General features: G+C 58.9%; 86 protein-coding genes and 5 tRNA genes. 34 read left to right on the top strand and 57 right to left on the bottom strand.

Annotated elements, in window-relative coordinates:
* Nucleotides 1–36: 36 nt before the first annotated feature.
* From BMX68_RS14340 to BMX68_RS14350, 3 genes are all read right to left on the bottom strand, one after another.
* A tRNA-Thr gene (locus BMX68_RS14340) sits at nucleotides 37–112 on the bottom strand.
* 39 nt (nucleotides 113–151) lie between these two features.
* A complete protein-coding gene (locus tag BMX68_RS14345; protein ID WP_051000651.1) occupies nucleotides 152–1558 on the bottom strand; it encodes an O-antigen ligase family protein in 1407 nt (468 codons plus the stop codon).
* A gap of 77 nt (nucleotides 1559–1635) precedes the next feature.
* Complete coding sequence (locus BMX68_RS14350) at nucleotides 1636–2067, bottom strand: pilin (protein ID WP_017132864.1); 432 nt, start codon at nucleotides 2065–2067, stop codon at nucleotides 1636–1638.
* 226 nt (nucleotides 2068–2293) lie between these two features.
* Between BMX68_RS14350 and pilB the strand changes: the two genes are divergently transcribed.
* The 5 genes from pilB to yacG are packed head-to-tail and all read left to right on the top strand — an operon-like array spanning nucleotide 2294 to nucleotide 6908.
* Nucleotides 2294–3994: a type IV-A pilus assembly ATPase PilB gene (gene pilB, locus BMX68_RS14355; RefSeq protein ID WP_017132863.1), complete on the top strand. Its 1701-nt coding sequence runs from the start codon at nucleotides 2294–2296 to the stop codon at nucleotides 3992–3994.
* Nucleotides 3995–3997: 3 nt separating this feature from the next.
* On the top strand, nucleotides 3998–5215 hold the full coding sequence (locus BMX68_RS14360; protein WP_017132862.1) for a type II secretion system F family protein: 1218 nt from the start codon (nucleotides 3998–4000) through the stop codon (nucleotides 5213–5215).
* The gene (locus BMX68_RS14365) at nucleotides 5216–6088 is read left to right on the top strand and encodes a prepilin peptidase (RefSeq protein WP_017132861.1); all 873 of its coding nucleotides are present in this window, start codon (nucleotides 5216–5218) and stop codon (nucleotides 6086–6088) included.
* Nucleotides 6085–6708: a dephospho-CoA kinase gene (gene coaE, locus BMX68_RS14370; protein ID WP_017132860.1), complete on the top strand. Its 624-nt coding sequence runs from the start codon at nucleotides 6085–6087 to the stop codon at nucleotides 6706–6708. The genes BMX68_RS14365 and coaE overlap by 4 nt, the downstream gene beginning before the upstream one ends.
* Nucleotides 6705–6908 (top strand): DNA gyrase inhibitor YacG, encoded by a 204-nt coding sequence (gene yacG, locus BMX68_RS14375; protein WP_017132859.1) that lies wholly within the window; start codon nucleotides 6705–6707, stop codon nucleotides 6906–6908. Before coaE ends, yacG begins: the two co-directional genes overlap by 4 nt.
* Before the next feature lie 69 nt (nucleotides 6909–6977).
* Here yacG and BMX68_RS14380 read toward each other — a convergent pair whose 3' ends face one another.
* The gene (locus BMX68_RS14380; RefSeq protein WP_017132858.1) at nucleotides 6978–7676 is read right to left on the bottom strand and encodes an energy-coupling factor ABC transporter permease; all 699 of its coding nucleotides are present in this window, start codon (nucleotides 7674–7676) and stop codon (nucleotides 6978–6980) included.
* A 135-nt stretch (nucleotides 7677–7811) separates the two neighbouring features.
* Here BMX68_RS14380 and BMX68_RS14385 point away from each other — a divergent pair, with 135 nt between their 5' ends.
* From BMX68_RS14385 to BMX68_RS14395, 3 genes are all read left to right on the top strand, one after another.
* Nucleotides 7812–8441: a DUF1780 domain-containing protein gene (locus tag BMX68_RS14385; RefSeq protein WP_017132857.1), complete on the top strand. Its 630-nt coding sequence runs from the start codon at nucleotides 7812–7814 to the stop codon at nucleotides 8439–8441.
* Between the two features lie 68 nt (nucleotides 8442–8509).
* Nucleotides 8510–8683 carry a DUF3094 family protein gene (locus BMX68_RS14390; RefSeq protein WP_017132856.1) on the top strand — a complete coding sequence of 58 codons (174 nt, stop codon included), beginning with the start codon at nucleotides 8510–8512 and terminating at the stop codon, nucleotides 8681–8683.
* A gap of 63 nt (nucleotides 8684–8746) precedes the next feature.
* A complete protein-coding gene (locus BMX68_RS14395) occupies nucleotides 8747–10048 on the top strand; it encodes an NAD(P)/FAD-dependent oxidoreductase (RefSeq protein ID WP_017132855.1) in 1302 nt (433 codons plus the stop codon).
* A 121-nt stretch (nucleotides 10049–10169) separates the two neighbouring features.
* On the opposite strand, the gene BMX68_RS14400 is transcribed toward BMX68_RS14395, so the two are convergent.
* The 17 genes from BMX68_RS14400 to rluD all read right to left on the bottom strand — a co-directional run bounded on the left by BMX68_RS14400 (nucleotide 10170) and on the right by rluD (nucleotide 24336).
* Nucleotides 10170–10949, bottom strand: coding sequence for a cephalosporin hydroxylase family protein (locus tag BMX68_RS14400; protein ID WP_017132854.1), 780 nt, complete (start codon nucleotides 10947–10949; stop codon nucleotides 10170–10172).
* Nucleotides 10936–11658, bottom strand: a complete 723-nt coding sequence (locus BMX68_RS14405; protein ID WP_017132853.1) for a WbqC family protein — start codon at nucleotides 11656–11658, stop codon at nucleotides 10936–10938. The genes BMX68_RS14400 and BMX68_RS14405 overlap by 14 nt, the downstream gene beginning before the upstream one ends.
* 7 nt (nucleotides 11659–11665) lie before the next feature.
* Nucleotides 11666–12178: a GNAT family N-acetyltransferase gene (locus BMX68_RS14410; RefSeq protein WP_017132852.1), complete on the bottom strand. Its 513-nt coding sequence runs from the start codon at nucleotides 12176–12178 to the stop codon at nucleotides 11666–11668.
* The gene (locus BMX68_RS14415; protein WP_017132851.1) at nucleotides 12175–13329 is read right to left on the bottom strand and encodes a class I SAM-dependent methyltransferase; all 1155 of its coding nucleotides are present in this window, start codon (nucleotides 13327–13329) and stop codon (nucleotides 12175–12177) included. Before BMX68_RS14415 ends, BMX68_RS14410 begins: the two co-directional genes overlap by 4 nt.
* Nucleotides 13330–13332: 3 nt before the next feature.
* Nucleotides 13333–14175, bottom strand: coding sequence for a phytanoyl-CoA dioxygenase family protein (locus BMX68_RS14420; RefSeq protein WP_026013267.1), 843 nt, complete (start codon nucleotides 14173–14175; stop codon nucleotides 13333–13335).
* Between the two features lie 48 nt (nucleotides 14176–14223).
* Nucleotides 14224–15324 (bottom strand): DegT/DnrJ/EryC1/StrS family aminotransferase, encoded by a 1101-nt coding sequence (locus BMX68_RS14425; protein ID WP_060783265.1) that lies wholly within the window; start codon nucleotides 15322–15324, stop codon nucleotides 14224–14226.
* A complete protein-coding gene (locus BMX68_RS14430; RefSeq protein ID WP_017132849.1) occupies nucleotides 15321–16544 on the bottom strand; it encodes a class I SAM-dependent methyltransferase in 1224 nt (407 codons plus the stop codon). Before BMX68_RS14430 ends, BMX68_RS14425 begins: the two co-directional genes overlap by 4 nt.
* Nucleotides 16541–17092 carry a dTDP-4-dehydrorhamnose 3,5-epimerase gene (gene rfbC, locus BMX68_RS14435; protein ID WP_017132848.1) on the bottom strand — a complete coding sequence of 184 codons (552 nt, stop codon included), beginning with the start codon at nucleotides 17090–17092 and terminating at the stop codon, nucleotides 16541–16543. The genes BMX68_RS14430 and rfbC overlap by 4 nt, the downstream gene beginning before the upstream one ends.
* Nucleotides 17089–18168, bottom strand: a complete 1080-nt coding sequence (rfbG, locus tag BMX68_RS14440) for a CDP-glucose 4,6-dehydratase (protein ID WP_017132847.1) — start codon at nucleotides 18166–18168, stop codon at nucleotides 17089–17091. The genes rfbC and rfbG overlap by 4 nt, the downstream gene beginning before the upstream one ends.
* Complete coding sequence (gene rfbF, locus BMX68_RS14445; RefSeq protein WP_017132846.1) at nucleotides 18165–18935, bottom strand: glucose-1-phosphate cytidylyltransferase; 771 nt, start codon at nucleotides 18933–18935, stop codon at nucleotides 18165–18167. Before rfbF ends, rfbG begins: the two co-directional genes overlap by 4 nt.
* Before the next feature lie 223 nt (nucleotides 18936–19158).
* Nucleotides 19159–19235: transfer RNA gene (locus BMX68_RS14450), tRNA-Pro, on the bottom strand.
* A gap of 107 nt (nucleotides 19236–19342) precedes the next feature.
* A tRNA-Lys gene (locus BMX68_RS14455) sits at nucleotides 19343–19418 on the bottom strand.
* A 5-nt stretch (nucleotides 19419–19423) separates the two neighbouring features.
* A tRNA-Pro gene (locus tag BMX68_RS14460) sits at nucleotides 19424–19500 on the bottom strand.
* A gap of 9 nt (nucleotides 19501–19509) precedes the next feature.
* A tRNA-Asn gene (locus BMX68_RS14465) sits at nucleotides 19510–19585 on the bottom strand.
* 316 nt (nucleotides 19586–19901) lie between these two features.
* Nucleotides 19902–22466, bottom strand: a complete 2565-nt coding sequence (gene clpB, locus BMX68_RS14470) for an ATP-dependent chaperone ClpB (RefSeq protein WP_017132845.1) — start codon at nucleotides 22464–22466, stop codon at nucleotides 19902–19904.
* A gap of 185 nt (nucleotides 22467–22651) precedes the next feature.
* On the bottom strand, nucleotides 22652–23377 hold the full coding sequence (gene pgeF, locus BMX68_RS14475; RefSeq protein WP_017132844.1) for a peptidoglycan editing factor PgeF: 726 nt from the start codon (nucleotides 23375–23377) through the stop codon (nucleotides 22652–22654).
* Nucleotides 23374–24336 (bottom strand): 23S rRNA pseudouridine(1911/1915/1917) synthase RluD, encoded by a 963-nt coding sequence (rluD, locus tag BMX68_RS14480; protein WP_017132843.1) that lies wholly within the window; start codon nucleotides 24334–24336, stop codon nucleotides 23374–23376. The genes pgeF and rluD overlap by 4 nt, the downstream gene beginning before the upstream one ends.
* Before the next feature lie 150 nt (nucleotides 24337–24486).
* Here rluD and BMX68_RS14485 point away from each other — a divergent pair, with 150 nt between their 5' ends.
* The 4 genes from BMX68_RS14485 to BMX68_RS14500 all read left to right on the top strand — a co-directional run bounded on the left by BMX68_RS14485 (nucleotide 24487) and on the right by BMX68_RS14500 (nucleotide 28963).
* Nucleotides 24487–25503 carry an outer membrane protein assembly factor BamD gene (locus tag BMX68_RS14485; protein WP_017132842.1) on the top strand — a complete coding sequence of 339 codons (1017 nt, stop codon included), beginning with the start codon at nucleotides 24487–24489 and terminating at the stop codon, nucleotides 25501–25503.
* A gap of 301 nt (nucleotides 25504–25804) precedes the next feature.
* The gene (locus BMX68_RS14490) at nucleotides 25805–26038 is read left to right on the top strand and encodes a PP0621 family protein (protein WP_017132841.1); all 234 of its coding nucleotides are present in this window, start codon (nucleotides 25805–25807) and stop codon (nucleotides 26036–26038) included.
* Complete coding sequence (locus tag BMX68_RS14495) at nucleotides 26028–27617, top strand: sensor histidine kinase (RefSeq protein WP_017132840.1); 1590 nt, start codon at nucleotides 26028–26030, stop codon at nucleotides 27615–27617. Before BMX68_RS14490 ends, BMX68_RS14495 begins: the two co-directional genes overlap by 11 nt.
* A 2-nt stretch (nucleotides 27618–27619) precedes the next feature.
* A complete protein-coding gene (locus tag BMX68_RS14500; RefSeq protein WP_017132839.1) occupies nucleotides 27620–28963 on the top strand; it encodes a sigma-54-dependent transcriptional regulator in 1344 nt (447 codons plus the stop codon).
* Here the strand turns inward: BMX68_RS14500 and thiO are convergent.
* From thiO to BMX68_RS14535, 7 genes are all read right to left on the bottom strand, one after another.
* The gene (gene thiO, locus BMX68_RS14505; protein ID WP_017132838.1) at nucleotides 28941–30059 is read right to left on the bottom strand and encodes a glycine oxidase ThiO; all 1119 of its coding nucleotides are present in this window, start codon (nucleotides 30057–30059) and stop codon (nucleotides 28941–28943) included. The two genes, BMX68_RS14500 and thiO, sit on opposite strands and share 23 nt — an antisense overlap.
* 106 nt (nucleotides 30060–30165) lie before the next feature.
* The gene (locus tag BMX68_RS14510) at nucleotides 30166–30564 is read right to left on the bottom strand and encodes a type IV pilin protein (RefSeq protein ID WP_017132837.1); all 399 of its coding nucleotides are present in this window, start codon (nucleotides 30562–30564) and stop codon (nucleotides 30166–30168) included.
* A 12-nt stretch (nucleotides 30565–30576) separates the two neighbouring features.
* Nucleotides 30577–33732 (bottom strand): pilus assembly protein, encoded by a 3156-nt coding sequence (locus BMX68_RS14515; protein ID WP_039792702.1) that lies wholly within the window; start codon nucleotides 33730–33732, stop codon nucleotides 30577–30579.
* Complete coding sequence (locus tag BMX68_RS14520) at nucleotides 33719–34237, bottom strand: pilus assembly PilX family protein (RefSeq protein ID WP_017132835.1); 519 nt, start codon at nucleotides 34235–34237, stop codon at nucleotides 33719–33721. The genes BMX68_RS14515 and BMX68_RS14520 overlap by 14 nt, the downstream gene beginning before the upstream one ends.
* Before the next feature lie 12 nt (nucleotides 34238–34249).
* The gene (locus BMX68_RS14525) at nucleotides 34250–34954 is read right to left on the bottom strand and encodes a PilW family protein (protein WP_017132834.1); all 705 of its coding nucleotides are present in this window, start codon (nucleotides 34952–34954) and stop codon (nucleotides 34250–34252) included.
* Nucleotides 34951–35427, bottom strand: a complete 477-nt coding sequence (gene pilV, locus BMX68_RS14530) for a type IV pilus modification protein PilV (RefSeq protein ID WP_017132833.1) — start codon at nucleotides 35425–35427, stop codon at nucleotides 34951–34953. Before pilV ends, BMX68_RS14525 begins: the two co-directional genes overlap by 4 nt.
* Nucleotides 35424–35888 carry a GspH/FimT family pseudopilin gene (locus tag BMX68_RS14535; RefSeq protein ID WP_017132832.1) on the bottom strand — a complete coding sequence of 155 codons (465 nt, stop codon included), beginning with the start codon at nucleotides 35886–35888 and terminating at the stop codon, nucleotides 35424–35426. The genes pilV and BMX68_RS14535 overlap by 4 nt, the downstream gene beginning before the upstream one ends.
* Before the next feature lie 152 nt (nucleotides 35889–36040).
* On the opposite strand from BMX68_RS14535, the gene BMX68_RS14540 reads away from it, so the two are divergent.
* On the top strand, nucleotides 36041–36565 hold the full coding sequence (locus BMX68_RS14540) for a GspH/FimT family pseudopilin (RefSeq protein ID WP_244159593.1): 525 nt from the start codon (nucleotides 36041–36043) through the stop codon (nucleotides 36563–36565).
* Here BMX68_RS14540 and ispH read toward each other — a convergent pair.
* The 6 genes from ispH to murJ all read right to left on the bottom strand — a co-directional run bounded on the left by ispH (nucleotide 36542) and on the right by murJ (nucleotide 43980).
* Nucleotides 36542–37489: a 4-hydroxy-3-methylbut-2-enyl diphosphate reductase gene (gene ispH / locus BMX68_RS14545; RefSeq protein ID WP_017132830.1), complete on the bottom strand. Its 948-nt coding sequence runs from the start codon at nucleotides 37487–37489 to the stop codon at nucleotides 36542–36544. The two genes, BMX68_RS14540 and ispH, sit on opposite strands and share 24 nt — an antisense overlap.
* Nucleotides 37490–37552: 63 nt before the next feature.
* Nucleotides 37553–37990 carry an FKBP-type peptidyl-prolyl cis-trans isomerase gene (gene fkpB / locus BMX68_RS14550; protein WP_176986833.1) on the bottom strand — a complete coding sequence of 146 codons (438 nt, stop codon included), beginning with the start codon at nucleotides 37988–37990 and terminating at the stop codon, nucleotides 37553–37555.
* Nucleotides 37991–37997: 7 nt separating this feature from the next.
* Nucleotides 37998–38513 (bottom strand): signal peptidase II, encoded by a 516-nt coding sequence (lspA, locus tag BMX68_RS14555; protein ID WP_017132828.1) that lies wholly within the window; start codon nucleotides 38511–38513, stop codon nucleotides 37998–38000.
* Nucleotides 38506–41337, bottom strand: a complete 2832-nt coding sequence (gene ileS, locus BMX68_RS14560; protein WP_074862314.1) for an isoleucine--tRNA ligase — start codon at nucleotides 41335–41337, stop codon at nucleotides 38506–38508. Before ileS ends, lspA begins: the two co-directional genes overlap by 8 nt.
* Nucleotides 41334–42284: a bifunctional riboflavin kinase/FAD synthetase gene (gene ribF / locus BMX68_RS14565; protein WP_017132827.1), complete on the bottom strand. Its 951-nt coding sequence runs from the start codon at nucleotides 42282–42284 to the stop codon at nucleotides 41334–41336. The genes ileS and ribF overlap by 4 nt, the downstream gene beginning before the upstream one ends.
* A 157-nt stretch (nucleotides 42285–42441) precedes the next feature.
* Nucleotides 42442–43980, bottom strand: a complete 1539-nt coding sequence (murJ, locus tag BMX68_RS14570; protein ID WP_017132826.1) for a murein biosynthesis integral membrane protein MurJ — start codon at nucleotides 43978–43980, stop codon at nucleotides 42442–42444.
* 390 nt (nucleotides 43981–44370) lie between these two features.
* Here murJ and rpsT point away from each other — a divergent pair, with 390 nt between their 5' ends.
* Nucleotides 44371–44649: a 30S ribosomal protein S20 gene (gene rpsT, locus BMX68_RS14580; RefSeq protein WP_017123459.1), complete on the top strand. Its 279-nt coding sequence runs from the start codon at nucleotides 44371–44373 to the stop codon at nucleotides 44647–44649.
* 132 nt (nucleotides 44650–44781) lie between these two features.
* On the opposite strand, the gene BMX68_RS14585 is transcribed toward rpsT, so the two are convergent.
* The 5 genes from BMX68_RS14585 to rplU all read right to left on the bottom strand — a co-directional run bounded on the left by BMX68_RS14585 (nucleotide 44782) and on the right by rplU (nucleotide 48738).
* A complete protein-coding gene (locus tag BMX68_RS14585; RefSeq protein WP_017132825.1) occupies nucleotides 44782–45246 on the bottom strand; it encodes a CreA family protein in 465 nt (154 codons plus the stop codon).
* Nucleotides 45247–45266: 20 nt separating this feature from the next.
* Nucleotides 45267–46385: a glutamate 5-kinase gene (proB, locus tag BMX68_RS14590; RefSeq protein ID WP_017132824.1), complete on the bottom strand. Its 1119-nt coding sequence runs from the start codon at nucleotides 46383–46385 to the stop codon at nucleotides 45267–45269.
* Nucleotides 46386–46660: 275 nt separating this feature from the next.
* Complete coding sequence (cgtA, locus tag BMX68_RS14595) at nucleotides 46661–47884, bottom strand: Obg family GTPase CgtA (protein WP_017132823.1); 1224 nt, start codon at nucleotides 47882–47884, stop codon at nucleotides 46661–46663.
* A gap of 246 nt (nucleotides 47885–48130) precedes the next feature.
* Entirely contained in the window at nucleotides 48131–48388 is a 258-nt protein-coding gene (gene rpmA / locus BMX68_RS14600; RefSeq protein WP_017132822.1) for a 50S ribosomal protein L27, read from the bottom strand.
* Nucleotides 48389–48423: 35 nt separating this feature from the next.
* Nucleotides 48424–48738, bottom strand: a complete 315-nt coding sequence (rplU, locus tag BMX68_RS14605; RefSeq protein ID WP_003176051.1) for a 50S ribosomal protein L21 — start codon at nucleotides 48736–48738, stop codon at nucleotides 48424–48426.
* Between the two features lie 380 nt (nucleotides 48739–49118).
* Between rplU and BMX68_RS14610 the strand changes: the two genes are divergently transcribed.
* The 3 genes from BMX68_RS14610 (at nucleotide 49119) to BMX68_RS14620 (ending at nucleotide 51032) form a co-directional block, all read left to right on the top strand.
* On the top strand, nucleotides 49119–50087 hold the full coding sequence (locus BMX68_RS14610; protein ID WP_017132821.1) for a polyprenyl synthetase family protein: 969 nt from the start codon (nucleotides 49119–49121) through the stop codon (nucleotides 50085–50087).
* 177 nt (nucleotides 50088–50264) lie between these two features.
* A complete protein-coding gene (locus BMX68_RS14615) occupies nucleotides 50265–50606 on the top strand; it encodes a zinc ribbon domain-containing protein YjdM (RefSeq protein ID WP_017132820.1) in 342 nt (113 codons plus the stop codon).
* Between the two features lie 168 nt (nucleotides 50607–50774).
* Nucleotides 50775–51032 (top strand): PA4570 family protein, encoded by a 258-nt coding sequence (locus BMX68_RS14620; RefSeq protein ID WP_017132819.1) that lies wholly within the window; start codon nucleotides 50775–50777, stop codon nucleotides 51030–51032.
* 121 nt (nucleotides 51033–51153) lie between these two features.
* On the opposite strand, the gene bamJ is transcribed toward BMX68_RS14620, so the two are convergent.
* Entirely contained in the window at nucleotides 51154–51771 is a 618-nt protein-coding gene (bamJ, locus tag BMX68_RS14625) for a BamJ family beta-barrel-assembly machinery protein (RefSeq protein ID WP_017132818.1), read from the bottom strand.
* 304 nt (nucleotides 51772–52075) lie between these two features.
* Nucleotides 52076–52564, bottom strand: coding sequence for a TIGR00645 family protein (locus BMX68_RS14630; RefSeq protein WP_017132817.1), 489 nt, complete (start codon nucleotides 52562–52564; stop codon nucleotides 52076–52078).
* A gap of 173 nt (nucleotides 52565–52737) precedes the next feature.
* Here BMX68_RS14630 and BMX68_RS14635 point away from each other — a divergent pair, with 173 nt between their 5' ends.
* Entirely contained in the window at nucleotides 52738–54564 is a 1827-nt protein-coding gene (locus BMX68_RS14635) for a hypothetical protein (protein ID WP_017132816.1), read from the top strand.
* A 4-nt stretch (nucleotides 54565–54568) separates the two neighbouring features.
* Here the strand turns inward: BMX68_RS14635 and BMX68_RS14640 are convergent, their stop codons facing one another.
* Together BMX68_RS14640 and BMX68_RS14645 are read right to left on the bottom strand one after the other, a co-directional pair.
* On the bottom strand, nucleotides 54569–54901 hold the full coding sequence (locus BMX68_RS14640; protein ID WP_017132815.1) for a PA4575 family protein: 333 nt from the start codon (nucleotides 54899–54901) through the stop codon (nucleotides 54569–54571).
* A gap of 285 nt (nucleotides 54902–55186) precedes the next feature.
* Complete coding sequence (locus BMX68_RS14645; protein ID WP_017132814.1) at nucleotides 55187–57625, bottom strand: Lon protease family protein; 2439 nt, start codon at nucleotides 57623–57625, stop codon at nucleotides 55187–55189.
* Between the two features lie 277 nt (nucleotides 57626–57902).
* Between BMX68_RS14645 and BMX68_RS14650 the strand changes: the two genes are divergently transcribed.
* Entirely contained in the window at nucleotides 57903–58391 is a 489-nt protein-coding gene (locus BMX68_RS14650; protein ID WP_017132813.1) for a DUF3015 domain-containing protein, read from the top strand.
* A 74-nt stretch (nucleotides 58392–58465) separates the two neighbouring features.
* The gene (locus BMX68_RS14655; RefSeq protein WP_017132812.1) at nucleotides 58466–60319 is read left to right on the top strand and encodes an Lnb N-terminal periplasmic domain-containing protein; all 1854 of its coding nucleotides are present in this window, start codon (nucleotides 58466–58468) and stop codon (nucleotides 60317–60319) included.
* 135 nt (nucleotides 60320–60454) lie between these two features.
* On the opposite strand, the gene ettA is transcribed toward BMX68_RS14655, so the two are convergent.
* A complete protein-coding gene (gene ettA / locus BMX68_RS14660; protein WP_017132811.1) occupies nucleotides 60455–62119 on the bottom strand; it encodes an energy-dependent translational throttle protein EttA in 1665 nt (554 codons plus the stop codon).
* 289 nt (nucleotides 62120–62408) lie between these two features.
* Between ettA and BMX68_RS14665 the strand changes: the two genes are divergently transcribed.
* The 3 genes from BMX68_RS14665 to BMX68_RS14675 all read left to right on the top strand — a co-directional run bounded on the left by BMX68_RS14665 (nucleotide 62409) and on the right by BMX68_RS14675 (nucleotide 68194).
* Nucleotides 62409–66260, top strand: a complete 3852-nt coding sequence (locus tag BMX68_RS14665) for a bifunctional diguanylate cyclase/phosphodiesterase (protein WP_051000647.1) — start codon at nucleotides 62409–62411, stop codon at nucleotides 66258–66260.
* A 214-nt stretch (nucleotides 66261–66474) separates the two neighbouring features.
* Nucleotides 66475–67728 (top strand): serine hydroxymethyltransferase, encoded by a 1254-nt coding sequence (glyA, locus tag BMX68_RS14670; protein WP_017132809.1) that lies wholly within the window; start codon nucleotides 66475–66477, stop codon nucleotides 67726–67728.
* Nucleotides 67729–67954: 226 nt separating this feature from the next.
* The gene (locus BMX68_RS14675) at nucleotides 67955–68194 is read left to right on the top strand and encodes a hypothetical protein (RefSeq protein WP_074862317.1); all 240 of its coding nucleotides are present in this window, start codon (nucleotides 67955–67957) and stop codon (nucleotides 68192–68194) included.
* A 70-nt stretch (nucleotides 68195–68264) separates the two neighbouring features.
* Here BMX68_RS14675 and yjiA read toward each other — a convergent pair whose 3' ends face one another.
* The 3 genes from yjiA to BMX68_RS14690 form a co-directional block, all read right to left on the bottom strand.
* Nucleotides 68265–69251 (bottom strand): GTPase, encoded by a 987-nt coding sequence (gene yjiA, locus BMX68_RS14680; RefSeq protein ID WP_167375441.1) that lies wholly within the window; start codon nucleotides 69249–69251, stop codon nucleotides 68265–68267.
* 97 nt (nucleotides 69252–69348) lie between these two features.
* Nucleotides 69349–69546: a YbdD/YjiX family protein gene (locus BMX68_RS14685; protein ID WP_017132806.1), complete on the bottom strand. Its 198-nt coding sequence runs from the start codon at nucleotides 69544–69546 to the stop codon at nucleotides 69349–69351.
* 15 nt (nucleotides 69547–69561) lie between these two features.
* The gene (locus BMX68_RS14690) at nucleotides 69562–71628 is read right to left on the bottom strand and encodes a carbon starvation CstA family protein (RefSeq protein ID WP_017132805.1); all 2067 of its coding nucleotides are present in this window, start codon (nucleotides 71626–71628) and stop codon (nucleotides 69562–69564) included.
* Nucleotides 71629–71858: 230 nt separating this feature from the next.
* Here BMX68_RS14690 and BMX68_RS14695 point away from each other — a divergent pair, with 230 nt between their 5' ends.
* Nucleotides 71859–72227, top strand: coding sequence for a PilZ domain-containing protein (locus BMX68_RS14695; protein ID WP_017132804.1), 369 nt, complete (start codon nucleotides 71859–71861; stop codon nucleotides 72225–72227).
* Nucleotides 72228–72263: 36 nt separating this feature from the next.
* Here the strand turns inward: BMX68_RS14695 and radA are convergent, their stop codons facing one another.
* Nucleotides 72264–73631, bottom strand: coding sequence for a DNA repair protein RadA (radA, locus tag BMX68_RS14700; protein WP_060783810.1), 1368 nt, complete (start codon nucleotides 73629–73631; stop codon nucleotides 72264–72266).
* A 221-nt stretch (nucleotides 73632–73852) separates the two neighbouring features.
* On the opposite strand from radA, the gene mscL reads away from it, so the two are divergent.
* Nucleotides 73853–74266 carry a large-conductance mechanosensitive channel protein MscL gene (gene mscL, locus BMX68_RS14705; RefSeq protein WP_017132801.1) on the top strand — a complete coding sequence of 138 codons (414 nt, stop codon included), beginning with the start codon at nucleotides 73853–73855 and terminating at the stop codon, nucleotides 74264–74266.
* Nucleotides 74267–74309: 43 nt separating this feature from the next.
* On the opposite strand, the gene BMX68_RS14710 is transcribed toward mscL, so the two are convergent.
* Nucleotides 74310–75086 carry a ferredoxin--NADP reductase gene (locus BMX68_RS14710; RefSeq protein ID WP_074862320.1) on the bottom strand — a complete coding sequence of 259 codons (777 nt, stop codon included), beginning with the start codon at nucleotides 75084–75086 and terminating at the stop codon, nucleotides 74310–74312.
* A 392-nt stretch (nucleotides 75087–75478) separates the two neighbouring features.
* Here BMX68_RS14710 and BMX68_RS14715 point away from each other — a divergent pair, with 392 nt between their 5' ends.
* The gene (locus tag BMX68_RS14715) at nucleotides 75479–76192 is read left to right on the top strand and encodes an autoinducer binding domain-containing protein (protein WP_017132799.1); all 714 of its coding nucleotides are present in this window, start codon (nucleotides 75479–75481) and stop codon (nucleotides 76190–76192) included.
* A gap of 165 nt (nucleotides 76193–76357) precedes the next feature.
* Nucleotides 76358–77482, top strand: a complete 1125-nt coding sequence (locus tag BMX68_RS14720) for a methyltransferase (protein WP_017132798.1) — start codon at nucleotides 76358–76360, stop codon at nucleotides 77480–77482.
* 18 nt (nucleotides 77483–77500) lie between these two features.
* On the opposite strand, the gene BMX68_RS14725 is transcribed toward BMX68_RS14720, so the two are convergent.
* The 3 genes from BMX68_RS14725 to BMX68_RS14735 are packed head-to-tail and all read right to left on the bottom strand — an operon-like array spanning nucleotide 77501 to nucleotide 80171.
* Nucleotides 77501–77668, bottom strand: a complete 168-nt coding sequence (locus BMX68_RS14725) for a DUF2474 domain-containing protein (RefSeq protein ID WP_017132797.1) — start codon at nucleotides 77666–77668, stop codon at nucleotides 77501–77503.
* Nucleotides 77669–77720: 52 nt separating this feature from the next.
* On the bottom strand, nucleotides 77721–78728 hold the full coding sequence (gene cydB / locus BMX68_RS14730) for a cytochrome d ubiquinol oxidase subunit II (protein ID WP_017132796.1): 1008 nt from the start codon (nucleotides 78726–78728) through the stop codon (nucleotides 77721–77723).
* 3 nt (nucleotides 78729–78731) lie between these two features.
* Entirely contained in the window at nucleotides 78732–80171 is a 1440-nt protein-coding gene (locus tag BMX68_RS14735) for a cytochrome ubiquinol oxidase subunit I (protein WP_074862322.1), read from the bottom strand.
* Nucleotides 80172–80524: 353 nt separating this feature from the next.
* Between BMX68_RS14735 and BMX68_RS14740 the strand changes: the two genes are divergently transcribed.
* On the top strand, nucleotides 80525–81772 hold the full coding sequence (locus tag BMX68_RS14740; protein WP_017132794.1) for an MFS transporter: 1248 nt from the start codon (nucleotides 80525–80527) through the stop codon (nucleotides 81770–81772).
* Here BMX68_RS14740 and BMX68_RS14745 read toward each other — a convergent pair.
* Nucleotides 81765–82208: a DUF4879 domain-containing protein gene (locus BMX68_RS14745; protein WP_017132793.1), complete on the bottom strand. Its 444-nt coding sequence runs from the start codon at nucleotides 82206–82208 to the stop codon at nucleotides 81765–81767. The genes BMX68_RS14740 and BMX68_RS14745 overlap by 8 nt on opposite strands.
* 234 nt (nucleotides 82209–82442) lie before the next feature.
* Between BMX68_RS14745 and BMX68_RS14750 the strand changes: the two genes are divergently transcribed.
* Both BMX68_RS14750 and trmA read left to right on the top strand, forming a co-directional pair.
* Entirely contained in the window at nucleotides 82443–83738 is a 1296-nt protein-coding gene (locus BMX68_RS14750) for an NCS2 family permease (protein ID WP_017132792.1), read from the top strand.
* Nucleotides 83735–84814, top strand: a complete 1080-nt coding sequence (gene trmA, locus BMX68_RS14755; protein WP_017132791.1) for a tRNA (uridine(54)-C5)-methyltransferase TrmA — start codon at nucleotides 83735–83737, stop codon at nucleotides 84812–84814. The genes BMX68_RS14750 and trmA overlap by 4 nt, the downstream gene beginning before the upstream one ends.
* A 77-nt stretch (nucleotides 84815–84891) precedes the next feature.
* Here the strand turns inward: trmA and BMX68_RS14760 are convergent, their stop codons facing one another.
* From BMX68_RS14760 to BMX68_RS14770, 3 genes are all read right to left on the bottom strand, one after another.
* On the bottom strand, nucleotides 84892–85731 hold the full coding sequence (locus BMX68_RS14760) for an amidohydrolase family protein (RefSeq protein ID WP_017132790.1): 840 nt from the start codon (nucleotides 85729–85731) through the stop codon (nucleotides 84892–84894).
* A 117-nt stretch (nucleotides 85732–85848) separates the two neighbouring features.
* Nucleotides 85849–87132, bottom strand: coding sequence for an MFS transporter (locus tag BMX68_RS14765; protein WP_017132789.1), 1284 nt, complete (start codon nucleotides 87130–87132; stop codon nucleotides 85849–85851).
* A 202-nt stretch (nucleotides 87133–87334) separates the two neighbouring features.
* Nucleotides 87335–88066: a GntR family transcriptional regulator gene (locus BMX68_RS14770; RefSeq protein WP_017132788.1), complete on the bottom strand. Its 732-nt coding sequence runs from the start codon at nucleotides 88064–88066 to the stop codon at nucleotides 87335–87337.
* A 448-nt stretch (nucleotides 88067–88514) separates the two neighbouring features.
* Between BMX68_RS14770 and BMX68_RS14775 the strand changes: the two genes are divergently transcribed.
* From BMX68_RS14775 to tnpB, 4 genes are read left to right on the top strand one after another with little or no spacing between them, the layout of a single operon-like run.
* Nucleotides 88515–88859: a helix-turn-helix domain-containing protein gene (locus BMX68_RS14775; protein ID WP_017132787.1), complete on the top strand. Its 345-nt coding sequence runs from the start codon at nucleotides 88515–88517 to the stop codon at nucleotides 88857–88859.
* Nucleotides 88859–89773: a HipA domain-containing protein gene (locus BMX68_RS14780; RefSeq protein WP_248672846.1), complete on the top strand. Its 915-nt coding sequence runs from the start codon at nucleotides 88859–88861 to the stop codon at nucleotides 89771–89773. The genes BMX68_RS14775 and BMX68_RS14780 overlap by 1 nt, the downstream gene beginning before the upstream one ends.
* A 19-nt stretch (nucleotides 89774–89792) precedes the next feature.
* A complete protein-coding gene (gene tnpA, locus BMX68_RS14785) occupies nucleotides 89793–90116 on the top strand; it encodes an IS66-like element accessory protein TnpA (RefSeq protein ID WP_039792696.1) in 324 nt (107 codons plus the stop codon).
* Entirely contained in the window at nucleotides 90113–90463 is a 351-nt protein-coding gene (gene tnpB / locus BMX68_RS14790) for an IS66 family insertion sequence element accessory protein TnpB (protein ID WP_017132786.1), read from the top strand. Before tnpA ends, tnpB begins: the two co-directional genes overlap by 4 nt.
* Here tnpB and BMX68_RS14795 read toward each other — a convergent pair.
* On the bottom strand, nucleotides 90460–90793 hold a 334-nt coding region (locus BMX68_RS14795), incomplete at its 5' end, for an IS66 family transposase (protein ID WP_143063295.1). The genes tnpB and BMX68_RS14795 overlap by 4 nt on opposite strands.

Here is a 90793-nt window from a genome sequence, read left to right on the forward strand (position 1 = left end):
ATAAAAAACGGCCTGGGAAGCCGATTCTTTTGCTGATGGTGCCGGAGATAGGAATCGAACCTACGACCTTCGCGTTACGAGTGCGCTGCTCTACCGACTGAGCTACACCGGCCTGGCGCTAACGCTAGCATCGAGCGACGAGCGGAGCAAGCTATCCGGGCTTGATCGCAATCACACCCTGAGTCCAGAAGCGCGGCTGGAAGTGACCGCCATATTGCTCTTGGTAGAGCTTGTTGCGCTCGTCCAGGTGGGGGCCATCGCGGATCGCGATGTAGACCAGCAACAGCACGGCGCCAGTGCTGATCCCCATCCACGACCGCTGTATTAAAGCGCTGGCTTCGGTCGGCTCACCCTTCCACACGTGGATACCCATCAACCAACCGACCACCAGGGATAGCCAGAGCTGGGAGTACGGCATGACGATCACTCCGTCGACCATGGATTGGGTCAGGGCACCGATCAGGCTGGCGAACAGGCAGACCCGTAGCAGGTCGACCGGATCGTTGGAATTAGCGCGTTCGCGGATCAAGCGAAAGGTTGCCCAGAGTCCGCGACCGACCAGCCACATCACCAGCAAGGTGGAAGGGATACCCCACTCGCTGGCCCATTGCAGGATAGCTTGGTGCGGGTGGGCGGCGATGGAGTTGTGGATATCGGCGAAGTGCATGGGGCCGAAGCCGAGCAGCGGACGCTCGCGGATCATCTCCCAGGCCTGCTGCCAGAGTGGGCCGCGACCCGAGAGGGAGGTAGTCAGGCGGTCGCCCGCGAAGTGGCTGACCTCTATGCCAAGGTAGTCGGTCAGAACGCTGAACAGGAGCCAGTAGAGAGCAATACCAGTCGCGACAGCAGGGATTTGCCAAGTGATCCAGCGTCTACCGGAGCGACCGGCGATAAACAACACGCAGGCCGCCACACTCATGCCAAGCCAGGTGCCACGTGTGCCGCCGGTTATTGCAATAAGCCACCAGAGGCTCAAGAGGGAAAAGACCCCGATTTGGCTGAAGCGCCGGGTGATCGTCAGTAACAACGGCAGCGCCAATAGCGGGAGAGTGAACGTCTGGAATTGGCCGTAGAAACGTTTGTTGGAAAATCCCTCGATAAAAAGATCTGTATCTAAATGCTTCGACTCTTCTCCAAAAAAAGATACAAGCACAATAAAAAACTGGCTGCCCTTAGCTGCGCACAAAAAAATCAAGAACCACAAAAACCACCTGTCAAACTCTTCTCCTTCACACACCCTCGCTTTGAAAAAAGCCAATGAAATAAAAATACCAACAATCACGACAGATATTTCTACAAAGGCCCAGGTCGGTTGCCGGGAACCCATGGCAGAAAAAACAGCCAAAAACAAAATAATCAAAATACAGCAGGATGGCTCACGAAAAAAGCTGTCGTCCTTGCTTCTTTTGCGCCAAAGAAAGCATAAACAGAGAAGGCCAACCAGCAGTTGCCCAACGCGCTGAAGGTCATGACCAGAACTAGAAATGCAAATAACGACAAGATATATAAAAAAACAACATAGCATTTCCCATCGACCATTGAGCCTAGAAAAAACCATGCGATCTCTCAAATATCATCGATATAAAATAAGCGCCCCAAAAGGCGCTTACTCTAAAAACGCCAAAAATATCGCTATTAACTACCGGTCAGCTTACACAAGGCCGGAGCGCTGCCCTGAGCTGAAAGACAACCGCTCGATGAGCCTACGCTCCAAGTCAGCGCGGCTGCACCGAGGACCGGGATGAGAATAAGAGTCGAGCCTGCATTAGTCGTTGAGGTCGGCGTCACCGTTATTGTTCCATCGGTCACACCAACGCTGGCCACATGAGTCGTAGCGACAGTGGCTGGTATCCCATTGGTGCCCAAGGCGCAGCCAGTCACCGTGCCCTTTTCCTGAGCGCAGGCTGCCACGGCAGTTTGATAGGTGTTGGCCACCGACACAACTTCGGCAAATTTTGCTCTGTATGTATAGTTTTGGTATGCCGGGATCGCGACCGCAGCCAAAATACCAACGATCGCTACGACGATCATCAGTTCGATCAGCGTAAAACCTTTTTGTAGATTCATCCGTTACCTCCAAAGCGTGGGAGAAAGCCCATGACTTATCAGATTAGCAGCACACAGCATGCCAACCACTGAAATTTCGATATTCTGATGATCCGCCGCCTCGCAACCAAACAGGAGCTGATGACGTACAACAAAATCTGACATTTTTTGTCACCCGTCTTCACTCCATTTGGCGCCACCGCCCGACTAGGCTATAAGAGTCCGACTGTTTGCGTTTGGTGCAAAAATGAACGATATCGCTCTTTCTGGCCTAGCTAAGCAATTGGTTGCAGCCGAGCTCATCACCGACAAAAACGCTCAACAGGCTTGTCAGCAAGCCCAACGCAACCGCATATCCCTGGTCAGCTATCTGGTTCAAAATAAACTGGTCAAAAGCCGACAGGTGGCGGAAATTGCCTCGGAGCACTTTGGGGTCGCTCTGCTTGACCTGAGCACATTCGACAAAGAAAGCCAACCTAAAGGCCTGGTCAGCGAAAAGCTGATCCGCCAGCACCATGTCCTGCCCTTATGGCGACGTGGCAACAAGCTGTTTGTCGGTATCTCCGATCCCAGCAATCATCAGGCAATTACCGATATTCGCTTCAGCACCGGCCTGACTACCGAAGCGATTCTGGTAGAGGACGACAAGCTCAGTGATGCCATCGATAAACTCTTCGACAGCCACCCCAGCGGCTTGGAGGAAATGGCGGATGTCGACCTCGAAGGCCTGGACATTGAATCGGTAGACGACAAGAAACACGAACAGATCGCGGGGCAAGACGCCGATGATGCTCCGGTGGTCCGCTTCGTCAACAAGATGCTGCTGGATGCCATCAAAGGCGGCTCTTCGGACTTGCACTTTGAACCCTATGAAAAGATCTACCGCGTGCGTCTGCGCACCGACGGTATGTTGCGGGAGGTCGCCAGGCCACCTATCCACTTCGCCAGCAGGATCGCCGCCCGTATTAAGGTAATGGCCAGCCTGGATATTTCCGAGCGGCGCAAGCCACAAGACGGGCGCATCAAGATGCGCATCTCGAAAACCAAAACCATCGATTTCCGGGTCAACACGCTGCCGACCCTGTGGGGCGAAAAGATCGTTATGCGCATCCTCGACCCTTCCAGCGCACAAATGGGTATCGACGCATTGGGCTACGAACCGGATCAGAAGGACCTTTATATGGCGGCGCTGAAACAGCCGCAGGGAATGATCCTGGTCACCGGCCCCACTGGTTCCGGTAAAACGGTTTCGTTGTATACCGGCTTGAATATCCTTAACACCGTGGATATCAATATCTCCACCGCCGAAGACCCGGTTGAGATCAACATGGAAGGCATCAATCAGGTTAACGTCAACCCGAAACAGGGGCTCGACTTCGCCCAGGCGCTGCGCTCGTTTCTACGCCAGGACCCGGATGTGATCATGGTCGGCGAAATCCGCGACCTGGAAACCGCCGAGATCGCGATCAAGGCCGCCCAAACAGGCCATATGGTGCTTTCAACCCTGCACACCAATAGCGCGGCGGAAACCCTGACCCGCCTGCAGAACATGGGTATTCCCGGCTTCAACATCGCCACTTCGGTCAGCCTGATCATCGCCCAGCGCCTGGCACGTAAGTTATGCCTAAACTGCAAAAAGGAAATTGATATTCCCGAGGAAGCCTTGCTCAAGGAAGGTTTTCCGGCAGAGCAACTCGGCAAATTCAAGATCTATGAAGCTGTCGGTTGCGATCAATGCAACGGTGGCTACAAAGGCCGCGTCGGGATCTACGAAGTGGTAAAGAACACCGCTAACCTGCAACGGCTGATCATGGCCGAAGGCAACTCGATTGAAATCGCCACCCAGATGCGCAAGGAAGGCTTCAACGACCTTCGTACCTCAGGCTTGCGCAAAGCCATGCAAGGGCTGACCAGCCTGGAAGAAGTCAACCGGGTCACCAAGGACTAAGCCATGGCAAGCAAAGTAGCAAAAGTCAGCGTTTATGCCTGGGAAGGTAAAGATAAAAAGGGTACGAAGATCACCGGTGAACTCAGCGGTCACAACCCCGCGCTGGTCAAAGCTCAGCTACGCAAACAAGGCATCAATCCGATCAAGGTACGGAAAAAAAGCAGTTCGATCTTCAGCAAGGGCAAACGCATAAAACCCTTGGACATCGCTCTGTTCACCCGACAGATGGCTACCATGATGAAAGCAGGCGTACCGCTCTTGCAATCATTCGACATTATCGGCGAGGGTTTCGATAACCCAAACATGCGCAAGCTGGTTGACGATATCAAACAGGAAGTTTCTTCCGGAAATAGCTTTGCAACCTCTCTGCGCAAAAAACCGGAGTACTTCGACGAATTGTATTGCAACCTGGTCGACGCGGGAGAGCAGGCGGGTGCTCTTGAAGGTTTGCTGGAGCGCGTGGCCACCTATAAAGAAAAAACCGAGGCGCTGAAAGCAAAGATAAAAAAAGCGATGACCTACCCTATTGCAGTGGTCATTGTGGCAATCATTGTTTCCGGTATTTTGCTTATAAAAGTGGTACCGCAATTTCAGACCGTTTTTGCCAGTTTCGGCGCACAACTACCTGCCTTTACATTAATGGTCATCGGCCTCTCGGAAATTCTCCAACAGTGGTGGTGGGTGGTCATCGCGTCGATCGTGGGCAGCAGCTTTTTGTTCAAACGTCTTCATGAACGCTCGGAACGCTTTCGAAACTGGTTAGATAGAAGCATGCTTAAGCTTCCTATAATCGGCGGATTGATTTATAAATCCTCAGTCGCACGATACGCCCGCACACTGTCGACAACCTTTGCAGCCGGTGTGCCCTTGGTGGAGGCTCTTGATTCCGTAGCGGGAGCAACGGGGAATATTGTGTTCAGAAATGCTGTTAACCGCATCAAGCAAGATGTCTCGACAGGCATGCAACTGCATTTCTCCATGCGTGCCACCGGCGTATTCCCAAACATGGCGATTCAGATGACCTCAATTGGCGAAGAGTCCGGTGCATTGGATGATATGCTCGACAAGGTAGCCAGTTACTATGAGGGCGAAGTCGATAACATCGTCGATAGCCTGACTAGCCTCATGGAACCGATGATCATGGCAGTGCTGGGCATTATTGTCGGCGGCTTGGTCATTGCCATGTACCTTCCAATCTTCCAGCTAGGCAATGTGGTCTAGATGTCCCTACCCGAATACCTGACCAACCACCCGCCGGCCTTTGTTTTATTCGCGCTGATGCTCGGCCTGATTGTCGGCAGCTTTCTCAATGTCATTATCTGGCGCTTGCCGAAGATGCTCACACGCGATTGGCGTGCACAAGCCCATGAGGTCCTCGGCCTTCCCCAGCCCGACCTCGCTGCGACCTACAACCTGCTACTGCCTCACTCCCATTGCCCGCATTGCAATCACCGGATCCGCGCTTGGGAAAACCTGCCGCTGATCAGTTACGCCCTGCTACGCGGCAACTGCTCAAGCTGTCAGGCGCCTATCAGCAAGCGCTACCCGCTGACCGAACTGGCCTGTGGCCTGCTCTCGGCCTTTATCGCCTGGCAGTTTGGTTTCGGTTGGCCCGCCGGCCTGATGCTGGTGCTGACCTGGGGCCTGCTGGCCATGAGCCTGATCGACGCCGATCATCAATTGCTGCCCGACGCTCTGGTCCTGCCGCTGCTCTGGTTGGGCCTGATCGCTAACCACTTCGCGATCTTCACCACCCTGGACGACGCGCTCTGGGGCGCTGTCGCCGGCTACCTGAGCCTGTGGTCGGTGTACTGGGTGTTCAAGTTGCTGACCGGCAAGGAAGGCATGGGCCACGGTGACTTCAAGTTGCTGGCGATGCTCGGCGCCTGGGGCGGTTGGCAAATTCTGCCGCTGACGATCCTGCTGTCATCGCTGCTGGGCGCGGTACTGGGGCTGATACTGCTACGCTTGCGCAATGCCCATGCCTCGACCCCGATACCCTTTGGTCCCTATCTGGCGATAGCCGGCTGGATTGCTCTGCTCTGGGGTGGTCAAATAACGGCTTCCTATCTGCAATTTGCCGGGTTCAAATGACCACATCTGTTGCAAAACCCTGGATTCTCGGTCTTACCGGCGGTATCGGCAGCGGCAAGAGCGCGGCGACCCAACACTTTATCGACCTTGGCATTCATGCCGTGGATGCCGATCAAGCCGCCCGCTGGGTGGTGGAGCCTGGGCGCCCGGCGTTACTGAAGATCGTCGAACACTTCGGCTCTGGCGTGCTGCAAGCCAATGGCCAACTGGATCGCGGTGCCTTGCGCGAGCTGATTTTCGCAGACGCCCAACAACGACGCTGGCTGGAAGCACTGCTGCATCCGCTAATCGCCGAGGAAGTCGCCAGCCATCTGGCCCTCGCGCAATCGCCCTACGCGATCCTGGTTTCACCCTTGCTGATCGAGTCAGGCCAGTACGCCACGACCCAACGCCTACTGATCATCGACGCGCCGCAGACGCTACAGGTTCAACGCACCCTGCGACGTGACCAGACCAGCGAAGAACAAGTGCAAGCCATCCTCAAGGCCCAGGCCAGTCGCGAGGAACGGCTGAAACACGCCGACGATGTGCTGGTCAACGACCGCGATCTCGCCTGGCTACACAGCGAAGTCGAACGCCTGCACACCTTTTACCTTACCTTGAATGGAGGCCAATCATGAGCCAATCCCTGACCGTCGAGTGCCCGACCTGCGGCGCCCCCGTGGAGTGGAGCACAACCAATGCCAACCGGCCCTTCTGCTCCGATCGCTGCAAGCTGATCGATCTAGGCGCCTGGGCCTCGGAGGAACACAAGATTGCCGTCGGCCCGGATGCCGAAGACGACCTGTTCTGCGACGATCTGCCACCTCGCGCCCACTGAGCTGATCAGAGGGCGCATATAGCGCTAGCGCAGCCGATCAAGCCGCTGGGTACCGACCGACGATACCGGTCAACGCGAGCCTCCGGGCGGCTCGTGGTCCTTCCACGGCGCAGACAGGTAACGTGTGCGGTTGAAGGTCTCCAGCCATTGCGGGCAAAACACCACCAGCGCACTGATCACCAGGCCGTTGATAAAGGCCTCGGGAAAAATGATCAGCCAGAGGTAGCCGATAAAGTCCCCCAGCCACTCCGGCATGGCGAAACGCTCGTCGAACCACAATAGCGCCAGGCCCGACAGCAGGCAGAGCAGCGCCGCCAGGGCGGCAGCAAAAAAACCCGAACAGAAGATATACACAAAGGGATTTCGCGGCTGAGCGCGCTCCACCAGGACCGCGCAGGCTTGCGTTACCAGCACCGGCAGCAGGATCAACAATGTACCGTTGACCCCCAGGGCCGCCAGATCCTGGCGTCCGAGCAGGACCAGTCCAAGTTGCGCCACCAGGCCCGCGACAATCGCCAGCGACCAATCCAGCAGCAAGGTGACGGCGGTCAGGCCGATAAAGTGATAAGACACACCACTGTCGAAGTCACGCCGCACCAGCCAGAGCAGGAACAACGCGAACACTGTGCCGAACAGCAAGTGCTGGCGCCGGCTGTCGGTGAACAGCTCGACCCAGGGAGAGCGCCAGACCGCCCAGAACACCATCGGCACATAAATCAGCCAGCCGCTGACCAGGGTGGCGGACGACAGCAGTTGCGCACCGATCATGAAACCACCTCCGTCACGCCTGAGGCGCCCTTTTTGCGTAGGTCCTACAGTCTACACCGAGCCTGGCGGCGATCCGCACCGACAAAATCCTCGATGCACTACCAGCGATGATGATTTCGACGCTAAGCTTGGGCCATGGACGACTCAGACTTCTTACGTTTGCTGACCATCCAGGCCGAGCAAGCCAACACGTTTCTCTCCAATGCCCGTAAATGGGAGCGTGAGCGTTGGGTCTGCCAACGCCTCCTGCAAGGGCTGAATGTACCCTACCGCAACGAAGACTTTCATCCCGCCGGGCAGGAACCGCCGGATGTGCTGTTTCGCGATGCGTGCTTCGAAGTATTTTTCGTCCTCGACGAAGGTCGTCGCCTCAACGACGAATGGCGTGAAGAACTGCAGCGCCGACGCAGCGCTTTCTCCCTGAGTCAGCTAGTACGCCGAGAGGCCAAGCCCCGGCGTATTCCTGCTGCTGAATTGCTGCAACGCCTGGCACCGACCCTGCGCAAAAAAAGCCACAACTACCAGGAACGTGGCCTGGACCTCAGCGAGTTGGACATCATCGCCTTCGCCAGCCTGAAACGCGAAGTGCTGGACCTCAACAGCCACTTCCCACCGCCCACCGAATACCTGCGCCAGGGCTGGCGCTCGCTATCGCTGGTGGGCCCGACTTTCGCCCGAGTGCTGTTCGCCCACCCTGATGCGCCGGATTTTCTGCGCGGCAACCTCGGGCGCAGTATTGTCTTCGATGTCGGTATCAGCCTGTGAACCATAGTGTAAGCTCCTACTATGTAGCGTTTACCTATCCAGTTACGTCTACCTGACGAGGCCTTTTTATGAGCAGCCGCCTGAACCCGGACGACCAGAAGCATGTCGAAGAGTACCTGCAACTCTCCCAGCACCAAGTCGAGCGCCGGCCTTTCCGGCCGTGGATGCTCCTGCTGGTGGTGCTGGTCGTGGTGATCGGTTTGGGCCTGTTGAGCCGTCTCTTGAGTTATCTGGCGCTATGAGCTGCCTCGCGCTCGCGCGGATAACGCAAGCACAGATTTCCTTTAGCCTTGCGAGATATCCCCATGAACCATCGTATTGTGATCGTCGGCGGCGGCGCTGGCGGCCTGGAGTTGGCGACCCGCCTGGGTAAAACCCTGGGCAAGCGCGGCACGGCCAGCGTCGTGCTGGTCGACGCGAATCTGACACACATCTGGAAACCGTTGCTGCACGAAGTGGCCGCCGGCTCCCTGAACTCTTCGGAAGACGAACTCAATTATGTCGCCCAGGCGAAATGGAACCACTTCGAGTTCCAACTGGGGCGCATGAGCGGGCTTGATCGCGCTGGAAAAAAGATCCAACTGGCCGCGACCTATGATGAAAACGGCGTGGAATTGCTACCCGCCCGCGAGTTGGGCTATGACTCCCTGGTGATCGCCGTGGGCAGTACCACCAACGATTTCGGTACTCAGGGCGCCGCCCAGCACTGCCTGTTCCTCGACACCCGCAAACAGGCCGAACGCTTCCACCAGCAACTGCTCAATCACTACCTGCGTGCCCATGCCGGCAACCTTGATGCGCCAGAGCAAATGATCAGCGTGGCCATTGTCGGCGCCGGTGCCACCGGCGTGGAGCTTGCCGCCGAACTGCACAACGCAGCCCATGAGCTGGCCGCCTATGGCCTGGACCGGATCAAGCCGGAAAACATGCATATCACCCTGGTCGAAGCCGGGCCACGGGTGCTGCCCGCCCTGCCAGAGCGGATCGGCGGCCCCGTGCATAAGACCCTGGAAAAGCTCGGGGTCCGGGTCATGACCAACGCCTCGGTCAGCGAAGTGACCGCCGAAAGCCTGATCACCGCTGATGGCCAGGTGATTGCGGCGAGCCTCAAAGTCTGGGCAGCCGGAATCCGCGCGCCGGGCTTCCTGAAGGACATCGACGGCCTGGAAACCAACCGGATCAACCAGCTCCAGGTGCTCCCGACGCTGCAAACCACCCGCGACGAAAACATCTTCGCCTTTGGCGATTGCGCGGCCTGTCCGCAACCTGGCAGCGACCGCAATGTGCCACCACGTGCGCAAGCGGCGCATCAACAGGCGTCGTTGCTGGCCAAATCGCTGAAGCTGCGGATCGAAGGCAAGACCTTGCCGGAGTACCGCTACACCGACTACGGCTCACTGATTTCACTGTCGAAATTCTCCGCCGTCGGCAACCTGATGGGTAACCTGACCGGCAGCGTGATGCTGGAAGGCTGGCTGGCGCGGATGTTCTACGTGTCGCTGTATCGCATGCACCAGATGGCGCTGTATGGCACCTTTCGCACGTTGATGCTGATGCTCGGCAGTCGGATCGGGCGCGGGACCGATCCACGGTTGAAATTGCACTGATGGGTTGTGTGCCCTCACGAGTCGCGTTGGGGGCATGCGGTCTTTTAAGGTAATTGTCACATCAACCGCTCAACAGTAAGTTTGGCGACCAGACTGCTCGGAGCCTCTTGTCGCCCCAACCCTACCTAACGCGCTTCAAAAACCCATCCGGGGCCACGCTGATTTGCAATTTATGATCGATCTTCTTATCGATCTCGAATTCAGGATGTTGCTTCAAATAATCTTTTACCGCACTTTTCGGGCTGTTTCCCGGACCCCACGGGCGATCCTGGATCAAATCCACCGGCATATCTTCAATCAAGGTATCGAAGACGACGCAATAGCTACCGACGCTCACCAGATCAGCATAAGCCTCAAGCTCACCCAACACATGATCATGGGTATGATTGGAGTCCAGGCAGACCAATACGCGTTTGTAACCTTTCGCGTATTCCCGAACCTTGGAGATCGTAGCGTCATCGATGCTCGAACCCTGGATCATTTCAATCATGTGCGACATCGGGTGCGCTTTGATCGCCTCATGGTTGTGCTGGCGAATATCGATATCGATACCCAGCACTCGACGCTTGCTAGCACGCGGATCAAGGGGGGTGCCCTGCTCGACTGCCTCGCAATAATCAAGCATCGCCAGCATCGAGGCACTGAAAATCAATGACCCGCCATGGGCGATCCCGGTTTCGATGATCAGGTCCGGCTTAATATCCCAGATCAGTTCCTGCATCGCCCAGGTATCGTTGGGGAACTGGATGGCCGGGCGACCGAACCAGGAAAAGTTATAGGCCCATTTGTGTCGGCTGATCTCGCGAACCCAGACCCGGGACAACGCTTGCAGATCGGTGTCGGCTCCCAGTGCTTCAATGTTCTCTGCGACTTCCTGACGAAACTGCTCATGCGGGTTCATTTTTAAAGCTTCTCCAATCTGTAGTTGCGGATTTTATAGACTCAAGCCCAAGCTTGCCGCAGTTCGCCACCAGGTCCAGGGCAGATACATACGGCGTAAAATCGCCGTGGGCCTGGGGGTAAGGTGTGCAGTTATAAGCCATGTATTCAACGGCCACCCCCGAACGTTCGAACAGTTCGTGATCGAGGTAGCGGCTGGCACCATGGCCTGTAATGTATGTGTCCCCGTCCAGGCTTTTGACCACACGAAGGACACGATCGCTGCTGCTTCCCGGGATATCCAGCGACTCCACGTCAATGAAGCGGCAATGGCTATCCAAGCCAAAATACTTGACCAACGCCATCAAGGATGCGCGGGCCAGCGCTCCGATATTGCGGTAATCCACCGCGTAGAGTCCTTCGACGAGTTCAAGGGCGTCACGACGAAAGGGCGCATTCGCCAGGCTGCTTTCCAGCAATGCCAGGTGAGTATCCCGCCATTGCTCGCTGGGTGGCACCTGCACTTCATTGATCTTTTGTCCAAGATGAAGATCCACCAGCGGAACCGTCATCCAGCGCATACCCTGCGGCGTCTTGATCTGTACTCGATTGACGAAGCTGCCCTTGGAAAACTGCACGTCGTCGTAGTGCACAAATACGTCGGCCAGGCGGACTTGTTCCAGAAGTCCTACCCATGGAAAAAGCATTGATTGCGAAATGACGATGTTCATAATTCACTTAGCTCAAAAAGAGTTCCATAAGCACCACGTCCTGCCAGGCACCGGAAATGAACACGTGATTCGAGAGTTTTCCACAGTGCTTGAAGCCAGCTTTTTCATAGCATCTGATTGCCGCGCCATTGTCGCCCCTGACCTTCAGCCAGATCTTGCCCAGTCCCCAGGTATCGCGCAGGTAGGCACTGGCCAGAGCTAGCACCTCAGGGCCGATCCCGCGCCCTTGGGCGGGGGCAGCCAGGCAAATGCCCAGCTCCGTATTGCGGCTGACAAAATCGGTATTCTTGAACTGCACAAAACCCAGTGCCGAGTCATCGCCAGGATCCGCCAGAATAAACATGAAGCTGTCGTTGGCGCTTGAAAAGCCTTTCAGCCATTCACGTACCTGGCTTTCGTCACTGCCCCGCGCACGGGCCAATAATTGCGCCTGTAAGGCGATATCGTTACGCATATCGCGCAACAGAGGCAGGTCCGCCTCTTTCCAGGTCCGCAGAAGAACATTTTTCCCGACGATCATGCTGCTTGCCCGTCTAGATACACCAGGGAAATATCACGGTCCCGCAGCCAACCCAAGCCGTTGATGACCGCGTGGGCAATACTGGGATTCAAACCCACATACAGTACTTTCACATCCAGGGGCAAAGACTCGGGAGCAAGGATTGGCTTGCCGAACAGTTCTTTCCCCTGCTGGAAAGGACTGGCATCCAGGAAACAACTGACGTTATCGAAATCGCTCATGGCGCTCGCGATATAAGCACCATAGAAACCCGAACCGTAAATGGCCTTGGTGATACCGGCGTTGGCTTTCGAAGTTTCGAAAATCCGCTGATTGACCAACTCCCAATAATGAGCCAGCGACTGCGACTGCTTGAGCGTTTCAGCGATATCGACAGTCATCGGCTGCTGGCGGCCCTTGCGGGCGGTAAAGACCAAAGCCCCCCGGTGTGCGCTGTCGTCGATCTGGATATCGGTAAATCCGGCCGCGTCGAGCAAATGAGCCAGCGACGGCGTAGTGAAATGGTTGACGTGATCAATCACGACAAAATCCGCGACATTGCCGAAAGTGTCGGGAACGATGCCATAGAACACCCCGCCGTCCTTGAGCAAGGCGTGAACCTTCTTTACCGTCTCGACCGGCTGAGGAATATGTTCCAGGGCGAAGAAGGAGGTCAGTACGTCAAAGCTGGAGGCCCAGGATTGAGGTGTCGTATGGATCGCGTACTTTTCGCGACTGATGAACTTCTCCCAGTACTCCTTGTACATGGAACTGACATCGAACAAATGAATGTTCAAGTCGCTACGCACACCACCCAATTTTTTCAGCGTGGAGGCCTTGGCGCACCCGTAGTCAAGAACCCTGGCACCTTCAGGTAGGTTCAGCTTGCCCAGCAAGGTAGCGATCTGATGGTCGGTACGGTAGACAATTTCGCCGTCCTTGACCTCATAGATCTGATCTTCTTCTTCATCACTCAGAAGAATCCTGTAATCGGATTCATAATAAGCAACCGTGTCGGCAAACGCCTCGCTGCGCAGATGCGCGCACAGCGGGCACGACCAAACATTGACTTGCCCATCGCGAAGCTCACACAGCGAAGTCAGGGACTGATTCGAGCTGGCCGTATAGATAGGCTTCTCGAGCTCAGTGAGACAAACATTGCAGTGCATCATTGTTTACTCCGCGTGAAATAATTCTGGATGTACGGTGCGAAAATCAACGCCCGCCGCATAGGACCCTTTCCAGCCGTGCGAACGACCGACGGGATCTGCGAAATTGAAATATCTGAACTGCATGGACCAGCGCGCTCTGTCACTTTTGTTATAACCAGAGCAATGCAAGAGCATGAAGTCGACAACGACCAGATCACCGGGTGAAGTCAGCGGGGCGATTTGACTGTACCTCTGCAGGTACTGTTGCTCATCCTTGATCATCAACGCGTAAGCTCCGGTACGGCCAGCACCTTCCGGGTCGGCATTGCAAACAGGCAAAGCCCCCAGCTTATGCGACTCAGGACAAAATACCACCGGCCCCAAAGCCTCTGTCACACTGACCAGAGGGCTCCAGAAAACCAGCCCATCGACACTGCGCAGTTGGGCCGGATATTCCTGATGCCACATCGCGCGATATTTGTCTTCGAACGGGCAATCGATACGGATGCCATACCCTCCCGCCGCGATGCCGGGGATAGAGCCCTGCCTTAACGCCGAAAACAGCGCCTCATGGCGCGGATGGGCGACCAGGCGCATGAATGCGGGAATCTGCTTCACGGCGTCATAGACCTCACCGCCCCAGGCACGATTTACCTTGATCAGGTCCAGAAATCCCTTGTCGAATGCCCACGGGTCATAAGCCCCTCGCAGGTCCGCAATACCATGCCTGAGCATGACCTGACCGATGACGTTGTAGATACCGCGCTGGACTGCATCGATATCGACCTCGTCATAAAAATTCCGAATGATCAAAACACCCTTGTGTTCAAACTCGGCGATCTGCTCTGGCTTCAAGTCTCTATTCATGGTGCGCTCTGGATCAGGGTCGATGAACACTCGATTGATTCGAAGTGCTTACAGCGTCGAGAAAACCGCGCACACCCGCTCTAGCTCAGCGATAGTGAGGTCGTGATAACTCGGCAGATTCATTGCGCGCAACGGAATGGAATAGGCGTTCACATTCTCGGGCCGTGCGTCGAACATCGGCAGGCTGGAGAGCGGATGGAAAAATACCCGAGCATCGATATTGGCGGCTTTAAAGGCCGCCTGCAGCCGTTCGCGACTCATGCCGGCTTGTTCTTCAAACACCACCGTCGGCATCCAGGCTCCGATAACCGTGCCTTCATACTGGGCATTGAGCTCAATATCCGGGTACGGCTTGAGTCGCTCCCGATAGAGCGCCATGATTTCCCGCTTGCGCTGGATCAGATCCTCAATGCGTTCCATCTGGGCGCAACCGATTGCGGCCTGAATATTCGACATCTTGTATTTGAAGCCGACAACGTCCGGCCAGAATTGCCGGGGCTGCCCTCTTGCCCTGCCATGATTTGACAGGGTCAGCACTTTTTCATACAGCGCGGCATCGTTGGTGACAAACATGCCGCCCTCGCCGGTAGTCAGCGTTTTCGTGCCATGAAAGGAAAAACTGCCAAAAGTGCCCATGCTACCGGCGCGCTTGCCGTGATATTCCGAACCGATCGCTTCGGCCGCATCCTCGATAACGGGAATGCCGTAGCGTTGGCCAATTTCCAGCAAGCGGTCCATATCACACAGGTTGCCGTACAGGTGCACGGCAACAATGGCCTTGGTGTTGACCGTGATGGCGGCTTCGACCCGCTCAGGATCGATGCACCAGGTATCAGGAAGAATATCGACGAATACAGGTATTGCCCCCAGGTGCTCGACAGGTGCGACGGTCGCGATCCAGTTCGTGTCCGCCATGATCACTTCGTCACCGGGGCCTATGTCCAGGGCCGCCATGCCCATGTGCAGCGCACCCGTACAGCTGGAGGTAGCGATTGCATAATCAACACCGAGATGAGCCTTGAACGCATTCTCGAAACGCACGATGTACTCGTAGCATTTATCGCCCCAGCCATTTCTGGCGGCGTCGGCGGCGTACTCGACTTCCAATTCGGTAATCGACGGCTTGGTGTAGAAAATCCGCTCGCTCATTTGACCTCCAACGTGGGAATGGCGGCAACGAACTGCCCTCCCCAATCTCTTACATAGCGATGATGGCCGATCACTTCATCGGCGATATTCCAAGGCAAAATCACCACTGTATCGGGTTGGGTTTCCTTGAGTTTCTCCGGCGAATACACCGGGATATGGCTGCCCGGCAGATACTTGCCTTGCTTGGACGGCGCGGCATCACAGACGTAGGACAAAAGGTCGGGCTTGACGCCCGCATAATTCAACAGCGTGTTGCCCTTTGCCGCGGCGCCATAGGCGACGACCTGCCGACCCGCCCGCTTTTGTTCGATCAGGAAACCGAGCAAGCCATTCTTGACTGCATCGGCCCGTCCTTGAAAATCTTGATAGACCTCAAGCCCGCGCAAACCAAACCGCGCCTCGGCGTCCAGCACACGAACGACCTCATCGCTGTCGCCACGAAGGTCTTCGACATGACAGCCATACACCCGCAGGCTACCGCCATGGGTCGGCAACTCTTCGACATCGCAGACCCGCAAGCCGGCCTGGGTAAAGATCCGCTTCACGGTATAGAGCGACAGATAGGAAAAGTGCTCGTGATACACCGTATCAAACTGAGCATGCTGAATCAGGCGCATCAGATGCGGAAACTCGAGGGTAATGGTGCCCTGCGGCTTCAAGGCCGCTTTCAGTCCACGGGTGAAATCATTGATATCCGGCACATGGGCAAACACGTTATTGCCTGCGATCAAATCCGCCTGGCGACCCTCGTCGGCGAGTCGCTTGCCCAGGATCTCGCCGAAGAACTCACGCAACACCTCGATACCCATTTCTTGCGCGGCGGCGGCGGTGCTGGCAGTCGGTTCGATGCCCAGGCACGGGATATCGGCAGCCAGAAAATTCTTTAACAAATAGCCGTCATTGGAGGCCACCTCGATCACGAAACTGTCAGGCCCAAGCGCCAGGCGCTCGATCATGGCTTTCGAATAGGCGCTTGCGTGGGCCAGCCAACTGCTCGAAGTCGATGAGAAGTAGGCATAGTCCTTGGAGAAGAACAGGTCTGCCTGAGCGTAATCTTCGGTCTGGACCAACCAGCAGTGCTCACACACTTTGAGCTTCAGCGGAAAGTAAATCTCCGGCGCACTCAACTGTGCCTCGCTCAGATACGAATTGGAGGGCGGGGCAAAGCCGAGATCGAGAAAAGTGTGCTGTAGCGGCTCACAACAATGGCGACATTTCATACATGAAGTCCGGCAAATTCGTTGGATAGCAAAGCGTGATGCTTGTCGCGCTCGGAGAGATCGGTCACAGGCAACGGCCAGGTGATTCCGACCCGAGGATCGTCATAACGGACGGCGCCCTCGGCTGCCGGTTCATAGAAAGCCGTGTGCAGGTAGAGCAATTCACTATCGGCCTCCAGCACCTGGAAACCATGGGCACAGCCTTGTGGAATGACCAGCATGCGCGCGGTCTGGGGATTCAGTTCCTCGGCATGCCAGCGCAGAAATGTCGGCGAGTCGACGCGCAAATCCACAACAACATCCCAGACACGCCCCTTCAGGCAACGGACCATCTTCATCTCGGCATGCGGAGCCTGCTGGAAATGCAAGCCACGCACCGCCCCTACGCTGGCCGTGCGCGAATGATTAATCTGCACAATACGTTGCTCGCCTAAAGCCTGGGCCAGACTCTTTTCGCAAAACAAACGGCTGAACGCGCCGCGGTGATCCTGATAAGGCTGGGTTTCGACCACCAGTGCGCCATCTATGGGCGTGGGCCGAATATTCATGAGTCGATCCAGATACAACCCGCCTCTGCTGCGGCGTTGACATATCGTTCCAGTTGCTCACGGGTGATTGCCTGCCCCGTGGTGGACTGATGACGATACCAATCGGCGGTCATTTCCAGGCTCTGCTCCAGGGTCCAGACCGGCTGCCAGGCCAAGCGCGCTCGTGCTTGTGCGCAGTCGAGGTAAAGCAGGTTGGCTTCGTGGGGCTGCTGCGCCGCCGTCGTATGCCAGGAAAGTTCGGGCCAATGCAGCCGTAGCCCGGCGAGTACCTGCGCGACGGTTCGATTGTCTTGCGCGGCGGGGCCAAAGTTCCAGGCGCCCGCCGCCGATTGGTCAGACGCCAGAAGGCGTTGGCCGAGCAAAAGATAACCGGACAGGCATTCGAGCACATGCTGCCAGGGACGGGTCGACTCAGGAGAGCGGATTTCCAGCGATTGGCCAGCTCGCACCGCCTTGACCAGATCGGGAATGAGGCGATCCTCGGACCAATCCCCTCCACCGATGACATTGCCGGCACGCGCCGAGGCGATCAGTGGCGCATCATCGCCGCCCCAGAAGGCCTTGCGATAGCTATCGACAACCAGTTCACTGGCGGCCTTGGAGGCGCTATAGGGATCATGACCGCCAAGACGGTCATTTTCACGATAGCCCCAAGGCCACTCATTATTGGCATACACCTTGTCCGTGGTGATCACCACCACCGCGCGCACGCTGGGCGTCTGCCGGCAGGCTTCAAGGACGTTCGCGGTGCCCATTACATTGGTCGACCAGCTTTCCAACGGATCACGGTACGAGCGCCTGACCAGTGCCTGGGCAGCCAGGTGGAAAACGATTTCCGGTTGAGCCTGCTCGAACGCGCTGCGCACCACTGCCTGATCACGGATATCGCCACGCCAGTCAACCAAGGGATTGTTCAACAGGTCCCAGTGAGCCGGGACGCTCTCGGGAGCCAGACCGAACCCCGTGACCTGCGCACCGAGTTCGCAAAGCCAAGTCGCCAGCCAACTGCCCTTGAACCCCGTATGCCCGGTCAGCAAGACCCTGCGGCCTCGATAGCGCTCACCGAACTGTTTCATGCCCAGTGCTTCCAGGGTGGATTACCTTTGCTCCACAAGTCCTCGAGGTGATTCTTGTCTCGTAAGGTATCCATCGCCTGCCAGAAGCCATGGTGTTGATAGGCCATGAGGTTGCCTTCTTCCGCCAACTGCATCAGCGGCTCAGCCTCCCAACTGGATTGATCATCGACGATATAATCAATGACTGCCGGATCAAGCACAAAGTAACCGCCATTGATCCAGGCACCGTCACCAACGGGTTTTTCCTGGAAACTATTGACCTGGCCGTCCTGCAGGTTCAAGGCTCCATAGCGTCCCGGCGGCTGGATGGCGGTTACCGTGGCGGGCTTGCCATGGGCATGATGAAAATCGATCAGCTCACGGATATTCACATCCGACACACCATCGCCATAGGTAAAGCAGAACGGCTCGTTGCCAAGGTGTTCGCGAACACGCTTCAGGCGCCCCCCTGTCAGGGTGTCCTCGCCGGTATTGACCAGGGTCACGCGCCATGGCTCAACATAGCGTTGATGCACTTCCATGCTGTTATTGGACATGTCGAAGGTGACATCGGACATATGCATGAAGTAGTTGGCGAAATATTCCTTGATCACATAGCCTTTGTAACCGCAGCAAATCACGAAGTCATTGATCCCATAGTAGGAATAGAGCTTCATGATATGCCAGAGAATTGGCTTGCCACCGATCTCGATCATCGGCTTGGGACGCAGATGAGACTCTTCGGAAATACGCGTACCCAGCCCACCCGCCAGAATTACCGCCTTCATGGGAAAACCTTACTGCTGATGTCGATAAGGACCGCTGGTTGAATCAAAAGCGCGGCAGTACTCCTGTTTGCACCAAGGCTCTACAAGACCGAGGTACTACAAGGATAGGAACAAAAGCAGGTTTTAGCATGGCGATAGGGGGATGAATAGCCCGTCATCCTGGCCCATTTCTTGAGTTTGAACGCAAAAAAAAAGCACCCTGACGGATGCTTTTTTTTGTATATGGTCGGGGTAAGGGGATTCGAACTCCTGACATCCTGCTCCCAAAGCAGGCGCGCTACCGGACTGCGCTATACCCCGGTAAAAAAAAAGCACCTTTTAGTTTGAAATTAAAAGGCGCTTTCCTCGATCAGCGCTTTTGGCTTCTGATCTTAAGATTCGATCCCAGCGCTAGCTGGTTTCAAAAATGGTGGGTCGTGTGGGATTCGAACCTACGACCAATTGGTTAAAAGCCAACTGCTCTACCAACTGAGCTAACGACCCAAAAATGGTCGGGGTAAGGGGATTCGAACTCCTGACATCCTGCTCCCAAAGCAGGCGCGCTACCGGACTGCGCTATACCCCGATTTGAAATTGGCTCCGTGACCAGGACTCGAACCTGGGACCCAATGATTAACAGTCATTTGCTCTACCGACTGAGCTATCACGGAACTGCATATTTCAAGTTACAACTTTTACAGCTAACGCTCACTTTCATCGCTGAAAGCTGGCTCTTCGACTCGCTCGCATCACTGCGTTCGTGTGTCTGAGGCGCGCTATTCTACAACCTTAAACCACTCTGTCAACCCCTTAAATTGCTTTCAAGACAATGATTTGCAATCTTTTTTCAGGAATTTCCCTAGAGAGAAAATCCGGGGTGACTGTACTGCGGGGCGCACTTTACAAGCCTTTTTCTTTGAGTTCAACGCCCTATCGAAAAAAAGCCCCGCGATCACGAAGCTCTTTCCCCGTCAGTGCCGCAATGACTCAGGCAAAGACGATTTCATCGTTTTCCACCGTGCCCATGACGCTCGCCCCTGGGATAAAGCGTCCCGACAGGATCAATTGGGCCAACGGGTTTTCGATCCAGCGCTGGATCGCCCGCTTAAGCGGCCGTGCGCCATAGACCGGGTCGTAACCGACAGCAATCAGCTTGTCCATGGCCTCGTCGCTCAGTTGCAGTTTCAATTCGCGCTCGGCCAGGCGCCCACGCAGGCGTCCCAGCTGGATCTCGGTGATACCCGCGATCTGATCCCGCGCCAATGGCTCGAAGATCACCACTTCGTCGACCCGGTTGATAAACTCCGGCCGGAAATGGCTACCCAGCGCGTCCATTACCGCTGCCCGCTGCGCCTCGCGATCACCGACCAACTCCTGGATCTGCACCGAGCCCAGGTTGGAGGTCATCACGATGACCGTATTGCGAAAGTCCACGGTACGACCATGACTGTCCGTCAGCCGGCCATCCTCCAGCACCTGCAAGAGGATATTGAACACATCGGGATGAGCCTTCTCGACCTCGTCCAGCAGGATGACGGAGTATGGCTTGCGACGCACCGCCTCGGTCAGGTAACCGCCTTCTTCATAGCCCACATAGCCCGGTGGCGCCCCGATCAGGCGAGCCACGGAGTGTTTCTCCATAAACTCGGACATATCGATGCGTACCATCGCCTCTTCGGTATCGAATAGGAACTCGGCCAGGGCTTTGCACAGCTCGGTCTTGCCCACGCCGGTCGGCCCGAGGAACATGAATGAACCGCTTGGTCGATTCGGGTCGGACAACCCGGCACGGGAGCGCCGCACCGCGTTGGCAACCGCCACCACCGCCTCGTCCTGACCGATGACGCGCTGATGCAGGAGGCTTTCCATCTTCAACAGCTTGTCGCGCTCACCTTCTAGCATCTTCGACACCGGGATGCCGGTCCACTTCGAGACGACCTCGGCAATCTCCTCTTCGGTCACTTTGCTGCGCAGCAACTGGTTTTCGCTGTGACCGTGCTGGTCGACCATCTGCAGGCTGCGCTCCAAGTCAGGGATAACCCCGTATTGAAGTTCGGCCATGCGGTTGAGGTCGCCCTTGCGGCGGGCAGCTTCGAGCTCCTGGCGCGACTGCTCGATTTTTTGCTGGATCTGCGCGGAACCCTGCACCTCGGCTTTTTCCGAGGTCCAGATTTCCTCCAGATCGGCGTATTCGCGCTCCAGGCGGATAATTTCTTCCTGGAGTTTTTCCAGGCGCTTGATCGCCGCTTCGTCGTCTTCTTTCTTCAGCGCCTGGGATTCGACCTTGAGCTGAATCAGACGACGCTCCAAACGATCCAACACTTCCGGCTTGGAGTCGATTTCCATGCGGATGCGGCTGGCAGCTTCATCGATCAGGTCGATGGCCTTGTCCGGCAACTGGCGGTCGGTGATGTAGCGATGGCTGAGCTTAGCCGCAGCGATAATCGCGCCGTCGGTGATCGCCACCTTGTGGTGCACCTCATACCGTTCTTTCAGGCCGCGCAGGATGGCAATCGTGTCCTCCTCGCTCGGCTCGTCCACTAGTACCTTCTGGAAACGCCGTTCGAGGGCCGCGTCCTTCTCTATATATTGGCGATACTCGTTGAGCGTGGTCGCTCCAACGCAGTGCAGCTCGCCGCGAGCCAACGCCGGTTTGAGCATGTTGCCAGCATCCATCGAGCCTTCGCCCTTGCCGGCGCCGACCATGGTGTGCAATTCGTCGATAAACAGAATGATCTGCCCTTCCTGCTTCGACAGTTCATTGAGCAGCGACTTCAGGCGCTCTTCGAACTCGCCCCGGTATTTCGCCCCGGCAATCAGCGCGCCCATGTCCAGCGACAACAGGCGCTTGCCTTTCAGGCCATCCGGGACTTCGCCATTGATGATGCGCTGGGCCAGGCCTTCGGCGATGGCAGTCTTGCCCACGCCGGGCTCACCGATCAACACCGGGTTGTTCTTGGTCCGCCGTTGCAAGACCTGGATGGTGCGACGGATTTCGTCGTCACGCCCGATCACCGGATCGAGCTTGCCCTCTTCGGCGCGTTTAGTCAGGTCGACGGTGTATTTGTCCAGGGCCTGGCGCGACTCCTCGACGTTGGCGTCATTGACCGCCGCGCCACCGCGCAGGTTGGTAATCGCGTTCTCCAGCGCCTTCTTGCTGACGCCCTGGCCCAGCAGCAACTTGCCGAGCTTGCTGTTCTCGTCCATCGCGGCGAGCAACACCAACTCGCTGGAGATAAACTGATCGCCTTTCTGCTGGGCCAGCCGGTCGGCCTGGTTCAGCAGGCGCGCAAGATCCTGCGACATGTTCACGTCGCCGGTAGGATTCTGGATTTTCGGCAATTGGTCGAGCTCTTTGCTCAACGCCTTGCGCAGGCTATTGACCTCGAAGCCTACCTGCATCAGCAGGGGTTTGATCGAGCCGCCCTGCTGCTCCAGCAACGCCTGCATCAAGTGGGCAGGCTCGATGGCCGGATGATCGAGCCCCACGGCCAGGGACTGAGCATCGGATAATGCCAACTGCAATTTGCTGGTTAATCGGTCTATACGCATTTTTCACCTTCCTTTTGAGCAGGCCGGAGCGATGGACACACCTGAATGAAAAAAACCTGCCAGATACCTCTATAGATGCGGTCGACTCCTGGAGTTTCAAGCGTCGGAAGGTTGACGCAGATCAACAGAATCTAGTGGTCTGTAAGGTTAGCTCGTTAGCTCAAGCTCGACGGCCACGCAGGCCACTAGCCTTCGAGCCAGATCAGCGAAGCGAAACGACCGGTACGCGGGCTGCGCCGATAGGAATAGAAGCGCGGATCGGAAACCGTACAGAAGCCGCCACCATGCACCGAAGTGATGCCACATGCCGCCAGACGCACGCGCGCCAAGGCATAGATGTCCGCCATGAAGCGCCCGGCGTTGCGACTGGGCACAAAGGCCTCGATGGTTTGCGGATGGCTTGAGGTAAAGGCCTCGCGGACCTCAGCCCCGACTTCAAAAGCTTGCGCACCGATGGCCGGACCGAGCCAGACCAGAATCTCGGAGGCGGGCACATCAAGGCTGTCGACGGCCGCTTCCAGTACACCTGCCGCCAGGCCGCGCCAACCAGCATGAGCCGCCGCTACACGGCTACCGGCACGATCACAGAACAAGGCCGGAAGGCAATCGGCAGTCATCGCCGTACAGGCAATCCCTGGCGTTGCGGTCCAACTGCCATCGGCCTCGGCGGTGACCGCAGGATCAGCCTCGACCACCACCACCCCATGCACCTGACGCAGCCACGCCGGCTGGATAGCAAAAGCGTCATTGAGGCGTCGGCGATTTTCCGCGACCGCAATCGGGTCGTCATCGACATGATCGCCCAGGTTCAGACTATCGAACGGTGCCAGGCTGACACCGCCCGCCCGAGTGGTGACGCAGGACCTGACCCTCGCCGGCGCGGGCCAGTCAGGAATCAGCCAGTCACTCACCCGATGAACGCCTCGCGATCCTGCTTGAGCAGCGACAGCAACCAGACGAAATCGTCCGGCAGCGGTGATTCCCAGCTCATGCGTTGACCCGTCGTCGGATGATCCAGTTCCAGGAAGCGTGCATGCAGGGCCTGACGCGGAAAGTTTTTCAACGACTCGACCATGGTCATGCTCGCCGCCGGGGGAATCCGGAAACGTCCGCCATAGGCCGGATCACCGACCAACGGGAAGTTGATGTGGGCCATATGCACACGAATCTGGTGGGTGCGACCGGTTTCCAGCTTCACTCGAACGTGGGTATGGGAGCGGAAACGCTCAAGTACGCGGTAATGGCTCACCGCCTGCTTGCCGCCCTCCATCACTGCCATGCGCTGGCGCTGCTGGCCGTGCCGACCAATCGGCGCGTTGATCTTGCCACCCGCCGTCACCACGCCGATCACGATGCATTCATAGATGCGGCTGACGCTGCGACTCTGCAACTGTGTGACCAGTTGCGTCTGCGCCTGGATGGTTTTGGCCACGACCATCAGGCCGGTGGTGTCCTTGTCCAGGCGGTGTACGATGCCCGCGCGCGGTACGTTGATGATATCCGGCACATGGTGCAGCAAGGCGTTGAGCAAGGTGCCATCGGCATGCCCGGCGGCCGGATGCACCACCAGGCCCGCGGGCTTGTTGATGACCAAAATATCGTCGTCTTCGTAGACGATATCGAGCTCGATGTCCTGGGCGATCCATTCTCCCTGCGCTTCTTGCTCGGCGGTCAGCTCAAGAACGGCTCCGCCGTGGACGATGTCTCGCGGGCGAATGACCGCTCCATTCACTGTCAGGCGACCGTCTTTGATCCAGGCACAAAGGCGCGAACGCGAGTGCTCGGCGAATAGTTGTGCGGCAACTTGATCGAGGCGTTGGCCACCCAGTTCGGATGGCACCTCTGCGCGAAGTTCAATTTTATCGGACATGCTCGGACTGGGCGTCGGCACAGCCTTTGGTTTCGGCTGCGCGCTTGTGGTTAAATACGGCGTCTTTTGCCCTGAGGCTTTCAACGGGGCACTCATCATAACAGGACGGCTCCGCTCAAGACAGCGGCCGTCATAGGGACGCAAGCCGCCATGCAAGTGAAACACCTGCTGCTGATCGCCATCCTCGCACTGACCGCTGCTTGCTCATCGAAGGAAGTCGTTGACGAAAACCTGAGCGAAGTCGAGCTGTACCAGCAGGCGCAGACCGACCTGGATAACCACAGTTATACCAGCGCCACCACCAAGCTCAAGGCCCTGGAGTCGCGTTACCCGTTCGGCCGCTATGCCGACCAAGCCCAACTCGAACTGATCTACGCCAACTACAAGAACGCTGAGCCGGAAGCGGCCAAATCCGCGGCGGAGCGTTTTATCCGCCTGCACCCACAGCACCCGAACGTGGATTATGCCTACTACCTCAAGGGGCTGACCTCTTTCGACCAAGACGTGGGCCTGCTGGCGCGCTTCCTGCCGCTGGACATGACCAAGCGTGACCCAGGTGCCGCCCGCGACTCCTACAACGAATTCGCCCAGCTCACCAGCCGCTACCCCAACAGCCGCTACGCACCGGATGCCAAACAGCGCATGATTTATCTGCGCAACCTGCTGGCCTCCTACGAAATCCATGTGGCCGACTACTACCTGACTCGTCAAGCCTACGTCGCGGCGGCCAACCGGGGTCGCTACGTGGTGGAAAACTTCCAGGAAACCCCTTCGGTCGGTGACGGTCTGGCGGTGATGGTCGAGGCCTACCAGCACCTGCACTTGGACGAACTGGCCAGCAGCAGCCTGGAGGTGTTGAAAACCAACTATCCAGACCATCCAAGCCTGGTCGACGGCCAGTTCGTGCCACGCGTCGCCAAGGCGGACAACCGTTCCTGGCTGAGCAAGGCCACTCTGGGCCTGATCGAATCCCGTCCGCCGCTGCCACCGGGAGAAACCCGCGCCAACCAAGACGTACTCAAACAGTTCCAGGATGCCAAGGATGCGATTCCCGCAGACCTGAAACCGGCTGAAGGAGACGCTGTTGAAGAAGAGCAGCATGAGGCCCAAGGTAGCAACAGCAACCGTTCGTGGTTCAGCTACATGACTTTCGGTGTGTTCGACTAAGCGCTTCAATCGAACCGCTGTCCAGGAAAGAGCCTTTCAAGGCTCTTTTCTTATCTTGGAGCCGACCTAGTGGCCTGTGTGGTTAGGTCTATGAGTCAATTTCGGTGCCACAAGCCCCTGGCCGGCGTTGTCGTTCCTCGCCATAGCCCGGCTATGACTCGTCACAGCGCCTTGGCCATGAACTTCTGGCATCCGAACTTGAGCTGACGAACTCACCGTACAGGCCACTAGTGTAATTGCTCTGTGCGACCGTCTTGAGCTTGGCTAAACTGCCGGATCATTCACCGCATAGCTGGTCGCCATGGTTCGTTTACTGTTCTGGATTGCTCTGATTGCCGCCGCCGTATGGTTCTGGCGCAAATTCAAACGGGGCGAAACCTCGGCTCGCCCCTCCGACGAGCTCAGTGCCCCGCCCATGGTGCGTTGTGCCCATTGTGGCGTACACCTGCCCCGTGACCACGCCCTCAGCCAACAGCAGCAGTGGTATTGCAGCCAAGCTCACCTCGAGCAAGGCCCGGGCGCTCGTGACCGCTGAAACCCTCAGTCTCGGCGGTTCCCAGGCACGACGCCTGCTACGGCTCTATCACCTTTATCGACTGAGCATCGGCGTGGCACTGATCCTGCTGATTTCCAGCAAGATGGACGACAAGCTGCTGGACCTGGCCGACGACGAGCTGTTTCGCACCGGCAGTTGGATCTACCTGACCCTCAATATCCTGGTGGTGGTGTTGCTGGAAAATCCCAAGCGCCAGGCCCAGGTCTTCAGCCTGGCGCTGACCGACGCCGTCATGCTCTCAGGTCTGTTCTATGCCGCTGGCGGCACACCCAGCGGTATCGGCAACCTGCTGATCGTCTCGGTGGCGATCAGCAACGCACTGCTGCGGGGTCGTATCGGCCTGCTGATTGCGGCCGTTTCGGCCATCGGCATTATTTACCTGACCTTCTACCTGAGCTTAAGCCTGCCGGCGGCCGCCAACGATTACCTACAGGCCGGGTTACTAGGCGCTCTATGCTTCGCCGCGGCGCTGCTGGTCCAGGGCCTGACCCGCTTGCTCATCGTCAGCGACACCCTGGCCGAACAACGCGCCACCGACGTGACCAACCTCGAAGCGCTCAATGCGCTGATCTTGCAACGCATGCGTACCGGTATCTTGGTGCTCGATGCCGAGTATCGTGTTCAATTAGCCAACCCGAGCGTCCTGGAAATGCTGAACCAGACCGATGTCCTTGGACGATCGATCGAGAGCGGCTCACCGGAGCTGATAGACCGCCTGCGCCTGTGGCACAGCAACCCTACATTGCGCCCGCAAAGTCTGAAAATCGCCGGAGGCAGTGCCGTACTGCAACCGGCGTTTATCGCCTTGCGACGCGGTGAACAACAGCAAACGTTGGTTTTCCTCGAAGACCTGTCACAGATCGCCCAACAGGCCCAACAACTCAAGCTCGCGGCCCTGGGCCGCCTGACCGCCGGAATCGCCCACGAAATCCGCAACCCTCTCGGCGCCATCAGCCACGCTGCCCAATTGCTACAGGAATCAAAGGAACTGCGAGGTTCCGACCGGCGCCTCACGCAGATTATCCAGGACCAGTCCAAGCGTATGAATCGGGTGATTGAGAATGTGCTCCAGCTGTCTCGAAGGCAACCGTCCGAAGCGCGGCTGCTAGACCTCGGTGCCTGGCTGCAAACGTTCGTCAGCGAATGGCGCGAACGAGCGCCTGCGAACCAGCAACTTCATCTGGAGATCGACAATGCCCGGATGCAAACCCGCGCCGACCCACTGCAGTTGACTCAAGTGTTGAACAACCTGCTGGAAAACGGTCTGCGCTACAGCGCCCAATTGCACGATCAGGCGCAGGTCTGGCTGAAACTGGCGCTGGAACAGAACAATGGGTTGCCGACTCTGGAAATACTCGATAATGGCCCCGGCATCGCGCCCGAGCGGTTGCAGCATCTGTTCGAGCCGTTCTTCACCACCGAAAGCCAGGGCACGGGCTTGGGCCTGTATCTGTCCCGCGAACTGTGCGAAAGCAACCAGGCCCGCCTAGACTATTCAAGACGCCAAGGCGGTAGTTGCTTTCGCATCACCTTCGCTCACGCACGCAAACAGAGTTGAACATGAGCCCACGGCAGAAGATCCTGATCGTCGATGATGAACCGGATATCCGCGAACTCCTGGAAATCACTCTGGGTCGGATGAAGCTCGATACCCAAAGCGCCCGCAATGTCGGCGAAGCCCGAGACAAACTGGCTCAGGACAGCTTCGACCTGTGCCTGACCGACATGCGCCTGCCGGACGGCACGGGACTGGAACTGGTCCAATACATCCAACAGCGTCATCCCCAGGTGCCAGTGGCAATGATCACCGCCTATGGCAGCCTGGATACTGCGATCAACGCACTCAAGTCCGGTGCCTTCGACTTCCTGACCAAGCCGGTGGATCTGGCCCGCTTGCGGGAACTGGTTACCAGCGCCTTGCGACTGCCGATGGCCGGTGAAAAACCACTGGCCATTGATACCCGTCTGCAGGGCGATTCGCTGCCGATGCGCGCCCTGCGCAAACAAATCGACAAACTGGCCCGCAGTCAGGCCCCCGTGTATATCAGTGGTGAATCAGGCAGCGGCAAGGAGCTGGTGGCGCGCTTGATCCATGCGCAGGGCCCTCGCGCCGAGAGCCCGTTCGTGCCGGTCAACTGCGGGGCCATTCCTTCGGAACTGATGGAAAGCGAGTTTTTCGGCCATCGCAAAGGCAGCTTCAGCGGCGCGGTCGAAGACACCCCTGGACTGTTCCAAGCCGCCAACGGTGGCACCTTGTTTCTCGATGAAGTCGCTGACCTGCCTCTTGCCATGCAGGTCAAGCTGCTGCGGGCGATCCAGGAAAAGGCCGTTCGCAGCGTCGGCGGTCAACAGGAAGAAGTGGTGGATGTGCGGATTTTGTGCGCCACCCACAAAGACCTGAGCGCTGAAGTCAGCGCCGGACGCTTTCGCCAGGACCTGTATTACCGGCTCAACGTCATTGAACTGCGGGTCCCCTCGCTGCGCGAACGCCGCGACGACATTGAGCCGCTGGCGACCCATGTACTCAAGCGTCTGGCGGCAGGTAGCGGGCTGCCTGCCGCCAAACTCCACCCCAACGCCCTGGATATCCTCAAGGGTTATCGTTTTCCCGGTAATGTGCGTGAACTGGAGAATATGCTCGAGCGGGCTCATACCTTGTGTGAAAACGAGCAGATCGAGGCCAGCGACCTGCGGCTGGCGCAAGCCGACGGCAATAACGCCGAGCCTGGGGGGCCGAATCTGGCGCAGATCGATAATCTGGAAGATTACCTGGAAAGCATCGAGCGCAAGCTGATTCTCCAAGCCTTGGAAGAAACCCGCTGGAACCGCACGGCGGCGGCCCAACGGCTGAACCTGTCGTTCCGTTCGATGCGTTATCGTCTCAAGAAACTGGGGTTGGATTGAGCCGCCCTTGAGGCGCGTAGGGAGCCGGGTCGATGATCGGCTCGTTTCCCAGCAACAGATCGGCAAACAGTTGGCAGGACGCCGGAGCCAGCACCAAACCGTTGCGATAATGACCGCAGTTGAGCCAGAGCCCGTCAAAACCAGGCACACGGCCAATAAACGGAATACCCGCAGGTGACCCAGGGCGTAATCCCGCCCAATGGGCAACGGGCTCGGCACCGGCCAACGCAGGAAGCAACTCCGCCGCCGATGCTTTGAGGCTGTCCAGCGCCGGTACAGTCGGTGTCTTGTCGAAACCTTCATGCTCCAGGGTGCTACCGATCAGGATATGGCCGTCACGTCGCGGAATCGCATAACGGCCTTTGGCCAGGATCATGCTGGGCAAGAAATCCGCCGCGCATTTATACAGAATCATCTGGCCCTTGACCGGTTCAACCGGCAGCTCCAGGCCCAGGGTCTTCAGCAATTCGCCACTCCAGGCGCCAGCGGCCAGCACCACCTGATCGGCTTGAATATCACCCGTTGAAGTCCGCACGCCGGCGATTTTCCCACCCTCGTGGATAAAATCGCTGACCTCGCACTGCTCGTGAATCGTGACATTGGGCAAGGCCTGCAAGGCCGCCTTGAGTGACTTCAGCAAACGCGGATTGCGCACATTGGCGACATTGGCCATGTAGATCGCCCGGCAATACCCCCCGCCCATGACCGGCACCGCATCGTGGACCGCCGAGATATCCACCGAGCTCAGCGGGCGTTTCTCGCGCTCGGCCCAGGCCAAAGCCTCGGCTTCGTCATCCAGGTCGAGCCAGTAGAGGCCGGTGGTATGAACTTCCGGATCCACCCCGGTCTGGGCGAAAAGTCTCGCCCCAAGCTGTGGGTAAAAATCCTGCGACCAATGGGCCAGCGCCGTGACGGCCGAACTGTAGCGCCACGGGTACAACGGCGAAACGATCCCACCGCCGGCCCAGGAGGCTTCCTGGCCGAGGCCGGAGCGATCCAGCAAAGTCACCCGGGTGATCTGGGAGGCCAGGTTGAATGCCGTCAGCAGGCCGATCACTCCGCCGCCGACGATGACTACATGTTGCTGGGTGTTCATTGATTGATCCAGACAGAAAAGAAACCGATATGAAGTCCCAGACAAACTCAGGCGCTATACGAAATATATCCTCTGGCATTGAAAGCCGGGCCTTCTCGAAAACGCTCTAGCGCCCCCAGCAATCCTTGACTGTCACGCCTGCGCCAGCCCCAGTATTGGCTGACACATTCAGGTTGTTCAGGGTGTAGCTACCACATTTGTCACTCGCCATCATCGAGCCCGCGACGGGCGTCGCGGTCAACGTGAAACTGGTGGCGCTCAAGGCGGGCACGATGCTGTAGAACGCGTTGCCGTTGCTCAGCACCGCCCCCACATACGTGGCGTTGCGTGAATAAAACCGCTCCAGCGTCTGCGCCTGCTCGTACAACAGGCCGGCAATTTCAGAGCGGTGTGCACGACGGACATACTCGGTGTAACTCGGGTAGGCCACGGCGGCCAGAATCCCAATAATCGCGACAACGATCATCAGTTCGATCAGGCTGAAACCTTCACCGGTTCTACGCATTGATCCTCCCACCTACTGTAATTGTCGCCACATGATGCGCCGGTTGTTCACACCGCCCAGTTCTAGCAACGGAGCAGATGTCCCTGACTCCTGCGGCCCGGCAATGATCTGGAGCCCATCGAGCTGCCTGATAAGCCCACCGATGTTCGGTACACTACCACTGTAAGTGATACCGCTAAATGCCAGATCGCTGGCGTTGATTGTCCCATCGCCGTTGGTGTCTAGAATCGGATAGGTCAACATGGCCCCGCTCACCGCATCGACATCCAGCAAACGTCCCGACCCGGCACTGGAACAAGGGTCGCTGGTGTCAACCTGTGCCGTGGTGAAGATCAATCGTCCAAAGGTCAGGAGCGCCGGGTAAATAACCCGCTCCCCAGTCGGTGTGTTGTTGGGAACCAAGGAAAAGTAAAACCCTTTCTTGGTCGTGTAATCGACCGGGTTCTGGCTGGAGGTGAAAAACGAAGTGCCTGTCGCGGGAGCATTGATCGTCTGGGCAACCAGGTTGCTCTCGGTATAACTGGCGCTGCTGCCGTCATTATCCAACACCGCGTAGAACGCCTGGCGCGCCGTGGTGGTCTTGTCCGCTGTTTCACTGAGTTTACCGGTACCGAAATAGACCAGCTTGCCTTGTCCTGGCAGATTGCCAATGACCGGTTGTGCGGTAATCGGTTGGGCCGTGGTGTTCAAGGCTGTGAACAGCGGCGCCCCGCCAAATGCCACGGCCCAATTGGCAGGAGCGGGATCAGTCAGTTTGAACTTCCACATCTGTCCTTTCAAATCGCCAGCGTATGCATATTGCACGACACTTTGAGCATTGACCCGCAGCTTTACCGAGCTGAGGCCATTGTTCCCAGTACTGTCGGAGGTAATTTTCGTGATCAACGAGCCGTCGCGCATATCCACCACATACAACGCCGCCACACCGGCGGCACTGCCATAGCCGTTGCCGATGAATGCCGCCCAGCGACCATCGGCCAAGCGAGCCACTTCCGGCTTGGCATAGGCATAACCCAGGTCATTGAAAACGTTCAGCGGATTGGCGACATCCGGGGCCTTGATTTCCCACAGGGCGCCGATGGTGTTGGCGGTCGAGGCACCGTACAGGCGGATCGCGAAGAATGCCTTGCCACCTGCGCCAACACCGCCTACCGCAACGGTATTCCAGGTGCTATTGAGCTTGGCATCGGCCACGGTGATCTGACCATCGTTGAGGAATTTGTGGCTGCTGCCATTGATATAAGCCGGATCGGCGACATAGTGCAGGTTGTTGATCACACTCGACGGCATATACGCATAAAGGCGCTGGCCCGTCAGCGGATCGATGACGTTGAAAAAACCGTCGTTGGCATTGACCACCAGGCGTGCGGCCATCCCCGTACCGCCAGCCTTGGCATCCAGGTAAGCGGTGTAACTGGTGTCGCCAACGGTGTCCGATGCCGTGCGGTCGGTTGGCGAGGCATAAACCAGGCGTGAGTTGACGACATCCCCCAGATAGACGGTCCGGACCTTCAAACCGGCCTTGTTGGTACCCTTGCTCCACTCCACCAGATCGTTGCCGGTAATGCCCAACGGCAGGCTCAATCCCAGGGCCGTCTGCTGAAGCGGCGCGAAGTTGCCATAAGTCAGGGTAATAGGCGAACTGGTCAGCGTATTCCACGACTGAAAACTCGGAGTCGCAGCCCCCGTGGGCGAGAGGGTCGTATCGGTGCTCCAGTTGGTCGTGGAGCTGAGTGATCCATCGGCATTGAACGCGAAAGCCCGGATGGTACCGCGCCAATCGGCAGGGTCATACTGCGAGGTATAGAACAAGGTATTGGTGCTCAGGCTCGAGGAGCTCGATGCGCCACCACCGCCAGACCCGGCCTTGGAGGTGATGTCATTCAGCGCCGCCGACAATGCCGCGTTCAACCCCGCACTGTCGGTCGCCTGATAGTAGTTGCCATGCCCGTACCGTGCGCTATCGGCCAGCATCTGATTGTCGGCGGTAAACCCCACGGAGTAGGTAAACATATTTTGTTTCGGGAAGTCTGCGGCGTCCCAACTCTTGCCTGCGGCATCGTTGCCCGAGGAGCGCACGTCGATGTCATAGGCGAACTTGGCGATATCGTCCAGATAAAGCGTGTTGCCCTCGGCATCGCCACTGAGATTGTTGCCGTCGTTATCGATCCTGTCCCAGTTCGGCAGATTGCCGCCACCCAACGGATCGCTGCTCGCAAAGCTACGGTCGTAGGTCGGCAAGCCGTCGGTGATGACCACGCCGTAGTTCTTCTGGCAGCGATACTGGACCGGGCTGGTGTAGGTAGTTGGTGTCGAGTTGTAGTAGGGCGTCATCCCCCGCAAGTAACGCGTGATCTCGTAATAGGTTTCAGCCAGCGGCGTATTGGCGATTGCGGACAAACCGTTGATCGAGGAGATCAACGCACTGTAGTTGGTGTCTGCCTGGGCCTGGGTGGTCGAACCGGTCACCGGAGACAAATCACTGATTATTCGGGCGATATTGCCGCCCCGACCATTATCACTACTGGTCGGGGCGTTGAACGTTGCCAAGCCAATGCGCAGGTTGCGGTTGCTGGTAACCAGCGCCGATGACACGTTGCGGGCAACGTTGATCCGATAATCATTGGGGATGCTGCTGTCGGTGGCGTAATCCTTTTTTGTCAGCCCCGCCGAGATCATCCTGGCGATGAGATAAGCCACATACCGGTTGGAAATCCGCGTATTGCCACCACCGACCGGGTCCGGAAACTTGATGCAGTAAACTGTGCTACTCGGCGTGTTGCTGGCACCTACACCCATTCTGAAACCGTCGTAGTTCGTGTCGCAACCGCCTTGGTAGAAATCGTTGATGAACTGGTTTTCATTCATCATATCGAGCGCGATCAGGCCGTTGACGCTAGTGCTGCAACTGAACGTCGAGGCGCAGTTGTACACCTGGGGAGTGGTCGTCGACTGATGGAAGTCCGTCGCGCGAATCAGGTTGTTCATGCTCCCGGAATTATCCACCAACAGCATCACGTTCGGCGTGACCGAGCCGGCGCTCAACAGCGGCGAGTCAGAAGGTGTGAAGGCATAAACCGGAGCGCTGAGGTACAGTCCGAAAAAGGCGCCGGCTATCAGTTTGACGAGCCGTGAATACACGCTGCCTGCGCCCTTATTTCTTGACATAGATACTCTCCAGCACGGTGCGCGACGTGCCCTGATTGCCCACGCCGGTAATCCTGTAGGTGGTCCAGGAAAGGCCATCCTCCATGCCCGCGGCATCGACATTGACCGGATCCTTGGTGGTGCCCAGCTTCTGTATACCGTAGAAACCGCTGGTCACGGCCACCCAGGTCACTCCAGAGGTGGCATTCGTACCGGCGCTCAGCGGTTGGGCATTGTTAAGCGCTTCGGCAGGTGGCGCGCAGCGCACGGTGCTGGAGCAAACCGGCGGATTGTAGTTCGACGCCTGGACGACAGTTTCCCCTACCCGCAACGCACTTTCCGCGAACTGGAATGACTCGTTGCGCACCTTGACGCTACCGAACATTTTTTCCTGCAGGTTGGCATTTTGCATCGACGAGATACCGATCAGGGTCAGCAACAGCAAAAACACCAGACTGACCAGCAATGCCATGCCGCGCTGGGATTGCCGCTTAAGTGGAATGGCCCTATGGGCAAAGGTATTCAAGGCATGCCCTCCTTATCTGAGCCAGTTGCGCACGGCTGCCACAACGTTGAATGTACGATCGCTGACCCTGCCGGCGGGATCCCTCAAGGTCAGCGTCAGCCTGACACTGCGAATCAACCTGGGATTGCTCGGGGTTGCGGAATAACTGAATGCCGTGCTGTCGAGCAGGGTCCTGGCCATTCCGAACGATACGGCAAAGGCCTGCACATTGCTGATCAAGGGCTGACGGGCATTGAGCGGGCCGATATAGATCTGATTGTTGGCGAAGGAATAGATCGATTGCCTCACCGATAGGGCAATTTGCCCGACGCCAGGTGCCCTGGCTCCGCTGTAAGCCGTGGATTGCACCAGGCAATCGGAAACAATTGTCCAGGTCGGAGCCGCGCCGTGGTTACCGACATCGGCGGTGATCAGCGTCAGGGCCTGATTGGCGGCATCCCAACTGATCGGCGTGTTGAATGCCGCCATGAAGGTGTTATTGAGGCTCGAGTCGTCCACCGTCGCGACACAGCCGAACATCCCGGTCATACGAATTTCCTGGAGCATCTTGCTGAGGACGAACCGCGCATCCTCCTGCATGCCGGCCGCGCCAGCCTGGCTGGCGTAGGTATTCTTCGCCGCCATGAATATCTGGGTGATACCCGCGACCACAATCAGCCCCAGCATCAGGGCCACCATCATTTCGATCAGGCCAACACCTGCGCAAAACTTTTTCATAGGCCGTTCCACACAGTGGCAACCCGGCTGACCAGGGAGACCGTTGAAGTGACGTTCGCGTTCGCCGCCCGTGTGTCGGTCCAGACGACGGTGATAGTGACGACACCGGCCGCTACCGCAATCGACCCCGAGACGATCCCCGCGCCGGGGATATTGTTCAGGCTGGTAACGAAATCGGACAAATCCTGATCGCGGATCGTCGAGGTCGCGCTTGGCGCCACGAGACTCCCCAACTGATAGTCAGCCCCTGGATTGAGGCAAGGATTGCGCGTGGCATTTGAACAGGGGTTGGCGCGAATACGGTCCAGTATGTCGTAGGTGATAAAACTGATCTGGGTCCCTATCGTCGAGCTGTCGGTGTTCTTCAGGGCATTGAGCTGTAACGCCGCCGCGCCGAGCAGGCCGATCGCCATGACCAGCATGGCCACCAGCACCTCCACCAACGTGACCCCGGACTGATGATTAGCCGTCATTGACAAACTCCATTGAGCACGATCCGGCCTGTCAGGCATACGGTAACCGTATTGGTGTAAGCCCCCTCGACAAAGGTCAAGGGGGTATTCGCGGCGGGATCGGCAAGCCCGCCCAGGTTGTTGAACTCAATGAACGCCACGTTATTGCTCGCCACCGTCGCGGAACTCGACATTGCCGGCGTGCTACGCAAAATCGTCGAGTTGGAACTCAGGGTGGTGGTCAGCGCCGTGGTCCAGGCGGCGCCGGCAGTCGAGGGGGCAATGCGCACATTCACGCCTCGATTGATTGCCTCCAGGCGGGTGTAATTGAGCGCGCGCATCAGATCGTTTGCCTCGGTCTCGGCCTTGGATCGCTGGATGCTCGATGTGAATGAAGGCACCGCGAGGGTCAACACAATTGCCAGCACCGCCACCGTGACCATCAGCTCGACCAGCGTGAAACCTTTGGCACGTTGAAACATATGCGTACTCCCACCCCGCCTGCACGGAACTATAACTAGCCCTGTCGCGCAAACAATCGACAACAGGATATACGGTTGTTTTGGATGGACCAGCAAGCATCAGGGTAAAAATCAACAGGGAGTTGGTCGATATGCCACAACGAGGTTTCACATTGAGCGAACTGCTGCTCGGGCTGAGCCTGATCGCCATTTTGGCGCATCTGGCCTCCGCATCGTTCGAGAACCTCATGGACTCGCAGCATCGCAGAATTTCCGCCGACGAGCTCGCCACCGGCTTGCGCACGGCCCGCACCGAAGCGATCTTGCGCCAGAGGAGCGTGATCATTCACCCGTTGGACGGTGACTGGAGCCAGGGCTGGAGGATCGTGATCGACCAGAACGGAAATGGCCATGAAGACCCGGACAACCCGATCCTGAGTGAACGGCGCGGTGATGGGCGAACGCCCGTCAGGGGCAATACCACCACCAGAAGTTTTATCCGGTTCACCAGCCTGGGCGAACTGCGCTACGAGAACGGCTCGTCGCGGGGCGGCACGCTGCATATCTGTGCCAGGGAGCAGGCCATCAGCCACCGGCAGGTGGTACTGGCCGCCACCGGCAGGGTGAGAATCACTGCACAAGAGCGCCCCGAGGCGCTCTGTCAAACGGAGGGCTCAGAGCAACGAACGAACGCGTAGCTCCTTGGGCACGGAGAAGGTGATATTTTCCTCGCGACCGGCCAGTTCCTCGGCAGCGCAGGCGCCCCAGGCCTGGAGCTGCTGGATCACGCCACGCACCAGCACTTCCGGGGCCGAGGCGCCAGCGGTGATGCCGATACGCTCGACGCCATCGAACCAGCTACGCTGCATGTCCTGCGCGCCGTCGATCAGGTAGGCTGGGGTCGCCATGCGCTCGGCCAGTTCACGCAAGCGATTGGAGTTGGAGCTGTTCGGGCTGCCAACCACGAGCACCACATCGCATTCGTTTGCCAGTTGCTTGACCGCGTCCTGGCGATTTTGCGTGGCGTAGCAGATGTCGTCTTTGCGCGGCCCGCCAATGGCCGGAAAACGTGCCCGAAGAGCATCGATGACCCGGCTGGTGTCGTCCATCGACAAAGTGGTCTGGGTCACGAAGGCCAACTGGTCGGGGTTGCGTACCTGCAAGGCGGCGACGTCTTTCTCGTCCTCTACCAAGTAGATGGCACCGCCGTTGCTGGCGTCGTACTGCCCCATGGTGCCTTCCACTTCCGGATGCCCCGCGTGACCGATCAGGATGCATTCACGACCCTCGCGACTGTAGCGCGCAACTTCGATATGCACCTTGGTCACCAGCGGGCAGGTGGCATCGAACACCTTCAAGCCACGACCGGCCGCCTCGCTGCGCACGGCCTGGGAAACGCCGTGGGCACTAAAAATGACGATGACGTCATCCGGCACCTGGTCCAATTCTTCGACGAAGATGGCACCACGGGCGCGCAGGTCTTCGACGACAAATTTGTTGTGCACCACTTCGTGGCGCACGTAGATCGGCGGTCCGAAGACCTCCAGAGCCCGGTTGACGATTTCAATCGCCCGGTCCACACCGGCGCAGAAGCCACGGGGGTTGGCGAGTTTGATTTGCATGCTATGCCTCGTGTCTTGCGCGCAAGGGGTCAATCATTGGGTCGCCGTAACGGCCCGATGCTCTTAAAGCGCCTTGACCTCGAATATTTCCACATCGAAGGTCAGGGTCTTGCCGGCCAACGGGTGATTGAAGTCGACGGTCACTTCGACGTCATCGAAAGCCTTGACCACACCGGGCAGCTCGGTATTGGCCGCGTCGTTGAAGATCACCAGCAAGCCTTCCGACAGTTCCATGTCCTGGAACTGCGAACGCGGGATGATCTGTACGTTCTGCGGGTTGGGCTGGCCAAAGGCATTTTCCGCCGCAATGCTCAGGCTACGCTTGTCGCCGGCCTTGAAGCCGAACAAGGCAGCTTCGAAACCGGGTAGCAGGCTGCCGTCGCCGACCTTGAAAGTCGCCGGGGCCTTGTCGAAAGTACTGTCGACCGTGTCGCCGTTTTCCAGGCGCAAAGCGAAGTGCAAAGTCACCTGGGTGTTCTGACCGATCCGTTGTTCAGCCACTGCGTGTTCAGTCATGAACGGTTTCTCCGGACTTTTTGCTTTTGAACATGTCCAGCGCCAGCATCACCGCGCCCACGCTAATGGCGCTGTCGGCAACGTTGAATGCCGGGAAGTACCAGCGGTTCTGCCAGTGCACTAGGATAAAGTCGATCACATGCCCCAGGGCAATACGGTCGTACAAATTGCCCAACGCTCCGCCCAGCACCAACGCCAGAGCGATGGCCAACCAGGTTTCGTCGCGCCCCAGGCGCTTGAGCCAGACCACCAATACCGCACTGACCACCACCGCGATCAAGGCGAACAGCCAACGCTGCCAGCCAGCGCTGTCGGCCAATAAGCTGAAGGCGGCACCGGTGTTGTAGGCCAGGGTCCAGCTAAAGTAGTCGGGAATGATCACAATCTGCTGGTACAGGGTCAGCGAGCTTTCGAAGTGGAACTTACTGACCTGATCGATGACCAGAACCACCAAGGTCAACCACAACCAGCCCAGGCGGCCGAAACGGCCGACACCGGCATTAGGCATAGTGACGCACCTCGCCTTCGCCGCTGATGTTGTCGATGCAACGACCGCAGAGCTCTGGATGCTCCGGACTCACCCCGACATCCTCGCGGCAATGCCAGCAACGGGCACACTTGGCGTGAGCGGACTTGACCACCTTGAGCTTCAGGCCCGGCACTTCGGTGACCACCGCATCCGTCGGCGCCAGCGCCAATGGCGCCACGGTGGCGGTGGAGGTGATCAGCACGAAGCGCAGTTCGTTGCCGAGCTTGTTCAGGTCGCCGACCAGTGCTTCTTCGGCGAACAGGGTAACTTGCGCCTGCAGGTTGCCGCCGATGGCCTTGGCGGCGCGCAGATTCTCCATTTCCTTGTTGACCGCGGCCTTGACCGCCATGATCCGCTCCCAGTAGGCGCGATCCAGCTCGAAGCCTTCCGGCAGCTCGCTGAGACCGTCATACCAGGTGTTGAGCATCACCGATTCGTTGCGCTCGCCCGGCAGGTACTGCCACAGTTCGTCGGCGGTAAAGGCCAGGATCGGTGCGATCCAACGCACCAGCGCCTCAGAGATATGGAACAGCGCCGTTTGGCAGGAACGCCGGGCCTTGCTGTTGGCGCCGGTGGTGTACTGGCGATCCTTAATGATGTCCAGGTAGAAACCGCCCAACTCCTGCACGCAGAAGTTATGCACCTTGGAGTAGACGTTCCAGAAACGGTACTCACCGTAGTGCAGCTCCAGCTCGCGTTGCAGCAACAGGGTACGATCCACTGCCCAGCGATCCAGAGCAAGCATTTCTTCCGCCGGCAGGAGATCGCTGGCCGGGTTGAAACCGCTCAGGTTGGAGAGCAGGAAACGCGCGGTGTTGCGGATACGCCGGTAGGCGTCGGCACTGCGTTGCAGGATCTGATCGGAGACCGCCATTTCGCCCGAGTAGTCGGTCGAGGCGACCCACAGACGCATGATGTCGGCGCCCAGAGTGTCGTTGACTTTCTGTGGCGCGATCACGTTGCCCAGGGATTTGGACATCTTGCGACCCGCTTCGTCGACGGTGAAACCGTGGGTCAGCAGCTCGCGGTACGGCGCGTGGTTGTCGATGGCGCAACCGGTCAGCAGCGAGGAGTGGAACCAGCCGCGATGCTGGTCCGAACCTTCCAGGTACAGGTCGGCACGTGAGCCGCTCTCGTGGCCCATCGGGTGCGAACCGCGCAGCACGTGCCAGTGGGTGGTGCCGGAGTCGAACCAGACGTCGAGAGTGTCGCTGATCTTGTCGTACAGCGGCGCTTCGTCGCCCAGCAACTCGGCGGCGTCCAGCTTGAACCAGGCCTCGATGCCCTCTTTCTCGACACGCTGGGCCACCTGCTCCATCAGTTCAACGGTGCGCGGATGCAGCTCGCCGCTTTGCTTGTTGAGGAAGAACGGAATCGGCACGCCCCAATTACGCTGGCGCGAGATGCACCAGTCCGGACGGTTGGCGATCATCGAATGCAGGCGTGCCTGGCCCCAGGCCGGCACGAACTGGGTCTCTTCGATGGCCTTGATGGCCCGCTCGCGCAGGGTATCGCCGGCCACTGGCGCCTTGTCCATGCCGATGAACCATTGCGCGGTGGCACGATAGATCAACGGGGTCTTGTGGCGCCAGCAATGCATGTAGCTGTGGCTGATGGTCTCGGTGTGCAGCAGAGCACCGACTTCACTGAGCTTGTCGATGATGTTCGGGTTGGCTTTCCAGATGAACTGGCCACCGAAAAACTCCAGGGAATCGACGTACACGCCATTGCTCTGTACCGGCGCGAGGATGTCGTCGTTGACCATGCCGTAGTGCTTGCAGGTCTTGAAGTCGTCCTCGCCGTAGGCCGGAGCGGAGTGAACCACGCCGGTGCCAGCACCCAGTTCCACGTAGTCGGCCAGATAGACCGGCGACAGGCGATCATGGAACGGGTGACGGAAGTTGATCAACTCCAGGGCTTCACCCTTGGCGGTAGCCACCACCGAACCTTCCAGGCCGTAGCGCGACAGGCACGATTGCACCAGTTCTTCGGCCAGCAGCAGCCATTTGTCGCCGACATCGACCAGGGCATAGCTGAACTCGGGATGAACGTTCAGCGCCTGGTTGGCCGGAATCGTCCATGGGGTGGTGGTCCAGATCACGATCGAGGCCGGCTTGGCCAGCGATGACAGGCCGAACGCGGCGGCCAGCTTGTCCGGATCGGCAATCGGGAATGCCACGTCGATGGTCGAGGACTTCTTGTCCTGGTACTCGACCTCGGCTTCAGCCAGGGCCGAACCGCAATCGAAACACCAGTTTACCGGTTTGAGGCCCTTGAACACGAAGCCGCCCTTGACGATTTCGGCCAGGGCACGGATTTCACCGGCTTCGTTCTTGAAATCCATGGTCTTGTAGGGGTTGGCCCAATCGCCCAATACACCCAGGCGGATGAATTCGGCCTTTTGCCCTTCGATCTGCTCGGTGGCGTAGGCACGGCACAGTTCGCGAGTCTTGTCCGCGCCCAGGTTCTTGCCGTGGGTCACTTCGACTTTGTGCTCGATCGGCAAGCCATGGCAGTCCCAACCCGGCACATACGGCGCATCGAAGCCGGCCAGGGTCTTGGAGCGGATGATCATGTCCTTGAGAATTTTGTTCAGCGCATGACCGATGTGAATCGTGCCGTTGGCATACGGAGGACCGTCGTGAAGGACGAACTTCGGACGATCCTTGCCAATCTCGCGCAACTTCCGGTACAGGCCAATGCTGTCCCAGCGCTGCAGGATCTGCGGTTCGCGCTGTGGCAGGCCGGCCTTCATTGGGAAGGCGGTGTCCGGAAGGTTAAGCGTGGCTTTGTAGTCGGTCATTTCAGGCTCTTTTTAAGCGGTGAACCCTGCCAATGGGCACGGGCGACGGCGACGTCCGCATTGATCGCCGTCTTGAGCGCCTCCAGGGAGGCGAATCGCTGCTCATCGCGCAGCTTGTGGTGGAAAACCACGGTCAAACGCCGGCCATAGAGATCACCGGCAAAATCCAGCAGATGCACTTCCAGGTGAGCACTGCCATCACCCGACACCGTGGGTCGCACGCCGATATTGGCGACGCCCGGCCACCGCTGGCCGTCGATCTCGACACTGACCAGGTAGACTCCCGTCAGCGGCACGCGACGGCGCTTGAGCTGCACGTTGGCCGTGGGCGTGCCCAATTGGCGCGCCAGCTTCTGTCCGTGTAATACCCGCCCGCCAATCCAGAACGGACGGCCCAGCAACTGCTCGGCCAAGGCAAAATCAGCTGCGGCCAGGGCATCACGCACCTGCGTGCTGCTGACCCGCAAACCATCGAGTTCAACCGTCTGCGCCGCTTCGACGGTAAAGCCACGGCGACTACCGGCCTTCAGCAGAAACTCGAAATCACCCGCCCGGTCGCAGCCGAAACGGAAGTCATCACCGACCTCCAGGTGCTGCACGCCCAGCCCGTCCACCAGGATGGTATCGACGAACTCGGCGGCACTGAGTTTGCTCAAGCACTGGTTGAACGCCAGGCACAACACCCGATCCACGCCTTCGGCAGCCAGCAGTTGCAGTTTGTCGCGTAAACGAGCCAAGCGGGCCGGTGCGGTCTCTGGAGCGAAAAATTCACGGGGCTGCGGCTCGAAGATCACCACGCAGCTAGGCACGCCCAACTCCAGCGCGCGCGCGCGCAGTCGAGCCAGGATAGCCTGGTGACCCCGGTGAACACCGTCAAAGTTGCCAATAGTGGCGACACAGCCCCGATGCTGGGGACGTAAGTTGTGAAGACCTCGAACCAGCTGCATAACGCGCTTCTTGCTCATAAAGTGGTCGATTATACCCATACCCGGTGGTGGACGACAGGCAACAGCTGCATCCAAATCAATCGAACAGACAAAACGCTCACACCCAGCCTCTCCCCGACAGAAACAAGCCTGACTCTACAGCGAACAAGCTTGCCCATCACAGCAACGACCGGCGATTGAAATGCCGCAGGCGCAACCCCAACAACAGCAACGTGCCAAAGTAGGCTATCACCCCGGCCGCCACCAATGCGCCCAGGCGCAGGAAGCGTTCAAGCATATGCCCCTGATCCCAGCTCGGCATCCAGTGCATCAAGCCCAGTAATACCACCGACATTACGCCGACAGCGACCAGCAACTTCAGCAGATACGCCGCCCAACCCGGTTGTGGCATGAACAGCTTCTGCTTGCGCAACTGCCAGAACAGCAGACCGGCATTGATGCAAGCACCCCCACTGATGGCCAAGGCCAGCCCGGCATGGGCCAGTGGCCCGATAAAGACCAGGTTGAGCAACTGCGTGACGACCAGGGTAAAAATCGCGATTTTTACCGGTGTGCGAATGTTCTGCTGCGCGTAAAAACCCGGTGCCAGCACCTTGATCATGATGATCCCGAGCAGGCCGATCGAATAAGCAATCAGTGCCCGCTGGGTCATGGACGCGTCGAAAGCACTGAACTGACCGTACTGGAACAGTGAAACGGTCAGGGGTTCGGAGAGCACCGCCAATGCCAGGGAGCACGGTAGCACCAGCAGACAGCACAGTCGCAGCCCCCAATCGAGAATGCGTGAGTACTCGTGGCGATCCTGGCTGGCGTAGGTCTTGGACAGGATCGGCAGCAGGATGGTCCCCAGAGCCACACCCAGCACGCCGGACGGCAGCTCCATCAAGCGGTCGGCATAATACATCCAGGACACCGAACCCGCCATCAGGAACGAGGCGAAGATGGTATTGATGATCAACGAGATCTGACTGACCGATACCCCGAGAATGGCCGGCAACATCTGCTTCATAACGCGCCAGACCCCGGTATCGCGCAAGCTCAGGCGTGGCAGTACCAGCATGCCGATTTTCTTCAGGTGCGGCAGTTGGTAGAGCAATTGCGCCAGGCCGCCCGCCAGAACCGCCCACCCCAGCGCCATCACCGGCGGGTCGAAATACGGCGTCAAGCACAACGCAAAGATGATCATGCTGACATTCAGCAGGGTCGGCACGAACGCCGGGACCGAGAAGCGGTTCCAGGTATTGAGGATCGCACCGGCCAGGGACGACAGCGAAATCAGCAATATATAGGGAAAGGTCACCCGCAGAAGATCCGCGGTCAGCTTGAACTTCTCGGGCGTATCGGTGAAGCCGGGCGCGGTCGCCCAGATGACCCAGGGCGCAGCAACCATCCCGAGCACCGTCACCAGAGCCAGGACCAAAGTCAGCATGCCGCTCACATAGGCAATGAAGGTGCGTGTCGCCTCTTCGCCCTGCTGGCTCTTGTATTCCGCCAGGATCGGCACGAATGCCTGGGAGAAAGCCCCCTCGGCAAAAATTCGCCGCAGCAGGTTGGGCAACTTAAAGGCAATAAAAAAGGCATCGGTGGCCATGCCGGCACCGAAGGCGCGCGCGATGATGGTATCGCGAACAAACCCCAGAACCCGGGAAATCATCGTGATAGAGCTAACGGCGGCCAACGACTTGAGCAAATTCATTGAGAGATTGTGTGCCTTTGGGTAAAGAACAGGCGAATAAAGCGCCCAGCTATGCGATACTCCGCGCCGCAACAGCACAGAGCCAAAACTCGCGAGTTTACAGGTCATACGCCGGAAAGAAATATCCCGTCACCAGCCCTTGTGAAAACGTAGCGAGCGAAGGCAAGACAAGGCAAAAACAAGCCTGGGGTCCTACCCGACTTAGGGATCTGCATGAGCATTCCGAGCTTGTTTTTGACGCAGTATTGTCGGCGCGGTCGTTTTCACGAAAACTGCATCGACCACTCAGCGGAACGCATTGCCTGCCCTTGACAAGACTTCAACTCATCGGCATGATTCGCGGCCTATTTTGTTTGCTATTTCCTAAAAAGTCTTTCGAGGAGCTCGACGGTGGCCAACTCACCTTCCGCCAAAAAACGTGCAAAACAGGCTGAGAAGCGTCGCAGCCACAACGCCAGCCTGCGTTCCATGGTTCGTACCTACATCAAGAACGTAGTGAAAGCCATCGACGCAAAAGACGCTGCTAAAGCTCAAGCTGCCTATGTTCTGGCTGTTCCTGTTATCGACCGCATGGCCGATAAAGGTATCATCCACAAGAACAAGGCCGCTCGCCATAAAGGTCGCCTGAATGGCCATATCAAGGCCCTGAACCTTGCTGCCGCAGCCTAAGCGACACGCTTGTTAAAAAACCGACCCCAGGGTCGGTTTTTTATTGCCCGGAATATTTACCCTGAATGGCGATGCAGAACACTACAACCTGTCTTCCCGCGCCCATGGGCGACGCGGGAGCCAGCGGCGAAATCAGGGGTTCTGCGGCCAAGGTAGAATCGGAATGGCCGTCACTGCATTCTGCGGACTGCCTTCGATCAAGCGATCGCTATAGACCAGATACACCAGCGTATTGCGCTTCTTATCGAGGAAGCGCACCACCTGCATGGTCTTGAACACCAGCGACGTGCGCTCCTTGAACACCTCATCACCCTCCTTCAACTCACCACTGAAGCGAATTGGTCCAACCTGGCGACAGGCAATCGAAGCCTCGGCACGATCCTCCGCCAAGCCCAGACCACCCTTCAGGCCACCCGTCTTGGCCCGAGACAAATAGCACGTCACCCCTTCGACCTTCGGATCATCGAACGCCTCGACCACAATCCGGTCATTCGGACCGACAAACTTGAACACCGTGGACACTCGACCGATCTCTTCAGCCGACACCAACAACGGCGTCACCAGGAACAACCCCAATAACCCTTTCACCCACTTCATGCCCTTCTCCTTCGAGCCCATTACACTAGAATCAGATTATCGCGATGAACCAGCTCAGGCTCTGCCATATAACCCAGCAAACCGACAATCGCATCCGATGACTGACCAATGATCTTCTGCGCCTCTAAAGCGCTGTAGTTGGCGAGCCCACGGGCAATCTCACGACCATCCGGTGCCACGCACACCACCATTTCGCCACGCCGGAAGCTCCCCTGCACCCGTTTCACCCCTACCGGCAGCAAGCTCTTATGATCACGCACCAGGGCATTGACCGCCCCATCATCCAGCACCAGCGTGCCACGGGTCTGAAGATGCCCGGCCAGCCATTGCTTGCGTGCGGCCAGCATGCCGCGCTCGGGCGACAACAAGGTACCGATACGCTCGCCCGCCTTCAGGCGATCCAGCACCCGCTCCAGGCGACCGCCAACGATGATCGTATGCGCACCGGAGCGCGCCGCCAGCCGTGCCGCACGTAGCTTGGTCTGCATACCACCGCGCCCCAAGGCGCCACCGGTACCGCCCGCCACCGCATCCAGCGCCGGATCATCGGCACGCGCCTCGTAGATCAGTTGGGCATCGGGATTGTGGCGCGGATCGGCGTCGAACATGCCGTCGCGATCCGTCAGGATCACCAGCAGGTCCGCTTCCACCAGATTGGCAACCAGCGCCGCCAGGGTATCGTTGTCGCCGAAACGGATTTCATCGGTGACCACGGTGTCATTCTCGTTGATCACTGGGATCACCTTGAGCTCCACCAGGGCTCGCAACGTACTGCGTGCATTGAGGTAACGCTTGCGATCGGACAGGTCGTCGTGGGTCAGCAGAATCTGCGCGGTATGGCGACCATGCTCGGCAAAGCTCGACTCCCAAGCCTGCACCAGCCCCATCTGACCAATGGCTGCTGCGGCCTGTAACTCATGCATGGCACTCGGTCGCACCGTCCAGCCAAGCCGGCTCATGCCTGCCGCCACCGCGCCGGACGACACCAGCACCAGCTCCACGCCCGCCTCGTGCAAGGCCACCATTTGCTCGACCCAGACCCCCATTGCCGCGCGATCCAGCCCCTTGCCGTCCGCCGTCAGCAACGCGCTGCCGATCTTCACAACCCAACGCCGCGCACCTGTCACCTTGCTCCGCATGATCTTCCAACCTTAGCTTGCGAGCAGCGCGACCGAGCACCACCCACGCAATTATGTGATTGACGTTTACCGATACAGTATTCGCACGAACAGTCGGCCAGCGCAGGCCGGACACGACAAAAACAAGCGAGGAACGACCGGGATCGTGCCCAACTACTGGGATCTACACGAGCGTTCCGAGACTGTCTTTAACGCCGCATGGCCGAGCGCCGCCACTTTTCGCACGGATACTAAAACGCCGCTTCAGTGAGCGGCGTACTAGTTTACCGAAGGAATCAGTCGCGGACGTAAATGATTTCCGGACCATCCTCGTCATCGACATCTTCTTCATCCCAATCATCGTCACCGATATCATGGACGCTCTTGACGCCACTGCGGCGCAAGGCGCGCTGGTCGTCCAGGGCCTGCAACTGGGCACGCGCCTCATCTTCGATGCGCTGGTCGAGGTCGCGCAACTCTTCGGCATAGGCCGGATCGTTGGCCAGGCGGTCGAGACGATCTTCCAGGTAACGCATGATATCGCGAGTCAGGCGCTCGGTCCCTTCCTTGGCAATCGCCGAGATCACATAGACCGGGCCGGTCCACTGCAGGCGCTCGACCACTTCCTTGACCCGCTGCTCATGTTCTTCTTCGAGAATCTGGTCGCATTTGTTCAGCACCAGCCAGCGATCACGCTCCGCCAGCGACGGACTGAAACGAGTCAGCTCGTTGACGATCACTTCGGCGGCGTCCGGCGCACTGCTGTCATCCAGCGGCGCCATGTCGACGAGGTGCAGCAACAGCCGGGTACGCGCCAGGTGCTTGAGGAAGCGAATCCCCAGGCCAGCACCTTGCGAAGCACCTTCGATCAGCCCCGGAATGTCGGCAATGACAAAGCTTTTCCAGCGATCGACACTGACCACCCCCAAGTTCGGCACCAACGTAGTGAACGGATAATCGGCCACCTTCGGTTTGGCGGCCGAGACCGAGCGGATAAAGGTACTTTTACCCGCATTCGGCAAGCCCAACAGACCGACATCAGCCAGCACCTTCATTTCCAGCTTGAGGTCACGCTGCTCGCCCGGTTTGCCGGGCGTGGTCTGGCGCGGCGCCCGGTTGGTACTGGATTTGAAGCGGGTGTTGCCCAGGCCATGCCAGCCACCATGAACCACCAACAGACGCTGACCGGCCTTGACCAAGTCACCGATAACTTCCTGGGTGGCGGAATCGATCACCGTGGTGCCGACCGGCACGCGCAGCTCCAGATCCTCACCTTTCTTGCCGGTGCAATCGGTGCTGCCGCCATTGGAACCGCGCTCAGCATCGAAGTGCCGGGTGTAGCGGTAGTCCACCAGAGTATTGAGGTTTTCGTCGGCGACCATGTAGATCGAGCCGCCATCACCGCCATCACCGCCGTTGGGACCACCGTTCTCGATGAATTTTTCCCGGCGAAAGCTCATACAACCGTTGCCGCCGTCACCAGCCTTTACGCGAATCGATACTTCATCAACGAACTTCATAACACATGCCTCTCGTCACCGGGACGAGCCGAATAACCACAAATATCAAGTATAAGACTCTTGCAAAGATGAGCGCGGCAACTCAGGCCTTGCCCGAAACCTGCCTGCGCGGCGAGCTTTCGAACAAACCCGCTCAACCACCGAAAAATCCAGCGCCGACAGCCCATACAAACAGCTTTGCAAGAGACTCACCCTACAAACGAAAAAGCCCCGTCGCAAGACGGGGCTTCTCCAGCATCCTCGCGATTAAGCCGCGACAACGCTCACGTAACGACGATTGAAAGCGCCTTTTACTTCAAACTTGATCACACCTTCGACTTTAGCGAAGAGAGTGTGGTCCTTACCCATGCCAACGCCGTAACCGGCGTGGAACTGGGTGCCGCGCTGACGCACGATGATGTTGCCCGCTTTGATAGCCTGGCCGCCATACATCTTCACGCCAAGGCGTTTAGCTTCTGAGTCGCGACCGTTACGGGTACTACCACCCGCTTTTTTGTGTGCCATGAGTTCAATTCTCCAAAAAGGGGATTAGGCTGAAATTAAGCCTGAATACCGGTGATTTTGATCTCGGTGTACCACTGACGGTGGCCCATACGCTTCATGTGATGCTTACGACGACGGAACTTGATGATGCGGACTTTATCGTGACGACCTTGGGAGATCACTTCAGCCACAACGGTAGCGCCTGCAACAACTGGAGCGCCGATGTTCACGTCATCGCCATTGGCGACCAACAGAACGCGATCAAAGGTAACGGATTCGCCGGTGGCGATTTCCAGTTTTTCGATCTTCAGGTATTCACCTGGAGCGACTTTGTACTGCTTGCCGCCGGTAACGATTACTGCGTAAGACATGGTATTTCTCCGATAATCCTGCTCACCCAGCGCTTTATAGGTAAAGGTAGTGGCTGGCATGGCTGCAGGGGGCTGGAACGGCCCCGGTGCAATTGCGTAAGGCAGGTGCTGCCCAGGAAGTTCAGGGTGCGCGATTGTACGCAAGCTGCCCGATCCTTGCAAGTGCAGACCAGGCGTCGTGAACGCGTGGCGAGCGAAGGGAAGACCGGGGAAAAAAGCGGGCGAGGACGCGTAGTTTAGTGGTCTAAATGAGCAGTGCGAGCCTGCTTTTGCCGCACGATTATCGAGCGCGGCGGCTTGCACTGAGCCTGGCGGCGCCTTGACAGGCCGGGACCCCCGCCCTAGCATGCCGCGCAACCCTTCTGGAGCGACTCTCGCTGATGCAACCCCAAGCATTCTACCGCACGGTGGCGGACGATTTTAGCGCCGTCGACGGCATCATCAAGAAGCAGCTGACTTCTCGGGTGCCGCTGGTCTCGAAAATCGGCGACTACATCACCTCGGCCGGGGGCAAACGCCTGCGTCCTTTATTAGTGTTGCTGTGCGGCAAGGCCCTGGGTCGAGAAGGCGATGACCTACGCCTGCTGGCGGCGACCATCGAGTTCCTGCACACCGCCACCCTGTTGCATGACGATGTGGTCGACATGTCCGGCATGCGCCGTGGCCGCTCCACCGCCAACGCCATGTGGGGCAACGCCCCCAGCGTGCTGGTGGGCGACTTCCTGTATTCGCGCTCCTTCGAGATGATGGTCGAACTGGGCTCGATGCCGGTCATGAAGATCCTCGCCCAAGCCACGCGTATCATCGCCGAAGGCGAAGTGCTGCAGTTGTCCAAGGTGCGTGACGCCAGTACCACCGAAGAAACCTACATGGAAGTTATCCGCGGTAAGACCGCGATGCTCTTCGAAGCCTCCACCCACAGTGCCGCCGCCCTGTGCCAGGCCACGGAGGAACAAGCCGAAGCCCTGCGCACCTTCGGCGACCACCTGGGCATAGCCTTCCAGTTGGTCGACGACCTGCTGGACTACAAAGGCGATGCCCAGACCCTGGGCAAGAACGTCGGTGACGACCTCGCCGAAGGCAAGCCGACCCTGCCGCTGATCTATACCATGCGCGAAGGGACACCGGAGCAGGCCACCCTGGTACGCCAGGCGATCCAGAAAGGCGGGATCGAGGACCTGGAAAGCATTCGCGCCGCTGTTGAAGCCTCGGGTTCGCTGGAATACACCGCGCAACTGGCCCGTGACTACGTCGCACGCGCAATCGCTTGTCTGGAAGTCTTGCCAGCCAGCGAGTATCGCGATGCGCTGGTAGAACTGAGTGAATTCGCGGTCGCCCGTACTCACTGATCGCGGCGGTCTGTGGGAGCGGCCAATCGACGTCCGATTGCCCGCTTCGCTTCTGGCGTCCTTGAGACCCCTTCACAGCCAAGCCGCAATGCCGGACCGGCCCGCCCACAACGCTCCTTCTCAGGCAAAACCCTATATAATGTGCGTTTTTAGCCTTCCTGAACCTGAGGAGCCTTAGTGAGCACGTTGCCAGCCTGCCCGAAATGCAATAGCGAATTCACCTACGAAGACGGTACCCAACTGGTCTGCCCGGAATGCGCCCATGAATGGTCCGCTACCGACGAAGCCGGGACGGCGGCCGCTGACAGCGTGAAAAAAGATGCCGTGGGCAACGTCCTGCAAGATGGCGATACCATCACTGTGATCAAAGACCTTAAAGTCAAGGGCACCTCCCTGGTAGTCAAGGTCGGGACCAAGGTCAAGAACATCCGCCTGTGCGACGGCGATCACGATATCGACTGTAAGATCGACGGCATCGGACCCATGAAGCTGAAATCAGAGTTCGTCAAAAAGGTCTGAACAAACACGGCATCTCCCCTGAGAGCCAGCTCCCACGGGAATCACAGCGCACCCCTACGCTTGACGCCAGACAACTCATCCACAGAAAAACCGGGAATTCGCTAATAGGTACTTGTCATTTGTTGAATAAGAACTATTCTCATTGATACCCATCAAGGAGATGAGACCATGACTTATTTGATCGATGCTTGGCTGGACCGCCCACACCCTTATCTGCGCATCCTGCATCGGGAAACCGGTGAAGTTTGTGCAGTCCTGGAAGAAGAAGCCCTGAATGAACTACAGGACCAGGGTGACCTGGATGTCAGCAGCCTGAGCTCCAGTGAGCCGTTGGTGCTCAAAGAACTGGTGCGCAGTCTGTTTCTATTCTGTTATGCCCGGGCCTTGCGCCCGACGGGAGACCTGAACAGCAAGCTGCAGGTGTGACAACGATGCCTGTGCCGGTGCGATTCCCGTGGGAGCAGGACCTGGTGGCCCTCAAGGGTGCCAGAAGCTTCGCGGGCAAGCCGCAATGCCGGAGCACCTGCTCCTACAGGGCCGTAACTTGTTACAGAACGTCGAGCAACTCGACGTCGAACACCAGAACGCTGTGCGGCGGAATGCTGCCAACGCCTTGAGCGCCGTAGGCCAATTCACTCGGCACATACAGGCGCCATTTGCTGCCGGTATTCATCAGTTGCAGGGCTTCGGTCCAACCGGCAATCACGCCGCCTACCGGGAACTCGGCCGGCTGGCTACGCTCGTAGGAACTGTCGAACACGGTGCCGTCGATCAGAGTGCCGTGGTAGTGCGTGCGAACCGTGTCTTCACGGGATGGCTTGGCGCCTTCGCCTTGGGTCAGCACCTCGAACTGCAAGCCCGATGCCAGGGTAGTGATGCCCTCACGCTTGGCGTTTTCAGCCAGGAATGCCAAGCCGGTCGCAGCCGCGGCTTCAGCCTTGGTGGCGGCCTCGGCCTGCATGACTTCACGGATAACCTTGAAGCTGGCGGACAGTTCATCCTGGCCCACACGGCTAGGCTTACCACCGAATGCGTCAGTCAGGCCGGCCAGGATTGCATCGAGACTCACGCCCGGTGGCGGGTTGTCACGCAGTTGGTCGCCCAACTGACGGCCAATACCGTAGCTGACGCGGGTTTCGTCGGTGGACAGATTTACTTCGGACATTTCACTGCTCCGCTATGGGTCTGCTTTGGAAAACACCCTGAAACATGGCATTTCCCTCGCGCCCGGAACCAAAAAGGGCAAGCAGACTAGCACAGAAGCGTCCAGCGTTAGCAGCCTCGCCAACCAAAATGGCAGAAGGCGATGGCACCCGCATGCGCCCCTCGACACCGGCAGGCACTCCACACATTTCGTCGTGTACCGGACCCACTGAAACGGCAGCGTTGGCATCAGCACAAGGCGAAAACGATACCGCCCATGCGTTTCACAACACACGGGCGGCACGAGAGACTACAAAGCGCGCTGATCAGTACTTGGTCAACTTGTCCAGGTAACCCATCGCAAAGGCCGAGACCACAAAGGTCATATGGATGATCACATACCACTGCAAGTGCACCGGATCGATGTTCTTGGCGTCCATGAATACCCGCAGCAGATGAATCGAGGAAATTGCCACGATGGAAGCCGCCACCTTCATTTTCAACGAAGTGGAATCCATCTTGCCCAGCCAACTGAGCTTCTCCTTGTCTTCGTCGATATCCAGTTGGGAAACGAAGTTCTCGTAGCCGGAGATCATCACCATCACCAGCAACCCGCCCACCAACGCCATGTCGATCAGCGACAGCAGCACCAGGATCAAGTCGGCCTCGGCCATGGCGAACACGTTGGGGATGACGTGAAGCACCTCCTGGAAAAATTTCAGCGCCAATGCCAGCAATCCTAAGGACAACCCGAAGTAGATCGGCGCCAGGAGCCAGCGCGAGGCATACATTGCATTTTCGATAAACCGTTCCATGAATCTCACATATCGCCTGAAAATGGCGACGAGTATACCAGCCGTGAAACTCGAGGGAAAAAAGCACGCGGCAACTGCCTCGTTCAACAGAGTGAGCGCTCTACAACGGCGATTTTCTGCTAGTGTCGACATCAACGACCTCGCGCATGCACTGTGGACAGGAAAATTCAACAATGGATTTGCGACGCCCCCTGGGTTGCCTCGGACTCTCGGTAGCTCTGCTGATAAGCGGCTGCTCCCCCAACGATAAACAGCAACAGATCAGTCTCGAGGAAAAAACCGCACAATTCGAAAAAACCCTCGACGCAATCCAAGACCCCAAGCTCAAGGACGCCGTCGCAGACCTCGGCGGCTCATTGCTGCTGCTCGAACGCGCCCGAGCGCGCCTGCAGAACAAGCCGATCGAGACCCAGTACAGCGACGATGCCCTGGCGCTGCTTAAGCACTATCCCACTCCGCAGGCCTTGGCCGACACCTATATCAACGGGTTGTTCGTGCTGCGCAAGGACTCCAGCTCCGACTACCTGACTGACCTGCAGCCGATCTTCCCGTTCAGTTTCAACTATCCCGCGGGGTTCCCCTTCCCCCATGCGTTGGAATGGCAGTCGGTAACCTTAAGTAACAAGCAGGTCGTTCCCTTCCAACCAGAATGGTCGGAAACCGATCCCGGCATTCAGTTGAGCCCGTCCAGCGCCAACGTGACCAATCCGGACGAGCTGACGGTGACCTACCCTTACATCGATGGAGTAGAAGTCGAAAATCGCAACCAACCCCAGCCATTGACCCTGCACGGCAAGATCGAAGTGATTGCGCCTCGCAAGGTCTTTACCTTCAACCTGACCCGCCAAGACATCGGCAAACAACAGAACAATGAAAACATCAATCTGACCCTGGTCTCCCTTGACCGGAACAATGCTGAGATCGAACTACGCAATAGCGCGTCGCAAGCCGCGCCGGTCGGCGATACCCCGCTGAACTCACTGATCGTCCAGGCCAAGGACAGCACCGGACAGCTCCTGGCGCGCTCGGGGGCCATCAATGAAAACGCCGCGCAGATCGCGTTCTACCAGCAGCAGTTGGATGAAATGCTCAAGCAGAAAAGTTGGAGCGACGCATTCGAGCAGAAACTCGACAATCAGCGAAAAGACTTCGAGGCCAAGCAGAGCAGCCATTACATCCGTGTGTACTTCAATGGCATCGTTGACACGCTGGAAATCAGCGTGCTGGATTTCTCCGGCGCCACCGTCAACCGCAAGGAGTTAGACCTTCCGATACGCCAGTTCGACAACACCACCCGCCAGGAAATTCGCCCACTGCCGATGCCAGTAGTGGTGTACGACGACCAGGCGACCCACTACCTCAAGGGCGCCAACCTCGACGCCGAACACCTGAAAAAAAGCATCAGCATCAGCCAGTCAGTGGACGACGCCAGTGCCGCGCGCATTGAGTTCTACCATCCGAAGACCTTCAACGACGAGCTGCTCGGTACCTCTTTCAGTCCTGGCGACAGCCCCGTAACGTTCTTTGCCGAAGACGAACAGGGAAAACGCGGTAAACCGCTGGAACTGTCCAGGGAAGCGTTCGAGGTCAATCCACTGGAAAGCACCATCACCTACGACCTCAACCTATTCCCGGACACGCCGGCCTATGCTGTCGGTTCGATACCGCTGTTTCTCGCCGAGGTCCAGAAAAACACCCTGGACGCTCGCCAGCTTCCCAAAGGCCTGGAACTCAAGGGCAACGCGCTGGTGGTCGAGCAGAAGCTGTTCCCGGTCGAATCCTGGCGCTTTTATGCCAAGGACGACAGCGGCAACTACCTGAAGGAAATACTCGCCACCCGCCACAATGAGAAAGCCGACTCGCCGCCGCTGTATGAAGTGCACTACTTCTACGGCCAACCGACACATCTGGAAAGCTACCAGCGCACGAACCTGAAGACCATCGAGTACGGTTTCGAAGTCAAGCTCGACAAGGCGCGCAGCAACGAACCTGCCGAGTAGTGCCTCAGTGCAGTTCGCAGCCGCCGGGATGTCGACCGCGCTTGCCGTTGATCTGCCGTAGCTGGGCCTGCAGATGCAGGCGCCAAATCTGCGGTTCCTCGGCCAACTGGTAGCCGTGCAGAGTCAGACTTTCGACAATCGAGTCGAGGATCGATTCAGCGACGAAGGGGCCATGGAAAGGCCCCTGGGACTTGATCGCGGAAGGTTGCTCACCGGCCATTCCAGCGGCGAACAAGAGAGTCCACATACCATTATCACCGGCGAGCGGGCGGATAACGCATTCGATACGGGTGACCAGACCCAGGCATTGGCGGGTAAGACAAAGGCTGCGCGACATGGCGGCGACCCTCGGTAAGTCCTGTCTTCAGCCTCCTGCGGGAAGCTGTATCGTTCCAGTGACTACAGTGGATGTCCCTGCCCAGAGAATAGAATAAATCCACCGCACACAGAGTGTTGGAGGACCAACGGACGCAAAAGTTCTGATCATGGAAAACAACTTCAGGCGCAGCGTGCGGGAGCTGGCTTGCCAGCAAAGCTTTTTTGGCGGCTTTAAGGGCTCTTTCGTCGGCCAGCCTACCCCACGAAAGAGCCTACTCTCACAGTCTATGCAGGCCGTTAGCCGTCAGGACGCTTTGACCTGCGCCAGCGCCTGCTCGGCGGCCTCCTTGTCGGCTTCCCTAAGGTCGTCTTCGCCGATCATTTCGGCGATCACCCGCAGACGCTCCACTACCCTTGCATTGACACTGCCCTGCGGGAACTGGCCGTCGGCATCCGGCTCGCCGGCGGGCTCGCCCACCAGTAGGCTCAGCGCCTCGTCGGCCTGACGTACCGCATACACATGGAATTGTCCGGCGCGCACGGCGTGCAGAACCTTCTCATCAAGCATCAGCGTGGCGACGTTGGCCTGCGGGATGATCGCCCCCTGCTCGCCGGTCAGGCCACGGGCTTCACAGAGCCGGAAGAAGCCCTCGATCTTCTCGTTGACCCCGCCGACCGCCTGCACTTCCCCGAACTGGTTGATCGAGCCGGTAATGGCGAAGCATTGTTTGAGCGGAGTTTTCGACAAGGCCGAAATCAGCGTGCAGGCCTCACCGAGAGAGGCGCTGTCGCCGTCAACATAACCGTAGGACTGCTCCAGGGCGATACTCGCGCAGATCGCCAGGGGAAACTCCTGGGCATAACGACTGCCCAAGTAGCCAGTGAGGATCATCACGCCCTTGGAGTGAATCGGCTGCCCGAGATTGACTTCGCGCTCGATGTCGACGATCCCGCTGCCACCCGGATACACCGTGGCGGAAATCCGCGCCGTTACGCCAAACGCCGAATCGCCGACTTCCAGCACCGTCAAGCCGTTGCACTTACCGACCGCAGCACCGGCAGTATCGATCAGGATGATCCCCGCCAGCATATCGTCGAGAATCCGCGCCGAAACCCGGCCGGTACGCGTGGCCTTGGCCTTGAGCGCCCGTTCGATATGACCGGCATCGGTCCGCTCGTCGCCAGCCAGGTGACGGATGAAATCCGCTTCGCTGACCAGTTGGAACAGATCGCCGATCCGCGCCGACAGACGCCCCTGATGCTCGGCCAGGCGCGCACTGTAGGTCGCCAGCCGGGCTACCGCATCGGCGGTCAAGGGGGCCATGCCTTCCTCCGAGGTACGGGTCTTGAGCAACTGGGCGAACTGCTCCAGGCTTTCATCGACCATCGGGATGTCTTCGTCGAAGTCCACCAGCACCCTGAACATTTCCTGGAAGTCCGGATCCAGGTCCTGCAGGGTGTAGTACAACTGTCGCGCGCCGATGATGATGACCTTGACCTGCAATGGCATCATCTGCGGCGTCAGGGTCACGGTCGCCAGACGCCCCAACTCGCCCAGCGGCGACTCCATCTTCAACTTGCGCGACTGTAAGGCGCGCTTGAGTGCATCCCAGACGAACGGCTCGCTAAGCATCTTCTCCGCTTCGAGGATCAGGAAACCACCGTTGGCGCGATGCAGCGCACCCGGACGCAATTGCCGGTAGGTGGTGTACAGCGCCCCCTGATCGGTGCTGTATTCGATACGACCGAACAGATTATCGTAGGTCGGGTGCGGCTCGAACACCACCGGCGCACCGCCGCTGGCCGGATGGCCGACCACCAGGCTCGGCGCGTACTGCTCTTCCAGCACCTTGCGGGCCACGGCGTCGGTCTTGCTGTCGTCCACCAATTGCTCGACCACGGTCTTGAGCAGGTTGACCTGCATCGCTTGCAGGTAACCGCAGACTGCCGCGTTCTCGGCATATTTCTCCGACAGCGGCGCGAGCAAAGGCTGTAAGGCCAGGGTAATGGTTTCTTCGTTCAACTGGCGTAACTGATTGCTCGATTCGCGCTTCCATTGCGGCAGGCTCGCGAGCTCTTCGTTGAGACGCTCTTCGAGGTCGGCGATATCGGTATGGAAACGCTCGCGCTCGGCCTCCGGCAATTGGGCGAACTCCGCCTCGTCGAGGGCTTTGCCGTCACTCATCGGGGTAAAGGCGATATTGCTGCTGTCGCGATACAGGGCGACTTCCTTTTCCAGCGCCAGGCGTTCGATCACATCCAGGGCACGGTCATAACGCTGGTTGAACGCACGGTCGATGGCACTTTTCTTCTGCTGGTAGGACGGATGCTCGAACACTGCCGGAAACGTCGCCAGCAGATTGTCGATCAGACCGTTGATATCGCTGATGAACGCGCCGGCCTCGCCTGCGGGCAACTCCAGCGCCCGTGGCTCGCGCGGCTCATCGAAATTATTGACGTAGACCCAATCCGAGGGGGTCTGCAGGCGTTTGCCTTCCGCCTTCAGGTAGCGTTTGACGAAGGAAAAACGCCCGGTACCAGGCTCTCCCATGACAAACACGTTGTAACCGGGGCGTGGCATCGCCACCCCAAACTGCAACGCTTCGACCGCGCGTTCCTGGCCAAGCACACCGCGAAAGGGCTCCAGATCATTGGTGGTAGAGAAGCTGAACTGTTCAGCGGAGAAAGGGCGAGTCAGCGCTTCGGGCGCTAGACGCAGGCTGGCAGCAACAGAATCAGGCATCGGGCTTCCTTACATCAGGCGGGGCAGATAACGGCATTCTGGCGCTGGCCGTACCCGACTGGCAAGGCAAGCGACAGGTGATTCCGCACAACGGGACAAAAGCCCTGGAAACAGGGCTGCAACACGATGTCTATCTTATTCACCCGGGGAAAAAACACGGAACCCTCGGATCGTGCCTAAACTCCAATGTGCACGGCTGGACTGATAACCGGCCCACCGGCGCTCTCACAGGCCGGACACCCTTGTCCATTGGTATGCACATAAAGAGAATAAAGCTATGAAACGGATTCTTCTCGGTACTCTCTTCACCGTTGTCTCCTTCCAGGCCATGGCCCAGGCGCCAGGCGGCCCGGATTGCGGTTGGGGCAACATGCTGTTCAAAGGTCAACGTGGCACCCCGGCACACTTCCTGGCCTCCACCACCAACGGCACTTCAGGTAACGCCACCTTCGGGATGACGTCCGGCACCAACGGCTGTACCACCAAAGACGCCCTGACCTACGGCGGCAAATCCTGGATTGCCATGAATGGCATGATGAACGAGCTGTCCGAAGACATGGCCAAGGGTCAGGGCGAGGCACTGACCACCTATGCCGTGGTCCTGGGTGTGGCGCCGCAAGACCGCGCCCATTTCGCGGCCGTGACCCACGAGCACTTCCAGCAGATCTTCAGCCAGGCTGACGTGACCGCCGACGACGTGCATACCAATACCCTGGCCGTACTCAAGAGCGATCCGCGCCTGGCCAAATACGCGCCTCAGGCCTAACCGCACCCCGCCCGCTCCTCCTGGAGCGGGCACTCCCTGCCCGACCCTCGTTCGTCTGACAACAGTTGCCCATCATGCTCAAACGCCTTGCCTACCTGGCGCTCAGTGTCTGCGCCCCGCTCCAAGCCGCCACGCACCTCGATGATCAACGTTTGCAACAACTGGCCAACGACCCCTTCTGGATCTCCCTGGGCCATTACGAAAGTGCCAAGCTGGGTGGCTGGCGCAGCTATGTGAGCGATAAGAAATTCTTCCTCGCCGCCGACGGTGCCCATCACCCGGACGCGGAACTGAAGGCCACCGTCGCGGCGTTATACGCCCCGGCCAGCGCCGGTAACCAACACGCCCAATGCGTCTATCCAGCGCGCAGCCGCTGGCTCAAGGCGCAACTGCAACTGAGCGATCTACCGGCTGTGGACTGCTCCGACTTCAACCAATGGTTCAAGGACGTCTCGCCCCACAGTACGGTGATGATCTTTCCGGCGGCCTACCTGAACAGCCCCTCGTCGATGTTCGGCCATACCCTGCTGCGTATCGACCAGGAAGATGTCCAGCGCGACCAGACCGCGCTGCTCAGTTATGCGATCAACTTCGGTGCCTATATCGAAGGCTCGGACAACAGCATCCTGTATGCCTGGAAAGGCCTGATGGGTGGCTATCCGGGACTGTTCGCCCTGGTGCCCTACCAGGAAAAACTCGCCGAGTACCGCAGCCTGGAAAACCGCGATCTCTGGGAGTACCGATTGAACCTGACGCCGGCAGAAACCCAACGCATGGTCGAGCACGTCTGGGAGCTGAAGCAGATCCAGTTCGATTACTTCTTCTTCGACGAAAACTGCTCCTATCGCCTCCTGGAGTTGTTGCAAGTCGCCCGACCGAGCCTGCGCCTGACCGGGCAGTTCCCGCTGACGGCCATCCCCACCGACACGGTGAAGGCAGTCAAGGCCGCCGGCCTGGTGGAAAAGATCGACTATCGTCCCTCCCGCGAGCGTGAATTGCTGGAACGGGCCAAACCGCTGAGTGCCGATGAGCAGCAGTGGGTACTCAAAGCCAGCGCGGATCAGAAAGTCCTCCAGGACCCACTTTTCAAGGCCCAGCCCAGGGCTCGCCAGGCGCTGATCGTCGACGCCGCCTATCGCCTCGAACGCTACCGGGCCAACGGCCTGGAGCGCGATCCGGTGCGCTCGCAACGCAGCTTCGAACTACTCCGGGCGATCAACCAAAATCCCGCGCCAGAACTGCGGATCACACCGCCAGGATTGCCGGAAAACGGCCATGAGTCGCGCACCTGGCAGGCCGCAATCGGCTCTCGCGGCGACAAGGCCTTCGCCGAGTACGGCCTGCGCATGGCCTACCACGACTTGAACGACAACGCCGAGGGCTTCCCGCTCGGCGCTCAGATCGAAATCCTGCAGATGAAACTACGCCAGTACGAAAGCAACCACTGGCAGTTGCAGCAACTGGACCTGGCGACCATTCGCTCGCTGACACCGCGCAACACGCTGCTGCAACCCTGGTCCTGGCAAGTGACCGGTGGCCTGGAACGGGTGCCCGGCAAACACGACGACCAGACCCTGGTCAGCCATGTCAATGGCGGAGCCGGTGGCACCTGGCAGTTGAGCGACCAATTGCTCGGCTTTGCCCTCGGCACCGTGCGCGTCGAACACAACGCCGATTTCGCCGCGTTCGTCTCGCCGGCCAGCGGGTTCAATACCGGCCTGTTGTGGAAAAACCCGCTGGGCAACCTGAGCCTGGAGGCCAAGGGCGACTACTTCACCAATGGCGAGGTGCGGCGCAGCCTGAGCCTGAACCAACAATGGCAACTGTCGCGCAACCTCGGCCTGCGCCTGAGTGCCGAGCGCGAGTTCAGCAAACTGGCGACGCCAGAGAACGAGGTGAAGCTGGAAGTGAAGTGGTATCACTATTGAGCCGGGCCTGAAGGCAGGTGGGCGCTATTCACACCGCCCGCACGCACCGGCGAGCGGGCGGTCGGTCAGACTGCAGATCGTTCTTAGCTGACAGGCATGAGCCCCGAAGGGCTGCGCTTTTCAACCTCGACCCGATCAGGCCAGTTTCTTGTGTCGTACCCGATGCGGCTGGGCCGCCGCGTCGCCGAGACGTTTCTTACGATCCGCTTCGTATTCGCTGTAGTTACCTTCGAAGAACACTGCTTGCGAGTCGTCTTCGTAGGCCAGGATGTGCGTCGCCACACGGTCCAGGAACCACCGATCGTGGGAGATCACGATGGCCGCACCCGGGAAGTCCAGCAGTGCCTCCTCCAGGGAACGCAGGGTTTCAACATCGAGGTCGTTGGAGGGTTCGTCGAGCAGCAGAACGTTGCCGCCTTCTTTCAGCGTCAGGGCCAGGTGCAGGCGGCCACGTTCACCACCGGACAGGTCCTTGACGAACTTCTGCTGGTCGCCGCCCTTGAAGTTGAAACGCCCGACATAGGTGCGCGACGGAATCTCGTAGTTGCCGATGCGGATCTGGTCGGAACCGTCGGAAATCTGCTGGAACACCGTCTTGCTGCCGTCGAGGTCGTCACGGCTCTGGTCCACGCAGGCCAGTTGCACGGTCTCGCCGATCTCGATACTGCCCGAGTCCGGGGTTTCCTTGCCCATTAGCATGCGGAACAGTGTGGACTTACCGGCACCGTTACCACCGATCACGCCGACAATCGCGCCCTTGGGCATGCTGAACGACAAGTTGTCGATCAACACGCGGTCGCCATAACCTTTGCTGACGTTCTTGAATTCGATGACCTTGTCGCCCAGGCGCGGACCGGCCGGGATGCAGATCTCGTTGGTCTCGCTGCGCTTCTGGAATTCCTGCGATTGCATCTCTTCGAAGCGTTGCAGACGGGCCTTGGATTTCGACTGGCGAGCCTTGGCGCCTTTGCGTACCCACTCCAGCTCTTCCTTCATGGCCTTTTCATGGGCCGACTGCTGCTTGGACTCCTGGGCCAGACGATCGGACTTGGCCTGCAGCCAGCCCGAATAGTTGCCTTCGTAGGGAATACCCGCGCCACGGTCGAGCTCGAGGATCCAGCCGGCGACGTTGTCGAGGAAGTAACGGTCGTGGGTGATGGCGACCACGGTGCCTGGGAAGTCGTGCAGGAAGTGCTCCAGCCAGGCCACGGAATCAGCATCCAGGTGGTTGGTCGGTTCGTCGAGCAGCAGCATGTCGGGAGCCGACAGCAGCAGGCGGCACAGCGCCACGCGGCGTTTTTCACCACCCGAAAGGTGTTCGACCCTGGCATCCCAGGCCGGCAGGCGCAGCGCATCGGCGGCGACTTCCAGTTGGCGTTCCAGGTTGTGACCGTCGCTGGCCTGCAGGATCGCCTCAAGCTTGGCCTGTTCGGCGGCCAGCTTGTCGAAGTCGGCATCCGGATCGGCGTAGGCGGCATAGACTTCGTCCAGGCGCGCCTGGGCGTCCTTGATCACGCTGACCGCTTCCTCGACCACTTCACGCACAGTCTTGCTCGGATCCAGCTGCGGTTCCTGCGGCAAGTAGCCGACATTCAGCTCCGGCATCGGTCGCGCTTCCCCGTCGAACTCGGTATCGACGCCGGCCATGATTTTCAACAGAGTGGATTTACCCGAACCATTCAGGCCAAGCACGCCGATCTTGGCGCCTGGGAAAAAAGACAAGGAGATATTTTTCAGGATTTCCCGCTTCGGCGGAACAACTTTGCTCAGCCGATGCATGGTGAAGACGTATTGAGCCATGGAGAACCTAGCGTCAGTGACTGTTGAATAAGGGCGCGAGCCTAGCTCGGACAAGGCGGGATCGTGCGGCATGCGTCATGCCTGGCCAACGCGACGCCAATCCCAGCCTCAATGAGGAGCGCAAACCTCCCGCGTAACCAGCAAAGCTACCTGAATGCGTGAAACAGGGCAAACCGCTCGGCCGAACAGCACTGGCACTTTGCCACAAGTCAAGGCATGCTAGGCGCCCTTCGGGCGTCCGGCTTATAGTGCATGTCGCGCCAATCCAGCCCAACCGCAGGATCACAGTTTGACCAACGCCAACCCGCCATCGCCCGTGTGCGCACCCCCTCATGTGGTCGGTACGCCCTTACTCGGCACAATCAAAGGCATACTGGCGATACCGGTGCTGTTCCTGCTCGCCCTGCTGTTCTGGCAACTGATCGATCAATTCCAGCAAACCCGCCAGATGCAGCGCCAGTACAGCATCGACTATAGCGCTGAGCAGGCCGATCACTTCAGTATGAAGATGAAGCTCAATGCGCAGATTGCGGCCAACCTGTTGCCGATCTTCGAGCCGCCCAAGACTCGCGAGCAGCAACAGCAACTACTGGGCAAACTGCGCCTGTCCCTGCCGGATATCCAGAGTATTGCGCGGCTCGACGCCAAGGGCAGCCTCATCGGCGACAGCGCCGTCGACAGCCAGGATACCGGCTACCTCGCCGAGCTGGTCCGGCGCGGCACCCGCTCCCAGGTCTATTACTTCAGCAATGACAACGACGGCGCGCGGGTGTACCTGCTGCTGCACCAGGCCAGCGGCGAGACCAACGGCTACTGGGCATTGCGCCTGTCGCCAAGGCTGTTCCAGGACCTCGCCCATCAGACCGAGCAAAAACTTCGACCCACCTGGATTATCGAGAACCGCCGGAATCATCGCGTCATCAGCCGCGATAACGACATCATCCCACAGCCTTCGGTGCTACAACCGGATGACGAAGCCAACAGCGTACTCATCGTCCCGCTGTCCAACAGCGACTGGCAGTTGCGTGGCCTGCTCGACCAGCGCCAGGTACTCAAGGAACTGCTCCCTGCGTTGATCGGCAAGTGCCTGCTGGGACTAGGACTGTCAATGCTGCCGGTGCTGGCACTGATCAATAGGCGCCGCCGCCAGCGCCTGGTACATGAAGGACAGCGGCGCTACCAGGATATGTTCGAAGGCACCGGCGTGGCACTTTGCGTCCTCGACCTGTCAGAGTTGCCGGCGTTTCTCGAAAGCCACCGCCTGACCGACAGTGAAAGCCTCAAGCGTTGGATCGTTCAGGATCCCGAACACCGGCGCTTGCTGCTGGAAGCATTGCGCATCACCGAGATTAACCGGGTGGCGCTGCGCCTGCTCAGTGTCGACTCTCGCGAGACCGCCTGGAGTTGTCTGATCGACGGTCGCCCAATGCAGATCAGCGGTATCGGCTACCCACTGGTGGAAGCGCTGATCAACCGCCAGAGCCAATTGGAACTGGAGATCAAGCTCACCGACGCCCACGGCCAGGACCAGCACCTCTGGCTGGTCCTGCGTCTGCCGCAAGACCCTCGCGACTACCCGACGGTCATCCTCAGCATCACCGATATCACCAGCCGCAAGCTGATCGAACTCTCGTTGCTGGAGCGCGAGGGGTTCTGGTCGGATGTCGTGCGTACCGTGCCGGATCACCTCTACGTGCAGGACGTGATGAGCCAGCGGATGATCTTCAGCAACCACCATCTGGGCCAGACGCTCGGCTACAACAAGAGTGAACTGCAGCAGATGGGCGAGTACTTCTGGGAGATTCTGTTGCATCCCGAAGACGCCGAACACTATCACCGCCTGCGCCATCAGGAGCGCCATGGCGGGTACAGTCAACTGCTGCACTGCCAGTTGCGCTTTCGCCATCGCGATAACAAATGGCGGCGCTTCGAGATCCGCGAGCAGGCCCTGGCCCGGGACCAGTATGATCAGGTCACGCGGATCATTGGCGTGGCCAAGGACATCACCGACCAGATCGAGGCCAGCGAATCCCTGCGCGACAGCGAACAGCGCTACCGGATGCTCGCCGAAAGCATCAGCGATGTGATTTTCTCCACTGACAGTGAGCTGCGCCTGAACTATGTCAGCCCGTCGGTGCAGGCCGTGCTCGGTTATGAAGTCGACTGGGTCCTCCAGAACGGCTGGCACTCGACCATCGCCAACCCGCTGCAACTGACCGGTATCTACCAGTTGATGGAACGTGTCAGCAAGGCTCTGGACAAACCCGACCAACTGGCCGAGCTGCGCAGCCAAGTGCAGACTCAACTGTTTCTGTTCGATTGCCTGCGGGCCGATGGACGCAAGATCCCGGTTGAACTGCGCCAGGTGCTGATCTGGGACGAACAGGGGGCCTTCGAAGGCATTCTGGGCGTCGGTCGCGATATCAGCCAGCAGCGTAGCGCGGAAAAAGACCTGCGCATGGCCGCCACGGTTTTCGAGCACTCGACCTCGGCGATCCTGATTACCGACCCGGCCGGCTATATCGTCCAGGCCAACGAAGCCTTCAGCCGCGTCAGCGGTTATGCTGTCTCCGATGTCCTTGACCAGTTACCTAACATGCTCACGGTCGACGACCAGCAGCAAGCCCACCTGCGCTATGTGCTCAAGCAACTGCAACAGCACAACACGTGGGAAGGTGAAGTCTGGCTCAAGCGGCGCAACGGCGAGCATTATCCGGCCTGGGTGGGCATCACCGCCGTGGTCGATGACGAAGGCGACCTCGCCAGTTATGTGTGCTTCTTCAGTGATATCAGTGAGCGCAAGGCCAGCGAACAGCGGATCCATCGCCTCGCCTACTACGACGCCCTGACTCACTTGCCCAACCGCACACTGTTCCAGGACCGCCTGCACACCGCACTGCAACAGGCTGAACGGCAAAAGTCCTGGGTGGTGCTGATGTTCCTCGACCTCGACCGGTTTAAGCCGATCAACGATTCCCTGGGCCACGCCGCCGGCGACCGCATGCTCAAGGAAATGGCCTCGCGTTTGCTGGCGTGCGTCACCGAAGATGACACCGTGGCCCGCATGGGCGGCGACGAGTTCACCTTGCTGCTGCAACCACGGACCACTCGCGAAATGGCCTTGAACCGGGCGATTAACGTCGCCGAGCAGATCCTCTCAAGCCTGGTGACGCCCTTTGTGCTCGAAGGACGAGAGTTCTTCGTCACCGCCAGTATCGGCATCGCCTTGAGCCCACAGGACGGCTTCGAGCTCAGCCAACTGATGAAAAACGCCGATACCGCGATGTACTACGCCAAGGAGCGCGGTAAGAACAACTTCCAGTTCTACCAGGCCGACATGAACGCCAGCGCCCTGGAACGCCTGGAATTGGAAAGCGACCTGCGCCACGCCCTGGAACAGAATGAATTCGTGCTTTACTACCAACCACAGTTCAGCGGCGACGGCAAGCGCCTGACTGGCGCCGAAGCGTTGCTGCGCTGGCGCCATCCACGACGCGGACTGGTGCCGCCGGGCGACTTTATCCCAGTGCTCGAAGAACTTGGGCTGGTGGTGGATGTCGGTGACTGGGTGCTGTCCGAGGCCTGCCGCCAGCTCAAAACCTGGCACCAGAACAAGGTTCGGGTACCGAAGGTGTCGGTAAATATCTCCGCGCGGCAGTTCTCCGACGGACAGTTGGGGACGCGGATCGCCACCATTCTGCGGGACACCGGTTTGTCACCGGCCTGCCTGGAGCTGGAGCTGACCGAAAGTATCCTGATGCGCGAAGTCAGCGAAGCGATGCTGATCCTCGCCGGCCTGAAAAATCTCGGCCTGAGCATTGCCGTGGACGACTTCGGCACCGGCTACTCGTCGCTCAACTACCTCAAGCAGTTCCCCATCGACGTGTTGAAGATCGACCGCACCTTCGTCGACGGCTTACCGTCGGGCGAGCAGGATGCCCAAATAGCCCGTGCGATCATCGCTATGGCCCACAGTCTGAACCTGGCGGTGATCGCCGAAGGCGTGGAAACCCACGAGCAACTGGATTTTCTGCGCGAGCACGGTTGCGATGAAGTGCAGGGCTACCTGTTCGGCCGGCCAATGGCCGCCAATCGATTCGAGGCACAGTTCAGCAATGATGCGCTGTTCATGTTCGACTGACCTCGTGACGAGCGGCTCGGTCAGGACGCCGCACCCGCAGCAGCCGTAAAACCGCGCCATTTTCCCCCGCGGGCCCACCCCGCGCCCTGACTTCGCTGCGAGCCAAACGTAGCGTGAACGCCGCTTATCCGCGACGTGATGCCCTTTCATATGCCAGACAAAACCCATTGGGTTAGAATGCCTTCCTTTTCTGCCCCGATCCTTGAGGACCGCCATGTTCAGCCGTGATTTGACTATTGCCAAGTACGACGCCGATCTCTTTGCCGCCATGGAGCAAGAAGCTCAGCGCCAGGAAGAGCACATCGAGCTGATCGCCTCGGAAAACTACACCAGCCCAGCAGTGATGCAAGCCCAGGGCTCCGTTCTGACCAACAAGTACGCCGAGGGCTATCCGGGCAAGCGTTACTACGGCGGCTGCGAGTACGTCGACGTGGTCGAGCAGCTTGCAATCGACCGCGCCAAGGAACTGTTCGGTGCCGATTACGCCAACGTCCAGCCACACGCCGGCTCCCAGGCCAACGCCGCCGTCTACCTGGCCCTGCTGCAAGGCGGCGACACTATCCTGGGCATGAGCCTGGCCCATGGCGGTCACCTGACCCACGGCGCCAGTGTTTCCTCCTCCGGCAAGCTGTACAACGCCGTGCAGTACGGCATCGACGCCAACGGCCTGATCGACTACGACGAAGTCGAGCGCCTGGCGGTCGAGCACAAGCCGAAAATGATCGTGGCCGGTTTCTCCGCCTACTCGCAGATCCTCGATTTCCCGCGCTTTCGCGCCATTGCTGACAAGGTCGGCGCCTATCTGTTCGTCGACATGGCCCACGTGGCCGGTCTGGTCGCCGCTGGCGTCTACCCGAATCCGGTGCCGTTCGCCGATGTCGTCACCACCACCACCCACAAGACCCTGCGCGGTCCACGTGGTGGCCTGATCCTGGCTCGCGCCAACGCCGAGATCGAGAAGAAACTCAACTCCGCAGTATTCCCAGGCGCCCAGGGCGGCCCGCTGGAGCATGTCATCGCCGCCAAGGCGATCTGTTTCAAGGAAGCCCTGCAGCCTGAGTTCAAGGCCTACCAGGAGCAGGTGGTGAAGAACGCCCAGGTCATGGCCGAGGTGTTCATCGAACGCGGTTTCGACGTGGTTTCCGGGGGCACCAAGAACCACCTGTTCCTGCTGTCGCTGATCAAGCAGGACATCTCCGGTAAAGACGCCGACGCGGCGCTGGGCAAAGCCTTCATCACCGTGAACAAGAACTCGGTGCCAAACGACCCACGCTCCCCGTTCGTCACCTCCGGGCTGCGCTTCGGCACTCCGGCGGTCACCACCCGTGGCTTCAAGGAAAGCGAGTGCCGCGAGCTGGCCGGCTGGATCTGCGACATCCTGGCCGACCTGAATAACGAAGCGGTGATCGAGGCCGTTCGCGAGAAGGTCAAGGCTATCTGCCAGAAGCTGCCGGTCTACGGCGCCTGATAGCCGCTCACCGAAGGCGCACCTGGCCATCGATGCCCCGACTTGTCGGGGCATTTGCGTTTTAGGTATGTGCAAAAACCAATGACCGGCCAAGCTCTTTACAACATGCCCATCGGGTTTCGCACACAAAGACGGAAGCGCCTTTCTGCCCCTGGCAGCTTTCGCTAATAGGGTTATCGACGTACACAGGACATGCTGAGCACTCATTCACAACGAGGTTTCAACCATGATCCAAGCCATTATCCGAGGCACGGCACTGGCTGTATTGTGCATTTTGCCGTGCACCGCCGTGTATGCGGATACCACCACGGATAACGAACACCACTGCGTGGCCCTTACGCCATCGCCCCAGGCACCGCAAGGCGTTGAGGTCATCTATGAACGAATTTCCGCGTCCAGTGCGCAGGCTGCCGAGGTGAAAATGGCGCGCAAGCACCTGCAGGCCGAAACCGTTCGCTGCTTCTAGGCTCTGCAAGAAATGCCTCTACGCTCGCTCGGGCGGCGTTGACAGCCAGCTCGCCCAGATCATTACCCCGTCAACCGCCGGTCAGTCGCGCAAATCCTTCGCGGATCTTCTGCTCCGGCAACTCGTCGGCAATGAACACGATCACACTTTCCCGCGCCGCGCCCTCTTCCCATTCGGTGTCCCAGTCAAAGCCGTAGAGCTTGAGTACCCCCTGGAACACCAGGCGGCGCGGTTCACCGGCGATATTCAAGACGCCCTTGTAGCGTAATAGCTGTTTGCCATGATCTTCCAACAGCTCGTTCATGAACTCACTGAGCCGGTCGATATCCAGCGGCCGATCGGTGCGCAGCACCAGGCTGGAAATGCGATCGATGGAGGACGCCGTGCCGACCGGGCGCAAACTCAAGCCGCCGCCCAGGTCGGCATTGAGATTGAAGCCGCGCACATCCAACAGTTGCGCCAGATCGATAGCGCCATGCTCGACGATACGGATCGGTGCCCGCCGGTTGATTCGTGTCAGGCGCTCGCTCAACGCGTTGAAGGTTGCCTCGTCCACCAGATCGCGTTTGCTCACCAACAGGCGGTCGGCAAAACCGATCTGCGCCTGGGCGATGGTCTGGCTCAGGTGGTGCTCGGCGTGGGCCGCGTCCACCAGCGTGATGATGCCATCGAGGATATAGCGCTCACGTAGTTCCTCGTCGATAAAAAAGGTCTGGGCCACGGGCGCCGGATCGGCCAGCCCGGTGCATTCGATCACCAGCCGATCAAAGACGATTTCACCGCTGTCCAGACGTTCGAGCAACAGATACAGGGCCTTGGTCAAGTCAGTGTGAATGGTGCAACAGACGCAGCCATTGGCCAGGGTCATTACCTGCACCGGCTCGACGCCCAGTAACTGGGTGTCGATACCGGCGTCGCTGAATTCGTTCTCGATCACGGCGATTTTCAGGCCGTGCTCGGCCTTGAGCAGATAGCGCAGCAACGTAGTCTTGCCGGCACCGAGAAAGCCACTGAGGACAGTGACGGGGATAGGGACTGACAAAAGAACATCTCCCATGCGCTAAAAAAATGTGGGAGCCCGGTTAGCCGGCTCCCACAGTGACGATGTTCAACCTTGAAGATCCCAGTACGCCCTCAGGAGAGCGCCCGCTGAATCAACAACACTTCGGTCCGCCCTTACCGCCATAACGGGCTTCCTGACGCTCCCGGAAGAATACCTCGTAGCTCATGATGGGCTTATCCGGGTGCTTGCCCTGCATGTGCTCGACGTAGGTGTCGTAATCGGGCATGCCGACCATCAGGCGCGCAGCCTGACCGAGGTATTTACCGAGGCGGCTCAGGTCATTGAACATCGCAGTATTCCTCCATCAGGCTTCAGGCAGGGCCTGGAACGGTGTTTCCTTGTCCGTGCGTGCCTTGTTGCCCCAGGCCGCGACACCGACCTTGAGCGCGTAGAACAGAATGCTGAAGACCACGAACAAGAACAGCGCCGTCAGCGTCGCGTTGGTGTAGGCGTTGAAGATTACGTGCTGCATCTGCGTGATGTCCTTGGCCGGGGCAATCACCTGCCCGGCCTCCAGCGCGACACTGTATTTCTTCGCCAGCGCCAGGAAGCCGATGGCCGGGCTCGGATCGAACAGTTTGATAAAGCCCGCAGCCGTGGTACAGATCAACAACCAGACCGCCGGCAGCAAAGTCACCCAGACGTAGCGCTGGCGCTTCATCTTGATCAGCACGACGGTACCGAGCATCAAGGCGATACCGGCCAGCATCTGATTGGAGATACCGAACAGCGGCCACAAGGTGTTGATGCCTCCCAACGGATCGATCACGCCCTGGTACAGCAGGTAACCCCAGAGTGCGACGCAGCCGCCGGTAGCGATCACGTTAGCGGTCCAGGACTCGGTGCGTTTGAGCGACGGCACGAAAGAACCGAGCAGATCCTGCAACATGAAGCGCCCGGCACGGGTGCCCGCATCGACGGCTGTCAGGATAAACAGCGCTTCGAACAGGATCGCAAAGTGATACCAGAACGCCATGGTGTTTTCACCCGGCAGCACATGGTGGAGGATCTGCGCGATACCCACCGCCAGGGTCGGTGCGCCACCGGCACGGGCCAGGACGGTGGTTTCGCCGATGTCCTTGGCCACTGCCTGGAGCGCCTCCGGAGTAATCGCGAAGCCCCAACTGCTGACGGTCTGCGCCACGGCCACCACATCGCCGCCGACAATCGCCGCCGGACTGTTCATGGCGAAGTACACGCCCGGCTCGATCACCGAAGCGGCGACCATCGCCATGATTGCCACGAAGGACTCCATTAACATGCCGCCGTAGCCGATGTAGCGGGCGTTGGTTTCGTTATCCAGCAACTTGGGCGTGGTCCCGGATGAGATCAGCGCATGAAAACCGGACACCGCGCCACAGGCAATGGTGATGAACAGGAACGGAAACAGTCCGCCTTTCCAGACCGGCCCGGTGCCGTCGGTGAACTGGGTCAGCGCGGGCATTTTCAGCTCGGGCATGGTGATCAGGATGCCGATCGCCAGGGCGACGATGGTACCGATCTTGAGGAACGTCGACAGGTAGTCCCGTGGTGCCAGGATCAGCCACACCGGCAGCACTGCGGCGACGAAGCCGTAGCCGATCAACATCCAAGTGATCTGAATGCCCGTGAAGCTGAAGGCCTTGGCCCAGACCGGATCCGCCGCGATCTGACCTCCCAACCAGATCGAGCCAAGCAGCAGGACCACGCCGATGAGGGAGATTTCCCCGATACGACCCGGCCGGATGTATCGCATGTAGATGCCCATGAACATGGCGATCGGGAGGGTCGCCATGACGGTGAAGATTCCCCATGGGCTCTCGGCCAGGGCCTTGACCACGATCAGCGCCAGCACCGCGAGGATGATGATCATGATCAGGAAGCAGCCGAACAAGGCAATGACCCCAGGAATGCGACCCATTTCCTCACGCACCATCTCGCCCAGCGAGCGACCGTCGCGCCGGGTCGACAGGAACAGCACCATGAAGTCCTGGACCGCACCGGCCAGCACCACCCCGGCAATCAACCAGAGCGTGCCGGGCAGGTAGCCCATCTGCGCCGCCAGCACCGGGCCGACGAGCGGGCCCGCACCGGCAATCGCCGCGAAGTGGTGACCGAACAGAATGTGTTTGTTGGTCGGTACATAGTCCAGACCATCGTTATTCAGCACCGCCGGGGTCGCTCGATTGCCATCGAGCTGCATGACATTGTTGGCGATGAACAGACTGTAATAACGATAAGCAACCAGATAGATTGCCACGGCGGCGACCACGATCCACAAGGCGTTGATCGCCTCGCCACGGCGCAAGGCCACCACGCCCAAGGCGCATGCTCCCACGATGGCCAGCACCAACCAGGGTACATGGCGAAAAGGGCTACTATTATTTTTCATTTTTTTATTCCAGCCAGATGGACAGAAAAACAGCCACCCTGAGTTTAACGCCAAAGCGGCCAATGGCTATACCCGACATTGGTATAGAGTGATCTTTTATTGTCGTCGGATACATCAACCTGTCATCACGACCCTGGCAGAACCATGCAGCGTCAGCCCAGGCACTTGCCTGGCCCGGCAGGCGGTCCGCAGGCGGTCTATAGTCAGCGAATCGGCACAGAGACCAGAACATGACCGACCACCCGATCAATCGCCGCCGTTTCAAGCGCATCGCCTTCGATGCCGTCACCACCCTCGGCCAGGGGGCCACGATCTGGTCGGCACCACTGGTGGACCTTTCACTCAAGGGTTTGCTGGTCCACCGACCGGGCAACTGGCATGACGGCACACGCGGTGTCTTCTTAGTCGACATTCGCCTGGCGGAACACGCCCATGTCGAAATGGATGCCGAGCTGGTCCATGAGGATCATGGCCAGTTGGGTTTCAAATGGCTGCATATCGACCTGGAATCGATCCAACACCTGCGCCGCCTGATCCAGTTGAACCTGGGGGACGAAGCGCAGATGGAGCGGGAGCTGGACGCCCTGTTCGACGATTGAGCGACTCGACGGCACCAGCCAAAGCCCTCCATTGCATTATTCGAACAATGCATCCAACGCCTGTTCCAGGCGCGTGACGGCAATGACTTTCAGCCCCGGCGGCGCCTCTTTCGGCGCATTGCCCTGGGGCACGATAGCGCGCTTGAAACCGTGCTTGGCCGCTTCCTTGAGCCGCTCCTGGCCACTGGGCACCGGACGCACCTCGCCGGACAGGCCGACCTCGCCGAACACCAGCAAATCATGGGGCAGCGGTCGATTGCGCAAGCTGGACATCACCGCCGCCATCAGCGCCAGGTCGGAGGCGGTCTCCAACACTTTCACGCCACCGACGACGTTGAGAAATACATCCTGGTCATGGGTAGGAATACCACCATGGCGGTGCAGCACCGCCAACAGCATCGCCAGGCGATTCTGGTCCAGCCCGAGGGTCACTCGCCGAGGGTTGGCCATATGGCTGTCGTCGACCAGGGCCTGGACCTCCACCAACATTGGCCGGGTACCTTCCCAGGTGGCCATGACCACACTGCCAGGCACTTCCTCCTGGGCTCGGGTGAGAAAAATCGCCGACGGATTGGAGACCTCCTTCAGTCCCCGGTCGGTCATGCCGAATACTCCCAACTCGTTCACTGCGCCGAAACGATTTTTTACCGCCCGCAGCAGACGCAGGCGACCGTCGGACTCACCTTCGAAGTACAGCACGGTATCGACCATATGTTCGAGTACGCGCGGCCCCGCCAGGGCGCCCTCCTTGGTCACGTGCCCGACCAGGAAGATCGCCGTGCCGCTCTGCTTGGCGTAACGCACCAGCAAGGCCGCACTTTCGCGCACCTGGGACACTCCGCCCGGTGCCGATTGCAGTTGCTCGGTGAAAATCGTCTGGATCGAGTCGATCACCATGACTTTAGGTTTTTCCACCCGAGCGGTAGCGATGATGGTTTCGATACAGGTTTCGGTCATCACCCGTAGTTGATCCTGGGGCAGCCCCAAGCGACGCGCGCGCATCGCCACCTGTTGCTGCGACTCTTCGCCGGTGACGTACAGCGCCGGCATGCGCGTAGCGAGGTTGCACAGGGTCTGCAAGAGGATGGTCGACTTGCCGATGCCGGGATCGCCACCGATCAACACCACTGAGCCCTCCACCAGGCCGCCGCCGAGCACGCGATCCAGTTCACCGGAGGCGGTGGAGAAACGTGGCATCTCCTCGACGCTGACCTGCGCCAACGTCTTGATCTGCGCCTGCTGCCCGGCCCAACCGGTGCGGCCGCTGGGCGCCGCCGCGCCACCGCTTTCCACCAGGGTTTCGCTCAGGGTATTCCAGGCACCACATTCGCCGCACTGGCCCGCCCACTTGGGAAAGGTCGCGCCGCACTCGGTACAGCCGTACATGCGCTTGGCCTTGGCCATCTCAACCCCCATGGAAAAACCGCGATGATAGCTCAGCCAGGAACGATTGGTTATATGACTGTCATCACGGCCTTGCACGTCAAGGATGGATGGCACTTTGCAAACTTATCGCCGCACAGTGGGTCGATTAAGGCGGGCGCGGGCAACCTGAGTATCGAGCAAGATACTCGCGGCTGAATTACACTGCGCCCACTCAACTCATCTGTAACAAGGAGTAACCAATGGGCGTGTTAAGTGAGTTCAAGGCCTTTGCAGTCAAAGGCAATGTGGTAGACATGGCCGTCGGCATCATCATCGGTGCGGCCTTCGGCAAGATCGTGTCGTCGTTTGTCGGCGACGTGGTAATGCCGCCGATCGGCTTACTCATTGGTGGAGTGGACTTCAGTGCCCTGGCGATCACCTTGAAGGCCGCTGACGGTAACGTGCCTGCGGTAGTCCTGGCCTATGGCAAGTTTATCCAGACCTGCATCGACTTCATCATCGTGGCGCTGGCCATCTTCATGGGCGTCAAGGCGATCAATCGCCTGAAACGCGAGGAAGCCGTGGCCCCGAGCCTTCCACCGGTACCGACTGAGGAGCAAAAGTTGCTGGAAGAGATCCGCGATCTGCTCAAGGCCCAAAACAACAGGCCTTGAATCACAGCTTGTAACTAAACGGCGCCCGCGAGGCGTCGTTTTTCTACCAGTAGTTTTCAACCGCAACCTGGCCAGGACGACGGCTCAGGCTCAATTGCATACCTCGCTGCTTCAGCACCTGGCGAACATCGTCGATCATCTGCGGGTTGCCGCAGATCATCACCCGCGAGTGTTCGGCGTCCAGGGCCACCCTGGCCGCGCGCTCCAGTTCACCGTTGTCGATCAATTGGGGAATCCGTCCTGGCAATACCCCGGACACCTCCTCGCGGGTGACGCAAGGGATAAAGTACAGCTTGTGAGTGTGCTCGGCCAGGTAGTCACGCTCGCCCAGACCGGCGATTAGCTCTCGATACGCCAGTTCGCGCTCATGGCGAACACTGTAGACCAGCAGGATCCGCTCGAATCGCTCCCAAACCTCGAAGTCCTGTAGGATCGAAAGAAACGGCGCCACGCCGGTACCCGTGGCCAGCAGCCAAAGATCACGCCCGTCGACGAATCGATCAAGGGTCAGATAACCCACGGCCTGGCGCTCGATCAGCACTGAATCGCCCACTTGCAGGCGACTCAACTCACTGGTGAACTCACCGCTCGGCACGACGATGGAAAAAAACTCGAGAAACTCGTCATGGGGCGAGGACACCATCGAGTACGCCCGCCACACCACGCTGCCATCTGCCTTGGTCACACCTAGCCGAGCAAATTGTCCGGCACGAAAACGAAACCCGACATCCCGCGTGGTACGCAGGGTAAACAAGCTGGAGGTCAGTGGGCGGACATCAAGCAGGGTCTGTCGGGTAAATTTTTCTGCGCTTGCGGTCATGGTGCGCTCCATCGAAAATGGAGTCCAGTGTCTCGCAAAGCCGACCCGAGAAACACCGATGTTTTGTAGTGATATAAGTTTTACCTTAAAACATGTACAACCCTACAAACAAAGTACAGCGCCCTGAAAAAACAAAAACTTATAAACATAAAACTTAAATTCACACTTTTTCACAAAACAAATTACACCGTTTAAAATACAAAATATATCAAAATGACATCTATCGTTTAACTCACCAAACGACACCTGACGCGATAACACCCTACCTTTAAAGACAATAAAAATATCATTAGCATATAAAAAATTCACACCGAAACCAGGAATTTTCCTACACTAGTTCTGGCACCTTCGGTTCAAGAGAACCGCATCAAGCGTCAGGGAAGGGAACCTCAATGGAGAACTGGCAGGATACTCAACTGCACCAGCTCATGAGTGAAAAAGAAGAACAGGCAGTCTTCAATGCAGTTTTCAATCTGGCAGGGCAAATACACTTTAGCTACGTATCATTCAGGGTCAGCACCTTATTAGGAGGCGTCCAACCGAATAGCTCATCTTTCAACAACTATCCAGCTGAATGGAATTCGTGTTATCAGCGCAGCAACTACATCGCGATTGATCCACTGATAGCTCACTGTCACAGCTCAGTGTTTCCCATACTCTGGGTGCCGGAAACCTTCAGAAATGCACCGGCATTCTGGCGCGACATGCAGGCTCATGGTCTCAACCATGGGTGGTCGCAGTCGGTACACGATGTTCGCGGCATCGTCAGCATCTTGAGCCTGGCCAGGACCTACGAGCCCATCACGTCCAGAGAGTTTTACTCGAAGACGGGTCATATCCTGTGGCTATGCAATTGGTTGCATTCGTACATGGCGGAAAAGCTGATCAGCTCTTGTCAGCCGCAAAGCTACCATCCGCTTTCACCTCGGGAAACCGAGATTCTGAAGTGGACCGCGGAAGGCAAGACCGCTGCCGAGATCGCCAATATCCTCAACCTGACGGCACGCACCGTAGGCTTTCACATGAGCACGATCATGAGAAAACTGGGGGTGAGCAATAAGGCATCGGCGGTATTACGCGCAGCCAAGTCGGGACTGCTGTACTGATTGACACGATCTCTCATCCGGCAGAAGGACCTGCCATTAACGCCCACACGGGCAATATCCTCCAAACCCACGTAAAATTGCTCGCTGGCGATATCACCGCCAGCCATGCTTACCCCAAGCGCCCGTTCAACACAGCCGCAAACTGCCCTCCAGAGCCTGTACTTCATGCCCCTGCTAGAAAGCCCGTTCGCCCAGCTCGATCTGATCCGCCAACCCGAACAGCAGAACGAACCGCTGCAAGCGTTCGACGCCGCCGATCAATACCTGCTCGATCATCTGGCCGGGCAAGCTGTCCCGCGCGATGCCCGAGTGCTGGTGCTCAATGACAGTTTCGGTGCGCTGGCCGCCAGCCTGGAGGGCCATGTTCAACTCACCAGCAGCGGCGATTCGTTCCTGGCGGCGCTAGGCCTGGAAAAAAACCTGGTGCGCAATGGCAAGGCCTTCGATGCCGTTCGCTATGTGCCGGCCAGCGGGAACCTGGCTGGCCCGTTCGACCGGGTGCTGATCCGGGTGCCCAAGACCCTGGCCTTACTGGAAGAACAACTGATTCGCCTGCAAGGCCAACTGGCGCCGGGCGCGCAGGTCGTGGCCGGGGCCATGGTCAAGCATTTGCCCAGGGCCGCAGGGGACCTGCTGGAGCGTTATATCGGCCCGGTACAAGCCTCATTGGCACTGAAGAAAGCGCGGTTGTTGATCGCGACCCCCGAAGCCAAGGCCACGTTCGCCTCACCCTACCCGACGCGCTACACCCTCGAACAACCCGCGGTCGAGCTGCTCAACCATGCCAACGTTTTCTGCCGCGAAGGACTGGATATCGGCACCCGCGCCTTCCTTCCCCATTTGCCCACCAACCTGGGCAATGCCCGGGTCGCCGATCTTGGCTGTGGCAACGGTGTGCTGGCCATCGCCAGCGCACTGCAGAACCCGCAAGCCCACTACACCCTGGTGGACGAGTCATTCATGGCCGTGCAGTCGGCGCGGGAAAACTGGCAGGCGATACTCGGTGAACGGGACGTGACTCTCCGCGCCGATGACGGTCTGGCCGGTCAGGCTGCGCAGTCACTGGATGTGGTGCTGTGCAACCCACCCTTCCACCAGCAGCAAGTCGTCGGCGACTTCCTCGCCTGGCGGATGTTCCGCCAAGCCCGTGAAGCGCTGGTGGTCGGTGGCGCACTGTATATCGTCGGCAATCGCCACCTGGGCTATCACAGCAGGCTGGCCTGCCTGTTCCGGGGCGTCGAGCAAGTGGCTGCGACGCCCAAATTCGTCATCCTCAAGGCCCGCAAGTAAGGGCGCTGAGCTATCGGCTTAGTGGGTCGTCAGCCCCGCCGCGTTCATGAACAGACGCATCAGGCTGGCGACCACGAACAACGCCAGCACACTGCCGGTCCAGATCATCGCCAGCCAGCCCAGGCGCTGCCAGAGCGGCTTCTTCTCGGCCTGTTGGATGTCGTGCAACGAATGTTTACCTGTCATATCGGGCGCCCTCGGCCTCAGAAAAACGGCGCCCCGAAGGACGCCATCGCCACTAGTGATAACCGTCCTCGTGGGTCACTTTGCCGCGGAACACGTAGTAGCTCCAGAAGGTGTAGCCCAGGATGAACGGGATGATGAACAGCGTTCCCACCAGCATGAAGCCTTGGCTTTGTGGCGGTGCGGCGGCATCCCAGATCGAGATCGACGGCGGCACGATATTCGGCCACAGGCTGATACCGAGGCCGCTGTAGCCGAGGAAAATCAACACCAGAGTCAGCAGGAACGGAGTGTAATGGGCATTGCGCGCCACCGCGCGAATCAGGCCATACAAGGTGACAAGCACCAGGATCGGCACCGGCAGGAACCAGAACAGGTTCGGCAGCGTGAACCAGCGCGCCGCGATCTCGGCATGTGCCAATGGCGTCCAGATACTGACGATACCGATCACCGCCAGCAAAACGAACGCCAACGGCCGTGCCAGATCATGCATCTGCTCCTGCAACTTACCTTCGGTCTTCATGATCAGCCAGGTACAGCCGAGCAATGCATAGGCCACCACCAGCGCCACGCCGCAGAACAGGGTAAACGGCGTCAGCCAGTCCAGTGAACCGCCGGCGAACTGCCGGTCGACCACCGTAATCCCGTCGATAAAAGCCCCCAGGGCCACGCCCTGGAAGAAGGTTGCCGCCAGTGAACCGCCAATGAAGGCCTTGTCCCAAATGTGCCGCTTGTCGTCCTTGGCCTTGAAGCGGAACTCGAAGGCCACGCCGCGAAAGATCAGCCCGATCAGCATGAATATCAGCGGCAGGTACAACGCCGATAGCACCACCGAATACGCCAGCGGGAAGGCGCCGAACAGCGCCGCGCCACCGAGTACCAGCCAGGTCTCGTTACCGTCCCAGACCGGTGCCACGGTGTTCATCATCACGTCACGGTCGCGATCGCCCTTGATAAAGGGAAAGAGAATGCCAATCCCCAGATCGAAGCCATCCATAACCACATACATCATGATGCCGAAGATGATGATCACGGCCCAGATCAGCGCAAGATCAATACCCATGATTCAGTTCCCCTTGTTCAGGTGGTCGCCATGATCGTTTTCACTGCCTTCATCGGCAGCAGAAAGCGGACGGGCCGGTGTGCGTCGCTGGCCGGGACCGCCGTGGCTCGGCTCGGCGCCTTCGTTGATCTTCGGCCCCTTACGGACCAGGCGCATCATGTAACCCAGACCCACGCCGAACAGTGAGAAATACACCACGACAAACAAGGCGAGTGTGATACTCATCTGCACAAAGCTATGCCCGGAGGAAGCATCTGCCGTGCGCATCAAGCCGTAGACCACCCAGGGTTGGCGGCCGATTTCCGTGGTGAACCAGCCCGCCAGGATCGCGATCAGACCCGAGGGGCCCATCCACATAGCCAGGTGCAGGAAGAGGCGGTTTTCGTAAAGGCGGTCACGCTTGCGCAACCACAAGCTCCACAGACCGGTGAAGATCATCAGGAAACCGAGGCCGACCATGATCCGGAACGACCAGAACACAATGGTCGAGTTCGGCCGGTCTTCTGGCGGGAACTCCTTAAGTGCCGGCACCTGTTTGTCCAGCGAATGGGTCAGAATCAGGCTGCCCAGATAGGGAATCTCCACGGCGAAGCGGGTTTTCTCAGCCTGCATGTCCGGCCAGCCGAAGAGAATCAACGGGGTCGGTTGGTTGCCGACATTCTCCCAGTGACCTTCGATGGCGGCAATTTTTGCCGGCTGGTGCTTGAGGGTATTAAGGCCATGGAAGTCGCCGATCACCGCCTGGATCGGCGCCACGATCAGCGCCATCCACATGGCCATCGACAGCATGGTGCGAATTGCCGGGTTGTCCCGGCCACGCAGCAGGTGCCAGGCCGCCGAGGAGCCGACGAAGAACGCTGTCGCGACAAACGCGGCCGTGGCCATATGCATCAGGCGGTAAGGGAAGGATGGGTTGAACACCACCGCCAGCCAATCCACCGGAATCACTCGACCATCGATGATTTCATAACCTTGGGGCGTCTGCATCCAACTGTTGGACGACAGGATCCAGAAGGTCGAGATCAGGGTGCCGATCGCCACCATCACGGTGGAGAAGAAGTGCAGGCCGCGGCCAACCTTGTTCCAGCCAAACAGCATGACGCCGAGGAAGCCGGCTTCGAGGAAGAACGCCGTCAGCACCTCATAAGTCAGCAAGGGTCCGGTGACTGCACCGGCGAAGTCGGAGAAGCGACTCCAGTTGGTCCCGAACTGGTAGGCCATGACCAAGCCGGAAACCACTCCCATGCCGAAGTTGACGGCAAAGATCTTCGACCAAAAATGATACAGATCGCGGTACGTATCGTTACGCGTCTTCAGCCACAGCCCTTCGAGCACCGCCAGGTAGCTCGCCAGGCCAATGGTGATGGCCGGGAACAGGATATGGAATGAAATGGTGAACGCGAACTGGATTCGGGCGAGATCAAGCGCCTCCAAACCGAACATAAGTCTTCCTCTCTCAGGTGATACTGGCTGCCGACCTGGAGGCCTGCATCCACTGCCCCCACGGATATGGAGTGTGGCGAATTGGAATTCGTTCTTTTAAACCATCGCGACGCAGGGAGTCGGATCAAGATCAGTGCCGTAAAGGGAATTGACTGAGATCAATCAACGTTGAAAGAGTAGTCTCATTCCGACGACCGGGTTATGTGGTCTTTTGCCGCGTGACAGGTTGCCTCAGGTGCAGCGTCATGCGATCCGCAAAAAACAATAGGCGGAGAAAAACACCGGTCGCTCAGCAACTTTTTGTTACATGGGAATGATAATCTGCCTTACCCCTACCCAGGTGAGTCACCCCAATGCCCACCGAGACACCGTTGCTGCTGCGCCATCACCGCCCTTTCCTCGCTTTCTGGCTGGCTCGGATCTTTACCGCCAGCGGCTTTCAGATGCTTACCGTAGCCATTGGTTGGAATCTCTATCAATTGACCGGCAACGTACTCGACCTGGGGTTGGTCGGGTTGGTGGAGTTCGCCCCACGGGTGCTGTTCATGTTGCATACCGGCCATGTCGCGGATCGTTATGACCGGCGCAAGGTCGCGGCGCTGTGCCAGACCTTGCAGGCCTTGATCGCCCTGAGCCTGGCAATCGGCAGCGCGACGAACCACGTGACCCGGGAAATGATCTTTATCCTGGCCTTTCTGCTCGGGGCCGCGCGCTCCTTTGAGATGCCCACCACCCAGGCACTGCTGCCGTCCATTGTGCCGGCGGCGCTGTTCCCCCGCGCAGTGGCGGCCGCACAGTCGGCACAGCAACTGGCGACCATTGTCGCGCCGGCCATCGGTGGCCTGCTGTATGCCTTTGGCAGTGTCTGGGTCTACGGCCCGACCGTCGCCTTGTACGCCATTGCCTGCCTGCTGATGCTCAACCTGCCGACACGCCAGACACCGCTGAACAAGACCAAGGCCACCCGGGACTCCCTGTTGGCGGGGATTCGCTTCATTCGCAGCCGCCCGGACATTCTCGGGGCCATTTCCCTGGACTTGTTCGCGGTGCTGCTGGGCGGTGCGACGGCACTGTTGCCCGTGTTCGCCAAAGACATCCTGTTGACCGGCGCCTGGGGCCTGGGCCTACTACGTTCGGCACCGGCAGTCGGGGCGTTGCTGATGTCGCTGTGGCTGGCGCGGTTCCCCGTGGAGCGCAAGGTCGGGCGCATCATGTTCACCGCCGTCGGGGTATTCGGCGTCGCCACCATCGCCTTCGGCCTATCGACCTCATTCTGGTTTTCCCTGGCGGTGCTGATGGTGCTGGGCGCGGCGGACATGATCAGCATGGTGATCCGAGCCTCCTTCGTGCAACTGGAAACCCCGGATGAAATGCGCGGCCGGGTCAGCGCGGTGAACGGCCTGTTCATCGGCGCATCCAACCAACTGGGCGAGTTCGAGTCCGGGCTGACCGCCCATTGGTTCGGTACCGTGCCGGCGGTGGTTCTCGGCGGGGTCGGTACCCTGGTGATTACCGGGACTTGGATGAAGCTGTTCCCGACCCTGGCCAACCGCGACCGCATGCACGTCCAAAAGTATGAAACCGCGCCCGTCGCTAGTTGATCTCGATGGTCGCCGTCATCGTCCGCACCGGCATCGTCAGCGACCGGTCACTGAAGCTGAAGGTACCCTGCTGCTGGTCCTGCAGGTCGTAGATATAGCTGTATCCGACCACCGCCCCGCCGTTGCAGGGCGCGAACGGTTTGTTGAACTTACACAAGGCATTGCGTTGGCTGTAATTGAGCGGGGCACCGTTGAACGTCGCTCCCGCCGCACGCCCATAGCCTAGCTCGACCACCGTGACGGTGATATTCGGCCCGCGATGAGCAATTTGCGTGCGTCTGCGGCCGTCGGAAACATCCTCGACCGCCGCCGAAGACGCCACCGTATAGATGGCGACCCCTTTTAATGGCGCCGCCGGTGCCGCATAGGCCGGGATGCCGACCGACAGCAGCAGTACACCGGTACACCGAGCTAGGCGATTAATCCGTTGTTTCATGATTGGCTTCATAAAGCGCCCTCGTCTGTCGACGAGTATGCCTCAGGCACGGCGTTGGCAGTAGCTCATGCAGGGTGCTGACGCAATAGCATCATCACTCCGTCCCATTCCTGCCGCCGACTGGTATGATGCGCGGTTTTTCCCACAGGCGAATTTCACCAGGCCACCAGAGTCTGTGCTTTGCTGTTGGGACCCATTCATTCGAGGCGTCGAAGGCGCCATTGGGGAGCAGAGATGCTGGAAAGGCTGTTTCAACTCAAGGCACACAATACCAACGTGCGCACCGAGATTCTCGCGGGCGTCACGACCTTCCTAGCCATGGCCTACATTCTGTTCGTCAATCCGAGCATTCTCGGCGAAACCGGCATGGACAAGGGCGCGGTCTTCGTTGCCACTTGCCTGGCAGCCGCCATCGGCTCGGCGGTGATGGGCCTGATCGCCAACTACCCGATCGCTCTCGCACCGGGTATGGGCCTCAATGCCTTCTTCACCTACACCGTGGTTCTGCACATGGGGCATACCTGGCAAGTGGCGCTAGGGGCCGTATTCATTTCGGCGGTCTGCTTCTTTCTCCTGTCGATTTTCCGTATCCGCGAATGGATCATCAACAGCATCCCGCTGCCGCTGCGCTCGGCAATTGCCGCCGGTATCGGTCTGTTCCTGGCGCTGATCGCCCTGCACAACGCCGGTATCGTGATCGGTAACCCGGCGACCATGGTCGGTCTCGGCGACCTCAAACAACCGGCACCGATCCTCGCCACCTTGGGCTTTGCCGCCATCGTCGCCCTGGAGGCCCTGAAAGTCCGTGGCGCGGTACTGATCGGCATCCTGGGAGTAACCATCGTCTCGATCCTGATGGGTTTCAGTCCGTTCGGTGGCATCATCTCGGCCCCGCCGTCGCTGGCACCGACCTTCCTCCAACTGGACATCAAGGGTGCCCTGGATATCGGCCTGGTCAGCGTGATCTTCGCCTTCCTGTTCGTCGATCTGTTCGACAACTCAGGCACCTTGATCGGCGTCGCCAAGCGCGCCGGATTGATGGGCAAGGACGGGCACATGCCGAAAATGGGGCGTGCGCTGATCGCCGACAGCACCGCCGCCATGGCCGGTTCGCTGCTAGGTACCTCGACCACCACCAGCTACATCGAATCGGCAGCGGGCGTCAGTGCCGGCGGCCGCACCGGCCTGACCGCCATCGTGGTCGCCGTACTGTTTCTCCTGGCGTTATTCTTCGCGCCACTGGCCGGCAGTGTCCCGGCCTTCGCCACCGCGCCGGCGCTGCTGTTCGTGGCCGTGCTGATGGCTTCGGGCCTGGCCGAAATCAACTGGGATGACGTGACTGAGGCGGCTCCGGTGGTCATCACCGCCCTGGCCATGCCGTTCACCTACTCCATCGCCAACGGCATCGCTTTCGGCTTCATTGCCTGGACCGCGATCAAGCTGCTGTCTGGCCGCGCACGCGAGCTGAACCCGGCGCTGGTGATTCTGTCGATTCTGTTTGTGATCAAGTTGGGTTGGTTCAACGCATGACTTTTGATTCCTCGACCTACGCCGCTCAGCTCAACGACAAGGTGGCGCGCCTGCGCGACCTGCTGGCGCCGTTCGATGCCCCCGAGCCGCAAGTGTTCGACTCGCCGCGGCAGCACTTTCGCCTGCGGGCAGAATTCCGCCTGTGGCGCGAAGCGGGCGGGCGCCATTACGCCATGTTTTCCCAGGACGACAAGCGCACGCCGATCCTGATCGAAGACTTCCCCATCGCCAGCCCGCGCATCAATCAACTGATGCCCCAGCTCAAAGCCGCCTGGCAAGCCAGCGCCCCCCTGAGCCACAAGCTGTTCCAGGTGGAATTCCTGACCACCCTGGCAGGCGATGCGCTGATCACCTTGTGCTATCACCGCCCGCTGGACGAGCACTGGCAAACCGCCGCCGAGCAACTGGCCGCTGAGCTGGGCGTGAGCATCATCGGCCGTTCCAAAGGCAAGCGTGTGGTGATCGGCCGTGACTATGTGGTGGAAACGTTCGATGTTGCCGGTCGCACCTTCAGTTACCGGCAACCGGAAGGTGCCTTTACCCAGCCCAACGGCACGGTGAATCAGAAGATGCTCAACTGGGCCTATGAGGCGTTGGGCGAACGCTCCGACGATCTGCTGGAGCTGTATTGCGGCAACGGCAACTTTACCCTGCCGCTGGCGACCCGGGTGCGCAAGGTGCTGGCCACCGAGATCAGCAAGACCTCGGTCAATGCCGCTCTAAGCAACCTCGACGAAAACGCCGTGGACACCGTTACCCTGGTGCGCCTGTCCGCCGAGGAGCTGACCGAGGCATTGAATGAGGTCCGACCGTTTCGCCGCCTGCAGGGCATCGACCTGAAAAGCTACGCGTTCGCCAGTGTGTTCGTCGACCCACCGCGTGCGGGCATGGACCCGGACACCTGCGAGCTGACTCGGCGCTTCGACAACATCCTGTACATCTCCTGCAACCCCGAGACCCTGGCGGCGAATATCGCGCAACTGCACGATAGCCACCGCATCGAGCGCTGCGCGCTATTCGATCAATTCCCCTGGACCCATCATATGGAATCCGGCGTCTTGCTGACTCGTCGCTGACGCCCACACCGCTGGTGAGTTCGCATGGACGCGGACTTGCCGCCAAGGGGACCGCGCGGTGTACCAGCTATTGCGCGTCAGCCCTTCACAAACCCGAACAACTGCGCCGCTGTGTTGCACAGTAGATGCTGGCGCAACGGTGCGGCGCCAGCCAGACGGCGCAGACGCCCGAATTCGGAACCGAAATCCACTTGTTGTTCATGCTGGGTATGGGGCCAGTCACTGCCCCATAGCAAGCGATCCGGTCCCAATCCCTGCAACATCAACGACAAGGCCTTTTCGGCGAAATGCTGGTTTTCCATGGGCGTACCACCGAGCCGATAGATAGCCGAGACCTTGATCCACAGCTGCCCGCTTCCCCCCAGCTTCAGCAGACGGGCAAAGGCTGACTGTTCGACCCCGAGTCGCGAATCGGGACGACCGAAATGATCCACCACCACTCGACAACCCTGCTCTAGCAATGGCTGGAGCAACCCCGGCAGGTCCTCCAATTGACGATGCAGTTCGACATGCCAGTCCAAGCGGCGCAGGTGCTGGAAGAACACCTGCCACGATGCCTCGGCAAAGTCCGGCAGCGCTTGCCCCATCAGGTTCAGGCGCACCCCCACTACACCGAGCTCGGCCATCCGCGCCAGTTCCGCAAAGGCAATGTCGCGCTCGACCACCACCACACCGCGTAACCGCGCAGGCATCTGCTTCAACGCCGCCAACAGATAGCCATTGTCGGTGCCGAGAAAACTCGGTTGCACCAGCACGCCGTGACTCAGGCCGTTTTCCTGCAAGCGCGCCAAGTAATCGGCCAGGGGAGCATCATACTCCGGTGCATAACGACGCACGGTCGCCAGCCCCAGGCCACGCTCGAAAACATGCGCATGGGCGTCGATGCCGCTAATCGGTATTGAGCAAATCTCGGACATGGAACTCATCGATGGAAAGGTTGAACACAATCCCTATAGAAAGGGCCAATCGACGCTCGGTGGCTGGACGTTATTGCCGGCTATCGAGCGGCGACTTCTACAGCTTTTGTAGCGCTTTCAAGATAGCTGATGAGCATTGCCGCTCTTGGCGGATAACGCATCCGACGCAGCTCCCAGCAGGTTAATACCTTTGGTTTCCGGTAATGCCAACGCGGCCAGCACCGCGACACCATAGGCGACCCCGGCATCGATACCGATGGCCGAACCGAGGGACATCGATTCGCTCATATGCCCGACCATGAAGGGGAATACTGCCGACAGCACCCGACCGAAGTTGTAGCAGAAGCCCACGCCGGCACCGCGTACATCCGCCGGGTACAACTCATTGAAGAAGGAACCGAGGCTGGCCGGAATCCCGGCGGCGAAGAAACCCAAGGGGAAACCGAGGAACAACATCTGCGTATTGCTCAGCGGCAGGAACAGATAGCACTGCACCGTGATCACGCAACAGAAGGCAAAGAGAATGATGTTCTTGCGCCGACCGATACGATCCAGCAGCAGGCCGCTGACGACGCAGCCGAACCAGAACGCGACGATAATCACCGCCAGGTAGCCGCCGGAGCTGAGTACCGAGAGATGGCGTTCGGTCTTAAGGAAGGTCGGCAACCAGGTCATCACCGCGTGATAACCGCCGTGAGCCCCCAGGCCGAGAATACCGCCCAACAGCGTGACCCGCAACAACTCGGGACGAAAGATCCCCGCCATCGAAGCCAGCAGGCCGCGCCCTTCGGCTTTGGCTTGGCGTTGCGTGCTGTCAGGCTCGACCACACTGCGTCGCACATAAACCACCAGCAGCGCCGGCAACAGGCCCACCACGAACATCACGCGCCAGGCCATGACCTCGGGTACGAAGGTGTAGATCAGGGTAAAGGCGCCGACCGCCACGCCCCAACCGATCGCCCAGGCACTCTGGACCGCGCCCATGACCTTGCCTCGATAGCGAGCCTGGATGGTCTCCGCCATCAGCACCGCGCCCGCCGCCCACTCGCCGCCGATGCCGACGCCCTGTAGCGCCTTGACCACCAGCAACTGGTTGAAATCGGTGACAAAGGCCGAAAGGAAGGTGAACAGCGAGAACCAGAGGATCATCCATTGCAGGGTGCGCACCCGCCCGTAGCGATCGGACAGCGTGCCGCCGAGCCAGCCGCCGATGGCCGAGGTGATCAGGGTTACGCCGCTAACCAACCCGGCATCGCCCTTGCTCAGGGCGAAGGCGGCGATCAGCGCCGGAATAGCCAGGCCGAACATTTGTACTTCCAGGGCATCCAGGGACCAACCGCCAAAGCACGCCCAGAATGTCTTGCGCTCCCGTGAAGTGATGTCGCGATACCAACTGAACATGATTTTTTATCCTTTATAAGTGAACACGGAGCCGGTCTGGTGGCCTGTGTGATTAGTTCGTTAGCTAAAGTTCGGATGCCGTACCTTCATGACCCAGGCGCTGTGACGAGTCATAGCCGGCTATGGCGAGGAACAGCAATGCGGGTCAGGGGCTTATGACGCCGAAACTGACTCACAGCACTCGCCACACAGGCCACCAGGGTCAGCGGATTTCAACGCTGTAGCGGAAGTGGCTGGCATGGCCACGCGAACGCCGCCACTCCAACGGTCGGCCAGCGTAGTCGCGAGCCAGTCGTTCGATCACTACCACCGGGCTGCCAGGCTCGATCTGCAGCAGTCGCGCCGGCACCTCGCCCACGGATTCGGCGGTGAGGGTTTCTTCGGCACAGGCAACGACCTGGCCGCACAACTCTTCGTAGATCGGATAAAGCAGCGGCCCCTGGCGGTCCAAATCGACGCTCAACAAGGCTTGGAACGGTGTCTTCGGCAGCCAGATTTCCTCGGCCAACACCGGCATGCCTTCCAGCAACCGCAGCCGGACCAGGCGAATCACCTCGGCCTCGGGCGCCAGCCCCAGTGCCTGGCTGACAGCGGAGGGCGCGGCCAGGGAATCGATGGTGAGAATCCGGCTTTGCGGCACTTGCCGTTCACCGGCCAGGCTCTTGAAGCGAAAAAAGCGGAACAGCGAAGACTGGAACTGCGGACGACGGATAAAAGTGCCCCGGCCCTGCTGACGGTCAAGGATGCGCTCCTCCACCAACTTGTCGATGGCCTTGCGCACGGTGCCGATGGACAACTGGTATTCGCCGGCCAGCACCGCTTCGGTGGGAATCGCTTCGCCTGGGCGCCAGCGGTTGTTGGCAATTTGCCGAGCCAGCTCGTCGCGCAGGCGTTGATAGAGCGGAAGACGTTCGTCGCTGGAAAGTGTGCTCATTTTTATAGTCATCCAGTCATCTATATGAATTCACACTCAGTATTCTCCTTGTATGAAAAAGCGTCAAGTACACAAAGATAAAAGGCGTCACCGCCCCTGATCGTTCTTCATGGAGCCTGGAAGCGATCCAGGAGCCAACAGACCGAGTGGGATTCGGCGCTTTGCAATGGAGCTACCTCGAACCACCGAGCTATCGGAAATATTCTGCTGCCATACACCGTCCGATAGAGATAACCCAGGGCACTATGGCGGTACTCCTCGCGATAAAGGCGTTCGAGCTGTGCAGTCGCGTGGCACCTGATGTGCAACGTCAAACTTTATAAGGCGCATAATTTTGAGCCTTATCCTATATAAAGCTCTTGATATTGAGCTTTATAATAAAATATCTATCACATAAGGCGTGTTACAGTGAACCTTATCAACTATAAGGCTTATTCTGGTAAGTGTTATGAAGGATTTTTTTCCAGTTGGCTGTAGCGATACCCTCAGTAAAATCGGGCTTCTGGTAAAAGCCAGGCGCCTGGATCTCGGTCTGCGCCAGTCAGACTTCAAATCCAGCCTGGGGATTTCCGAGCATACGTTGCGCAAGATCGAGAATGGCTCGGAGCAGGTAGACCTCAGGTCCTTTATGCTGGTGCTCTGGCGCCTGGGCATCAACGAAAGGATTTTCGATTCACTGGAAGGTATTGAAAACACCTCGCAAATCACCAGGTACACCACTGACCAGGACAGCCATACAAGCCTGTCCTCCAAACGTGTTCGCCTGTCCAAACCCAAGACGGAAGATTTCTGATGTCCCGTGCCTATCTCTACATGGAGCACCCGCAGACAGGCGCAGTCATCACCCTCGGTCGACTGCCTCTCCAGGGCAAGGTCGGCGAGTTCCTGTATGCCCCCGACTACGTGGCCAGCAAGGGCTGGGTCCCGACCCCATCAACTATCCGCTGCGTGTTGAAGCCTATACCGGCATCGCCAAGAATCGCGGTATTCCGGGCTTCATCAACGATGCCATGCCGGACGGCTGGGGGGGAACGCCTGCTTCACCGCGTCCACGGCCAGGGACTAACCACCCTCGATTTCCTGCTCAAATCACCGAACAACGACCGCATTGGCAACCTGATGGTGGGACGATCCGCCTCCCCCGCTCCAGGTCTGGGCTCCGAGCCTGTACCTACATTAAGAGGCCTGGCGAAATTCGTCGAGGCCTGCGAAGCGGTCTACGACAGCCAACTGGATCAGGAGTCGGTCTCGATATTGAACCTGCGCCAGCAGCGCTCGTCACTGGGCGGCGCTCGCCCGAAGCGCACCTTGCAGGATCACGGCATGTTGATCCTGGCCAAACCTCGCGACCGCTTTGACCAGTACGACCTACCCGCTGTCGAGTATGCGTGCATGACCTTTGCCGCCTCCAAGGGCCTGAAGGTCGCCCGGACTGCCCTGCACGCGCAAACCCCGTCCACACTATTGGTGGAACGGTTTGATCGGACACCGCTGGCCGAAGGCGGCAGTCGCATCCCCATGCTCAGTGCGCTCACCTTGCTCGACGCCGAATGGATGACCCGGCATGACTGGCGTTACGCGGGTGTGGCCGACGAGATGCGCCGTCGCGGTGTTCCCCACCAGGGTATGCGTCCGGCCAAGTCATCTACCCAACCCCGCAACGCCAGGACATGGTGTGCACTTAAATTAAGTGGACGCCAGTTCTAGCCTTTTAAGCGGGTATGTCATGCAGCCAACACGCCGTTCCTATTCCAAATCCTTCAAGGCCCAGGTCATTCAAGAGTGTGTCCAGCCCGGCGCTTCGATTGCCAGCGTCGCCCTCAGCCATAGCCTCAACGCAAACCTCGTCCACAAATGGATTCGAGTGCAAGCGCAGAAAAACACAGCGCTTCAACCTGCATTCATCCAATTGCCTATGCAAACAACGGCGCACGTATCTTCATCGAATATCAGTGTTGAAATTCTGCACCCACGCGCCACCGTCAAAGTGAATTGGCCAACCGATAGCGCTGCTGCCTGCGCCGCTTTCCTTCGAGACCTGTTGCGGTGATCCGCATCGACGCCATCTGGCTCGCCACCGAGCCCATGGACAGGCGTGCCGGCACTGAAACGGCGCTGGCTAAGGTGATCGCGGCGTTCGGGGCGGCAAAGCCGCACTGCGCCTATCTGTTTGCCAATCGCCGCGCGACTCGGATAAAAGTGCTGGTACATGATGGGATCGGCGTTTGGCTGGCTGCACGTCGCTTGAACCAAGGCAAGTTTCACTGGCCAGGCATTCGACAAGGCCGCGAAATGCAGCTCGATACCGAACAACTTCAGGCCTTGGTGCTCGGCCTACCTTGGCAGCGTGTTGGCGCTGGCGGGTATGCGTCCGGGCATCACGCCTTGCGTGATTAGACCGGCTGCCACCTATGCGGCAGCAACTGATCGATTTCACTCACCCGCTGCGTCGGCAGGCGCGTGAGGACATCTTTTAGATACGCGTACGGATCATGGCCATTGAGCCACGCAGACTGGATCAAACTCATAATCGCGGCAGCCCGTTTGCCGCTGCGCAGCGAACCTGCGAAGAGCCAGTTTTTGCGCCCCAACGCCCAAGGCCGGATCTGGTTCTCCGCCCAATTATTATCAATGGGTACAGCCCCGTCATCGAGGTAGCGCGACAGCGCTGCCCAGCGTTTCAGGCTGTAATCGAGTGCTTTGCTGATGGCTGAGCCTTCGAGCACA

It is taken from the genome of Pseudomonas agarici (genome assembly GCF_900109755.1).
Taxonomy (GTDB): Bacteria; Pseudomonadota; Gammaproteobacteria; order Pseudomonadales; family Pseudomonadaceae; genus Aquipseudomonas; species Aquipseudomonas agarici.

Coding starts and splice junctions, on each gene's coding strand:
- BMX68_RS14345 (WP_051000651.1), bottom strand. CDS start 1,558: ATGGTTTTTTCTAGGCTCAATGGTCGATGGGAAATGCTATGTTGTTTT.
- BMX68_RS14350 (WP_017132864.1), bottom strand. CDS start 2,067: ATGAATCTACAAAAAGGTTTTACGCTGATCGAACTGATGATCGTCGTA.
- pilB (WP_017132863.1), top strand. CDS start 2,294: ATGAACGATATCGCTCTTTCTGGCCTAGCTAAGCAATTGGTTGCAGCC.
- BMX68_RS14360 (WP_017132862.1), top strand. CDS start 3,998: ATGGCAAGCAAAGTAGCAAAAGTCAGCGTTTATGCCTGGGAAGGTAAA.
- BMX68_RS14365 (WP_017132861.1), top strand. CDS start 5,216: ATGTCCCTACCCGAATACCTGACCAACCACCCGCCGGCCTTTGTTTTA.
- coaE (WP_017132860.1), top strand. CDS start 6,085: ATGACCACATCTGTTGCAAAACCCTGGATTCTCGGTCTTACCGGCGGT.
- yacG (WP_017132859.1), top strand. CDS start 6,705: ATGAGCCAATCCCTGACCGTCGAGTGCCCGACCTGCGGCGCCCCCGTG.
- BMX68_RS14380 (WP_017132858.1), bottom strand. CDS start 7,676: ATGATCGGTGCGCAACTGCTGTCGTCCGCCACCCTGGTCAGCGGCTGG.
- BMX68_RS14385 (WP_017132857.1), top strand. CDS start 7,812: ATGGACGACTCAGACTTCTTACGTTTGCTGACCATCCAGGCCGAGCAA.
- BMX68_RS14390 (WP_017132856.1), top strand. CDS start 8,510: ATGAGCAGCCGCCTGAACCCGGACGACCAGAAGCATGTCGAAGAGTAC.
- BMX68_RS14395 (WP_017132855.1), top strand. CDS start 8,747: ATGAACCATCGTATTGTGATCGTCGGCGGCGGCGCTGGCGGCCTGGAG.
- BMX68_RS14400 (WP_017132854.1), bottom strand. CDS start 10,949: ATGAACCCGCATGAGCAGTTTCGTCAGGAAGTCGCAGAGAACATTGAA.
- BMX68_RS14405 (WP_017132853.1), bottom strand. CDS start 11,658: ATGAACATCGTCATTTCGCAATCAATGCTTTTTCCATGGGTAGGACTT.
- BMX68_RS14410 (WP_017132852.1), bottom strand. CDS start 12,178: ATGATCGTCGGGAAAAATGTTCTTCTGCGGACCTGGAAAGAGGCGGAC.
- BMX68_RS14415 (WP_017132851.1), bottom strand. CDS start 13,329: ATGATGCACTGCAATGTTTGTCTCACTGAGCTCGAGAAGCCTATCTAT.
- BMX68_RS14420 (WP_026013267.1), bottom strand. CDS start 14,175: ATGAATAGAGACTTGAAGCCAGAGCAGATCGCCGAGTTTGAACACAAG.
- BMX68_RS14425 (WP_060783265.1), bottom strand. CDS start 15,324: ATGAGCGAGCGGATTTTCTACACCAAGCCGTCGATTACCGAATTGGAA.
- BMX68_RS14430 (WP_017132849.1), bottom strand. CDS start 16,544: ATGAAATGTCGCCATTGTTGTGAGCCGCTACAGCACACTTTTCTCGAT.
- rfbC (WP_017132848.1), bottom strand. CDS start 17,092: ATGAATATTCGGCCCACGCCCATAGATGGCGCACTGGTGGTCGAAACC.
- rfbG (WP_017132847.1), bottom strand. CDS start 18,168: ATGAAACAGTTCGGTGAGCGCTATCGAGGCCGCAGGGTCTTGCTGACC.
- rfbF (WP_017132846.1), bottom strand. CDS start 18,935: ATGAAGGCGGTAATTCTGGCGGGTGGGCTGGGTACGCGTATTTCCGAA.
- clpB (WP_017132845.1), bottom strand. CDS start 22,466: ATGCGTATAGACCGATTAACCAGCAAATTGCAGTTGGCATTATCCGAT.
- rluD (WP_017132843.1), bottom strand. CDS start 24,336: ATGTCCGATAAAATTGAACTTCGCGCAGAGGTGCCATCCGAACTGGGT.
- BMX68_RS14485 (WP_017132842.1), top strand. CDS start 24,487: ATGCAAGTGAAACACCTGCTGCTGATCGCCATCCTCGCACTGACCGCT.
- BMX68_RS14490 (WP_017132841.1), top strand. CDS start 25,805: ATGGTTCGTTTACTGTTCTGGATTGCTCTGATTGCCGCCGCCGTATGG.
- BMX68_RS14500 (WP_017132839.1), top strand. CDS start 27,620: ATGAGCCCACGGCAGAAGATCCTGATCGTCGATGATGAACCGGATATC.
- thiO (WP_017132838.1), bottom strand. CDS start 30,059: ATGAACACCCAGCAACATGTAGTCATCGTCGGCGGCGGAGTGATCGGC.
- BMX68_RS14510 (WP_017132837.1), bottom strand. CDS start 30,564: ATGCGTAGAACCGGTGAAGGTTTCAGCCTGATCGAACTGATGATCGTT.
- BMX68_RS14515 (WP_039792702.1), bottom strand. CDS start 33,732: ATGTCAAGAAATAAGGGCGCAGGCAGCGTGTATTCACGGCTCGTCAAA.
- BMX68_RS14525 (WP_017132834.1), bottom strand. CDS start 34,954: ATGAAAAAGTTTTGCGCAGGTGTTGGCCTGATCGAAATGATGGTGGCC.
- pilV (WP_017132833.1), bottom strand. CDS start 35,427: ATGACGGCTAATCATCAGTCCGGGGTCACGTTGGTGGAGGTGCTGGTG.
- BMX68_RS14535 (WP_017132832.1), bottom strand. CDS start 35,888: ATGTTTCAACGTGCCAAAGGTTTCACGCTGGTCGAGCTGATGGTCACG.
- ispH (WP_017132830.1), bottom strand. CDS start 37,489: ATGCAAATCAAACTCGCCAACCCCCGTGGCTTCTGCGCCGGTGTGGAC.
- lspA (WP_017132828.1), bottom strand. CDS start 38,513: ATGCCTAATGCCGGTGTCGGCCGTTTCGGCCGCCTGGGCTGGTTGTGG.
- ileS (WP_074862314.1), bottom strand. CDS start 41,337: ATGACCGACTACAAAGCCACGCTTAACCTTCCGGACACCGCCTTCCCA.
- ribF (WP_017132827.1), bottom strand. CDS start 42,284: ATGCAGCTGGTTCGAGGTCTTCACAACTTACGTCCCCAGCATCGGGGC.
- murJ (WP_017132826.1), bottom strand. CDS start 43,980: ATGAATTTGCTCAAGTCGTTGGCCGCCGTTAGCTCTATCACGATGATT.
- BMX68_RS14585 (WP_017132825.1), bottom strand. CDS start 45,246: ATGAAGTGGGTGAAAGGGTTATTGGGGTTGTTCCTGGTGACGCCGTTG.
- proB (WP_017132824.1), bottom strand. CDS start 46,385: ATGCGGAGCAAGGTGACAGGTGCGCGGCGTTGGGTTGTGAAGATCGGC.
- cgtA (WP_017132823.1), bottom strand. CDS start 47,884: ATGAAGTTCGTTGATGAAGTATCGATTCGCGTAAAGGCTGGTGACGGC.
- rpmA (WP_017132822.1), bottom strand. CDS start 48,388: ATGGCACACAAAAAAGCGGGTGGTAGTACCCGTAACGGTCGCGACTCA.
- rplU (WP_003176051.1), bottom strand. CDS start 48,738: ATGTCTTACGCAGTAATCGTTACCGGCGGCAAGCAGTACAAAGTCGCT.
- BMX68_RS14610 (WP_017132821.1), top strand. CDS start 49,119: ATGCAACCCCAAGCATTCTACCGCACGGTGGCGGACGATTTTAGCGCC.
- BMX68_RS14620 (WP_017132819.1), top strand. CDS start 50,775: ATGACTTATTTGATCGATGCTTGGCTGGACCGCCCACACCCTTATCTG.
- bamJ (WP_017132818.1), bottom strand. CDS start 51,771: ATGTCCGAAGTAAATCTGTCCACCGACGAAACCCGCGTCAGCTACGGT.
- BMX68_RS14630 (WP_017132817.1), bottom strand. CDS start 52,564: ATGGAACGGTTTATCGAAAATGCAATGTATGCCTCGCGCTGGCTCCTG.
- BMX68_RS14635 (WP_017132816.1), top strand. CDS start 52,738: ATGGATTTGCGACGCCCCCTGGGTTGCCTCGGACTCTCGGTAGCTCTG.
- BMX68_RS14640 (WP_017132815.1), bottom strand. CDS start 54,901: ATGTCGCGCAGCCTTTGTCTTACCCGCCAATGCCTGGGTCTGGTCACC.
- BMX68_RS14645 (WP_017132814.1), bottom strand. CDS start 57,625: ATGCCTGATTCTGTTGCTGCCAGCCTGCGTCTAGCGCCCGAAGCGCTG.
- BMX68_RS14650 (WP_017132813.1), top strand. CDS start 57,903: ATGAAACGGATTCTTCTCGGTACTCTCTTCACCGTTGTCTCCTTCCAG.
- BMX68_RS14655 (WP_017132812.1), top strand. CDS start 58,466: ATGCTCAAACGCCTTGCCTACCTGGCGCTCAGTGTCTGCGCCCCGCTC.
- ettA (WP_017132811.1), bottom strand. CDS start 62,119: ATGGCTCAATACGTCTTCACCATGCATCGGCTGAGCAAAGTTGTTCCG.
- glyA (WP_017132809.1), top strand. CDS start 66,475: ATGTTCAGCCGTGATTTGACTATTGCCAAGTACGACGCCGATCTCTTT.
- BMX68_RS14675 (WP_074862317.1), top strand. CDS start 67,955: ATGATCCAAGCCATTATCCGAGGCACGGCACTGGCTGTATTGTGCATT.
- yjiA (WP_167375441.1), bottom strand. CDS start 69,251: ATGGGAGATGTTCTTTTGTCAGTCCCTATCCCCGTCACTGTCCTCAGT.
- BMX68_RS14685 (WP_017132806.1), bottom strand. CDS start 69,546: ATGTTCAATGACCTGAGCCGCCTCGGTAAATACCTCGGTCAGGCTGCG.
- BMX68_RS14690 (WP_017132805.1), bottom strand. CDS start 71,628: ATGAAAAATAATAGTAGCCCTTTTCGCCATGTACCCTGGTTGGTGCTG.
- BMX68_RS14695 (WP_017132804.1), top strand. CDS start 71,859: ATGACCGACCACCCGATCAATCGCCGCCGTTTCAAGCGCATCGCCTTC.
- radA (WP_060783810.1), bottom strand. CDS start 73,631: ATGGCCAAGGCCAAGCGCATGTACGGCTGTACCGAGTGCGGCGCGACC.
- mscL (WP_017132801.1), top strand. CDS start 73,853: ATGGGCGTGTTAAGTGAGTTCAAGGCCTTTGCAGTCAAAGGCAATGTG.
- BMX68_RS14710 (WP_074862320.1), bottom strand. CDS start 75,086: ATGACCGCAAGCGCAGAAAAATTTACCCGACAGACCCTGCTTGATGTC.
- BMX68_RS14715 (WP_017132799.1), top strand. CDS start 75,479: ATGGAGAACTGGCAGGATACTCAACTGCACCAGCTCATGAGTGAAAAA.
- BMX68_RS14720 (WP_017132798.1), top strand. CDS start 76,358: ATGCCCCTGCTAGAAAGCCCGTTCGCCCAGCTCGATCTGATCCGCCAA.
- BMX68_RS14725 (WP_017132797.1), bottom strand. CDS start 77,668: ATGACAGGTAAACATTCGTTGCACGACATCCAACAGGCCGAGAAGAAG.
- cydB (WP_017132796.1), bottom strand. CDS start 78,728: ATGGGTATTGATCTTGCGCTGATCTGGGCCGTGATCATCATCTTCGGC.
- BMX68_RS14735 (WP_074862322.1), bottom strand. CDS start 80,171: ATGTTCGGTTTGGAGGCGCTTGATCTCGCCCGAATCCAGTTCGCGTTC.
- BMX68_RS14740 (WP_017132794.1), top strand. CDS start 80,525: ATGCCCACCGAGACACCGTTGCTGCTGCGCCATCACCGCCCTTTCCTC.
- BMX68_RS14745 (WP_017132793.1), bottom strand. CDS start 82,208: ATGAAACAACGGATTAATCGCCTAGCTCGGTGTACCGGTGTACTGCTG.
- BMX68_RS14750 (WP_017132792.1), top strand. CDS start 82,443: ATGCTGGAAAGGCTGTTTCAACTCAAGGCACACAATACCAACGTGCGC.
- trmA (WP_017132791.1), top strand. CDS start 83,735: ATGACTTTTGATTCCTCGACCTACGCCGCTCAGCTCAACGACAAGGTG.
- BMX68_RS14760 (WP_017132790.1), bottom strand. CDS start 85,731: ATGTCCGAGATTTGCTCAATACCGATTAGCGGCATCGACGCCCATGCG.
- BMX68_RS14765 (WP_017132789.1), bottom strand. CDS start 87,132: ATGTTCAGTTGGTATCGCGACATCACTTCACGGGAGCGCAAGACATTC.
- BMX68_RS14770 (WP_017132788.1), bottom strand. CDS start 88,066: ATGAGCACACTTTCCAGCGACGAACGTCTTCCGCTCTATCAACGCCTG.
- BMX68_RS14775 (WP_017132787.1), top strand. CDS start 88,515: ATGAAGGATTTTTTTCCAGTTGGCTGTAGCGATACCCTCAGTAAAATC.
- BMX68_RS14780 (WP_248672846.1), top strand. CDS start 88,859: ATGTCCCGTGCCTATCTCTACATGGAGCACCCGCAGACAGGCGCAGTC.
- tnpA (WP_039792696.1), top strand. CDS start 89,793: ATGCAGCCAACACGCCGTTCCTATTCCAAATCCTTCAAGGCCCAGGTC.